This is a genomic window from Vibrio sp. T3Y01, from assembly GCF_013114525.1.
GTDB lineage: Bacteria > Pseudomonadota > Gammaproteobacteria > Enterobacterales > Vibrionaceae > Vibrio > Vibrio chagasii_B.
This window is the reverse complement of record NZ_VTXJ01000006.1, coordinates 57,672-173,014: the sequence shown is the minus strand read 5'-3', so window position 1 is coordinate 173,014 and position 115,343 is coordinate 57,672. Positions and strand designations below refer to the sequence as shown.

Annotated in this window: 81 protein-coding genes (2 of these 81 cut by a window edge); 45 read left to right on the top strand and 36 right to left on the bottom strand. The window is 43.9% G+C overall.

Annotated elements, in window-relative coordinates:
• A protein-coding gene (gene ggt / locus F0232_RS08715) for a gamma-glutamyltransferase (RefSeq protein WP_105058121.1) crosses the window boundary here: on the bottom strand, positions 1-1,155 show its 5' portion. The gene continues 576 nt to the left of window position 1, outside the view; 1,155 of the gene's 1,731 nt are visible here — the first part of the coding sequence; it begins with the start codon at positions 1,153-1,155; the stop codon falls past the left edge of the window.
• A gap of 622 nt (positions 1,156-1,777) precedes the next feature.
• Here ggt and F0232_RS08710 point away from each other — a divergent pair.
• The 3 genes from F0232_RS08710 (at position 1,778) to F0232_RS08700 (ending at position 4,923) form a co-directional block, all read left to right on the top strand.
• Positions 1,778-3,244: a methyl-accepting chemotaxis protein gene (locus F0232_RS08710; RefSeq protein WP_105058839.1), complete on the top strand. Its 1,467-nt coding sequence runs from the start codon at positions 1,778-1,780 to the stop codon at positions 3,242-3,244.
• A gap of 116 nt (positions 3,245-3,360) precedes the next feature.
• Complete coding sequence (locus tag F0232_RS08705; protein WP_105058122.1) at positions 3,361-4,503, top strand: hypothetical protein; 1,143 nt, start codon at positions 3,361-3,363, stop codon at positions 4,501-4,503.
• Between the two features lie 9 nt (positions 4,504-4,512).
• Positions 4,513-4,923, top strand: a complete 411-nt coding sequence (locus F0232_RS08700) for a phosphate ABC transporter substrate-binding protein (protein WP_105058123.1) — start codon at positions 4,513-4,515, stop codon at positions 4,921-4,923.
• A gap of 88 nt (positions 4,924-5,011) precedes the next feature.
• Here the strand turns inward: F0232_RS08700 and F0232_RS08695 are convergent, their stop codons facing one another.
• The 10 genes from F0232_RS08695 to F0232_RS08650 all read right to left on the bottom strand — a co-directional run bounded on the left by F0232_RS08695 (position 5,012) and on the right by F0232_RS08650 (position 19,555).
• Positions 5,012-6,079, bottom strand: coding sequence for a sulfate ABC transporter permease (locus F0232_RS08695; protein ID WP_105058124.1), 1,068 nt, complete (start codon positions 6,077-6,079; stop codon positions 5,012-5,014).
• 1 nt (position 6,080) lies between these two features.
• Entirely contained in the window at positions 6,081-6,557 is a 477-nt protein-coding gene (locus F0232_RS08690; protein ID WP_105058125.1) for a hypothetical protein, read from the bottom strand.
• Positions 6,558-6,566: 9 nt separating this feature from the next.
• Positions 6,567-9,797: a response regulator gene (locus tag F0232_RS08685; RefSeq protein ID WP_105058126.1), complete on the bottom strand. Its 3,231-nt coding sequence runs from the start codon at positions 9,795-9,797 to the stop codon at positions 6,567-6,569.
• A 214-nt stretch (positions 9,798-10,011) separates the two neighbouring features.
• The gene (locus F0232_RS08680; RefSeq protein WP_105058127.1) at positions 10,012-10,386 is read right to left on the bottom strand and encodes a hypothetical protein; all 375 of its coding nucleotides are present in this window, start codon (positions 10,384-10,386) and stop codon (positions 10,012-10,014) included.
• A gap of 108 nt (positions 10,387-10,494) precedes the next feature.
• Positions 10,495-12,633: an ATP-binding cassette domain-containing protein gene (locus F0232_RS08675; protein WP_105058128.1), complete on the bottom strand. Its 2,139-nt coding sequence runs from the start codon at positions 12,631-12,633 to the stop codon at positions 10,495-10,497.
• Positions 12,630-14,216, bottom strand: coding sequence for an ABC transporter transmembrane domain-containing protein (locus tag F0232_RS08670; RefSeq protein WP_105058129.1), 1,587 nt, complete (start codon positions 14,214-14,216; stop codon positions 12,630-12,632). Before F0232_RS08670 ends, F0232_RS08675 begins: the two co-directional genes overlap by 4 nt.
• Complete coding sequence (locus F0232_RS08665; RefSeq protein WP_105058130.1) at positions 14,206-15,630, bottom strand: TolC family protein; 1,425 nt, start codon at positions 15,628-15,630, stop codon at positions 14,206-14,208. The genes F0232_RS08670 and F0232_RS08665 overlap by 11 nt, the downstream gene beginning before the upstream one ends.
• Positions 15,605-17,836: a response regulator gene (locus F0232_RS08660; protein WP_061031026.1), complete on the bottom strand. Its 2,232-nt coding sequence runs from the start codon at positions 17,834-17,836 to the stop codon at positions 15,605-15,607. Before F0232_RS08660 ends, F0232_RS08665 begins: the two co-directional genes overlap by 26 nt.
• Positions 17,837-17,839: 3 nt before the next feature.
• Complete coding sequence (locus F0232_RS08655; RefSeq protein WP_061031025.1) at positions 17,840-19,189, bottom strand: HlyD family type I secretion periplasmic adaptor subunit; 1,350 nt, start codon at positions 19,187-19,189, stop codon at positions 17,840-17,842.
• 3 nt (positions 19,190-19,192) lie between these two features.
• Positions 19,193-19,555 carry a hypothetical protein gene (locus tag F0232_RS08650; protein ID WP_061031024.1) on the bottom strand — a complete coding sequence of 121 codons (363 nt, stop codon included), beginning with the start codon at positions 19,553-19,555 and terminating at the stop codon, positions 19,193-19,195.
• Between the two features lie 184 nt (positions 19,556-19,739).
• Between F0232_RS08650 and F0232_RS08645 the strand changes: the two genes are divergently transcribed.
• Together F0232_RS08645 and F0232_RS08640 are read left to right on the top strand one after the other, a co-directional pair.
• On the top strand, positions 19,740-39,833 hold the full coding sequence (locus F0232_RS08645) for a tandem-95 repeat protein (protein WP_105058131.1): 20,094 nt from the start codon (positions 19,740-19,742) through the stop codon (positions 39,831-39,833).
• Positions 39,834-40,028: 195 nt separating this feature from the next.
• On the top strand, positions 40,029-40,382 hold the full coding sequence (locus tag F0232_RS08640; RefSeq protein ID WP_105058132.1) for a hypothetical protein: 354 nt from the start codon (positions 40,029-40,031) through the stop codon (positions 40,380-40,382).
• A 100-nt stretch (positions 40,383-40,482) separates the two neighbouring features.
• On the opposite strand, the gene F0232_RS08635 is transcribed toward F0232_RS08640, so the two are convergent.
• The 5 genes from F0232_RS08635 to F0232_RS08615 form a co-directional block, all read right to left on the bottom strand.
• Entirely contained in the window at positions 40,483-41,379 is an 897-nt protein-coding gene (locus F0232_RS08635; protein ID WP_105058133.1) for an RNA polymerase sigma factor RpoD/SigA, read from the bottom strand.
• Positions 41,380-41,802: 423 nt separating this feature from the next.
• Positions 41,803-42,135, bottom strand: a complete 333-nt coding sequence (locus F0232_RS08630; RefSeq protein ID WP_171750741.1) for an Hpt domain-containing protein — start codon at positions 42,133-42,135, stop codon at positions 41,803-41,805.
• Positions 42,129-43,718 (bottom strand): response regulator, encoded by a 1,590-nt coding sequence (locus F0232_RS08625; RefSeq protein ID WP_105058135.1) that lies wholly within the window; start codon positions 43,716-43,718, stop codon positions 42,129-42,131. The genes F0232_RS08630 and F0232_RS08625 overlap by 7 nt, the downstream gene beginning before the upstream one ends.
• Positions 43,719-43,988: 270 nt before the next feature.
• Positions 43,989-45,539, bottom strand: coding sequence for a DHA2 family efflux MFS transporter permease subunit (locus F0232_RS08620; protein ID WP_061031019.1), 1,551 nt, complete (start codon positions 45,537-45,539; stop codon positions 43,989-43,991).
• 3 nt (positions 45,540-45,542) lie between these two features.
• Positions 45,543-46,607, bottom strand: a complete 1,065-nt coding sequence (locus tag F0232_RS08615; RefSeq protein ID WP_061031018.1) for an HlyD family secretion protein — start codon at positions 46,605-46,607, stop codon at positions 45,543-45,545.
• 127 nt (positions 46,608-46,734) lie between these two features.
• Here F0232_RS08615 and F0232_RS08610 point away from each other — a divergent pair, with 127 nt between their 5' ends.
• Complete coding sequence (locus tag F0232_RS08610) at positions 46,735-47,637, top strand: LysR family transcriptional regulator (protein WP_105058136.1); 903 nt, start codon at positions 46,735-46,737, stop codon at positions 47,635-47,637.
• An 84-nt stretch (positions 47,638-47,721) separates the two neighbouring features.
• Here the strand turns inward: F0232_RS08610 and F0232_RS08605 are convergent, their stop codons facing one another.
• From F0232_RS08605 to F0232_RS08590, 4 genes are all read right to left on the bottom strand, one after another.
• Positions 47,722-50,034 carry a glycoside hydrolase gene (locus tag F0232_RS08605; RefSeq protein WP_105058137.1) on the bottom strand — a complete coding sequence of 771 codons (2,313 nt, stop codon included), beginning with the start codon at positions 50,032-50,034 and terminating at the stop codon, positions 47,722-47,724.
• A 118-nt stretch (positions 50,035-50,152) separates the two neighbouring features.
• On the bottom strand, positions 50,153-50,971 hold the full coding sequence (locus tag F0232_RS08600) for a DUF2861 family protein (RefSeq protein WP_105058138.1): 819 nt from the start codon (positions 50,969-50,971) through the stop codon (positions 50,153-50,155).
• On the bottom strand, positions 50,968-51,618 hold the full coding sequence (locus F0232_RS08595; protein WP_105058139.1) for a response regulator transcription factor: 651 nt from the start codon (positions 51,616-51,618) through the stop codon (positions 50,968-50,970). The genes F0232_RS08600 and F0232_RS08595 overlap by 4 nt, the downstream gene beginning before the upstream one ends.
• Positions 51,596-53,005 carry a DUF3404 domain-containing protein gene (locus F0232_RS08590; protein WP_105058140.1) on the bottom strand — a complete coding sequence of 470 codons (1,410 nt, stop codon included), beginning with the start codon at positions 53,003-53,005 and terminating at the stop codon, positions 51,596-51,598. The genes F0232_RS08595 and F0232_RS08590 overlap by 23 nt, the downstream gene beginning before the upstream one ends.
• A gap of 275 nt (positions 53,006-53,280) precedes the next feature.
• Here F0232_RS08590 and F0232_RS08585 point away from each other — a divergent pair, with 275 nt between their 5' ends.
• From F0232_RS08585 to F0232_RS08530, 12 genes are all read left to right on the top strand, one after another.
• Entirely contained in the window at positions 53,281-53,814 is a 534-nt protein-coding gene (locus tag F0232_RS08585; RefSeq protein WP_105058141.1) for a YbhB/YbcL family Raf kinase inhibitor-like protein, read from the top strand.
• A gap of 35 nt (positions 53,815-53,849) precedes the next feature.
• On the top strand, positions 53,850-54,635 hold the full coding sequence (locus F0232_RS08580; protein ID WP_105058142.1) for a helix-turn-helix transcriptional regulator: 786 nt from the start codon (positions 53,850-53,852) through the stop codon (positions 54,633-54,635).
• 130 nt (positions 54,636-54,765) lie between these two features.
• Positions 54,766-56,097 carry a D-serine ammonia-lyase gene (locus F0232_RS08575; protein ID WP_105058143.1) on the top strand — a complete coding sequence of 444 codons (1,332 nt, stop codon included), beginning with the start codon at positions 54,766-54,768 and terminating at the stop codon, positions 56,095-56,097.
• 159 nt (positions 56,098-56,256) lie between these two features.
• Positions 56,257-57,057 carry a hypothetical protein gene (locus F0232_RS08570; RefSeq protein ID WP_105058144.1) on the top strand — a complete coding sequence of 267 codons (801 nt, stop codon included), beginning with the start codon at positions 56,257-56,259 and terminating at the stop codon, positions 57,055-57,057.
• Positions 57,058-57,287: 230 nt separating this feature from the next.
• Positions 57,288-58,310 (top strand): tryptophan--tRNA ligase, encoded by a 1,023-nt coding sequence (gene trpS / locus F0232_RS08565; RefSeq protein WP_061031008.1) that lies wholly within the window; start codon positions 57,288-57,290, stop codon positions 58,308-58,310.
• Positions 58,311-58,523: 213 nt separating this feature from the next.
• Positions 58,524-58,880 (top strand): hypothetical protein, encoded by a 357-nt coding sequence (locus tag F0232_RS08560; RefSeq protein ID WP_061031007.1) that lies wholly within the window; start codon positions 58,524-58,526, stop codon positions 58,878-58,880.
• A gap of 408 nt (positions 58,881-59,288) precedes the next feature.
• Entirely contained in the window at positions 59,289-61,331 is a 2,043-nt protein-coding gene (locus tag F0232_RS08555; RefSeq protein WP_105058145.1) for a M4 family metallopeptidase, read from the top strand.
• 186 nt (positions 61,332-61,517) lie between these two features.
• Positions 61,518-61,895, top strand: a complete 378-nt coding sequence (locus F0232_RS08550) for a VOC family protein (protein WP_105058146.1) — start codon at positions 61,518-61,520, stop codon at positions 61,893-61,895.
• Positions 61,896-62,038: 143 nt separating this feature from the next.
• On the top strand, positions 62,039-62,566 hold the full coding sequence (locus F0232_RS08545) for a hypothetical protein (RefSeq protein WP_105058147.1): 528 nt from the start codon (positions 62,039-62,041) through the stop codon (positions 62,564-62,566).
• Between the two features lie 360 nt (positions 62,567-62,926).
• On the top strand, positions 62,927-63,787 hold the full coding sequence (locus F0232_RS08540) for a delta-class carbonic anhydrase (RefSeq protein WP_105058148.1): 861 nt from the start codon (positions 62,927-62,929) through the stop codon (positions 63,785-63,787).
• A 253-nt stretch (positions 63,788-64,040) separates the two neighbouring features.
• Positions 64,041-64,667, top strand: a complete 627-nt coding sequence (locus F0232_RS08535; RefSeq protein WP_105058149.1) for a LysE family translocator — start codon at positions 64,041-64,043, stop codon at positions 64,665-64,667.
• A gap of 407 nt (positions 64,668-65,074) precedes the next feature.
• Positions 65,075-65,617, top strand: a complete 543-nt coding sequence (locus tag F0232_RS08530) for a hypothetical protein (RefSeq protein WP_061031336.1) — start codon at positions 65,075-65,077, stop codon at positions 65,615-65,617.
• Positions 65,618-65,712: 95 nt separating this feature from the next.
• On the opposite strand, the gene F0232_RS08525 is transcribed toward F0232_RS08530, so the two are convergent.
• Positions 65,713-67,095: an MATE family efflux transporter gene (locus F0232_RS08525; protein WP_105058150.1), complete on the bottom strand. Its 1,383-nt coding sequence runs from the start codon at positions 67,093-67,095 to the stop codon at positions 65,713-65,715.
• 403 nt (positions 67,096-67,498) lie between these two features.
• On the opposite strand from F0232_RS08525, the gene F0232_RS08520 reads away from it, so the two are divergent.
• The 8 genes from F0232_RS08520 (at position 67,499) to drt2 (ending at position 75,080) form a co-directional block, all read left to right on the top strand.
• Positions 67,499-68,476: a hypothetical protein gene (locus F0232_RS08520; RefSeq protein WP_105058151.1), complete on the top strand. Its 978-nt coding sequence runs from the start codon at positions 67,499-67,501 to the stop codon at positions 68,474-68,476.
• 147 nt (positions 68,477-68,623) lie between these two features.
• Positions 68,624-69,469: a PIN domain-containing protein gene (locus F0232_RS08515; RefSeq protein WP_105058152.1), complete on the top strand. Its 846-nt coding sequence runs from the start codon at positions 68,624-68,626 to the stop codon at positions 69,467-69,469.
• A gap of 151 nt (positions 69,470-69,620) precedes the next feature.
• Positions 69,621-70,157, top strand: coding sequence for a nucleotidyltransferase family protein (locus tag F0232_RS08505; protein WP_105058154.1), 537 nt, complete (start codon positions 69,621-69,623; stop codon positions 70,155-70,157).
• Positions 70,158-70,228: 71 nt separating this feature from the next.
• Positions 70,229-71,409 (top strand): IS3-like element ISVisp1 family transposase gene (locus F0232_RS08500; RefSeq protein ID WP_105058155.1). Its coding sequence is split into 2 segments (ribosomal slippage): positions 70,229-70,514 and positions 70,514-71,409, totalling 1,182 coding nucleotides; the frame shifts between segments, so codons are not numbered across the junction.
• Between the two features lie 231 nt (positions 71,410-71,640).
• On the top strand, positions 71,641-71,889 hold the full coding sequence (locus F0232_RS08495) for a hypothetical protein (RefSeq protein ID WP_105058156.1): 249 nt from the start codon (positions 71,641-71,643) through the stop codon (positions 71,887-71,889).
• A gap of 154 nt (positions 71,890-72,043) precedes the next feature.
• Positions 72,044-72,454 carry a hypothetical protein gene (locus F0232_RS08490; RefSeq protein ID WP_019820679.1) on the top strand — a complete coding sequence of 137 codons (411 nt, stop codon included), beginning with the start codon at positions 72,044-72,046 and terminating at the stop codon, positions 72,452-72,454.
• Positions 72,455-72,622: 168 nt separating this feature from the next.
• Positions 72,623-73,336, top strand: coding sequence for a hypothetical protein (locus F0232_RS08485; RefSeq protein ID WP_105058157.1), 714 nt, complete (start codon positions 72,623-72,625; stop codon positions 73,334-73,336).
• 460 nt (positions 73,337-73,796) lie between these two features.
• Entirely contained in the window at positions 73,797-75,080 is a 1,284-nt protein-coding gene (gene drt2, locus F0232_RS08480; protein WP_105058158.1) for an antiviral reverse transcriptase Drt2, read from the top strand.
• Between the two features lie 334 nt (positions 75,081-75,414).
• Here the strand turns inward: drt2 and gcvP are convergent, their stop codons facing one another.
• The 3 genes from gcvP to F0232_RS08465 all read right to left on the bottom strand — a co-directional run bounded on the left by gcvP (position 75,415) and on the right by F0232_RS08465 (position 80,109).
• The gene (gene gcvP / locus F0232_RS08475; RefSeq protein WP_105058159.1) at positions 75,415-78,294 is read right to left on the bottom strand and encodes an aminomethyl-transferring glycine dehydrogenase; all 2,880 of its coding nucleotides are present in this window, start codon (positions 78,292-78,294) and stop codon (positions 75,415-75,417) included.
• Between the two features lie 90 nt (positions 78,295-78,384).
• Positions 78,385-78,765 carry a glycine cleavage system protein GcvH gene (gene gcvH / locus F0232_RS08470; RefSeq protein WP_008216962.1) on the bottom strand — a complete coding sequence of 127 codons (381 nt, stop codon included), beginning with the start codon at positions 78,763-78,765 and terminating at the stop codon, positions 78,385-78,387.
• Between the two features lie 51 nt (positions 78,766-78,816).
• Positions 78,817-80,109, bottom strand: a complete 1,293-nt coding sequence (locus F0232_RS08465; protein ID WP_008216961.1) for a serine hydroxymethyltransferase — start codon at positions 80,107-80,109, stop codon at positions 78,817-78,819.
• 440 nt (positions 80,110-80,549) lie between these two features.
• Between F0232_RS08465 and F0232_RS08460 the strand changes: the two genes are divergently transcribed.
• The 3 genes from F0232_RS08460 (at position 80,550) to F0232_RS08450 (ending at position 84,079) form a co-directional block, all read left to right on the top strand.
• The gene (locus F0232_RS08460) at positions 80,550-81,173 is read left to right on the top strand and encodes a helix-turn-helix domain-containing protein (RefSeq protein ID WP_017059847.1); all 624 of its coding nucleotides are present in this window, start codon (positions 80,550-80,552) and stop codon (positions 81,171-81,173) included.
• A 447-nt stretch (positions 81,174-81,620) separates the two neighbouring features.
• Entirely contained in the window at positions 81,621-82,754 is a 1,134-nt protein-coding gene (gene gcvT / locus F0232_RS08455) for a glycine cleavage system aminomethyltransferase GcvT (protein ID WP_105058160.1), read from the top strand.
• Between the two features lie 263 nt (positions 82,755-83,017).
• The gene (locus tag F0232_RS08450) at positions 83,018-84,079 is read left to right on the top strand and encodes a trypsin-like serine protease (protein WP_105058161.1); all 1,062 of its coding nucleotides are present in this window, start codon (positions 83,018-83,020) and stop codon (positions 84,077-84,079) included.
• Positions 84,080-84,191: 112 nt separating this feature from the next.
• Here the strand turns inward: F0232_RS08450 and F0232_RS08445 are convergent, their stop codons facing one another.
• Positions 84,192-84,515 (bottom strand): hypothetical protein, encoded by a 324-nt coding sequence (locus tag F0232_RS08445; RefSeq protein ID WP_061030994.1) that lies wholly within the window; start codon positions 84,513-84,515, stop codon positions 84,192-84,194.
• 201 nt (positions 84,516-84,716) lie between these two features.
• Here F0232_RS08445 and F0232_RS08440 point away from each other — a divergent pair, with 201 nt between their 5' ends.
• Positions 84,717-85,034 (top strand): helix-turn-helix transcriptional regulator, encoded by a 318-nt coding sequence (locus F0232_RS08440; RefSeq protein ID WP_008216956.1) that lies wholly within the window; start codon positions 84,717-84,719, stop codon positions 85,032-85,034.
• 76 nt (positions 85,035-85,110) lie between these two features.
• On the opposite strand, the gene arfB is transcribed toward F0232_RS08440, so the two are convergent.
• Positions 85,111-85,521: an alternative ribosome rescue aminoacyl-tRNA hydrolase ArfB gene (gene arfB / locus F0232_RS08435; protein WP_105058162.1), complete on the bottom strand. Its 411-nt coding sequence runs from the start codon at positions 85,519-85,521 to the stop codon at positions 85,111-85,113.
• A gap of 87 nt (positions 85,522-85,608) precedes the next feature.
• Between arfB and F0232_RS08430 the strand changes: the two genes are divergently transcribed.
• Positions 85,609-86,214: a beta-phosphoglucomutase family hydrolase gene (locus F0232_RS08430; protein WP_105058163.1), complete on the top strand. Its 606-nt coding sequence runs from the start codon at positions 85,609-85,611 to the stop codon at positions 86,212-86,214.
• 42 nt (positions 86,215-86,256) lie between these two features.
• Here the strand turns inward: F0232_RS08430 and F0232_RS08425 are convergent, their stop codons facing one another.
• From F0232_RS08425 to F0232_RS08410, 4 genes are all read right to left on the bottom strand, one after another.
• On the bottom strand, positions 86,257-88,161 hold the full coding sequence (locus F0232_RS08425; protein ID WP_105058164.1) for a diguanylate cyclase: 1,905 nt from the start codon (positions 88,159-88,161) through the stop codon (positions 86,257-86,259).
• Positions 88,162-88,398: 237 nt separating this feature from the next.
• The gene (locus F0232_RS08420) at positions 88,399-90,147 is read right to left on the bottom strand and encodes a formate--tetrahydrofolate ligase (RefSeq protein WP_105058165.1); all 1,749 of its coding nucleotides are present in this window, start codon (positions 90,145-90,147) and stop codon (positions 88,399-88,401) included.
• A gap of 271 nt (positions 90,148-90,418) precedes the next feature.
• On the bottom strand, positions 90,419-91,723 hold the full coding sequence (locus F0232_RS08415) for an inosine/guanosine kinase (RefSeq protein ID WP_105058166.1): 1,305 nt from the start codon (positions 91,721-91,723) through the stop codon (positions 90,419-90,421).
• Positions 91,724-91,839: 116 nt separating this feature from the next.
• Positions 91,840-92,316, bottom strand: coding sequence for a CreA family protein (locus F0232_RS08410; RefSeq protein ID WP_061030989.1), 477 nt, complete (start codon positions 92,314-92,316; stop codon positions 91,840-91,842).
• A 249-nt stretch (positions 92,317-92,565) separates the two neighbouring features.
• Here F0232_RS08410 and F0232_RS08405 point away from each other — a divergent pair, with 249 nt between their 5' ends.
• The 3 genes from F0232_RS08405 to F0232_RS08395 all read left to right on the top strand — a co-directional run bounded on the left by F0232_RS08405 (position 92,566) and on the right by F0232_RS08395 (position 95,919).
• Positions 92,566-93,060 carry a hypothetical protein gene (locus F0232_RS08405; protein ID WP_105058167.1) on the top strand — a complete coding sequence of 165 codons (495 nt, stop codon included), beginning with the start codon at positions 92,566-92,568 and terminating at the stop codon, positions 93,058-93,060.
• 60 nt (positions 93,061-93,120) lie between these two features.
• On the top strand, positions 93,121-94,929 hold the full coding sequence (locus F0232_RS08400) for an HD domain-containing phosphohydrolase (protein WP_105058168.1): 1,809 nt from the start codon (positions 93,121-93,123) through the stop codon (positions 94,927-94,929).
• A gap of 261 nt (positions 94,930-95,190) precedes the next feature.
• Positions 95,191-95,919, top strand: a complete 729-nt coding sequence (locus F0232_RS08395; protein WP_105058169.1) for an HAD-IA family hydrolase — start codon at positions 95,191-95,193, stop codon at positions 95,917-95,919.
• 442 nt (positions 95,920-96,361) lie between these two features.
• Here F0232_RS08395 and F0232_RS08390 read toward each other — a convergent pair whose 3' ends face one another.
• Together F0232_RS08390 and F0232_RS08385 are read right to left on the bottom strand one after the other, a co-directional pair.
• Positions 96,362-97,786: a methyl-accepting chemotaxis protein gene (locus F0232_RS08390; RefSeq protein WP_008216941.1), complete on the bottom strand. Its 1,425-nt coding sequence runs from the start codon at positions 97,784-97,786 to the stop codon at positions 96,362-96,364.
• 148 nt (positions 97,787-97,934) lie between these two features.
• Entirely contained in the window at positions 97,935-99,158 is a 1,224-nt protein-coding gene (locus F0232_RS08385; RefSeq protein ID WP_061030984.1) for an aromatic amino acid transport family protein, read from the bottom strand.
• A gap of 447 nt (positions 99,159-99,605) precedes the next feature.
• Between F0232_RS08385 and F0232_RS25175 the strand changes: the two genes are divergently transcribed.
• The 3 genes from F0232_RS25175 to F0232_RS08375 all read left to right on the top strand — a co-directional run bounded on the left by F0232_RS25175 (position 99,606) and on the right by F0232_RS08375 (position 101,812).
• A complete protein-coding gene (locus F0232_RS25175; protein ID WP_008216938.1) occupies positions 99,606-99,734 on the top strand; it encodes a hypothetical protein in 129 nt (42 codons plus the stop codon).
• A 137-nt stretch (positions 99,735-99,871) separates the two neighbouring features.
• Positions 99,872-100,483, top strand: coding sequence for an ACP phosphodiesterase (locus tag F0232_RS08380; RefSeq protein WP_105058171.1), 612 nt, complete (start codon positions 99,872-99,874; stop codon positions 100,481-100,483).
• Between the two features lie 57 nt (positions 100,484-100,540).
• Positions 100,541-101,812, top strand: coding sequence for a DEAD/DEAH box helicase (locus F0232_RS08375; RefSeq protein WP_061030982.1), 1,272 nt, complete (start codon positions 100,541-100,543; stop codon positions 101,810-101,812).
• A gap of 99 nt (positions 101,813-101,911) precedes the next feature.
• On the opposite strand, the gene F0232_RS08370 is transcribed toward F0232_RS08375, so the two are convergent.
• A complete protein-coding gene (locus F0232_RS08370; protein ID WP_171750740.1) occupies positions 101,912-102,658 on the bottom strand; it encodes a TetR/AcrR family transcriptional regulator in 747 nt (248 codons plus the stop codon).
• A gap of 150 nt (positions 102,659-102,808) precedes the next feature.
• Between F0232_RS08370 and F0232_RS08365 the strand changes: the two genes are divergently transcribed.
• From F0232_RS08365 to F0232_RS08355, 3 genes are read left to right on the top strand one after another with little or no spacing between them, the layout of a single operon-like run.
• Complete coding sequence (locus F0232_RS08365; RefSeq protein WP_105058173.1) at positions 102,809-103,897, top strand: efflux RND transporter periplasmic adaptor subunit; 1,089 nt, start codon at positions 102,809-102,811, stop codon at positions 103,895-103,897.
• Positions 103,897-104,952 carry an efflux RND transporter periplasmic adaptor subunit gene (locus F0232_RS08360; protein WP_105058174.1) on the top strand — a complete coding sequence of 352 codons (1,056 nt, stop codon included), beginning with the start codon at positions 103,897-103,899 and terminating at the stop codon, positions 104,950-104,952. The genes F0232_RS08365 and F0232_RS08360 overlap by 1 nt, the downstream gene beginning before the upstream one ends.
• Positions 104,949-108,008 (top strand): efflux RND transporter permease subunit, encoded by a 3,060-nt coding sequence (locus tag F0232_RS08355; RefSeq protein WP_105058175.1) that lies wholly within the window; start codon positions 104,949-104,951, stop codon positions 108,006-108,008. Before F0232_RS08360 ends, F0232_RS08355 begins: the two co-directional genes overlap by 4 nt.
• Positions 108,009-108,183: 175 nt before the next feature.
• On the opposite strand, the gene F0232_RS08350 is transcribed toward F0232_RS08355, so the two are convergent.
• Positions 108,184-108,921, bottom strand: coding sequence for an EAL domain-containing protein (locus F0232_RS08350; RefSeq protein ID WP_105058840.1), 738 nt, complete (start codon positions 108,919-108,921; stop codon positions 108,184-108,186).
• 573 nt (positions 108,922-109,494) lie between these two features.
• Positions 109,495-110,130, bottom strand: coding sequence for a hypothetical protein (locus F0232_RS08345; protein ID WP_008216929.1), 636 nt, complete (start codon positions 110,128-110,130; stop codon positions 109,495-109,497).
• A gap of 285 nt (positions 110,131-110,415) precedes the next feature.
• Between F0232_RS08345 and F0232_RS08340 the strand changes: the two genes are divergently transcribed.
• The 3 genes from F0232_RS08340 (at position 110,416) to F0232_RS08330 (ending at position 111,920) form a co-directional block, all read left to right on the top strand.
• On the top strand, positions 110,416-110,661 hold the full coding sequence (locus tag F0232_RS08340; protein ID WP_105058176.1) for a DUF2164 domain-containing protein: 246 nt from the start codon (positions 110,416-110,418) through the stop codon (positions 110,659-110,661).
• A gap of 153 nt (positions 110,662-110,814) precedes the next feature.
• A complete protein-coding gene (locus tag F0232_RS08335; RefSeq protein WP_105058177.1) occupies positions 110,815-111,354 on the top strand; it encodes a cytochrome b in 540 nt (179 codons plus the stop codon).
• On the top strand, positions 111,351-111,920 hold the full coding sequence (locus F0232_RS08330; protein WP_105058178.1) for a YceI family protein: 570 nt from the start codon (positions 111,351-111,353) through the stop codon (positions 111,918-111,920). The genes F0232_RS08335 and F0232_RS08330 overlap by 4 nt, the downstream gene beginning before the upstream one ends.
• Before the next feature lie 350 nt (positions 111,921-112,270).
• On the opposite strand, the gene focA is transcribed toward F0232_RS08330, so the two are convergent.
• Complete coding sequence (gene focA, locus F0232_RS08325; RefSeq protein ID WP_105058179.1) at positions 112,271-113,722, bottom strand: formate transporter FocA; 1,452 nt, start codon at positions 113,720-113,722, stop codon at positions 112,271-112,273.
• 259 nt (positions 113,723-113,981) lie between these two features.
• On the opposite strand from focA, the gene F0232_RS08320 reads away from it, so the two are divergent.
• On the top strand, positions 113,982-114,887 hold the full coding sequence (locus F0232_RS08320) for a LysR substrate-binding domain-containing protein (protein WP_017631156.1): 906 nt from the start codon (positions 113,982-113,984) through the stop codon (positions 114,885-114,887).
• A 205-nt stretch (positions 114,888-115,092) separates the two neighbouring features.
• Positions 115,093-115,343, top strand: the 5' portion of a protein-coding gene (locus F0232_RS08315; RefSeq protein ID WP_004738068.1) for a DUF1097 domain-containing protein. Its footprint extends 244 nt past the window's final position; 251 of the gene's 495 nt are visible here — the first part of the coding sequence; its start codon is at positions 115,093-115,095; its stop codon lies off the right edge, out of view.

Sequence of the window (115,343 nt, the reverse complement as noted above, 5' to 3'; positions counted from 1 at the left end):
ATCCTTACTCTCAAAGCCTTGATGTTGTGCGTAGTCGGTATCTGAAACCTCCCCAGCTTTTGGATTTGATTGAGCGATGCCATTTTCTGGGATCAGTTGGCGTCGCTTATCAATATAAGATTTATCAAGCAGGGCTCTTACGGGCGTTTCCACATAATCAGGGTCGCCGGCGTAAGCAATACGATCGGCTTTAGCGATTCTCATTGCCTCTGTCATCAAGCGCCATGGTTCTGCGTCGGTTTTGGACATGTCTGCCAAATCATACGCTTCTAGCATTTCTAGGCTTTGCGCTACCATCACGCCACCAGAGGCAGGGTAGCCAAAGGATACGATCTTGTTACCACGATAGTCGCTCTCAATGACGTCACGCTTTTTGATTTGGTACTGCTCAAAGTCTCCAATGGATAATTTTGCGTGGCCTGAATCGATGCGACTGTTGACCGTTTCTACAATGTTCTTACCAAACTCTCCACCATAAAGGTATTTGTCACCTTGTTGAGCAATATTGGTCAACGTGTCGGCAAGCTTTGGGTTGGTCATCAAGGTGCCCGTCGGTTTGATTTCGTCGTTATCCCAATAGAGCGCTTTGATTTCTGGATCTTCAATTAAACGGGTTTGCTCACGGACCACAATGTCGTACGTGTAGCTGTTCATCGCATAACCTTTGCTCGCCAGGTCGATGGCCGGTTGAACTAACTCAGACCAAGGTAGTTTCCCGTATTCTTGATGTGCGCTATAGAGCAAGCTAAGCGTGCCCGGTACTGCGACCGAACGTGGGCCCAAAATCTCATTTCGACTCAGTGGCTTGCCGTTTTCCATGAACATGTCGGGTGTCGCGCTTGCAGGAGCCTCATCTCGTCCATCAAGAGCGAGAAACTGCTCTTTATCATGCTGATAAAACAAAGCAAACGTTCCGCCGCCGATCCCGGTCATGTCGGGCTCGACCACCGACATGGTCATTTGCATTGCCACCATGGCATCGATGGCATTACCACCTTGTTTCAGTATCGAATAGCCAGTGCTGCTGACATAGGGGTTTGTCGCACTAACCATGAATTTGTCACCTTCAGCATCAGGCACTACTGGAAAAGGGCTGGGCTCAGCAGCAAAACCCACCGCTGAAACCAAGCTTAAAGATAAAGTTGCTATACGCATGCGCTCTCCAATTAGAGGTTTAATTTAGTCGCTCTAAGGTTGACTGAATTAAAAAGAGTAAGTTCGTGAGCCTGTCGCCTTCTTACACAAACCTGACGATGTTGACACAGTTATTAAAGTGTAGGGCATGTAGGAAATTTAATTATTGGTAACGCGTTTGAATCATCGTGTTTTTATATATTTCAACTCGACATTAAGCCTATGGAATACGTGCGTTTAAATATGCTGGTTGAGTATGAAGTCGAATAAACATTAAGTTTTAAACAGGATGACGAGCTTGGAATTAAGCTGTATTTGATGAAGTTAAAAATTAAAACTTATGATTTATATGGTAATTTTTTAGATGATACATTTTATAAACAATATTTACATATTTATCACTATTTTTGTATTGACCGATTGAATAACTGGTCAGATCTGTTATTGTGCCAAAAAATACTAGTGCGGTTTGTCATACTGTTTAGCAAGGAAGCTTATGTTTACACTATCGATTAAGAATCGAATTTTGGCGTTATGTTTGGTTTCGTTAGTAGGGTTTATTAGTATTCTATTTGTCGGTGGGAATACACTCACTAGCAATACCAAGCAGGTTAATCGAATTGACCAAGTTACTTATCCCGTGATGAACGCGGCGTCGTTAAACAGTGTGCTGATCTCCCAATTGGCGGAGCGCTTTAACTTAGCTGTAACGCTCGGTGATGAAGAGATTTTGGAGATGAACAAGCAAACTCTTGCTGCGATTCAAAGTAACTTCAATATTCAAATCGCATTGGATCCTTCTCTGCAGAGTGAATCGACACTTCTGCAAAATAAAACCAATCAATATTTTGAACTTGCCTACCAAATTGCCCAAGGAATGATCGATGAGGAGATCAGTCTCAGCGAGGCCGGTCGTTTGGCAAAAGAAAGTACCGCGATTTTGGATGCCTTAACCCTCGGCATACGTGAGTTCAGTGCAGACCGACAAACTGAGTTCGAGAATGCCGTTGAAAAATTAGAAGCCAATAATAAACAGGCTAATCAAATCATGAGTGTTTCTGGTGCTGTGGCAATGCTTGCTATGTGTATCTTCGGGTGGTTAGTCGTAAGAGGAATTCGAGCGGATCTGGCAAACATTAGCGATAAGATGCACGATATTGCTGAGGGAGACGGAGACCTAACAGTACGCCTTCAACACGAGAAAAATGATGAACTTAAACCATTAGTAGAGTCATTTAATAGCTTCGTGTCTCATCTGCAGCAGAACGTAACCCATACCATAGACAACGTGACTCAACTGGATTCGATCTCTGGCTCTCTTGTTAAGTCGAGCCAAGTTACAAACGAGCTTTCTACTAAGCAACACCTTTCAATTGAAGAAGTTTCTAGCTCATTAAATCAGCTATTTCTTGCTGCTCGAGACATTGCAACCAATGCAAATGATGCGTCATCTTCAGCTTCTAGTGCTAGCGAACAAGCAAGCTTAGGGGAGCAGCAAGTTGAGAGCACAATCGTAGCGGTAAAAGAGCTAACGAACGATGTCAGCAATGCATCGCACGTTGTCAAACAGTTGAACGACAACACACAGAGTGCAGGTTCAATTTTAGAGTCGATCAGTGCGATTGCAGAACAAACCAACCTGTTAGCGCTTAACGCGGCCATTGAAGCGGCCCGTGCTGGAGAACAAGGTCGAGGTTTTGCTGTTGTTGCTGATGAGGTTCGAACGTTAGCGTCACGGACACAAACTTCAACCCAAGAAATTCAGTCGGTACTTTTACAACTTCAAGAACAAGCACAAACCGCTTCGACCATTATCTCTGAAAGCGTTATTAAAGCAGAAGACTGTGTAGAGAAGTTCTTAGTGGCTGAAGGTTCACTACAAAGAATTACATCAGATGTCACCGAAATCAGCCAACGAAACGAAAGTATTGCCGCTGCGACGGAGCAGCAAGAACAGACCTCAACCCGAATAGAAACCTTTGTAGAAGAAATTCGCAAAATGGCAGAAGGCACTAGCAACAGTGTAAAACAAGTTGATGCTGTCGCCCATGATATTCAAGAGGTCACTCGAAACATATCAACATTAACTGGCCACTTTAAAGTGAGTTAAAAGCCCCTAATTGTCCTCTCTATCCTTGTTCGTGAAACATAAAGGAGGGAGGTCTACACCCGAAATTCGGGTGATTCATATAAAAACAAGAAAATAACATAACAATGGAGTTAGTTATGAGAAAGACAGTGGTTGCTGCACTCGTAGGCATGGCGTTTGGCGCTAATGCTACAAGTATGGACAATATTCGTATTAGCGGATTCGGTTCTGTAGGTATTGGTAAGTCAGATAACGCCATAGGTTATGCGGGTTACACTGACGAAAAACTTGACTGGGAACAAGAGACGCTAGCGGGGGTGCAGTTTGACTTTCAAGTCAACGAGCGTGCTAAATTCGTAACACAGGTGGTTGCTAATAGCCGCTATGACTATGATCCAAAATTTGAGATGGCTTACGCGTCTTATGATTTCGATTCGTTTACTGCTCGTGCAGGTAAGCTTCGTCTTCCTCTATTCTTCTATTCAGACTATACCGATTTAGGCTATGCGTACCCAATGATCAGGCCGTCTCAAGAGCTTTATGAAAACATTGTTTTGAAAGGTTATACCGGCGCAGATTTGCTGATTCCGATAGAGCTTGAAGATTCAAGCCTGTTGCTGCAGCCACTGGTTGGTATTGGTACTATCGATGAGGAAGATTCAATCGTAGGTGAGGTTAAGTTAGATCAATTGTATGGTTTGAGCGCGAACTGGAACGTTGATGATTTTACTTTCCGTGGTTCTTACTTGGTTGCTGAAACAAACCCATCTTGTGATTTCAATACATCAACGGACCCGTACTGCCGCCATTTAGCTCCTTTACTTGATAGCCAAGATGGTCAGTTTATCTCTTTGGGGGCGCAATATGATAATGGCGACCTACTGGTTAACGTAGAAGCCGCTGACGTTCAAATTGAAGGTCAATTCTACGACTATCAATCCGTTTCAGGCTTGGTCGGTTATCGAATCAATGAGTTTACACCTTACCTTTCAGTTAGCTGGGTTGAAACCACGGATAACGATGAACGTGAAAACATGACGATTACGGCAGTTAAAGAGTCGATGAATTACGAGCGTATCTCTTACTCTATCGGTAACCGCTGGGACTTTGCTAAGAATATGTCGTTAAAGGCTGACGTGACTTACGTGGATTACCGCGATACAAGCGGTGGCTTCCAAACCAATGTTGAGACGTCTGCAGCCAACCCATTTATGGCGACAGGGAATTACCTTGAAGATAGCTCAATTGTCTATTCAGCTCGTCTAGATTTCGTATTTTAAGGAGGCAACATGAAAACTTTATTATCAGCGATAACATTAGCCATCCTTTCATTTAATGTATCGGCAGGCATGGTTGTTATTGGTAACAATGCAGGTGTGGAGTCATTGTCGAAGTCGGATGTCAAAAAGCTCTTTATGGGTAAAAAGAGCAAGCTGGCTAACGGAACTAAGGCGCAAATTATAGAGTTAGTTGATGGTTCAGAGGGGCGACTTGCCTTCCATGAGGTCGCAACGGGGCGCAGTGAATCTCAGCTACAATCTGCTTGGTCAAGGCTAGTGTTTACAGGTAAAGCTGAAGCGCCTATTCAAGTTGCAGACTATAGCGAGGCCATCACAACGGTAGCGTCAAAAACTAACGCCATTGGTTACGTTGATGAATCGGCAGTAACGGGTGATGTGAAAGTGCTGTTTAAGTACTAATACAGTTTTAAATGATGGTAAAAAGCCCAAGATAAAGGTGTTGTCTTGGGCTTTTCGTTTTACTGGTTACGTGTTTTCTCGGTAGAGGTTAGAACACGAAACTCAGCATAATGGTATAGAGCACTGCATCTTTATCATCAAAAGTACCCAGCGGGTAGAAGTCTTCAACAAAGGCGCCGTTTGTCTTACGAGCTTCAAAGTATTGCACCTCACCATTGATAGAGACGTTAGGTAACACGTCGTAATCAACACCAATTAAATAGCTGTTGCCTGTTAGATGTTCATTAGAGTCGAACTCAGCTCCGTAAACCACGTACGGCGTGAATGAATTAAGTCGGTAACCTAAACTTGCGTACATCGAGGAGGAGAAGTCACTGATTTGACCTTCACTGGCCAGTATGGCTTGACCAAATTCGTACTCAGCACCCAAAGACCAAAGTTGAATGTGTTGGTTGTCTTGTTTTGGAAGAGAACCAACGTTTTTAATCTTAACCGTCTGATCAAAGTTTGAATCGAGGAAGGATAAGTTCCAACGATAGTTCTCACCACTAAGCTGAAGGTTGGCACCGAACATTCGATTGGTTTCAAATTCCAGTTCTGTACTCGAATTGAAGTCGACTTCATTGTTGTCTTTGATACCTAAGAATGGAGTAAGAAATAGCGTCGCTTCATCGCTTACATCATGGGTCCAACTCACTTTGATACCGTTGAAAGCGGTAATACCCAGTACGGCGTTATACACCTCTGTAGGCGGCCTTGCTGTCATGTAGGCTTGACCGACATAGTAGTACTCAGAGGCAAGAAACAGCGGAAGTCTTAATCGACCAACGCTGACATCGAAGTCATTAAACTCATAGCCGAGATAAGCCCATTCTAATTGTGGGTCGCTCCAATCAAACTGAGGTGCTTTAACAACTTGTACCGACGCTTTAAATGAGTTGTAGAAATAGTCGAGTTGTACACCGAAAGTGGTATCGCAGTCGTAACAACTTTCATCGGTAAATCCGCGATTAATAATCAATGGGTTATCGTTGTCAGATGTTGCCCAAGAGGTCGAGCCAAAGCCACTCAAGGATAAGTTATCGGTGAGTTCGATAATGGCGAAAGCCGGAGAAGCAATTGAAGCACATAGTACTGACGTAATTATTCTTTTCATGTTATTTCTCCGAACTTATAACGTAGAGAACGTTGGCATTTTGAGGTACCGAAGAGAGTGGGGAGTAACCAATACGGTTTGGTTTGTCATCAAGCCAGTCCACTAAGCTGTCTGTTGACGCCGTTTTGATTTCTCTTGGATAACGAGCTTTTCCTGAAAAAGATAAACCGGCCCAATGAGCATTCATTTGAGCGGCGTTCTTTCCAAGTAATAGCTGATAAAATTCCTCTCTTTCAGCACTGTTTTCAGGCCAGTCCGATAGTTCTACACGTTTGCCGTTAAGACGTTTGGTTTTACCTCGATATAACTTTCTTGCTTTGTTAATTGATATCTCTTCAAACCCTGAATCTAAAGAGAATATGGCGTAATCTTCCGCTGCATGAGCTGGGCTAGTAAGAAGCACACTTCCTAACAGTCCTATTACTGCGGTTAGCACAGCTCTGCATTGGAGTGTTTTTATTGTTTTCATCCAATCCATTGGTATCTCCTAACAAGTCGCACTTTCAATTTGATGGAATAGCTTTTCTTTTCTCACGGGCTTCGCAACGTAACCATCCATTCCGGAATCAAAGCACTTTTGAATATCATCATCGATAACACTGGCAGTTAACGCGATGATTGGAGTTTTTGTTAAGCCTAAGTTCTTCTCGTGTTCTCTAATCTCCTTGGTTGCGGTGAAGCCATCCATCACAGGCATCATGCAGTCCATCAAAATGACGTCGAAACTGCTGTCGCTCTGGTACATATCAACGGCAATCTGTCCGTTGTCCGCGATTTCAAAGGCATAACCTGCTTTTTTAAGCATAACCGAGGCTACTTTCTGGTTTACGCGGTTGTCTTCTACCAAGAGGATCTTTTCAGACTTACTTGGTATCAATTCTTCCTTTGGTTCTTCAGGCAATATGGTTTGGGTTGCGCTGGCGAATTTAGGTGCCTGCGTCACTGATGCGGCACTGTGGATAGGGGGGACTGTCGAATTGAACTTTGGCAGTGTATCGTGTGTTGCCGGCAGTGGCATTGCTTCTACTGCCGTTAGCACTTTCTCTTTTAACATCTCGAATTTGAACGGCTTGGGCACGTAATCGTCCATACCCACATCGAAACACTTTTGAATGTCGTCATCGATGACACTGGCAGTCAACGCAATGATAGGAATGCGGCGGGTCGATTTTGTCTCTTTCTCAATACGACGAATGTGACCCGTTGCCTCAAAGCCATCCATTACGGGCATCATACAGTCCATGAGAATGGCGGCGTAATGAGGGTTGGCAGTAAACATATCCACGGCTTCTTGCCCGTTATTGGCGAATTCAAATTCAAAGCCGCTTTTGCCGACGTGCAGCCCTGCGATTTTCTGATTAATCCTGTTATCTTCGACTATCAAAATCTTTTGCTGAACCTGAAGTTCCGATTGTTTCGAATTGGACAGTTCAGCCAAACCCTGCGTATCACACAGCTCGACCGCTTTGATTAGTCGCAGACCCAGTAGGGGTTGTGATACTTGAGCCGTGATACATTGACCGATATCCGCAGGGTCGCTGAGAAAGGATCGAATCAAACAAATGGTAGCGCCATTTTTATGAAGTGTGTCTAAGCTATCAGCGTAGTCACTGGCTTGGAGCGTATCGTCTTCGGCAAAGATGACGGTAATCGGTTTTGTGTGTGCCTGGTTAGCTATGCGGTCAATAATCACGCTCGTACTATCGGTGGTTTGTGCGACATCAAGTCCATACAGTTTGAGTTCATTATCGATACGCTCTGAAAGCAAGTTGGCATGCCCAAGAATATAGATGTCGGAAGAAGCCGTGCTTGGTTTCGGCAATGCTGAATCAACGGGCAACTCAAGATCGAAATAGAAACAACTGCCTTCTCCTTTAACCGAATCCAGTTGAATTTGTCCGCCCATAAGCTCTACAAGTTGGGTACTGATAGCAAGACCTAAACCGGTGCCACCAAATTGTCTGGTCGTTGAATCATCTTCTTGTGCAAAGGGTTCGAATATCTGTTTTTGCTGTTGCTTATCGATACCAATCCCCGTATCTCGCACTGCAAAGCGAACCGTAACCTTGTCATCGGCTTGTTGGAGCGTGTTGATTGAGAGGGTAACGCCACCTTCAGCTGTGAACTTGACAGCATTCGACATGAAGTTCATCAGGACTTGTCTTAGACGGTGATCATCGATCATCACTCGAGCTGGAGTATCCGGGCTGATATCAACGTTGACTGATATTTTTTGTTCTTTGGCTTTTGGCGCAACAATCGACGCAATATCATAAATTGATTCGCGTATAGACGCAGAATGTGGGCTGATAAGTAACATACCCGATTCGATTTTCGAGAAGTCTAAAATGTCATTGATTAAGCTGAGCAAGAGTTGTGAAGAGGTTTCTATGGTATCGACATAATCACGTTGAGTTGGTGTGAGCGGTGTATCTGCGAGGATTTCTGAAATCCCAATAACGCCGTTCAACGGGGTACGGATCTCGTGTGACATGTTGGCCAAGAAGCTGCTTTTTGCCTTACTCGCTTGTATTGCGTGATCTTTGGCTTCTTCCGCGTCCTCTTTCGCTCGCTCTGCGTCTTCTTTTGCTTGCGTGAGTTTTTCTTTGGCGTGTTCTCTTTCGATAGTTAAACGTTCGACTTGTTGAGCGAATAAACTAAGTTCATCTTTACCTTGAATGAGCTTTTCCAATGAAGGGCGAGTCTCATCATTTTCACTCTTTAAGAACTTGAGAACCAAACCAAGATTATTGGTTACCTGTCTTGCCAAACTCAAGGTTGACCCCATAACAATCGTTGCGAGTAGGGCGACTAAAGAGATGAATAGTGTTCTTTGTACTTGAGCCGCTGAGATTGCTTGCTCAACTTCAACTTGGAACTCCTGCTTGATGACGTTCCCTAAGTTTTGTAACAGGTTCAGTCGGGCGTTCATAGCTTCTAATCCGACAGATATCTCTTGAGGTGTAAGCTGACTGATGGCGTTTAGATCAAGCAGTGCGTTACGGATCTCTTGGCTTTGAGCAAACACATCATTTCTAAATACTTCAACCATCAGTGACACTTGATGTTCGTTGGCATTCAATGACACAAAGCGCTCCAAGAACAGTTGCTGCCTTTCACTTAAGGTCTTTATCTGTTCTGCTAGCTCTGGATCGTACTCTTGGCTGCTTTGGAATATTTCAATCAGTGAGGTACCTAATTTGAACTCTTCGTTCGACCAAAACATTAACCACTCTAGTTGTTGTAGCGCTGTGAGATGTTGTTGGATTTCACGCTTGGTGTTTTCAAATGGGACTTTCTCGATTTCAAGTAACAACTGTTTGTATAAATCGCTCTGCCATTCAAGGCCATCCAATTTATCGTAAGTGTCCGTTGCTTCCATAGTCGATAAGGTCGCTTCGCTAAAATCCGCGACTAACTGATTCATGTCATCAGAAGCCCCGAGGAAGATAATAGGAGATAAGGTTTTGAGTTCTGACTTAACTTGTTCACTTTGAGCGGTAAACTCTTCAGGACTCGACGCTAAGGTGCTTCTGTATAAGACAGAAATATCTTGAAGGTAGACAGATAACTGATTGGTGCGCTCAAAATCAGTTAACTGTGTCGTCAAGATATAGGCTTGTCTGCCAGCGAGGAAGAGCAAAAGTGAAATGGGAAGTAGAACTAAGCCAAAGAGTTTATGTTTGACTGAAAGGTTATTCCAGACCGTAATCGCCATATAAGGATCCATCCAACTGTTTTTATATAAAAACAGTAGAATAAAATTAGCGATATGGAAACTTTGAGTCGGTTAATTTTTTGGAACTGTGGGAGGAGTATAAGTTCTTATGATTCCGAAACTTATTTTGATTAAACCAATAATTGGCGGCAATTTATTGATGTTAGTTCTATTGCTCTCCTTGTGCTTGCTGATGAATGTGTCAAAAGCAAGATTAGTGAGTACGAGTTTTACTCTGATTTGCTGCGGATAGAAGTTGTTCTAGTATCTCTTTTGTAGAGTGTTCTAACTTCCAAACACCTAAGATGCGCTTGAGTGCAGCACGATAGACTCTGTTTTTGAGAAGGAAAGCTAAGGTCTGAGTATCGTTATTCAATACATGGGCTTGTATAATAGTAAGCTCCGCCTTGTGGGCAATATCGACCTTTTGAAGATTAAAAGCGGGCAGGAAAGAACATTCATACCATATCTCAATGATTTCGCGGAGTTCTAGCTCTTCTTCAGGGACATCGCATTCCTGAAGTTGATGGTTTTCAGGAATTGCGGATAAGTAAGTGACATCAAGCTTGTCAGCAACGAATGTGTACATCTGGTTCCTTGTTATTTGTGCTTTTTGAGCGAATCATCCCTCTCGATCACCCGCGTGTCAATGTTATCCATTTATCTGACGAATGAATTGTGAATGTACGTTGTAGTTTTAGCTTAAGCTATTTAAGTATTTGTCTGTTAAGCCAAAATATTTAAGGTTCCCGTCAGGTTCTAACACTAGACTCATGTTCGATGTCGCGATTAATCCCGGGTCATTGGTTGAGAAAATTACGCTCTTATTCAAAAGTTTATCAGTAAATAATCGGTTAAAATATTGGGCGTTTTCTTGCTCAGCGCCGTTGAATGGCTCATCGATGATTATCAGAGATTGTTCACAGTTGCCTAGGCCAAGGGCGAGGCGAAGCTTTTGCTGAATTCCATTAGGTAGGCTTTTGCATTTGTCTACACTGAGCTGTGTTGCTAACCCTTCTGGTAACCATTCATCTAGCTCGAAGAAGCTGACCATCTCTTTCATCTTTTCAGTCGGAATTAACCCATTGTGTAGAATGAAGTTGGTCTCTAAAGAGCCTTCAAAAATATGTAGGTTAAAAGGGATGTAGTTAATTGAGGTACGGTAGCGATAGCTGTTGAATTGTTTAATGTTGTAACCATCGACAGAGACAGCACCTTGATAACGGTCTTCTAAGCCAGCAATGATAGAAATCAACGTCGTTTTTCCACATCCGGTAGGGCCACAAACCACCACTTTTGCTGCTGGTGGGATTTTGAAGCCAAGGTTGGTTAGCCCTGTTGCCGCGCCGGCATAACGGTGACTCACGCCACTGCCTACAATACTGCCTTGGAACAGGCGAATCGGTGGGCTTTTTTCAAGTGTTAGCTTGTCGTCATTCATCGACATCAAATTGTTAATCTGTGCCGATGAAGCCTTAATTGACTGAAACTTGGAGATCGAATTGTAGATACCCATGATTGGGCCTAAGGCTTTCCATACCAGAATCACGGTTGCGAGCATGGCTCCGGCATCTGAGGTACCTTCCATTACGCCAATAACGGCAGTCACGATACTTGCAGTACCAATCACCTGAATCAAACTACCGCCAGCGGCCTGAATTTTACTATTCGTCACCGCAACATTTTCGGCATCATTGGTACTTTGGAAGTGAGAAGCACTAAAACGAGATTGCACCACGCGCAGGAGCGGCAACCCTTGAATGGTTTTGATGCCACGAAGTATCTCATTCCATTGGTAGGAAACCATGGCGTTAGCCCGAGAGCTTTTGGACGTCGCTTGAGAATAGATATAACGCGAGTATACACAGAACACCAACATCAAGATCAATCCGCCCATTACCACGAGTGCCGCGGTACCGGACATCAGAGCAATGGCTATGATAAACACAATCACAAACGGCATATCAAAGTAGCTAAGTGTCGATTCTGCGGTAACCAAGCGTCTAAACGTATCGATGTCTTTTAAGCGGGCAAGTTGAGATGACACACCGGCGGTTGAGGTCATCGCGTAGGGCAACCATAGCAGCTTCGATATCACGGCTTGCGATATATGAACCGCGAGATCTTTACCGGAAGTGGCAATGATATTGACCCGCATCTTCTTAAAGAAGTATTCAGAGAATCCAACAATCACCGCAAATAGGGTCAACCAATAGAGGGTGGCTTCAGAGCTGGACGTCAATGCGAAGTTATACACACTCATGATGAAGAAGGGTTGGAGTGCACCTAATATACTGATCACGAAGCTTAAGATGATTAAACTTTTGAGTTCATTGTTGTAACGATAGAACGCGTATTTGATCCAGTTACTTCGGTCTTGTGACTCTGGTGGTGGTTCGCGGAACAAGCGTGAATACTCGCTGATTGCAATCAACAAGCAAGGTTTTTTACACATTGGATATTCGATGGTGTTGTTGTTGGTGTAATCAAACAGCATCAACTTGCCATCTTTGGTGCCAAGAAAGATAGCACTGAGGTTTTCTATCTCAATAAAGCATGGGTGAGGGTGCTTATCGATGTTTTCGAGTGTTTTTAATTTGGTGACATCACAGCGGTAACCAAGGCGTTCGATAGTCGCAGTAAAACTGTCGCTGTCTTTTGGCTTTGGAATGAATGCATCGCTGAGTATCGCTGGTGTGCCTTCCCACTCGAGGGCAATTAAGGTGTAGGCCAAGCCGCGAATCAGTGGTGATTGGCTATAACGTTCGTCATACCCGCTGGCTTCAAAGTCGAGCACTCGCTGCGGTACATTATTGAAATCAACTAAGATACTCATTGGTCACCTCCCGTAAGTTTGACGCGTTTGAGGCGGTGATTCAGTTTGTCCATTTTGTTACTGGCAATAATGAGGATCTTATCGTTGGCTCGGTAAGCGGTACTGGTGAGCACCAAGCGGGCGAACTCATCGTCGTAGACACAATCAATGTCATCAAATATTAAGATACGCTTGCTAGCCAGTAACGCACGAACCAACAACAGGGCGTATCCCACTTGGCGTGAGAAAGGGTTCCTCATATGGCCCTTGAGTTCGGTATAAAAACCGGCAGGCAGCCCGTCGATTTGTGCCTTGATATTCATGGTCTCGCACAAGGCAAAGGCGGTGTTATTCAAGCTTGGGCGAAAACAGGTCAGGTTATCAATAATGGTGCCTTCTACGAAGGAGCTGGTCTTATCAACCATCAATACGCTGTTGCGCCAAACGTTGTAGTTCAGCTCATCTAACGGAGTGTCGTTGATCATTATCTCTAATTTGCTGTCACTGTTTTGTCGAGTGATACAATTAGCCAAATGGGTTTTACCCGAGCCACTTTTCCCTGTCAGCAAATACGCTTGGCCGCGCTCAAATTCGATACGCTGTTTGTCTGAATATTTAACCGATATCCGCTCAACTTCTGTCGTCTCATGCTGCTGTTCAACAGAGGCTGCGAGTTCAAGCAGTTCTGCGATACGTTGAATATGGAGTTTATTAAGCTCCCAACGGCTCGCAGTACGCATCACCTGTTGGTAAGGGGCGAAGTAACGGTTGGTTAGCATAATAATTGCAGCCATGATGCCTTGGCTTGATTCCATGTTGATTACCGCTGTAGCCAAAACAACTACCACACAAGCGATAGAGAGTTGTTGAATGAGCGCTAATATCAAACTGAAGTTAGATTCAATCTGTTCGTATTTGATGTTCTCGACTTCACGTTCCTCTACCATTTGTGTCATCAAGCTTTCTACGCGGTACTCCATATTTCGCGCTTTGATATCCAGTGGGCTTGATATGATCTCAATGATTTTAGATGTGGTTAAGCCCTCGATGTCTGACTTGTTTTGCAAGCTGCCAATCTTCTGTTTAGAAAGGATCCAAGCGAATATAGCCAAGATCAGTGACGCAATGAGAAGGGTGATACCTGCCCATATGTTGATTAATCCGATGATAAGTATGGTCAGTACACTGACTGCGAGGTTGATAAGCGCTCTAACCGACTCCCCGCCAAAGAAGGTTTTTAGTTCGGGGATGGTGGCGATGCGTTCTAGATATTCCCCCGGTTCTAGGCGGCGGAATTTAGATATCTCTGCCAAACAGATAGATTGGAATACCTTGTTGGTTAGGTTTGTCTCAAACTGCCTCATGATCACGGAGGAGATTTTCTCCTCCTGATTTTTTAGGTGGTAGTCGAGGAATATCGAAATCAAAATGATCGCGAACAGCAAGAAAAGGGTGTCTTGTGCCTGGTTCGGCAATACTCGGTCAAAAATGATCAGAATCGAGAAGGGCAGTACCAAACCAAATAGTGTTGAGATAATGGTAGAGAAAGTGAGATAGCACTTATCAGCCATATTGATTTTCTGAGAAAACTGCTCAGTTTGCATTGCGACCTCCTTTCTTTAGCGACTCGGTTGAGAGAAGGTGTTTCGGCACTAAATCTTGGTTATCACGTCCTTCGATGTCGCTCATTAATTGCATAATGCTCTCAATAGACTGAATCGACAGTACGCCTTTAATTTGTTCAAGCTTGATCGTCTCAATGATGTAGTCGTAACGTGCACTTTCGTAGTCTCGCAACGCACTAAACAGTTTGCTTTCTGCGGCGAGTAAATCGGTGATAGTACGCGTGCCTAGTTGATATGCGCGTTGAATCCCTTTGTAAGAGGCATAGTTGGCACGAATGATGTTTTCATAACTGCTGATCGACTGAGAAAAGTCGTTAATGTTAAGAACTGATGTGTTCACGCTATTACGAGTGGTGTAGAGCGAGTCTTGATAAAGCAACTCTGTGCGCTCGATGGCCGTCGATGATTTTTGATAACCATAGTAGTCCGAGCCACCCGATAGGATAGGTACGGCTAGATTCAGTCCAACACTGGTTGAGTTACTTTCACCAGTGGCAGTGATGTCTGTTTTGTCGTAGTTATTGGCATCGTCATGGCGGTAACTGGCTGAAAGAGAAACGGTTGGTAAAAAGTTGGACCCACTCTCTTTTAAGCTACGACGGCTTCGTTCGACGTTTTTCTTAGCGACCAGTAGATCGTTATTGAGTTTTAGCGCTTGGTCCATAATTGAGCGTTGCTCTGTCTCACTTATCTCTTTTAGTGGAACACTTTCGTAGATGTCTTGTGACGGAGTAATAGGGTACTGAATCTGAATCGATAACCCGTTAAGAATGACGCGTCGGTCTTTTTGGAGCGTTCTTAATCGGTTAGCGACTCCTTCTTTTTGCGCAATAACCTCATATAGCTCACTGGCCGCGGTGTTGCCTAGCTCTACGTTACGTCGCATTTGATGCTCTCGCGTCTCAGATGATTTAAGTTCAACTAGGGTCGCTTTGATTTGCGCATTGTTTTTTAGGTATTCAAAATACTGAGATCCGATTTCTGAAATGGTGCTTTGAATTTTGTTTGCGTGCTTAATTTCTTCGATATTGAAATCGAGCTTTGCGGTGCCGTATTTGAAAATGTCACCAAGGTTAAATATCGATTGAGAAAGGGAAAGGCTATAGCTGTTAGAGTTATAGCTAGAGGTTTCATCAGGAACTCCCGATAACAAGGTCTCGTTTTCATTCCATGTGGTATCGGCGGCACCGTTTAACGAAGGGAGAAACTTAGAACGACTAATACCAATATTGTATTCGTTCTCTTCTACGCCTTTGTCACTGGCTCTTAGGGATAGACTGTTTTGCAGGCCGAGCTCTACCGTCTCAAGCAGGGTAGTTGCCATTGCCGAAGGAGTCGTGCTGATTGCAAGTGCAGCGATAATGCTGCTAGTTAAGCTTTTGTACCGCCACATACTTGTTGATCACCTTGATGATTTCATCGCTCTTGTAAGGTTTGCTGATCACGTAATCCATCCCTGCTTCTATACACGCTTGATGTTCATTACTGCTGGTCAATGCGGTTGCACCAATGATGGTACAAGGGTTTTTCTCGTTTTCTTGTTCAAATTGACGAATGCGTTTGGTTGCTTCAATGCCACCCATGCCTGGCATAATGCAGTCCATGAAGATGATGTCAGAACGCTTATTCATGAAGTGCTTAACCGCATCGGCACCATCGCCAACCGTATCCGGTTCGTATTCTTGTTTTGTTAGAATTCGTTTGAGAAGAATTTGCTGAACTCGATCATCTTCCACGATTAGGAATGAGCTGTTTTCCATCTGTTCTTCCGAGGCTTCTGCTTCCATGATGGCAAGTAGGTTCGGAATGAATTCATACGGAATAGCAGGAGAGTTGATGATCTTGTCGACAAAACTGTGACACTCTTGCGCATGTTGAGTATTCGTGACAGACAGTAGTAGCTTGGTGTTCGGGTGGTTCTTGAGTTGAGATTTCACCGTTTTGCTCAATGACGGTAGCTTGTTAGGTTCAAAGGTGTCAGTCAACATAATTGCGTCATAGTCACCAAAGGTTTTAGCTGCTGAGAACAGTTCGTTTGCAGTACGAACTTCGGTGATATCTAGTCCTAAATTTACGAGCATCTTTTTCATCACATCAATACGAACTTGAGTGTTAGCACATAGCAGTAAACGCTTGCCATCGAAGCGAGTTTTCTCGGTATGGAAGTTTTTCGCCTTGAGGTCTAGCTCAATCTGAAAGCGCTCTTGGGCTCCTGATTGGAACCAATGGCTTTCGTAATAGCCATAATCTTTTAGCACGCTCTTAGCCAAGTCATCGGTGTTGGTCGTGTGGTCTTTATGAGCACTCCAATGGAGCTTGTTTAACTTTGCCACCGACACATCTAGGGTTGAGAGAAAGTTGAGGTTAATCGTGACTCGCGTGTTTTCCATATCGGACGCTGCGCCTGATTCAATGGTCACAAATAACTTCTTGTTTGATTTAAGTTGAATTGCGTTTGAAAGCTGTAGAAACAGAATCCAGAACAAGCTGGTGGATTGACCTTCAACGCGATTGGGTAAGTTGTCGGAAATGAAGCAGTCGAGTTCGCCTTCATTTCGTTGAACTTTAGCACTGATATGAATCATCAATTCTGATAAGACGCTGAGCAGCGAGAACTCTTTCGATTTGCTTTCCGTTCCTTGAGATATCAGACGGTTGTAGTTTTCAGCTAGCTCAGAAAGGGTATTGGAAGCGGAGGTAATGTCCTTCGCCATTAATACGCCACTTTCATCGGTCTCTTGAACTAGGTACTGAACACCACCGTTGATGGTGTTGGTAATACCGCGAATTTCATAGCCAATGAGCGCATACAGTTGTTTATAAAGGTCGTTATTGCGCTTTTGATCTTCTAATTTGCTGAAGATCAACTTGAGGTGAGAGTATATTTGTCGCTGTTTGGGGTTGATGCTCACTTCGTTGAGAAGCTCTTCAAGTCTTTGCAAATCCAGTTGTTTAAGCTCTTGGTATAGCGCATCAAATTCATAGTCGATGACTCGTTCATTTGAGCTGGACTTCTTAAGCTTAAATATCGCGACTAAATTGGACAATACGCTAATCACAGCCAACACTGCCACCACCATAAATAGCCATACGAAAAACTCATTTTTCTCAGCCATTAGGTCACTTGCATGGTTGTTAAACATGGTGCGATAGTTATCGTCCATCTGTAGGTAGTTGTTGGTGAGCGAAAGATATAAATCGAGTACGTCATTACGGGTTTTTGAGCTATCTGAAAAACGATTAATCGCCAATTCAAGTTGTGTGTATTCGGTTGCGCCAACCAAGCTGAACTCGGTTTTGTTTAAGGAGGCTAATGAACGAAACTCGTCAATCTCGCCCTTTAATGTAGTTAGATCTAAGTCATTAGCGCTGCAGTTATTGGCTTTTATACAGCGCTGTAAGGTTTGAATGTCTGACTCTATGGTTTGATTCAGCTCTTGGGCTTTGATAAGAAGTGGGGCATTTTGCACTTGTGATACCGAGTCAACCTTTGACCAAGAGAAATACAAATAAAAGGCAAGCGCAGCTAATACCACACTAAAGAGTATGCTTAGACGTAGCGCAGGTACCGAAATATTGTATGAAGGCTTTCCGCTCATTCATTACCTCTCATCGAAAGCATCTTCGATGGCGGACATCACAGGCTTGGCTGCGTATTCGATGACTCGGCGTGAGCCCGTTTTGACATCGGCAGTAAATTCCATATAAGGGGATAGTTTGTATTGTGTGCCTCCTCGCTCAAGAAAATTTTGGCTTATCTCAATCTCTGCCAAATAGAACTCAGCGTCTTCTTCTTCGTAAGATGAGCGACTGATAGAGGCTATAGTTCCCTCTACAAAACCATACTTGGCAAAGTTATACGTATCCATTTTCACTTTTACTGCTTGGCCGATCTCCACAAACCCCATGTCTTTACGAGGGATTTTTGCTTCGCCGTGAAGAGAGTTATTGATCGGTGCGATATCAGCGATACTCTCGCCTGGAGGAATAACCGCCGACCGGAAGTTAAAGTGCAATTTGTCGACCACACCATCAACCGGTGAATAAACGACTAGGCGGTCAACCTTGTCTGAGTGCTGAGGTTGTAGGATTCGTTTCAGTTTGAGATCTTTGTTCGCTTGAATGATTTGTGCCTGATACTCTGAATTTCGATTCTCAACTAAATCACGATGTTGCTTTTCTAGTTTGTCGAGTTGGAATCGCTCGTTCATTACCGACTCATCCAGATTCTCTATTTCACGCACCATATTGGACTCTTGGACCTGCATATTGAGAACATCTACGTAAGAAGCCATCTCTTCTTTATAGAGAGTATTTTTGATATTGAGCTGTTTACGAATCAAAGAAAGCTGGTTCTCTGAACTTTTGCGGCGCTTTAGCATTGAGCTAATAAGGGAGTTTTTGTGCTTTATATCATGAGTGATGAGCTCTTCATTTGAGCGGTTTTTTGAGTACTCTTGTCGCCAGGTGTTCATGTTGGTTTGCACTTGTTCAGGGTACTGCTCAATGAATGTGGTGAAGTCGGGCTCCACCATATCGCGCAAGCTTTCATAACGAATCTTGTCTAGTTCAAGTTGGATGATCTCTGTATTTACTGTATCCAGCTGAGTATTGCGGTCGAGTGAGCGTATTCTCGCGATGGGTTGCCCTTCATAAACGACTTCACCTTTTCTTACGAGCAACTCTTCTAGAATCCCACCTTCTAGGTGTTGAACTTTTTCCACGTCAGATTCCAAAAGCAGTTCACCACGAACAGAAACAACAATGTCTATACGTGCTTGTGACGCCACGGCAACCGCAACCAGTGCCAGCATAAATATAATAAGCAGCGTTTTGTGAACACTACTCATTGCACTTGCTAGTACTATGGTATCGTCTGCTGTGACCTTAGTGGCTTCTGTATTAGAAACAAGGGCTTTTCTAAGGTGATGCTCAATTTGATTATTGCTCATGACCTACCTCGATACCTTGTTATCTGAAACGATTTCTAGTTCTAATAAATGATTTATTTGTCGATTAACGTTTAGCAATTCAGCTTTTACATCCTCTAAAAGTTCTTCCGGAGCAGGGAACTCGTGTTTACTTAAATGCTCCAGTTTCGCCATCTTAGGCGGCAAATCCTGGTCGCACAGTAGGGTTAAGATTGTCTTCAACTTTCTTGCGTAATGGTTAAGCTCATGGAAACGATGACCTTTATGAAGCTGTTCGATATTTGATGCTGCGTCAGAAAAATCCTTGTAAAAATCTCCCAATAGCAATTGCAGCCCTTTGTGGTTGTTGTCGATTGAACGCAACAAATTTGTCATGTCTATCATAATTCCACTGCCTTAATTGCTTTAATGACAATAACTAAGGATCTTTAAAGGAGAATTTCAAATTTTTTTTGCATCTTTATTTGTAAAAAGAAAATTATGAAAAATGTTGTATAAAAATTTGGTTTTCCGAAATGGTGTCCTTTAATGCCTGTAAACGATCAGTTAGCTAGTAGCAACGGAGGCTGTAATGGCAGGCGAAAATAACCAAAATAACCAAAATAACCAAAACGAAGATCTCAATGATGCTGTCGAACAAACGGACACGAATGATGCTGGTACTCCCTCTCAGCAGCAGAACCAACAGAATCAACAGAATACGATCGCGTCAACAATAGCGACTGGTGCTGAAAACACGGATGCAGCTGACGAAGTTAACCAAGCTCTAGCAGATAACCCAAGTGGCGCTGGTAACGAAGAAGAGGCTTCAGCTTCCGGTGGTGCTGTTCAAGAAGAAACGCCTGAAGGTGGCAGCGATTCTGATGATGCACAGTCGAATGTGGTTGGCGGCGCAGCTTCTGATGCGGGGACTGGAGAAGCGGCGGGTAGTGGTGGCGGTTCTGGTGCTGGAGCTCAAGCTGTAGGTGGTGAAAGCAATGAAGCTTCAGATGGCGGTGCAACTGCTGAAGGTAATGAAGAGCAGGGGCAGGCAGCGAGAACATCAGCATCGCCAAGTGCAGAATCTTCCGAAGCACCTGAACAACCGGTTGATGATGGCCTTGATTCACAGACAGTCGAAGAAACGTTTGCTGTTGATGTTCAAGCTTCAGATGAAGAGACCATTAGTGAAGTTGAAGACGACTTTGATTCAGAAACGGTAAGCGAAACCTTCAAAATCAAAGTAGAAGGTGAGAATGACGCACCAGAAGTAGAGCAAGATCTTGCTTACATCATGGATGAAGATGGCTCCATAACGTTCACTCAAGAACAACTACTCGAATACGCAAGTGATGTCGATGGAGATGACCTAGTCGCATCAAACGTTCAAGTTGGTGCTGATGCTACCGTTCAGGATAATGGTGATGGTACTTTTACCGTTGTTCCTTCCGCAGATTTCAACGGTGAGCTTGACCTAACATTTGATATCAGTGATGGCCAAGAAACCATTAGCAGCGCAATTGATCTAACGGTTCGCCCAATAAATGATGCGCCAGTTCCCGAAGATAAAACGTTCGAGATCGAAGAAGATGGCACACTTATCTTCACTGATGCAGACCTACTAGCAGGTGCGACGGATATTGAAGGCGACAACCTTACTGTTGAAGGTGTGACCTACGATGGCGGCGACGGTATCCTTACTGATAACGGTAACGGTACTTACACCTTCGCACCAAATGAGAACTTCAATGGCGACGTAAACTTCAGCTTCGATGTGTCGGATGGCACAGACACAGTGTCTGCCAACATCGATGTCAGCGTAACAGCTGTCGATGATTCGCCTGTATCAGGCGACCTAGCATACTCAGTGGACGAAGATGGCTCTATCCGTTTGAGCCAAGAGCAGCTTCTATCTCAAGCTTCTGACGTAGAGGGCGATGACCTAACAGCCAGCGGCCTAACGGTTGACGGTGATGCAACCGTCACTCAGAACGAAGATGGCAGCTTCACGATTACGCCAGATGAGAACTTTAACGGAGACATCGACATCAGCTTCGATATCTCTGATGGTACCAATACCGTTCAAGCGTCTGCTGACTTAACAGTTAACCCAGTTAACGATCTGCCAGTGCCTCAAGACCAACAATTCTCTGTTGAAGAAGACGGTACGTTAATCTTCACCGATGCTGACCTTCTAACAGGTGCAACGGACATTGAGGGTGATAACCTATCGGTTGAAGGGGTAACTTATGATGGCGGTGACGGCATTCTCACCGATAATGGCAATGGTACATACACCTTTGCACCAAATGAAAACTTCAACGGTGACGTAAACTTCAGCTTCGATGTGTCTGATGGCACTGATACTGTTTCTGCAAACATTGATGTAAGTGTTACTGCGGTTGATGATGCTCCTGTGTCTGGCGACCTAGCATACTCAATTGATGAAGACGGTTCGATTCGTTTAAGCCAAGAACAGCTGCTATCCCAAGCTTCTGACGTAGAGGGGGATGATCTAACTGCTAGCAGCCTAACGGTTGATGGGGATGCAACAGTTGTTCAGAATGATGACGGCAGCTTCACCATCACACCGGATGAGAACTTTAACGGTGACATCGACATCAGCTTTGATATATCTGATGGCACCAATACCGTTCAAGCGTCTGCCGACCTAACAGTTAACCCAGTTAACGATCTGCCAGTGCCTCAAGACCAACAATTCAGCGTAGAAGAAGACGGTACACTTGTCTTTACCGATGCAGACCTACTAAACGGTGCAACTGATGTTGAGGGAGATAACTTAACTGTTGAAGGGATCTCTTATGAAGGCACTGATGGCGTACTGACCGATAATGGTGATGGCTCTTATAGCTTTGCGCCAAATGAGAACTTCAATGGCGATGTGAGCTTCAGCTTCGATGTGTCTGATGGTACTGGCACAGTGTCGGCAAACATTGATGTTAGCGTGACTCCGGAAAATGATCCTCCAGTTGCGGGCTCTACGTCTTACACCGTAAATGAAGATAACTCGATTACTATTTCTGATGCACAACTGTTGGCAACTTCTTCAGATATTGAAGGCGATGTTTCTATCGACAGTGTGACGTATTCAGGCAGTGACGGTGTATTGGAAATCAATGGTGATGGTACATACACATTCTCACCAAATGAAAACTATAGCGGTGAGATATCACTTGATGTTGTGGTTGCCGATGAAGACGGCGCAACCGATGCAACAACGGCTGGGATCACCGTTCTAGAAGTAAATGATCCACCTGTAGCTGGTCCAACGTCGTACACGATTGATGAAGATTCAGTTCTAACATTCAGTGAATCACAAGTACTACTGAACGCTTCGGATGTGGAAGGCGATGTCGAGCTTGTTGGCATTAGCTACGACGGCCCAGATGGTATCTTCTCTGTAAATGGCGACGGCACTTGCAGCTTTGCACCAAATGAGAACTTCAATGGTCAAGTTCAACTTGATGTCACTATACGAGATGAAGACGGTGCAGAAGTCGAAACCGTTATTAATGTAGACGTATTGCCAATTAATGATGCTCCGGTGTCAGGTGATTTGGCATATAACGTAAACGAAGATGGCTCAATCACCTTGAGTCAGGAACAATTACTGTCTCAAGCATCTGACGTAGATGGCGATGACCTAACGGCGAGTGACCTAACGGTTGATGGTAACGCAACGGTAACGGCCAATGATGATGGCAGCTTCACAATTGTTCCTGACGCGAACTTTAACGGTGACATTGATATCCAATTCAATATCACTGATGGCACAGATACGGTTCAAGCCACTGCTGAGCTAACGGTTAACCCAGTTAACGACTTGCCAGTACCTCAAGATCAACAATTCACTATTGAAGAAGACGGTACGCTGCAATTCACTGACGCTGACCTGCTTACGGGTGCCACCGATATCGATGGCGATGACCCCACAGTAGAAGGCATCAGCTACACAGGTGGTGATGGCGTACTGACCGACCACGGTGATGGTACTTATACCTTTGCGCCAAATGAAAACTTCAATGGCGATGTGAACTTCAGTTTCGATGTGTCTGATGGCACAGAAACCGTTAGCGCTAACATTGATGTGAGTGTGACTCCTGAGAACGATCCGCCAGTTGCGGGTTCAACCTCATACATGGTCAATGAAGACAATGCCATCACAATTTCTGATGAACAGTTGCTAGCTAACTCTTCGGATATTGAAGGTGCGGTGTCGGTTGATACTGTGACTTACAGTGGCACTGATGGTGTGTTCCAAGATAACGGCGATGGCAGCTATACCTTCCTTCCTAACGAAAACTTCAGCGGTGATATTAGCCTTGATGTGATTGTTGCAGATGAAGAGGGTGCAATTGATGAAACCACAGCAGGTATTACCGTTCTTGAAGTGAACGACCCACCAGTTGCGGGTCCAACGTCATACACGATTGACGAAGATTCTGTTCTGACGTTCAGTGAATCTCAGATTCTTGTGAATGCTTCGGATATCGAAGGCGATGTAGAACTTGTTGGCATTAACTACGATGGCTCTGACGGTATCTTCACTGTAAATGGTGATGGTACATGCAGCTTTGCACCCAACGAAAACTTCAATGGTCAGGTTCAACTGGGTGTGACCATTCAAGATGAAGATGGCGCAACGGTTGAAACACACATTAACGTTGATGTATTGCCAATCAATGATGCGCCAGTATCGGGTGATTTGGCTTACACCATCAATGAAGATAGCTCCATCACGCTAAGCCAAGAACAATTGCTTGCAAGAGCCGATGATATTGATAGCGACAACTTAGAAGCTATCAACCTATCTACTGATGAAAATGCGACCATCCAACACAATGATGATGGTAGCTACACCATTACGCCTAACGCCGACTACAACGGTGACCTAGACCTGAACTTCGATATCATCGATAACGATGGTGGTTCAGTTCAAGTTGGCCTAGACATTACCGTGAATCCGGTTAATGACTTGCCACAAGCGCAAGATCAACAGTTCACGATTGAAGAAGACGGTACGTTACTCTTCACCGATGCTGACCTGCTTGCAGGTGCGTCGGATATTGATGGTGATGAACTGTCGATTGAAAACGTGCTCTACACAGGTGCAGATGGTGTTCTTAGCGATAATGGCGACGGCACATATAGCTTTGCTCCAAACGAGAACTTCAATGGTGATGTTCAATTCTCATTCGATGTCTCTGACGGTACTGATTCAACATCAGCTGTTATTGATGTCAGCGTAACGCCTGAGAATGATCCACCGGTAGCGGGCTCGACATCTTACACAGTCCAAGAAGATGGGCAAATCACGATCAGTGATGAGCAACTATTGGCAAACTCTTCCGATGTAGAAGGCGATGTTTCACTGTCTGGAGTATCGTACTCCGGTGATGACGGCTCATTTGTTGATAATGGCAATGGTACTTACACCTTTACGCCAAATGAAAACTTCGATGGTGATATTTCACTAGACGTTGTTGTCGTTGACGAAGACGGTGCAACCGCAACCACAACTGCTGGCATCGATGTTATTGCTGTGAATGATGGACCTGAAACTTCGGGCATTCAGGCTGAAGTCGATGAAGATAATTCAATCACCATTACTCAAGAGCAGTTACTCGCTAATGCGACCGATGTTGAAGGTGATGAGTTAACGGCATCTAACCTACAAACCAACGATCCAGATGCGACAATTGTTACTAATGACGATGGTTCATTCACTATTACGCACACAGAAAACTTCAATGGCGAGTTGGATTTCACATACAGCATCAGTGATGGTGAGAATGAAGTTCTGACGACACTCGACTTGACGGTTAACCCTGTCAACGATGCGCCAGAAGCGGGCGATGAAATCTTCATCCAAGCGCAAGAAGACCAAACAGTTGGTGTGACACTTCGTGAAGAACCAGCACTACGTTTAGACCAAGCGCCAGAAAACGGCATCATTGAAGCAAATGTGAATGACGAATGGGTGGTACTGGAAGTAGGACAAGAAGTTCCTGCAGATACCGAAGTGCGCTTTGTTCCAAGTGAAGATGCTCTTGCTGAAGGTACACACACCACACAAATCGGTACGTTTGACGATAACGCGAGTGTGGATGATTGGGGTACAGAAGTTGACCCTTATACGCGTGAGTTCTCAGATGGTGACTTAACGGTAACTGTTCAAAGTAACGATGACCCTCTTGGTGCCTGGAATGGCAACACCCACATTGGTCATGGTATCGGTGATACTGACCGCCAAGGCTTAAGTGGTGATGAGAAACTGACGGTTTCAGTTGAAGGTCAAGACATCAATGAAATCAGTTTCCACCTAGATGGTTTGGGTGGCTGGTTCATGGAAGAGTCTCGTCACTTTACAGAAGTAGAAATCAAAGCGTTCAATGAGGATGGCGACCTAATTGACTCGATGACTTACCACAAAGAAGACCGTGGTACTTTCGAGACAGATTACACGCTAACGGTTGATCAACCAGTGTCCTACTTTGAGCTTGGTACCGTGCAAGGTAATGGTACTTACGTCGTTCAAAACATGACAGTGTCACAAACTTGTCATGATGAAGCGGTGTTTACATCGATTGGTGTAGATGGCTCAGAGATTACTGAAACGGTTGAGTTGAATATCCATGCGGGTGACAACGAAATTGAGTTAACGGCTGATCTTCCGAATATTACTGTCGATACCGATGGTTCGGCCCAGTTTGCTTCGGTTGTAATTACCGAAGAGCAACTACTGGCGCAAGCATCTGATATTGATGGCGACGACCTTGATATTGAAAATCTAGAGCTAGTGGGTGAAAACTCAGAGCATGCAACACTCACCGATAATGGTGATGGAACTTGGACGGTAACACCGGATGAAAACTTCCATGGTGAAATCGAACTTGGTTACCAAGTTACCGATGGTGAGCTAACAGACAGCAACATCATTAATATCAACTTCGAATCGGTGAATGATGCGCCAATCGTTTCTGGCCCGATTGTTCTATCGACAGACGAAGATGAAGGTATCACGTTCAGTGCAGATGACTTGCTAGCGAACACCACAGATGTGGAAGGCGATACGCTGTCTATTTCTGACATCACTTACGGTGGTGATAACGGTGACTTAGTCGACAACGGCGATGGTACGTTTACCTTCATGCCGAATGAAAACTTCAATGGTGAAATCGACATCGACTACAAGGTGTTTGATGGAACTGATGAAGTTGCAACGCATCTAGACCTAACGGTTGTACCAGTCAATGATGTGCCGGTTCCGGGTGAACCATTGCACACCCAAATGCTTGAAAACGGCTCCATGATCATCGAAGCGAAAGACCTATTGTCTGGTGCTACCGATGTTGATGGCGACATTCTTCATGTCGAAAACCTATTACTTGCAGACCAAACGCAAGGTACGTTAACGGATAACGGTGATAATACCTTTACCTTCGAACCTGCAGAAGACTTCTACGGTGAAGTGAATCTGACTTTCGATATCAGTGATGGCCAAGCAAGCGCACCAAGTACAGCAAGAGTTGACGTTGAAATTGTCAATGAAGGCCCAGAGGTTAGTGGTCCTATTGAAGCCGCTGTTGATGAAGACGGTTCAATCACTATCACTCAAGAGGATCTGTTAGCGAATGCAACCGATGTCGATGGCGATAACCTTGAAGCAGTTAACTTTGCGACCAACGATCCAAATGCGGTTGTTGTAGAAAACCCAGACGGTAGCTTCACTATTACACCAAGTGCAGATTTCTTTGGTGAGATTGAGTTTACTTATGATGTCACTGACGCGATCGAAACTGTTGCGGCTGACCTCAACCTAACCGTAAACCCTATCAACGATGCACCAGATGTACCGGACATGTCTTTCACTACGGAAGACGGTCAAGCGATTACTATTACTGAAGCTGAGTTACTGGCACAAGCGACAGACGTTGAAGGCGATGAGCTGTCAGTTGTGAATGTAACGAGTGCAAGCGACACGGTAGAAGTCACAGACAATGGCGATGGAACATACACATTGACCCCAGAGCAGGGCTTCTTCGGTAACGTTGACTTAGCGTTTGATGTGAGCGACGGCACTGATGTGGTTGCTGCAAACATCGACCTAAAAGTTGAGTTCGTCAACGATGCGCCAGAAGCGACGCCAATGGTGGCAGATGTCGACGAAGATGGTTCAATCCTCGTTACACAAGAAATGTTGTTGGAGAACGCGAGCGACCAAGATGGCGACGATCTGTTTGCAAGTTCATTGGAAACTAACGATCCAAATGCAAGTATCGTAGACAATGGCGATGGTACGTACACGGTGACGCCGTCACAAAACTTCAATGGTGATATAGAGTTCACTTATGAGGTCAGCGATGGTGAACTAAGTACGTCGAATGAGATGACATTGACCGTGAACCCGGTGAATGACATTCCAATTGTTGCTCCAGGCATGTACCACATCGAAGAAGATGGCAGCATCCTGTTCACTCAAGAGGATCTGTTGAGTGGTGCGATTGATATTGATGGCGATGACCTCAGTGTTACTAGCATCAATTACTCTGGCGATGAAGGTACAGTCACCGATAACGGCGATGGCACGTTCAGCTTCGTTCCTGAAGAGCACTTCAGTGGTGACCTGCAGTTCAGCTTTACGGTGACAGATGGCACGGATGAAGTTGAACAAGACATCAATGTTCACATTGAAGCCGTAGCTGATGCACCTGACCTAGTGATCACGGATGGCGATGGTGTCAACGTTGATGATGAAGCAATTCTGGTTGAGCCAGGCGGCATTGTTGAGCTTAATATTGCGGCTGCGCTAGTAGACCAAGATCTATCAGAAACACTGACGGTAACGGTTGATGGTGTGCCTGAAGGCTCAGTGATTACCTACGATAACGAAGGGGTAATCAATAACCAAGACAACGGTATCACCAGTTACAACGATACTGAAATCACAGTCACATTTGAGGGTGAGACGGCTGGTTACGAAAACACAGCGGGTTACTACAAAGTTGACGAAGACGGCAACATCACGGGCGTTGAAATCGTCTACGAGAACGCCTCACAAGTCGATGGTGGTGGTGACCTTGTTCCTGGGCAAGAACAGTTCAGCTTCCAAGTGGCGGAAGGCGAAAGCTTTAACCTGTTCTTAATTCCAAACGGACATCAGCACAACGACTTTGATGCGATGCAAGACGGTCAGTACGAGTTCCGTGCTGAGGATGGTTCACCTGCGAACATGGATACGGTTGATCCTCAACTTGTCTTTGTTGCGGCAGATGGAACCGAGACCGTGATTCAAGGCCAGAATGGTGACGCGATCTTCCATGGTGGTTCAAGCTCTCAGCTAAACCAAGATGGTATCGAACATACTCGCACGACGGTTAATGAAGACGGCGAGCTGGTTTACGGCTTTGAAGATTTGTATGGCGGCGGTGATGCTGACTACACAGATTTCAACTTCACAATCGATGTAGGTGAGGTGAACAGCCAAATCTACAGCGGTGAAGTGACGGTTGGCCCTGATGGTACGGTGAACTTACCAACAACGGCTATCGAAAATGCACTACAAATCCAGCTACCTGAAGACTTCAACGAACAGCTTGAAGTTCATGTAACCGCAACCGCAACAGAGTTATCGAATGATGATTCTGAAACGGTCTCTCAAACCATCTACATTAACGCGACAGGCGCGCACATTGAGCACGCACCTGAAGCACTTCCGGTTTCTGCAACGGTTGAAGAAGATGGTTCAATCATCATTACGCAAGAAGACCTATTGGCTAATGCGCGTGATTTAGATGGCGATCAGTTGACGGCTCTGAATTTAGCAACCGATGATGAGAGCGTTACGATTACCGATAACGGTGATGGTACGTACACATTAACGCCAGATGCTGATTTCAATGGTGATGTCAGCTTTACGTTTGATGTGTCTGATGGTGATGATGTTGTCTCTACCAATCTAGAGCTAACAGTTTCACCAGTGAACGACGGTCCAGAAGCACAAGACCAGGCATTCACAGTCGGCGAAGATGGCGTGTTAACTTTCAATGACCAAGACTTGTTAACAGGTGCAACGGACATTGAAGGGGACGAACTAAGTGTTGAAGGTGTGACTTACACTGGCGCAGATGGTGTCCTAACCGATAATGGCGATGGCACATACAGTTTCGCGCCAAACGAAAACTTCAATGGCGATGTGAACTTCTCGTTCAATGTATCAGATGGTACCGATACGGTAACCGCTAACATTGATGTGAACGTGACGCCAGAGAATGATCCACCAGTTGCGGGTAGCACGTCTTACACGGTTCATGAAGACAACTCTATTACGATCAGTAACGAACAACTGCTAGCGAACTCTTCGGATATCGAAGGCGAAGTCGCAATTGATAACGTGACTTACAGTGGTAGCGACGGTGTTCTGGAAATCAACGGTGACGGCACATATACCTTTTCTCCAAACGAGAACTTCAATGGCGAAGTTAGCCTAGATGTTGTCGTGACGGATGAAGATGGCGCGACTCAAGCAACAACGGCGGGTATAACTGTCCTTGAGGTGAACGATCCGCCAGTTGCTGGCCCAACGTCATACACCATTGATGAAGATTCAGTACTGACTTTCAATGAGTCTCAAGTTCTGCTGAACGCCTCTGATATTGAAGGTGACGTACAACTTGTTGAGATCAACTACGACGGTCCAGACGGAATCTTCTCAATCAATGGTGACGGCACATGTAGCTTTGCACCGAATGAAAACTTCAACGGTCAAGTCCAGTTGGATGTGACCATTCAAGATGAAGACGGCGCTCAAGTTGATACTCATATTACGGTTGATGTCTTACCAATCAATGATGTTCCAGTATCAGGAGACTTGGCATACAGCGTAGAGGAAGACGGTTCTATTACCTTGAGCCAAGAGCAACTTCTTTCTCAAGCTAGCGATGTAGACGGAGACGACCTTACTGCTTCTAACTTGATTGTTGATGGGGACGCGACGGTTGTTGCTAATGATGACGGTAGCTTTACCATTACGCCGGATGCGAACTTCAATGGTGACATTGACCTAACGTTCGACATTAGCGATGGTACAGATACACTGGTTGCGACGGCTGACCTAACCGTTAATCCAGTTAATGACCTTCCACAACCACAAGATCAAACGTTCAGCATTGGCGAAGACGGCATCTTGAACTTCACTGATGAAGACTTGCTAACAGGTGCGACTGACATTGATGGGGATGACCTATCGGTTGAAGGCGTTACTTACACAGGTGCCGACGGCGTTCTTACTGATAATGGCGACGGAAGCTACAGCTTTGCGCCAAACGAAAACTTCAATGGTGATGTGAACTTCAGTTTCGATGTGTCAGATGGCACGGATACGGTTCAAGCCAACATTGATGTCAGCGTGACACCAGAGAACGATCCACCGGTTGCAGGTAGCACGTCTTACACCGTTCATGAAGACAACTCAATTACCATCAGTGACGAACAGTTGCTTGCTAACTCTTCAGACATTGAAGGTGATGTGGCTGTCGATAGTGTGACTTACACTGGCGCTGACGGTGTCTTTGAAGACAACGGTGACGGTACTTACACCTTCTCACCAAACGAAAACTTCAACGGCGAAGTTAGCCTTGATGTTGTCGTAACTGATGAAGAGGGTGCAACTGAAGCGACCACCGCGGGTATTACTGTACTTGAGGTGAACGATCCACCAATCGCAGGCTCAACGAGCTACTCAGTCAACGAGGACGAAGTTATCACCATCAGTTCAGAGCAACTGTTGGCGAACGCTTCTGATATCGAAGGTGAAGTGGCGATTGATAGCGTTAACTACACAGGCTCAGACGGTATCTTTACCGACAATGGTGACGGAACATTCAGCTTCGCACCTAACGCGAACTTCGATGGCGATGTAAGCCTTGATGTTGTCGTTACTGATGAAGAAGGCGCAACCGTAGCGACCAACGCAAGCATAGATGTTCTGCCTGTTAACGATGCTCCGGTATCGGGCGACTTGGCGTACAGCGTGGACGAAGATGGCTCAATTACCTTGAGCCAAGAGCAATTACTTGCTCAAGCGAGTGATGTTGACGGCGATGACTTAACAGCGGCTAACCTAACCGTTGGTGGTGACGCGACAGTTACAGCCAACGATGATGGTAGTTTCACTATCACGCCAGATGCTAACTTCAATGGCGACATTGATTTGAACTTCGACATTACCGATGGTGATGCGACGCTTCAAGCAACGGCTGACCTAACGGTTAACCCAGTTAATGACTTGCCAACAGTCGGTGAGCCACAATTTGTGACTCAAGAAGACACCAGCTTTACCTTCACTGAAGAGCAACTACTGCAAAATGCAGGCGACATTGATGGCGATAACTTATCGGTTGAAAATGTGGCTTCAGATAGCGGTACTCTGGTCGATAACGGCGACGGTACTTACACATTCGCACCGAATGAAAACTTCGACGGCAATGTAAATGTGACGTTCGACGTGAATGACGGTACAGCGACAGTACCAGCAGAAGCGACAATTGATGTTCAATCTGTGGTTGATATGCCAGAGCTGTCGATTGCGTCTGACCTAGTGATTGCGTCAGACAACTTCGAGTCTGGCTCAAACGGCTGGAATACCGGTACTGAAAGCTCACAAGGCTTCGAATCAGGTGACATGCTAGGTCGTATTGGTGGCACTGGTGGCGAGGAATCGGTTAGCAAAACTTACGACATTCCAAGTGATGTGAGCGAAGTTAATATCTCGTTCAGCTTCTACGAAATCGACTCTTGGGATGGTGAGTCGTTCCAAATCTTTGTTGGTGGCGAAGAGCTTACCTCGTTAGATAACTCTGCGTTCCGTACCGAAGATGGCACAACAACGCTTTACGATTCAGAAGGAAATGAAGTCGGCGAAGTGGTTCATGGTGTGTCGCAAGGTGAGGGCTTCAGTGGATGGAATGACCAAGCACACCAAATCAACCTAACGGTGCCGGTTGAAGACGGCCAACTTGAACTTGGCTTTGGTTCAACCTTGAATCAAAGCGTCAATGACGAGTCGTTTGGTATCGACAACATCGAAATATCAGTGTCTGACGCCGATTACCAAATCATTGGTACCGAAGACACACCAGTTCCACTGGATATTGATGCTGCATTAACGGATACCGATGGTTCAGAAAATCTCGCTATCTTGATTGAAGATGTACCAGAGGGAAGTTCACTTTCTGCAGGTACTGACAACGGTGATGGCACATGGTCTCTACAGCCAGAAGAGCTTGCAGGACTAGAGTTTATCCCTTCAGATGATTTCAATGGCGATGTAGTACTGACAGTCAATGCGACATCAACGGATGTTGATACTGGTACAACCGCAACGGCAACACAAGATGTGACGATTCACATCTCGCCAGCAAACGATGCGCCAGAGGTAGAAGGTGATATCAGTGCAGTCACTGCCGAAGACAACAGCATCACATTAACGCAAGAGCAGTTGTTAGAACACGCTGTCGATATTGATGGTGATGATCTATCTGCAATCAACCTAACCACCAATGATGAAAATGCGACCGTTGAAATGAACGACGATGGCAGTTTCACCATTACACCAAGTGAAAACTTCAACGGTAATATCGAATTTAGTTACGATGTCACCGATGGAGAGGACATGGTCGCTGCTGGCCTAGACTTGACGGTAACACCTGTCAATGATGCGCCAGAGTTGCAAGACCAAGCATTTACTATTGGTGAAGATGGGGTTCTTAACTTCTCTGACACTGACCTGTTAACGGGTGCAACGGATGTTGAAGGTGATGACCTAACAGTCGAAGGTGTGACATACACTGGTGCTGATGGTGTGCTTACCGACAATGGTGACGGGAACTACAGCTTTGCGCCAAACGAGAACTTCAATGGTGATGTGAACTTCAGCTTTGATGTGTCAGATGGCACGGATACGGTTCAAGCCAACATTGATGTGAGCGTGACTCCTGAGAACGATCCACCTGTAGCGGGTAGCACGTCTTACACTGTGCATGAAGACAACTCAATCACGATCAGTAACGAACAGCTATTAGCCAACTCTTCAGATGTTGAAGGTGAGGTTGCGATTGATAGTGTGACTTACACTGGCAGTGACGGTGTGTTCGAAGACAACGGTGACGGCACTTACACCTTCTCTCCAAACGAGAACTTCAATGGTGATGTGAGTTTAGCGGTTGTTGTTACCGATGAAGAAGGAGCAACAGAAGCGACCACCGCGGGAATCACCGTACTAGAGGTGAACGATCCGCCAATCGCAGGCTCAACCAGTTACTCAGTCAACGAAGATGAAGTTATCACCATCAGTGCAGAGCAACTGTTGGCGAACGCTTCTGATATTGAAGGTGAAGTGGCGATTGATAGCGTGAACTACACAGGCGCTGACGGTATCTTTACTGACAACGGTAACGGCACATTCAGCTTTGCACCGAACGCAAACTTCGATGGCGATGTTAGCCTCGATGTCGTGGTGACTGATGAAGACGGTGCGACAGTAGCCACCAGCGCAAGTATTGATGTTCTTCCAATTAATGATCCACCAGTATCGGGTGACTTGGCATACAGCATTGATGAAGATGGTTCCATTACTCTGACTCAAGAGCAGTTACTGTCTCAAGCATCTGATGTGGATGGCGATGATCTGACCGCAAGCAACTTAAGCGCAGGCGATAATGCAACCGTTGTTGATAATGGCGATGGCACCTTTACGGTAACGCCAGATGCGAACTTCAATGGCGATATCGACCTGAGCTTTGATGTTTCGGACGGTACTGAGTCGATTGTGGCGAACGCCGATCTGACGGTTAACCCAGTCAATGACTTGCCAACGACATCTGATGTTTACGCGAACGTTGATGAAGATAATGTCATCACTATCACGCAGGAGCAGCTACTTGCGAATGCCGCTGATATTGAGGGCGATGACCTTGTCGCTTCCGACTTAACCTTAGTGGGTGACGATGCAACGATTGTCGACAATGGCGATGGCACGTTCTCAATCACTCCAAGCGAAAACTTCAATGGCTACATCGATGTTGCCTACAGCATCAGCGATGGCGACACTCCAATTGCCGCTAACTTAGGCTTAACCGTTGACCCAGTGAACGACGCACCGATTGTTTCTGCTGATGTGGCGATAACCATTGAAGAAGATGGTTCATACACCATTACTCAAGAAGAGCTCCTACAATTCGCGACTGACATCGAAGACGATGACATGACCGCAATTATTGGACAACAGGGCGATGAAACAACCGTAACCGGTACAGTGTTGGACGCTGAAACCAGTAATCCAGTGTCTGGTGCAGAAGTCACCCTGACCGACAGCGCTGGCAATAGCTACACCACAGTAACGGATGATTCAGGTAATTACTCTGTTACAGGTTCAGTCGTTGACCAAGGCACGGTAACCATTGAACAAGAAGGTTCAATTACCAGTAGCTTCCTTGTCCCTGCGGGCGAAGATGTGAATGGTGGCGTAACTGCAATATCTGAAGTACTTGAAGAAACAGATATGCGTATCGTGGTGACTTGGGGTGAAAGTCCTCGAGATATGGATAACCACTTATGGCTATATGATACAGAGAATGGCAATGAGCTAGACCATATCTACTACCGCGACATGAGCCATGATCTTGGTGAAGGTAACGTTGTTCAACAAGATGTTGATGACACAAATGGTGGCGGCCCTGAAACCATCACCATTCCAAACTACCAAGATGCGGACATGCACTATTCAGTACACAACTACACCAACAGAAGTTGGGATGTAGATGGTGTTGAAGATGTACAAGTTCAGGTGTTTGTAGGTGATACATTGGTTGAAACCTTCAGCCCGGATTTATCTGATAACCCATCAGGTGACCACTGGCATGTATTCGATATCGTGAATGGCATCATTGTTCCAAGCCAAGATGTCGGCACTCAAAATGCGTTCGACTTGCCAACCGCAGAAGAAGCGCTTGCGAATGAAAACGGCATTGATATCTCTGAATTGCTAACCGGCGATGAAGGTGATGACTCTGGTGATACGGGCGGAAACGAACCAAGTGTTGGAGATGTTTCAATTGAGAACGCGCTTATCACTGACAATGGTGACGGTACTTACACCATTACACCGGAAGAGAACTTCAACGGTGAATTCTCCATTAGCTACAACGTGGATGATGGTAACGGTGGGGTGACGCCTGCTGAGCTAGATGTGACCGTAACAGCAGTCAATGATCTTTCTGTGATTTACGATCATGACTACACCATTAATGAAGATGGCTCACTAACCTTCACTGATGAACAGTTACTGGCTGGTGCAACGGATATCGACGGCGACGACCTTTCTGTTGAATCTGTTAACTACGAAGGCACCGACGGTGTGTTCACGGATAACGGCGATGGCACTTATACCTTCGCTCCAAACGAGAACTTCAATGGCAGCGTCGACCTTACTTACGATGTCAGCGATGGCACCGATGTGGTATCGGCAAACATTGATGTTCAAGTTGTTCCAATCAATGACGTACCGGCAGCGGGTTCTACAACTTACAGCGTTGAAGAAGATGGCAGTATCACCCTAAGCGATGCACAACTTCTGGCGAACAGCTCAGACGTTGAAGGGGATGTCTTTGTTAGCGATGTTAGCTACAGCGGCACAGATGGTGTGTTCACGGATAATGGTGATGGCACTTACACCTTCTCGCCGAACGAAAACTTTAACGGCGACATCAGCCTTGATGTGTCTGTTATGGATGAGGATGGCGCAACGGCTGAAACAACGGCAGGCATCGACGTTATTGCTGTCAACGACCTACCAGTTGCAGGTTCAACGACCTACAGCGTTGATGAAGATAATGTGATTATTATCTCTGATGCGCAGCTTCTTGCGAACAGCTCAGACATTGAAGGTGATGTATCCGTTAGTGACGTTTCTTACTCGGGTGCAGACGGTATCTTTACTGATAACGGTGATGGTACTTACAGCTTCGCACCAAATGAAAACTTCAACGGTAATGTCAGCCTAGATGTCACCGTGGCTGATGAAGATGGTGCTACTGTTCAAACGACGGCGGGCATTGATGTTATCGCAGTTAACGATGCACCAGTTTCAGGTGACTTGGCGTACTCAGTTGATGAAGACGGCTCAATCACCCTAAGCCAAGAGCAGCTGCTTGCTCAAGCATCTGATGTTGATGGCGATACTCTAACCGCATCTAACCTAACAGCAGGTGACAACGCGATAGTAACGGCGAACGATGATGGTTCATTTACGATTACACCGGATGCGGACTTCAATGGCGACATTGACCTAAGCTTCGATGTATCGGATGGCCTTGAAACCGTTCAAGCAGGCGTTGAGCTAACGGTTAATCCTGTTAACGACCTACCGACTGCTGATGATGTAAGTTACACCATTGAAGAAGACGGCTCGCTAACCTTCACGGATGCAGATCTACTTGCTGGCGCTGCGGACATTGATGGTGATGACCTATCTATCGCTGATGTGTCTTACACAGGTGCAGAGGGTGTGTTCACCGATAACGGCGACGGCACTTATAGCTTTGCTCCGAATGAGAACTTCAATGGCGATGTAAACCTTGGTTTCACAGTGTCTGACGGTACTGATACGGTTGACGCCAACATCGATGTGACAGTCACGGATGTGAATGATGTACCAGTGGCGGGCGCAACGTCTTACCAAATGAACGAAGATGGCACGATAACCATTAGCCCAGAGCAATTGATTGCGAACAGCTCAGACGTTGATGGCGAAGTGTCGCTAGAGAGTGTGACTTACTCGGGCTCTGATGGCACCTTAGTTCAAAACGATAATGGCTCAGTGACATTCACACCAAGTGAGAACTTTAACGGTGATATTAGCTTAGATGTTGTTGTAACCGACGATGACGGTGCGACAGCAACAACAACGGCAGGTATCGAAGTTCTGGCTGTGAACGATGGACCTGAATCAGAGGATGTGAATCTAACCACAGCCGAAGACAGCACCATTCTTATCACACAAGACATGTTGTTAGCTCAAGCTACAGATATCGATAACACTGTTGACGAGCTGTCTGCTTCAGGTCTACAGATTGACCCTAGTTTGGGTGAGTTGCTAGATAACGAAGATGGTACTTGGTCATTCACGCCAAACGAAAACTTCAATGGCGATGTGCCAATGACGTTTAACGTTAGCGATGGCCAAGAGACAATATCAGTCGACGGCAACATCGATGTCACGCCAGTGAATGATGCACCTGATGCACCAACCATTCAGATGCAAGGCGAAGAAGATGTGGTCATGGTGATTGACCCGGCTTACATCGCGGATCAAGTGACGGATCTTGATGGTGACGAGATCAGCATCGAAAGCATTACGGTTCGTGCTCCAGCCAATGCGACCTTAAGTCAGCAGCCAGATGGCATGTATCACTTAGTGACTACTCAAGACTTCAATGGCTTGGTAGAGCTAGGTTATCAAGCAACAGATGGCGAAGAAGTGGTTGATGGTTCGCTGAATGTGGATGTGATTCCAGTTAACGACGCTCCATTCAATGTCGGTAACGCCATGATGACCACAGACGAAGATGGCGCGTTCACCTTCGACGCTGGCGACTTGATGAACTTGTTCGGTGACATTGATACCGCTGACCTTGTAGTTTCACGCATTATCACCGCAGACGGTGAAGATGGCGGAGAAGTAACAGACAACGGCGATGGTACTTGGACCTTCACACCAACAGGCGACTTTGCAGGTGTATCTGACTTACAAGTTGTCGTAAGTGACGGTGAGTTTGAAACGGTGCTCGATGTTCCTGTGTATGTTCGTCCTGTTGCGGATGGCGCGGTGATTACAACCGACCATGATGGTCCACTTGTCTTCGGTGAAGATGAAACGGGTCACCTAGGGTTGAACGTTGGCTTAGTCGATGATTCAGAAACATTAAGTAATCTAGTGATGACTGGTTTCCCTGTTGGCTTCGAAGTGACTGATGGTGTGAACACCGTAATGATCACTGAACCGGGTCAATACATTGACTTGTTCGAGTGGGATATCTCAAACATTCAAATGACGCCTCCTGAAGATTTCCACGGTGAGTTCTTCGTAACCGTAAGTGCAACAACGGTTGACTACGGCGATGAACCAGAAGCGTTTGAAGATGGTATTGATTCAGGTGATTTTGAAACTGTTGCGGGTGACTCGATTATCCTAACAGCAGATGACCTAATTGGACTTGCTGAAAACGTAAACGCAGATGGTGATGATGAAGTGAAACTGGTTCACCTAGCAGACCGTAGCCAAGGTGAGATTGTCGATAATGGCGATGGCACGTGGACGTTTACACCAGCTCCTGGCTTTACTGGTGAAGCAGACATTGCGTACGTTATTGACAAGGATGGTGTACTTCATGATGAGCAAACTGGCGTAGTCGTTAAAGAGGGCGACTCACAAGAGAATGCGGCACCAGAAGTAAACAGCATCACAACCACTGAAATAGCGGCAGATGCTACCTTGACGTTCACTGATCAAGACATGTTAGCGAACCTGAGCGATGCAGCGGGCGATAGCTTGAGCATTGAGTCAGTGAGCTTGATGGAAGGTCAGGGCGTAATAGAGAGCGATAACCAAGGTAACTTCCAATTCACACCAGCCGAAGATTACACCGGCGATGTTCAAGTTGGATTTATTGCTACCGATGGTGAAAACCGCATCGAAAGCTTCTTCAATGTGGATATCCAAGGTGGCGATGAAGCGACTGCGAGTGACGGTTATGCATTAGCCGACGATGGTTCATTAACTATCACAGAATCGCAGTTGGTGGATGAACTTGGCGTGAGCGAAACGGCAGAAGTTGTCGATGTTGCAGACGCGAACGATGCAGGTTTCTTCGCTGAATCTGGTGAAGGAGAATGGACATACTGGCCAAACGAAGACTTCGACGGCAACTTAGCGATGAATGTCGACGTTAGCGATGGTGGTGAAGTATCGAGCCATAGCTTGAACATTCAAGTAGCCGATGATTCAGCACAGAGCGATGAACCACAAGTACAAGCCGCTCAAGCAACAGAAGAGCAGCAAGTGGAAGTCGCACAACAAGCTGATGACCAAGCTCAAGATGCTGAAGCAGAAGACAGCGTTGCTGACGTAACAGCCGCACCGGGCGATACTATCTCTATCTCGATCCCTGATGAGGTCAGTGGTAACGAATCGGTGGATTACGCAGAAATGTCTGGTTTACCTGAAGGTTCTAGCGTGAGTAATGCGTTGGATAACGGTGATGGTAGCTTCACTATCAGTGGTAACCTTGAGCAACCGGTATCGGTTGAGCTTCCTGAAGGTTACGAAGGCACTAGCGAGATCCAATTCCAAGGTTACGACGAATTGGGTAGCTCAATAGACGGTGCGAGCGGCTCGGTTGAAGTTGAGGTCGATGATCAATACACCATGCAAGGTTCTACTCAAGAGCAGCAAACAGACATGGCCGGTATGGAATCAGGTGGCAGTGACTGGACTAGTGCGGGTGGTCAAGACCAAGGTGTTGATTTCACAGACGACTCTGGAAGCTTCGACTCAGATTCGCAGTCTGGAAACGATCAAGGCAACGACTTCGACCAAAGCTCGATATAATCGAGAGGGCTTAGTTTTAGTCTAAACCGACAAGTAGATAGGGCAGCGTAAAGTTGCCCTGAGCAAAGCCATGTAGAGTGACCTTTGCATGGCTTTCTTATTTGTCGCTGAGATTCATTCTTCGGCTTCAATAAACTTGAGAATCCACAAGAATGTTCTTAGTTACTATAGAGAGAGTCAAAAAGGAGTGAGGGCATGTATCGTTATGTCAGTTCACCGCAAGCATCTAAATACATCGTGCCACCCCCACAACATCGAGAGCTATCAAATGTGGACGTGCCTGAGTGTGAATTAGAAATGCGTGAAATTCTAAATAACTGGTTTGCAGACGGATTGGCTCCAATTATTGAAAACGACCAGAGCTGCATATCCGAGAGTGAACAAGCCAGATTTGAGAAATTAAGTAACACGGTTGGCATGTTATTGAGAAATAAAGATTACTATTTTGCGGCGAAGCGAATTCTATCGTTGTGGGAGCAGAACCGCTTTGAGACCACTTATGTCAACTATCTGATCCTACGTAGTGAACGTACTACGCTTTATAGGTGACGTAGTATTGGTAACGCTATTGAGTTTTTTAGAAGGCAGCCACAAATAAGGGCAAGCTTCTAAGCTCACCCTCCCAAAATCCAACTATATAGGCTTTGATTTATACCCATCCATCAAATTGCAGCCGCTTTTGAACCCTTTCAACCGCTTCTTTTTGCATCTGTCTTACTCGTTCATTGGAAACACTCACATCTAACATGCCTGCCACTTCAGAAAGTGTCTTAACGTTATTATCAAACAGTCCAAAACGGTGTATTAAGACTTTCTGTAATTTAGACGGCAAAGTACCGATAATTTGCTCCAAAGCTTGTGTGAACGATTGCGCTTCTAAATCTTGTTGGGGATCGGGGATATCAAAACTTTCAAATTGATCCAAAACTAATGGTGCATGGTGGATCTCTACCGTGGTGGTTACATCGATAAAACCGCTCAGTGCGACAAGTTGATCTACGCGTTCAGGTTTAATTCCGGAATTGTCAGATAACTCTGTTATGGAAACCGATTTGCGCATTTTTTTGCTTACATCGAGCTTCTTAGACGCAAGGCTATTAATCTCTTTACAGACATGAGCTGGCAAACGAACCGTACGCCCTTTGTTCATTAAAGCAGCGTCAATGTTTTCACGAATCCACCACACGGCATAGGTAGAAAAACGATAGCCAGGTTCTGGATCGTATTTATCAATGGCCTTAATGAGACCGATATTGCCTTCTTCGATAAGGTCTAGCAGCGTGAAGTTGTTGCCTTTACGCTTGAGATAACTCTTTGCGATCTTAACAACAAGACGTAAATTGGACTCGATCATCACATCACGAGCATTTTTGTCACCCTGACGATTTAAACGTGCGTAGTAAAGTTCATCTTCACGAGATAGCAGGTCAATACCTACAATGTCCTTCAAGTATTGAGCATAAGGTTCTGCGTTGGCAGAAAATGATTCGTTAATGGGGGTGTCATCCGTGAGCCCCTGAAACGCAGCAATGTTCTCGTTGTTCATTTCCTTGTCCTTATCTAGCCGACTGAACGTTTTTTTATTTATTATTATGCCACCAAGTGATTAACGCTTGGTTTCATTAGAGTGTAGATAAGAGTTCTATCTTTACCAATAAATAAAATGCAAATTGGTATGTGAATGTCACAAATAACTCAACAAATAATTAACTAGGTTACATTCTACTGAGAGGTGGAATTTCAGAATAAAAACAAAAAGATAAGCCTTTTATAAAGGGGGGTTATGTGTATGGATTCTAGATAGGTTACGTGAATTTATAGTCGGTGAGAAGGGCATAAATTATTCACGAAAATGACAAGTGTAGAGGTTCTGTGATTCTACAAAACCTCAACACTGATCGTTATTTGGTGGTGGGACAAAATGGAGTCAGCGGGACGACTTCCTTGTTTAATATGGACGACATCCAGATTAATAGGTGCTGAGCAATTCATCGATTTGTTGATTAATAATTTTCATCTCACTGTAGATGAGTAAAAGGTCATCAGCTTCAGGAGCAACTTTGTTAAACGTGTTTTGTTCAACTCTTTCGAGGGCAACTGTTGCTGTCTCTTCCCCGAAGCTGGCTAAAATGCCTTTTAAGGTATGCACCGTGAAATGAAGCTTGCCCCAATCTTGCTGTTGCACCAGTTCTTCGATCTCTTGTAATGAATTACCATGGTCTTCTTGGTAGGTTGATAACACGGCAAAAATGACATCTCTGTCATTGTCGAGGTAGGCATTTAAAGCATCAAAATCTAGCATATAGACTCCTGTCGGCTGCATGTTGAAAATGGGCTGGGCGGCTTAGTGGAATAACCATATTTTGATGAGTCACTAATCCATTGATTCCATCTAGGAGGAAGGTCTAACTGAATAAGATCTTCCACGTATTCGTCGCTAAGGTTTGTTTCAACGCATGCGTTATTGACAGCGTAAAGATAGTCTAGCTTAGCGGCGACTGAGTAGGGGTAATTGGTAATAAAGTCGCGTAGCTCTTGGAGCGAACCTGAGTCTTCGATGTTGATACAGTTCGAAGGATCGTCTTTGCGAGATTCCAGTTTATCGTTTATTGTCTCACCGCGTGATTTCAAACACTCCTCAACGATGTGATACAAAGAGTATTCACCAAAGTGGCAGAGCAAAGGCAGAAGTTGCGATAGCAGTGAAGTCGGTTGATTGTAAAACTGATTAGCTAACAATGTAGTTGCTCGTATCACTTTTTTGTGTGCAACGAACGGGCTGCCTTCAATCAACAATATATTGCTATGAAACAGGGCGAGGCTTGCTAACACTTGTTGTTGAAGCGTGGCGGGAAGCTTCAAATTGACCAGCTCGGTAAATTGGTTGGCATGCTCAAGCAAAAGACGCTTATTCTGTACTTGAGTTTCTCTTTGGTACGTCGCTTTAAGAGAATCGAAGTGAGTTCTAATAGAATGTATTACGTCGATATCGGCGGGTGAAATATGACTTGCGTACATCTCACCAAGCTTAATAAGCATGTGTGTATTGTCAGCGTTCTCAGCCAAATCGATCGCTCTGATTGCGCGATGGCTAATACTTGGCGTCATCTCAAATGCGCGAATAGCCAACTTTAACGCGGGCAGTAGCATGTTGTGTTTTTCATAAATGCAGCTGAGGCAATCAATCACGTTTAACGATAGTGGTTGCACGATAAGGTAGTTGTGCAGTTTCTCTATTGCCAAGTTCGGCTTTCCCAAGCTGTCTAGAATTAAGGCTTCTGCGACCAATTTGGTTGGGTGCATGTTAGTTTTAGAGTGAGTGATGAGACTAGAGAGCAGTTGCCACTTCTTCCCAGCGATTAAGTGCTCAATCAGTGTTGCCTCGAATTGAACGTTGGATTTCTCGCTGGTTATTTCTAATGCCTGTTTGAGTAATTCCGGTGTGGTAATGGGATATAGGTGATTGAGTTGGTCTATTTGTCTTGACTCGAATACGGCACTTTTGATCTTTTTACCTAATGCCTGAGTGTTAATTGGCTTAGAGATAAAATGGTGAGCCTCCCCTGATAGGGCGGTAAGCACTGTTTCTTGACGCATATCTCCAGAGAGTAAAATCGTAGCAACCGTGTGGTCGATAAGTCGATTACGATACAGAATACCTAGTAGCTCAAAGCCGGTAAAAGATTGCTCTAAGTGGTAATCAATGAGAAGTACATGAAACGCATGCGTTTCGACAGCCTTAATGGCTTGTCGATAATCCGTCGCAATGAAAATACACTCGTGCGCAATACCTAAACTAGCTAGCTGTTGTTTGATCAGAATCGTCGCGCTTTTAGAGTCGTCGACAATTAAAACCCTTAGGTCTCCTGGTAAGGTCAAATCCATTTTCCTTTATACCAAATGATATTTTTAATTTAGGTGTCAGGTTGCACATTGTCAAGATGCTCAGCTCACATCTATATGGTCAATAAGCTATTGGTAATTAAAGAGTATTCACAAACAATCGAGAGTGTTGCTCCTCGGCTACTGTTTTTCCCTTGGTTTTGTGAGGTTAACACTTGTTTGAGCAAAAGAGGCAAGCGGTTAGGCTTGCCTCTTTGTTTAATTGGAACTGTATTTATCTAGGATTCAAACGGCATTTGTAAGCCTTAAAACTTAATCACGCATACTAAGAATTAACACTGCAGCTAATGCCAAGAATGCGGTCATCATGAGAAACACATCATTGTAGGCCATGATAGCGGCGTCACGTTGCATGGTTCCTAACAGGCTTGCCTGTGCTTGTTGCATCGCTGTCGCGGCATCACTGCCAGATTGGATAAAGAATGCTTGTTGATCTTTGAGTGTTTGCCAACCTAACTGACTTACTGAAGGTAGTGACTCTTTAATATGTGCTAGATGCTCACGTGTCTTGTTGTCCAAAAGGGTAGCGATGATCGCAATACTGAACGCCCCGCCTAGGTTACGCATAACGTTAGTTAGTGTAGAGGCGTCAGGCGTATCCATTTTGCTGATGTTCTTCATCGCCACTAAAGAGAGCGGAACCATGATGAACGGGCTACCAATCGCACGCAATACCATAGATAAGATCAACTGTTGCCCACCAAAATCAATGGTCATGTGGGTATTTACGTAACAACTGAAACCAAACATCGCGAAGCCAAAGGTCACTAAGTATTTCGGCTTAATGATTTGAGTCAGCTTAGGTACGATTGGAAATATCAACAGTTGAGGAAAACCCATCCACATGAGTACTTCGCCGATTTCCATCGCGTTGTATTGCTGAATCTGTGTCAGATACATTGGCAACACGTAGATAGACCCAAGCAACGCCATCCCTAGAATGAGGTAAGCGATACAAGACATCGCAAACTGCCCATTTCGTAATAGCCGTAAGTTGACCAATGGTTTTTTGTGTTGAAGCTCATTTATGACGAAGTAGACTAAGCTCACTGCAGAGATGATGCTCAACGTAATGATAAAGCTTGAACTGAACCACTCTTCACGGTTGCCTTCTTCTAGCACCACTTCTAAACAACCAAGTCCAAGTGCCATGGTAGCGATACCGAACCAATCGGCTTTCTTCAGCGTACCCAGGTCGAGCTTTTCATCATCCAAGCCGTATCGGATCATGGTGATCACGAGCAGGGCTGGTGGGATGTTGATGTAGAAAATGTAATGCCACGAGAAGTTCTCGGTTAACCAGCCACCAAACGTTGGGCCAATAGATGGAGCAAACGTCGCAGTAACACCAAACAGAGCCATGCCAACAGCACGCTTGTTAATGGGCAGTAGTTGAATGACCAGTGAGAAGGCGAGTGGTATTAAAGCACCACCACTAAAACCTTGCATTGCACGGAACACGATCATCGAGGTCATGTTCCACGAGAACGAACACAGCAACGATGAAATAGTGAAGATAGCCGTGGTCCATGTTAGGTAACGACGTTTACCTAATGCTTTTGAAAGCCAACCACTGAGAGGAATAGCGATCATTTCTGCGACTAGATAAGAGGTCGAGATCCATGAACTTTCATCCAGGGTAGCAGATAGCGCACCTTGAATATCTTTAAGAGACGAGTTGGTGATCTGGATATCCAAGATCGCCATAAACGCACCGATTAAGCCGCCAAATAGGGCGATCCAATGGCGAGTTGATACTTTGTCCTCATCATGAGTTGAGTTGATAACACCAGCGCTGCTCATGGTCTAGCCTCGTTTATCGATGGTCGCAACCACAGACAAACCAGGAAGCAATCGACCTTTTAACCCTTGCTGGTCTGGAATCGTAATTTTTACGGGTACACGTTGAACGATCTTCGTGAAGTTACCCGTTGCGTTCTCTGGTGGAAGTAGTGCGAACTTAGCACCAGTTGCAGGTGAGAAGCTATCGACAACACCTTCAAGCGGTTGTCCTGGGAAAGCGTCGAGTTCGACTTCAACCGTTTGGCCTTTGTGAATGCCACTAAGTTGCGTCTCTTTGAAGTTCGCCTCAATCCACACTTGGTTGTTTGGCACTAAGCTCATAAGTGGAGCACCAGCTTGAATCAACAAGCCTTCACGTACGCTTCGTTTACCAATTACACCGTCTGTTGGTGCATAAACTTTAGTGTAATCAAGGTTTAGCTGTGCCTGTTCTTGTTGTGCTTGGGCTTCAGTGACCGAAGCTTTGGCTTGTTCTATCTCGCTGGCAATTACGGTTAATTGATCATTGCTAGCCACAAGGTTTGCTTTTGCTTCTTCTAAGTCAGCAAGAGTCACTTTTTGTTGAGCGACCATGCTATCGACTTCATCTTGAGAAGCATAATTACGTTTTAACAGGCTACGCGAGCGCTGCACTTGTTGAATCGCACGTTCGTATTCTGCTTCTGCTGAATCGACGCCACTTTCTGCTTGACTAATTTTGCTACGTTGTAACGTTTGTTGGGCGATAAGGTTCTTTACGTCAGACTGAACGACGGCTAGGTGAGCATTAGCCTGAGCAAGCGTTGCTTGGTAGTCACGATCATCGATTTGAACCAATAGATCGCCTTCCTTAACAGATTGGTTGTCCGTTACATAGGACTTAACGATATAGCCAGATACCTTAGGGCTGATATTGGTAATGTCGCCTTGTAGGTAGGCATTATCGGTCGACTCAAAGTACTGACCGTAACCGTACCAATATCCAGCGCCAGCTAAACCCAATGACAGCATGATCGCAGTGGCAATAAGCGGGGCTTTTTTACGTTTTTTTGTGCTTACTGGTTGCGAAGCGGTGTTGTTCTCTGCCATTTCTCTTTTCTCATTTTGTTTTTATTTGGATGTAACGAATTGTAAATGAATCTGATTGATTGATAAGATAGGAAAAAAGGGAAACACTGTTGCAAAAATCTTACTAATTATAGTTTTCGGAGGTCTTATGGACTTAAATGCTGTGACTGTTTTCACACAAGTGGTTGATTGTGGGAGTTTTACGCATGCTGCTGAAGTGTTGAATATGACGAAATCAACAGTGAGTCGAAAATTAGCAGAGCTAGAACAGCATTTAGGTGTGAGACTGATCACTCGTTCGACTCGCAGTTTGATACTCACGCCTGAAGGAGAGCGCTTCTATCAGTCGAGCCTTCAAATGCAAGAGATCATGAATCAAGCGGAGTTAGAAGTCTCTGCAAACCAAGACCTGATTCGTGGTCCATTGAATGTAGTACTACCGGTAGAGTTGGGTCATCAAGTGCTTGCTAAATACATCCATAGCTTTCTGCTTGAATACCCGAATGTGACGATGAACTTGGAGTTAACCAACCGAGAAGTTGACATCATCGGCGAAGGAATTGACCTGTACGCGCAGATTGGTGAGCTGGTAGATTCAAGTTTAGTTTCTCGATACCTAACAACCTCTAAACGTGTGTTAGTGGCGAGCCCTAAATATCTAGAACAAGTTGGCCCAATAAACACGCCAAAGGACCTTAAGATTCCGTTTCGCATGATAGAGGTGGTAAACAAAGCCGCACGTTTACCTAAGTGGGAATTGCAATTAGGTGATGGGGAGTCTGAATTGATTCAGCTACCAAGCCAACTCAGGGTAAACACGATTACCGCGTGTTTAACGGCCTGTGTCGATGGCCTAGGGTTAGCAGTGTTACCTGAGTTCATTTGTCGTGAGCATTTCAAGACGGGTCGACTGGTGAATCTGCTGCCGGAATACGACATGCCACAAGTTTCGGTAAGCTTGGTGTATGCCGACAGACAATTAATGCCGAAACGCAAGAAGGTGTTTATCGATTATCTACTCACAGCGTTTCAGAGTGAGAAGCGCAAGTAGCTTGGTTAGCTTAACCTTAGCTTTATTGAGGTAAGCTAACCCCCTTGGTTTTCTGCTAACCGCTAAGGGACTAAATTAATCACTTTAGTTAAGTTCGGCTTTCCACTTTATGACTTCTCCATTGCTTAATATCGCATTGATGGAAGCCGCAGCCACATCGATGTCGCCTTTATTAAACACTTGGTCTGAGAAGTTGGCGATGATCTTACTGCCATCACTGAACGTGGTTTGTTGGACGGTACCGTGGTTATTTAACCATGAGAAATCAATCAACGCTTTATCCCACAACTGTTCGTGTATCGGCTCAAACCCATCTTGGTAGTGTTTTAAGGCTTTGAGCCTCGGGCTTGTACTTTTGAGAGCTTCGTCTCTGGTTAAGTGAACCATTGCGGGCGTGTTATATAGCATGGCTGTTAAGTCACGGTTGGCCTTCACATTGGTAAATTTGAGACTGTCTGAGTGCCAATGGTGCGTATTAATTACTTCATCATGGAATACAGTTTGGTATAACGGTACACGATATTGCGGCGAAAACAGTAGCGACTTATAGGGCTCTTTAACCTTTGCTGGTTTGAAGAAAAAGTCCGGCTTATGATCTGGGTACCAACGACCTAGGAAGTAGGGAGACTGGCGGTTTTCTTTCATATCTTTATCTGTCCAACCAAACCCTACCGTTTCCAAGCCGTGTGCAAACGCAATGCCCTTGGTGGTCAAGCTGTTGCCGTCTTCAGAGCCCAACGCCAGAGACGGTTGTTCGCTCAGCCCCTGCATTCGGTTATTAAAGGAAGAAAGCATCTCCGACTCACTGGTATTGTCACTGTAGTCCTCACGCGCCATTGCCGTTGCATCGACATCTAAGAACAAACTATTGAAGTGACCAAAGTTCATGATGTCTTGGGCGCGCTGTTTTACGTAGTCCAAATGGCAATTGGGATTTAAGTAGAAGCCGTTACCACGAAATCCTTTTTTTAAACTTCCATCGGCTAGCTCAATCGCGCATGTTTTTCTTATTGGATCTGGCAGCTGAGCGGTTAACCAGCTGTCATTTAACTGAGCCGGTATTGCAGTGTTATAGGAGTCGTAAGTCCCCACCAGATAACCAGATTGCTTTGCTAACTCGACTGCGTTTGGTTGATAAAAAGCAGGCATCCAGTTATCAAAGCCCAACCAAAGCTTGTTTAATCCGGCGTTGTTTAGATTATCGATCATGCCGGATGATAAGGCTTGCCCCCAAGTATCTGGTGAGTTAAGAAATGACGACGCGTGTTCAGACAACCAGTTTTTTCGATTTTGCGCCGCGATGTATTGCGCCTCAATCGTGTTATCAGCGAGTGTCGGGGATGCGACGGGGTATAAGCTTTGTAGAGATTGGCTAATAGAATCCAACAGCAACTGTTTATGATATCGGCTCAACCAGTCCTTACCTTTAGACAAAGTGGATAGCTCACGCTTAGCTTCATCGGATATGTTGAGCTTAGAGCGTTCAAAGTACCACTCTTTTAGTCCCCACCAGTCTTTCACATCTTGGATACTCAAAGGATCTTTACCAAACAGGTAGACATGACTTGCACCAACCAGCTTGCTAATATCTGGATTACGCGCTTGCTTTGAGGCTAGTGATTCTGACAACCCATTGGCGATGCGCCAGTCGCGGTATTGCTTGGCACCATCGAGCATTGAATCGCCAAGCGTGATACGTACAGCAAAAGGTTGTGACTGATTTAGCGCGGTGAACTGATGCGATGCGCTCATATCGATAAGGGACTTGTTTTTAGAGTCCGATTCAGACGTTACATCATTAAAAAACAGTTGGTTATTGGTTGGGTTGATCAACTGGTAGCTGATGAATTGATCGCTCTGTTGTGTGGTCCAAAACGGCATCTTTAGGTCTTGAGTGGTGTTACTTCCAGAGTGGTTATTGGCGAGATAATTCGCCCATCGCTTATTGTTGGTAGGCACGCGCATACCTTCACTAAAGGGCAGCAGCAGTGTTTGTGTTTCTTGTTCCGCAAGGTTGAACCACGCTAGTTCTATTGGTTGATTGCGCTTTACCTTGATATCGGATGGTAGCGTGAATTGGAGGTCAAGTTCACCTTGATTTAACTCTGCGGTTACTGCGATACGGCTTGGCATTAACGTCCAAGCGGCACTGGTTGAATCCTTGGTTATCTCGGCCACTGTTTGAGGGATACGGTTAACGGTTAGCGAAGCACTGTTAATGCTTAGGTCATTCCAATCTATCGTGAGCGTTTCTGGTGATATCGAAACGATGTCGTTGGCGGTGTGGTCGGCAAGTATTAACTCGTTCGCTTGAGCATGTGTTGAAAAAGCACAAGCGGCGAATACGGCCAAAATGGCACAAGATGTAGCATTAAATTTGTGGTGGATACTAAGCATATCGATATTCCGTAAAGAGTAAGTACGGTTATTACATCTGAGATGCGTTAGTGTTTTGTCACCTATATGTCTCTATTTTTACACCGAACAACTATCAGTATCTTGTTGTGGTAGGCCTTCAGAAGGGCACCGCAACACGCTGAACATATTGGATTTCAATCGCGCCTTGGTATTCATACTTTTCTACAGAGGCACTCAAGTGGCTAGCTTTACCTACTGATGGGCTTTCTGGAGGAACAGCGACTTGTTTTGCTTTGATCGGCACTTTGAAACCTAACATGTTGTAGTTTTCATCAAACCATTGCCAACTTACATTGGTGCTAGGGCAGTTATCGATTACCTCTGGCGGCGTGACCACAACGTGTGCATTCTCAAGCTTATTCTCCAGTGCTAACCAGCGATTGCTGTCATCTAAAGCGACTACAAGTGGGTAGTTGTTCGTCCCAACGGTTAATTGATAGACACCAGATTCAGGCTTAATGAACATCTCATTGGTTTCGATTTCTTGATAGTCGACGCCCGAGTTGAACTGTCCTTCAATCATCGTAAGACCATCAGGAGCGATGAGTGTGACTGGCTGTGCTTTTTTATTTAGATCACTGCTGCGTGGCTCGGCTGAGATTTTAATCTGATAGCCTTGTGACGAAAGACCGTAACGTTTAATAAAACTCACTTGGATGTGGTGGGTGGGTACATCGCTTTGTTTAAGTGTTCTTCCACATTGAGTTCTAGTGAGTATTTCTTGTTTTACGGGCAGCCAAAGGTGACTATCAAGCGATTCTTGATTGAGTGCGATTTGTAACTCTTGCCATGCAAGCTGCGGTTGCTCATTAAGTAGCGATTGATAAGATCGTTGTAAAGGTGTCTCTGTAAACCAAGTCGCATGACTCGCAAACGGTAACACACACAGCAAAGCGGTTAACGATGTTACTTTCATTTCGAATCCCCAACTAAACGATAACCAACACCGCGGTGAGTTTCTAAGTGGAGTGTCGGCAATTTCTGACGCAAGCGGAGTATGTGATTGTCCACGGTTCGGGTGCTTGGAAAGGCTTGATAGCCCCAAATTTTGTTGAGCAGTTCGTCTCGATGAAACACCCGCCCTTGGTTTTGAATAAACAGGACCAATAGCTGAAACTCTTTCGGTTTAAGCGCTACTGGGGCTTGATCGAGATAGGCGGTTCTTTCCGATAAGTTGATTTGGATATTGGCGTAATTTAGATGACTGACACCCAGTGGACGCAACTGAGTGATGACCCGCGCCAGTAATTCTTCATTTGAAAAAGGCTTGGTCACATAATCTTTGGCGCCAGCCATTAAGCCTTCTACACGCTGTTGAACTTCTACTTTCGCGGTTAATACGATCACGGGTAGTGCTTTAAGAAGTAACCAGTTTGGCAGGTGTTGTAAGCTGTCACCGTCCTCAAGTTGCCTATCAAGCACCACGAGGTCGGCTCGTAACCAAAGCTTATTGGCATGCGCAGCTTCTTGTGCCCAAAGGCATTGATAACCATTGGACTCAAAGAAGTTGACGAGGCCTTGTCCAAGTAGTGGATCATCTTCAATCAGCAGTAGGGTGTTCATAAGCTATTTCCAAAATACATCGTGTTGGATTACGGAGAATAATGAGGCGTCCATTCGCCTGTTTCATCAAGTGTTCAACAATGGTGAGTCCAATACCCATGTTATCGTGTCTATGCGCATCATTTGGAGTGACTCGGGACAAGGCTCGTTCTAAGAATGAAGGGAAATGTCCTTGATCTTGGACCTCAATTCTTAACTTGTCAGCAAGGGTAACGGTCACAAACACATTACCTTTGCCGTGTTGCTTAGCGTTCTTGATCAAGTTATCTAAGCAAATGGTCAGCCAGTAATAGGGCAGGTTAAGCTCTACTTCGCCGGAATCACATTGATAGCCGATGTTGTGCTTTTCGCATACATGTTCAAGCCACTCTTCGAGAGAAGCGTTTTGTTTCAATAAAGGTTCAGCGTTTTCTGTGCTCAAGTAAACCTTACTGTTTTCAGTAAGTTGCGATAGCCTCTGGTAGTCAGATATCAAACGCCAAACTGCATCTTGAGTGGCATCAGGGAACTCGTCGTAACGATTTCTGAACATTTCGACGGTTAACCCAAGGCTGGTAATTGGTGTGCGAAGTTCATGAGTCAGGAGCTGCAACACAAACTGTCTCTCTTTACGCTGTTTTGTTCTTAGAAATAGCGATCTTGCTAGTATTGAAAATAGAACAATCAGTAAAGAGAAGATCATCACTTTCATGAAAAGAGTGTCGTTGTTCGTTTCACTCATGCAGAGATTACTGTATCGAAACGAACAGCTTTCTCCAGATAAGGTCATGCCTTGTTGGTTCGCAATTGGCTTCCAAACATCATGCGGGACTACTTTCCAACCTTGCTCACCACTTAACCAAAGTACACCACCTTGTTGCCAGGCTCGGTATCCATCAAGCAGTGCTTCCCTTCCTTCTGCTGTTAAGGGTTGTAGTTTGGTGTACAGCGGGTGCAGTGGGTTGGTAATCGTTAAAAACGGGTGAATCTGTTCGCTTGTCTCTGGGTAATGCGCCACATAACGGTCCGCGAAACTTCCACCAGCAGGGTGTTTTTTAGAATGGGCGGCAAACCAGATTGAATCTAAGGTTTGTTGCTGACATAAAGCAAGCTCGAACTCGATGGCATCGTTTAACGCAGAATTAGAAGGTTCAATCGCTTGGCATGTTTGCTGAATCTCAGCCAATAAAGCAATATCTTGCCATGTGAATTTTTTGAAATTTGGGTAACGGCTGTTGTCTTGAAGCAGAGCCTTTGGGTAATGAGATAACTCTTGCTGAGAAACAAAGATCGGAGACGCCTGCCAACTCAATTGGTACAGGGACTGCCATTTATCTTGCAAGCTTTGGGCGTTGGCTAGCGTAGGGAGCCAAAAGATCAAACAAAGGGCTAATGTCAGCCTGCGCATCCAGTTATTCTCATTAAAAGTCATTAGCGCGAGTCTAAAGAATTTTGCTCGAGATTTGTAACCTGAATGTCAACAAGTGTCCCCACTTTATCAATTTGTGACCGCGAGTCGCGAAATTAGCGATACATCATCAATCGATGATTTCTTAAAATAATGGTTCTAAAGTGCAGAAAGTATCATTTATTTGAATTTGATTAGATAATTATGTACTTACTGTTACTTATTAAAGGGTGGAACTGATTATACTGGATTTAAACCTAACAAGAGGAATCATCATGAGAACAATGATCAGATCAGTATTGGCAGCGAGCATCTTGGCTGCAAGCTCAGTTCACGCATTTGAATTAACCAGTAACGATATTCAAGAAGGTCACCCAATGGCCAAGACGTTTGAATACTCTAGTTGGGGTTGTGATGGTGAGAACTTATCACCTCAACTAATGTGGAAAGACGCACCGGCAGGCACCAAAAGTTTTGCAATCACGGCTTATGACCCAGACGCACCAACCGAAAGTGGTTTTTGGCATTGGGTTGCATTTGATATTCCAGCAACCGTGAATGAATTACCTCGCGCAGCGGACATTACGAAGTTGGGTGGTAAGGAAGGGCGCATCGATTACGGAACGGTCGGTTTTGGTGGCGCTTGCCCTCCTGAGAAAGACGGCATGCATCGTTATCAATTTACGGTTTGGGCGCTACCAACTGATAAGTTAAACCTCGATGAGAATACACCATCAGCTGTCGTGGGCTTTACACTGAATAGCATGGCGCTAGACAAAGCAAGGTTAACCGCAACTTACACCCGTTAATTTGCTATAGACAAAAAACAAAATAAGGGGATGAGATGAATCATCAATATCAAGTGACAGTGTTTCGAGCTGAGCAGTTACAAAAGCTGCGTAATGTGAGGATTCTATCCCCTAGTATTATTCAGATCATCACAGGCAGTAAGCGTTTGTTTTGGAAAGACTCGGCAGCAGAGCTTACTCATTCTGAGTTGTTGCTGTGTGAAGCCTCGGCATCACTGAGTTTTGAGAACATGCCACATAAAGGGCGATTTCTGTCCCGCGTGTTTAGTTTTCATTTTCAACCCACTCAAGCGATGCTCGAACTGAGTGAACAATGTGCTGCCGAATTCGAATCCCCCACTTTAGAAGCAGACCGCAGTTTACAAGATACTTTAAATGCCTTGTTTACGTTTGATCGTCAAAGTATGAGTGAAACCACACAGCAATTTTGGTTGCAAGGTTTGTATCAACAGCTTGCAGAGAAGGGGGTGTTACATCGGTTGTTTACTCGTTCAAACGTCTCTCTCAGCCAAAAACTCAGTCATTACTTATCTCATTCACCAGACGAGAAACACTCTTTAGAAGACGTTGCAGAGCGTTTTGCAATGAGTCGTGCGACGTTAATCCGTAAGCTCAAACTCGAAGGAATGCAATATCGTGAGGTATTAGCAGAAGTGCGTTTGAGCCATGCTTTGTATCTTATGCAAAATGGCCAACACAATGTCACGATGCTCGCTCAATCTTGTGGTTACCAATCTGAAGGACGTTTTAGTCAGCGCTTTAAGGGTAAGTTTGGTCTGTCGCCAAGTGAATACATCAAGACGGTTGCCTCAAGGGCATAGTAAGGGAAATAGCATCACTGACGGTAGGCACAAGTGTCGGTTATTGAATCATTTCTCGATTACGGCTCTAATAGGGTGTACACCAAGTGATTGAAATCGCCCAGAATGCTCAATACCAGAGAAGGTAGCCATGAACGAACTGAATCTAAATAACCTCACCAACGACTTTCCATTACTAAATAAGCTTATGGCGCTCGAAGAGGTGGTTTGGTTTAACCCAAATGTCACAACACTAGACCAAGGGTTACCTTATGTCGGCTTGGATGAGAAAGACATTCATGATGCGAGTTTACGCTTACAACGATTCGCCCCTTACCTTGCAAAAGCATTTCCTGAAACTCAATTATCCAATGGCATCATTGAATCGGATCTTGTTGATATTCCAACGATGAAAACAGCATTGGAGGCGTATTATCAATTGCCGATAAAAGGGCGGTTGATGATGAAGAAAGACAGTCACTTGCCTATCTCTGGGTCTATCAAAGCCCGTGGCGGCATATATGAGGTACTGACTCACGCTGAGAAACTCGCGTTTGAAGCTGGGTTACTAAGTGAAAGCGATGATTACAGCAAATTGCTAGACCCCGAGTTTCGTGAGTTCTTTAAGCAATACAGTATTGCGGTAGGTTCAACAGGGAACCTAGGCATGTCAATTGGCATCATGAGCGCGAAATTAGGCTTTACCGTATCCGTTCATATGTCTGCCGATGCGAGAGCGTGGAAGAAGAACAAACTGCGTGAGCACGGCGTAAATGTGGTTGAGTATGAGCAAGATTACGGCGTTGCGGTTGAACAAGGACGAAAAGAAGCTGAATTGGATCCTCGTTGTTTCTTCATTGACGATGAAAACTCGAAGACACTGTTCCTTGGATATTCTGTGGCCGGAGAAAGGCTAAAGCAGCAATTTGCTCAGCAACAGATTGTCGTCGACGAAGCGCATCCGTTGTTTGTCTACCTACCATGTGGTGTAGGCGGCGGCCCTGGTGGTGTGGCATTTGGTTTGAAGATGGCATTTGGCGACCATGTTCATTGTCTGTTCGCCGAGCCTACGCATTCACCTTGTATGTTGTTAGGCGTTCACACCGGTTTGCATGACGAGATTGCAGTACAAGATCTTGGTATTGATAACCTTACTGCAGCTGATGGGTTAGCCGTGGGCCGCGCGTCAGGCTTTGTTGGCAGAGCAATGGAGCGCTTATTGGATGGTTACTACACATTAACGGATGAACGCATGTATCAATTGTTAGGTCAATTGAATCAAGCAGAAGCCATCAAACTAGAGCCCTCTGCATTAGCAGGCATGCCAGGGCCTATCCATGTAGAACACAACACCGAATATATGACGAGATTAGGTATCGATGATTCGACGTTATCCAACAGCACGCATCTTGTTTGGGCGACGGGTGGAGGCATGGTACCTGAACAAGAAATGGCGATGTATCTTGCCAAGTCATCTATTTAATGGGTAGAGATACAAATGCGGGTCGTAGTTGAAAGCTCCTAAATCAATCCATTTATTGCACAAATCGTTATCCAAAACACAGATTTTATAAATTGTGTTTAGTCGTTGCTATTACTCTCAGTTAGGTTAAATGGCATTCAATTTGACAGGGATAGCACGATGCAAACCGATAACACCATTCGACAGCCAATCACATCACAAGAACTTACCCCAACAATGCTGCTACAACGCTTGGATTCTATTGGGCAGTGTTTAAGAGCTTCAAATAAGGCGCTTGCCTTGTTGGGGCTTGGTTCTGTTGGTATCGAAACGGAAAGACTGGACCAATACTCAGATGTCGATTTCTTTGCGATCGTACAGACAGGACAAAAGCAGCAATTCTTAAACAATTTAAATTGGTTATCTGATATTCATCCAATCGACTATTCCGTGCGAAACACGGTCGATGGCTATAAAGTTCTGTATGCAGATGGAGTCTTTTGCGAATTTGCAGTCTTCGAGCCCCATGAATTAGCGCATATTCCATTTGCTGAAGGTCGTATTGTTTGGCAGGAAGAGGCGTTCGATGCTAGGTGCTGTGTACCACCGGAAAAAAGTGCTCCACAAGCTAATGCCCAAGAGTGGTTAATCGGGGAAGCCCTGACCAATCTTTATGTGGGTATGTCCCGCTATAACCGTGGAGAAAAGCTTTCTGGGAGTCGATTTGTTCAGTCTTATGCATTGGATCGTTTGATTGATCTTGTCGAACAAACAGAAAATCCACAACCTGGCTATGTCGATGAGTTTATGTCTGATAGAAGGTTAGAAGCGCGGTTTCCTAAGTTTGCTCAACTGCTTCCAAGCTTCAATCAAGGCTACGAACACACCGCAGAGTCGGCTTTATCGCAGCTCAATTTCTTGAACACTTACTTTGAGATTAACCAAGCCATGCGTTCTAGAATTATAAATTTATGCAATTAATACAGCGAGTTAAATTGAATCAATAAAATGTGTTGTCGTTAGCCAATAATATTGATACGTTTTAAGAATGAAATTTAATCCCGCTTCAACTTCAGTTTTCTTCTGGTGGTGCTCTATCTAGAGCAGCACGGAATACTCACATTCTTACGCTGCTGGAAGGTAGCTAAGAATGTCATCAAGATTGTCGTCTCTTTATATCTCCAGTAGCCTTTTTAACTTGGAGATACTCAATGAAAACAAATCAAAACGATAACAAATCAGAAATTATTCTTACTGGCGACCGCGCGACAGGTCCTTTGCATTTAGGGCATTACGTGGGCTCTCTCAAACAACGTGTATCCTTACAACATGAGCACGACCAAACGATATTGGTTGCCGACATGCAGGGCTTGACTGATAACGCGCATAATCCTGCAAAGGTCTCTTCAAACATCCTCAATGTGGTCGCCGACTATCTGGCTGTTGGCATCGACCCAACTAAAACCACAATTTGCCTTCAATCTCAGCTTCCCGCATTGGCTGAGCTGACCATGTTTTACAGCAACCTTGTATCCATCGTACGTTTGGAACGTAATCCTACCGTCAAAAGTGAAATTCAAAACAAGGCGTTTGGTCGCTCTATTCCTGCTGGTTTTCTCACTTACCCTATATCTCAAGCGGCTGATATTACGGCGTTCAATGCAACGTTAGTCCCTGTGGGCGATGACCAACTGCCAATGCTAGAGCAGACAAACGAGATTGTTCGAAAGCTAAACTCGCTCGCTGGTAAATCTATTTTGAACGAATGTAAGCCGCTTCTGAGTAACGCATCACGACTTCCAAGTACGGATGGGAAAAACAAGATGTCCAAGTCGATGGGAAACGCCATTAACCTGGGAGCGACTGAGAAAGAGATTCGAACGGCAGTAAAGTCCATGTATACCGATCCAAACCATTTAAAAATTGAAGATCCGGGTCAAGTGGAAGGGAATATTGTGTTTACATACCTTGATGCGTTTCATGGTGATGCACAATATGTCAGTGAGTTAAAGAATCATTACCGCAGAGGCGGGTTAGGGGATGGACAAACAAAGAAGGTGTTGGAGGAGTGCTTGCAGGAGATGTTAAGGCCGATAAGGTCCCGTAGAGCAGAACTGCTAGATGACAAAGCGCAGCTGATTGATATTTTACGCAAAGGTACGCAAGTATCGAGAGAAAAAACGGAAGCTGTTTTGTTCGACGTAAAGGGCGTGTTTGGTCTTAATATACTCTGATCGATAGGTCGCTTTATAGGTAAATCCTTCCGTTAAGGTACTGATTAAAATGATTTTCATGTGGGCTGCATGTAAATAAAGTCAATTCAATTGAATGGGAATAATAATTAATTTATAAAATTGTTTTTGTATTGTACTTGTTCCTCGCTTGTTGTTTTTATTCGAATACAACTCAGAGGCTGACAAGCCCTTGCTTTCAAATGATGGAAATAAATGAAAACGAAACTATTACTCCCAATTTTACTTTTACTATCAGGCTGTTCTGACGTGGTCAGTGTTCAGTACGCCACTTACGAGCAGGCTCAGCAAGATCGTTTGTTTGATAGAGGTTGGTTGCCCGACATATTGCCAAGCTCAACGTCGCAGATTGAAGTCAATAACGATTTAGACATCAACACTTCTGAGGGGAGTTTTGTTATCAACGAGCCTCAGCTGTCTGCGTTCATCGCTAATCTGACGCCAACTTCGTCCAAGGTTGAATATCATTTTACCGAAGGCGATAACACTTGGGCATTTAAGGTAGGGGACGATAGCATAATTACTTATACGTTCAATAAAGCCAAAGACTAAGTCTCAACCTCAGCTAATACACATCGCCAACACACCCTCATCATTATTTGCTCGTTACCTTGTTTGGTGAATGTTGGAGTTTAATTTTGTGATGGTGAGTTGGCGCCGTTATTTGAAAATTGATATCAAACCTTAATCTCGTAACCATTCGAAGCATGAAATTTCCGGATATTATCGGAAATTAGATACCCCTCCAAACTTTGCGTTTATTTATTGAGTTGTTCGTAAGTGACGGAAAGTATTGGTTTTTTTGACTCCCCACCTCACTTTTTATTTCGTGAGAAGTTATGTTCTGAATCGATATCACATATAAAACTAAGTGCACTTAGCTATGCGTGAAATCTATCGTTAATATGCGCGCTCATCCATCGGGTGAATTTATAAAAAACATAATTATAAAGGTGATGTATGCGTGGTGCACATTTACTAATGCTATTTCCAATAGCGTTTACTTCTCAAGCTGCCAATGTACTCGACTACTCTGAAGTCGATTTGTCAACAATTCTTAATCAAACTAGCCAAGGCTTTAGTGCTGCAAATCAATCACTTGCTTATCATGAAGCAAGTCGAGTTGAGACCGGTACAACGACACTCCTTCGTAAACAACAGCTTCACTATGGCGTTCCGGTTTATGGCCAGTCGGTAGTCGTTGATCTTTCCCAGCAAGGTATTGCTCAAGCCGTCGACGGACAAGTATTGACGGGCATTGAAACTGATATCGGGTCAACCTTGCCAATGATCAACGCTCAACAAGCGATTGCCATTGCCAAGTCACAACATAAGGGTGTAGCAGCTGCAACCATTCGTAATCCAAATGCTGATCTTTTTATTTGGTTAGATGAACAGCAACAAGCACACCTCATCTATAAGGTTGATTTCCTACAAACAAAAGGCATGGGACCTTCACGACCAATTACGCTTGTAGACGCTAAATCTGGCGAGCTACTTGACCAGTGGGAAGGTATTGCGTTCATCGATGCTGAAGGCCCAGGTGGGAACCAGAAGAGTGGTCGCTACTACTTCGGCCCGAACACTCAGTATGGTGGATTCCAAGTTAACTCATATTGCCAGATGGACAGCCAAAACGTCGTCACAATGAACATGAATAATCGCCAAGATTACGGTCAGGTTCACCAGTTTGCTTGTAATGGTAGTTACGGTAGAAACGTCAATGACTATCGCGCGATCAACGGCGCGTATGCACCAATGAACGATGCACATTACTTCGGCCAGCGTGTTTTTGACATGTACAAAGAATGGTTGAACACTCGTCCTATCCAGCAAAAACTAACGATGCGTGTGCACTACGGATCGAACTACGGTAACGCGTTCTGGGATGGTCAACAGATGACGTTTGGTGATGGCAACCAATCAATGTACCCATTAGCAACGTGGGATGTGATCGCGCACGAGGTAAGCCACGGTTTTACTGAGCAAAATTCAAACCTTGAGTACCGTGGTCAGTCAGGTGGTATGAATGAGTCATTCTCTGATGTGGCAGCTGCGGCTTTAAGTGAATATGTGCATGGCAGCTTTAACTGGAAGATGGGTGAGCACGTCATGAAGTATAGCCCAGCAATGCGCTACTTCATTCAACCTAGCGAAGATGGTATGTCTATCGACCATGTTAACCAGTACTACAATGGCATTGATGTCCACCACAGCTCGGGCATTTTTAACAAAGCGTTCTACCACCTAGCAACTAGCAACGGTTGGGACATTAAAAAGGCGTTCATGGCTTACGCTACGGCCAATCAACTTTACTGGACATCAAGATCGAACTTCCAATCAGGAGCTGAAGGAGTTTGTAAGGCGGCACAACACCTAGGTTATGAATCATCTGCTGTACGCTCTGCCTTTAGTCAGGTTGGGGTTAACGTACAATACTGTGGTTCTGGTCAGCCGAATCCAAACCCTAATCCACCAACACCAACACCAACTCCGGGCATCAACAATTTAGAATTGAACGTTCCTGCACCAGTGTTGAGTAGCGGCAACGATCAGCAGCAGTTCGTTTTGAAGAACAGCTCTGAAGGTGATGTGTGGATCCAAACTTACAATGGTTACGGTAACGTCGATCTGTATGTTGCTATCGGTCGCCCTGCATCTTTGAATGACTACGATTGCTCGTCTACCAACTTGGATAACAACGAGTACTGTGGCTTTGGCGGTATACAAGGAGATGACATCTACGTAATGGTATCTGGTGCGCAAGGGTCAACAGACGCTTATGTAGCGGTCAGCACTGTACTAGAACTGCCAAACCCTAGTCCTCAACCTGATCCTCAGGACATGTGTGTGGATGTGCCAGAGTGGAGCCCGAATACTTTCTACCCAGCTGGGGCGTCGGTTCAATACTGGGGCAACCGTTTTACGTCTACAACAGATAACTGGGGTGCTGATCCGTTTGAAAACTATTGGTACTGGACACACGAAGGTTTGTGTATGTAACTTGGTTAGAGTTTAGCTAAGACAAATAGACAAAGGGAGCACTCAGACGTGCTCCCTTTATTCGTCAACAATGGGATCTATCTACGTATAATTTACTTGTGTCACTCTTCTAAGCGCTGGATTATATCTGCGCTCATGGCGAATGGTTAAATCCGGGAGCCTGTCATTTTTGGAGAGTTTACTTTTATGGAAATAAGTCATCTAGATCACCTTGTATTAACCGTTAGAGATATTGAGACAACAGTAGATTTCTATCAGAGCGTGTTAGGGATGAAACCTATTCAATTTGGTGAGGGGCGTTGGGCATTGTCGTTTGGTCATCAAAAGATAAATCTCCATCAGCAAGGGAAAGAGTTCGAGCCTAAGGCTAAGCATGTTCAAACCGGGAGTGCGGACTTATGTTTCATTACCAACACACCTATTGATGAGGTATTCGATCATATCACGGGACAAGGTGTGATCATCGAAGAAGGGCCTGTCGAGCGAACGGGTGCAGTGGACAAGATCACCTCAATTTATCTACGAGATCCTGATGGTAACCTAATCGAAGTCTCGAATTATTAGAGGTCGATATCGGTGGATTGTGCTATCCATAAATCAGTTACTCTATTAAAGCTAGAAGCAAGACTCTGCAAAGCCAAGAATCTCTAAGCAGTACGTAATTATGTACACATCTCGTTACCACAAAATAAGTGTGTAGCTGGAACATGTGGCTTAAGTTAATTACAATCGAACAATGTTTTATTAATCCAGTTCCAATCGTCATGGTCAGAAAATTAATCATAATAACTATTAGCCTGTTGCTTTTATCCGCTTGTGCAACAACCAGTGAAAATCAAACCGACGAAAATATCTCAAGCAATGAAAAAGTGATTAATAACAGTGTCGAAGAGGCTGTGGTCAAGGAGACGGCAAGCGAAGCGGTCAGTGAGCCTGCCTCAAATAATGTTAATGAGAGTTCCGTTATTACCTCAGAAGACAGTGATATCAATAGTGATGACGGCTCGGCTTCTCATGAGCTGAGTGAATCATCTGATGCTAATAAAAAGACCCAAGTGACAGATAAACAACCTCCTGAGGAGCATGCTAAGGCTCACAGCGAAAAAGGCTTGGGCAACCATATATTCAATAATGGGCCTACGAAGCAGGTCATAAAATCTTTGGAGGGTGTGACAGATGCTTTGAATGTCATGACTTTCGGAATATTTGCTTCAGGAGCGCGACCAGCACAATAGCTCGATTTTAAAAATTACGACTAAACAAAAAAGGCGACCCAATTGGTTCGCCTTTTTTGATCCTGAATTTGGAATTCGTCAGGATTACGTAACGTCTTGTTTCTGCTTACTAACACAATAAGAGTGGGATTTGAGTAAGGGGCAGGTTAGCGCAGCTCGGTATTTACTTGTTATGGAAGGGAGTCGCCGTATTTAACCTATTGATCTTGTTATATGCACTAAGGGTTTGAATACTCTCCCAAAGTAAGCATTGAAATCTAATCTTACAAAGACAATGTCTTATATTCACTCGTGAGCATAGTAATATGCTGTTGTGACACAGTCAGTTAGGTTTAGTAAATAAGAGTCTAGGGAAGAGATATGAAAAACAAAAGTGTGTTTTTAAGCGTCGCCATGGTTATGTTATCCACGCAAGCAAGTGCGTCAGATGCCAGTCATGAAGCGGTTTCAGACAGTGTGATAGCAGAGCAAAGAGCGCAACTGTCGGAAAATACGCAAGGTAAAGGCTTTGGTCCACAAGCGCCGCGTGACTTGGGTTCATCTGAAGGTACTAACGAGCGCTTGTTCTCAAATGCACCAGACTCAACCGCGATGAACTTATGTAATATTCACTTTCATAAAAATGCAGAGCACAAAGGTGGTGAGTTTACCCAGTATGCGGGTAGTGGTGACGGCAAAGGTTTCCAAAGTGGATTCAAATACACGGGTAAGCTAAGTGAGGCAGAACTGAAGCCATTCGGTCAGGATATTTGCCCGAGTGACCATGGTTCACTTCATTCTGGTGATACTATCGAAGTGCATTATGTGTACTCAACGGCACAAGTGGAGCCGGGTGAAACATTAGGGGCGTGTTTCAATGATGCAATTACTAACCCTCAGCTACGTGTAGAAACCCAAGTCTACGTCTTAGTGAATGATAACAAAGCGCTCGACTTTGAAGAGCTAGCTAAGCACTCTAAAGTGAATGGTTTGCACCAAGCCACGAACATTCCACAAAATACAGGTTCTGCCATTCAATATGCAGGCTCGACTACGGGCCCAGGTTACAACGAACAAGGTTCACCGTTCCAAGTAACATGGAGCGTGAGACCACAAGTGGCGAAAGTGAACATCGCAACGGTTGGTAGCTGGTGTGAGGGGAACGACTTTAATGAAGACCACGCACACGGTGTGAGAAACTTAGTCGTAAACCCTAAGTTACTGTCGCCAATCGCGAACTAGATAAGTTTCTTTTCAACTGAAGCTGAAGTATAAAGAGCGAGCCATACGGTTCGCTTTTTTAGTATTAAAGGTTTTGAACGTTTTTAATTAGCGAGCGACTGTCATTAGGTGAATATTCTAAGCGAGTAATAAAAGCAGATTTAAACGCCTTGATACCGCAAGTAAAGGATCGGTGAATAGTTTCTTTACTCCCTTTAAGGACGCATGTTACGTTCAGCAAATATCATGTTGAGCTATGAATAAGGACAAGCCAATGTCGTTTGAAGGTGCGGTTACATTCTTTATTGCCATGTTTATATTTGGCATTACTCCAGGGCCCGGTGTGTTTGCGATTTTGGCTCGTGGAATGGTCGATGGATGGCGAAAGTGCATTTCCCTTTCTTTAGGCATGATATGCAGTGATCTTATTTATCTAGCGCTTGCTTGTTTTGGTTTAGCAACCATTGCGGAGAACTGGTCATTTGCTTTTGAGGTCATTCGTTATGTCGGCGCAGCTTACCTTATTTACCTCGGGTACAAAATGTTTAAGGCCTTACCTGAAGTGCAAGGTTCGGCAGAGCATGCAGCCCAAAAAAGTCAGAAATCAGAACTTGCTAGCTTCGCGCAAGGTTTTCTGATCTCAGCGTCAAACCCTAAAGTGATTCTGTTTTATATTTCGTTTTTACCAACGTTCGTTGATCTAACGGTTTTGCGTTCACAAGACATCGTCTTAGTTTCTGTATTAGCTTCTATTGCACTAATGGCTGGCTTGATGCTGATTGCGATGGGAGCGGGGCGCATGGTGACTTTGCTTAAAACCCCGCGCGCGCATAAACGGTTAAACCAAAGTGCTGGTGGCATCATGATTGCTGCAGGCTCATATCTGGCGATCAATCGATAGATATGGCTTGTTGAGCTCGATTTTCTAAGTACGACTCTTGAAACATGAAGGCGGACCAATTGGTTCGCCTTGGCGTTATCTGTATACATTCTCTATTTAGTCTTTCATGCGCTAGCTCAAATATTTGGACTAAAATCGATCCTTGTTTAGCCTCAGCTAACTCAACAGAACTACATGTAGAAAACTCGATTTAACCCTTGTGTGATAACGCTTCAAAGAATTATATCAACTTAATGTATATAAAATGATTTGAGGTTGACTGTGTTATCACGCTCTAAGTTGAGTTTTAAGTGTGTTATTCAGGATGTATAGTTAATGATAATTCATTAAGTTATCTAATGATTGAGCTATCTAATTTTAAGTTGTCGCATGATGTGGGTGTTATGAAGAAAAACGGCTTTACGTTAATGGAATTAATCGTTGTGATCGTGATAATCGGTATTATTGCTGTAACAGCAGCGCCGAGGTTTCTTAATATCCAAGAGTCGGCGAGAGAAGCGGTACTTGAGGGTGTTGCGGGTGCAATGGAAGGAGTAATCACACAGGTAACGTCTAAAGCTATTATCGCTGGGCTTAACCCTGATGCATCAAACCCAGGAGATCAGAGCAACTATGTGATCGATTTTGGTATCGGCAGTGTTGAGGTTGACTGGGGCACACTTTGTCCGGAAAGCCGAGGGGAGTCGGGCGACAAATTGACGATGATCGATTTTATGACCTTATCAGATGATGACAGCTTAACTTCTGATTTTGGTAATCGACACACTGTGATCGGGTATGAATACGACTTTACCCAAGCTGAATTAGATAGCACGAACATAACGGATGCGGATCTAGAGACGCGCCAAGGTTGCTTTGTTCTTTATGACTCTTTTGGCCGAACAAATGGCAGCCAATGTCCTGATGAAGGATGTGAGTGTACAGTTCGTATTGTGAACAACAATTGTTAAACCGAATCCTGTAACTGATTTTTAGACTTCGAATAAAAAGCGCGTTATCGCCAATGGCAATAACGCGCTTTTTTGTATCAGTTTATTGGTTTCTCTTAATTTGCCGTTACCGCATCTGCTGGTGGCAAGTCACGCTTCTTAATCACGTAACGTAAGCGAAGTAGCATGAGAGCTGCTGACACACTTAAGCCCGTTAGAATACCAATCCAAAAGCCTTCTTCACCCATTGCAGGAACAATGTGATCTGTTAAGCCCAACACCATACCCAGTGGTAACGCTAAGCCCCAGTATGAAGCGATAGCTAAGATCATCGGGATCTTGGTATCTTTATAGCCACGCAGAGCACCATTTGCAGAGGTTTGCAGAGCATCACTGAATTGGTACATAGCGGTAAAGGTCAATAACACTGCCGCTGTTGCACTGATTACTGGGTCAGTGGTGTAAAGCCTAATGATTAATTCAGGGAACAGTAGGAACATCGCTACCGAAAGCAATGAGATTAATGCTGCCACCAAAATACCGACTTTACTGCGCTCAATCGCGCCAAGCTCATCTTTTTCACCCAAAGCGTGTCCAACACGAATCGTAATGCCAAACGAGATACTCATCGGGATCACATAAGTTAGGCTCGATATATTGAGAGCGATTTGCGCCGCTGCCACATTCTCGGCACCAATACGGCCGATCATCAATGCGATAACCGCAAAGATGCTGCCACATACCGCGATGTTCATTCCGATAGGCAAACCTAACCTTAGAAGGTGAAGCATCTCTTTTGCTTTTGGCTTAGCGTCTGTAAAACTAATAATCGTCTTGTAGTGGTGATGACCTTTAATGTAGGAATACAGCATGCCCGACATTAGCCAATACACCAAGCTCGTCGCCCAGCCACAACCCACAGCGCCCATTTCAGGGAAGCCAAACTTACCGTAGATAAGCACGTAGTTGACTGGAATGTTAATCAGCAAACCAATTACCGAAATGATCATCGGCACTTTGGTGTTGTTCATACCTTCACAGAAGCCGTTCAAGGTGTAGAACAGGGCAATACCCGGTACACCAAAGGCTAGGGCAAACGCATAATCGCTACCAATAGGGATGATCTCAGCGGCAACCCCAATCCATTCTAAGATCGGTTTAGCACTTACGAGGTAAGCGATGAGCAGCACGCTCGCAATTAATGCAAGCCATACCATTTGGAAAAACTCGACAGAGATACTTTGGAAGTCGCGAGCACCACGGTGGTAAGCAACGACTGGCGTTAACGCCATAATCACGCCACGCAGTAGCAGCAACACAGGAATCCAAAGGCTGGTGCCAAGTGCAATAGCGGCGAGATCGGCAGGACTTACCTGGCCAGCCATTGTCGTATCGACAAATCCCATCGCTTGGGTAGCTATTTGAGTCAAAATGATTGGAATCGAAAGATGCATAAGCGCACCCGATTCACGAGTAAAAGGACGAAATTTCGTTAGCATGGAAGTTCACAACACCAATATAAATACACGAATGATGGCAGGATGGCCGGTGTGCATTTTAGGATGTGCCCCGTTGGGCGGGCGACAATATAAACACCTTACCGTATAGGGTCAAGCATTGGATTTACAGGGGCTAATTTGCTCTGGAAGAACGCCAGATTTGCATGGTGTTAGATACTGTTTCTATGTACATAACCTGATGATTTTAATGTGAATCATACTAGATAGAAAGTTTCTATATTTGCTTGTTGAATTTCCATGCGCACATCATAAGTCACTGTTATGGAAGAACTAAATTTAGTACAATTGATGGCATAAGAAACTAGATAGAAAAATTCTATATTTAAATGCAGAATTTTTCTGTCTAAGAACTGTTAGTTTTCACTATGATTCGGAGGTCAAGTTGAAAGCATATTTAGATCACAACATCTTAGACTTGATGACTAAGGGAGATCCTCATAATGTCAAAGAATTGCTTTCTGAGCATCGTATTACTCCAGTGTTTTCTTATGAGTCATTAAACGAGATATACAAGTCTAAAGGTTACGAAGATTCATTTCTTGCTGTACTAAGTGATATTGGCGCCAAGTATCTAGTACCAGTAACCAAAGATAATCGTGTTACAGGAGAAGCAGAACTTCAGCAAGTTGATGTCTTTAAACTTTATGAGCATTACTTACTTAACCGCGAAGACAAGCCAGAATATGGGTATGGCTTAACAGCCATGCTCCAAAAATTCTATGGTGGGAGAAAAGATGAGTCTTACAATCATATTTTTGAAAAAGGAACCGATGAGTTAGCAGGATTACTTCAATCATCGTTGGAAGAGTTCAAGCAAAACCCATTAATAACAACCGAGCAACTGCAGCTAATCGAGAGCTTGCCTGAGATCCTCAAAGCACAATACTCGACAATTAGTGAACAAATGGACAATACTGGTGTTGCGGCAGTGAGAGACTTTGAAAGTCATTTTGGTGTAGGTCCCAAAACGCTAAACAACATTAAAGGTCCGAACGTAATAAACCAAATCTGGCAGTTGCTGCAAAGCGAATTTGAAAAACATGGCCTCGAATCGGAGTCCTTGGAGGATTTCTTTGGTATTAATTTTCGAAAATATGAGGCTAATTTTGGTAACGAAAAATCAACAGTAGAAAAAGTAAATGCCATATATCACCAATTGAATTTCCTTGGGTTTCATCGAGATTCTAAGATGCAAAAAACTCCCAGGTTTAATGCTTCATTTAGTGACATGACCCATGCTGGGTTAGCTTCTTTTTGCGAGCTATTCTTTTGTCGGGATAATGGTCTAGTTCATAAAGCGTCGGCTGCTTATGAGTTTTTAGGAATAAATACAAAAATCGTCCATTTCACTGAAAACTAACAAACAATTTAATAGTGATTCAGCACGCTTGGCATTTTTGGTTTGGTTTGGTTTGGTTTGGTTTGAGTTTTGTGTTTACGGTGGTCAAATCGAGTGCAGTGGTCGCGTGCTTCACACCTTAATTGGGCGTTAGGCATCAGGAGTATTATGTCAACAAAATTCATTATTGATACAAATGTATTGATTCAAAACCCAGAAGTTTTATCTAGGGGATCTAAGCATAACCTAATAATCCCTAGAGCTGTTTTTGATGAACTTAGTCTCGCAGGGAAAGGGAGTCGATGGCGTGACATTACTACCTTGCTGTTGTTATCTGCTGATAGAGGTAGAGTTGCCATTGAAAGTGCATCTTCAGACTATGAATTTAGGTTTAACCCATCAGATAGAAATGCTCAACGTCTGAATGGAACAGACTTTGAGACTGTTAGGCTAGCACTTGAATATGCAGAAAAAAATACGGCTAATTCACCTTGCGTAGTTACAAATGATAGAGCGTTAGCTTTCTTCTTAAGTGATTTTAAGGTTGACGTTATTTCTGGTGAAGCGTTTCTGGAGCAAAGTAAATATGAGTCAATAAATGAGGATATAAAAGATAAGGCTGCGAAGGTTGTTTCCTCTCAGAAACGCTACTTAACCATCAGCTTTACATTAGGTATTGTTACTTCAATTCTAGCGAGTTTACTCTACTCCAATATAAACCAAATAGTTGAAACAATATCAGTTTGGGGAACGTTAATAGGTTTGCCCGTATTGGGTGTTATGCTTTTTTGGTACCGTGAAAATTATCGGCTATCGTACGGAACGTTTGAGTTTTGTGTTGGGGTATTAATGTCATACTACGTTTTTATCCCCAATTTTGACTATGAAATCTTAGGTGTTACAGAAGGAATTCAAATTCTAGGTGGTCTGTACGTTATGGTACGTGGCTTAGATAACATTGCGAAGGCTATTGTTGGGACTAGGTTGGAAAGCTTGTGGAAAAAAATATTCTGATGGCGAGAAAAGATGCCTAACAATCTGTTTAAGAGTGATTCGCAACGCGTGGCATTTTTACTATGCGTTGCGTTTAGTGTTTAAGGTGGTTTGCGGGAACTTCGCTATTGCGTTGCTCACACTTTAACAGGGCGTTAGGGCACAGGACGAAATGGACAGAATCGTAGAATTAATCAAACAAGATCCAGTTAGAGTTAACGCTTTGAAGTGTGTATCTCAATTGGGTTTACCTCAATGCTATATTGCAGCAGGTTTCGTCCGAAATCTTGTGTGGGATGCATTACATGGTTTTCAGGTGGCGACACCATTGAATGATGCGGATGTTATCTATTTCGCACCTGACGAGCGAGATCATAATGCATATTTATACTATGAAGCTCAGCTTAAGCAGCTAATGCCGGAAATTAACTGGCAAGTTCGAAATCAGGCAATAATGCACACTCGCAATGGTGACTTACCTTATACAAGTTCACTAGACGCTATGAGCTACTGGCCAGAGAAAGAAACGGCAATTGGTATCCGACAAGTTGTTCCTGAAAAGTACGAATGCATATCAGCTTTTGGGTATGAATCATTATTTGGTTACTGTGTCACACATAACCCGAAAAGGTCACAAGAAACGTTTAAAAGTCGTGTAAATTCAAAAGGGTGGCTAGTAAAGTGGTCATCTTTGAGAGTAGTGCCCTAACAAACAATTTAAGAGTGACTCTGTAGTTGACCCGATCTAGTGGACACCTTCAATAGTAATTGGAGGTGTTTATGCCAGCTTATAAATCAGGTAAAAAAACTCAACAATATCTTACGGAATTTAAGGTAACTGCTGTCCGACTTTCGCTTCGAGAAGGAGCTACAGTTAAAAGCGTGGCGCTATCATTAGATATCCACCCTTATATGCTTTCTAAATGGCGAAAGGACTATAGAGAAGGGGTTATTATGGAAGATAAACGTAAGAAAAGGACTCAGATCCCGAACCAGAAAACTGAGTCTAGTCGGATTGCAGAGCTCGAACGTCAGAATGAACAACTTAAGCTCGAGAATGACTTGCTAAAAAAGTGGCAACGATTCGTTGCCCAAGAAAATCGACAAAATTCCGATTCATAGCCCATTACAAAACGCGTTATTCCATTGTATTGATGTGCCGTTTTCTATCTGTTTCTAAGTCGGGTTACTACGCATGGCTTGATAGAGAACCAAGCCGCTACGATCAAGAAGAGCAGGCTTTGAAGAAGCGTATAATTAAAGTGTTTACCCAGAGTCGAGAGACTTACGGCAGCCCACGAGTTCATGCAGAACTGAGGCGCCAAGGCGTTTTGGTTAGCCGCAAGCGTGTGGCTCGGATCATGAGAGAGCAAGGGCTAAGAGCACGAAGTTATCGCATTTACATGAAAATGGCCAAGCTACATCGGTTCTATCAATCAATTAAGAATATTAAAAAAGACACACCAAAACCAACGGCAGTTAATCAACAATGGTCTGGAGATCTAACGTATATAAAGCAAGGTAAACGTTGGATGTATCTAGCCGTCGTTATCGACCTTTACTCACGTAAAATCGTCGGTTGGTCGCTTGGTAGTAAGAAGAGTACACAGCTAACGATGAGTTCGTTGAGAATGGCCATTAGAAATCGAAAGCCACAAGAGCGCTTATTGTTTCATACCGACAGAGGCTCTGAATATCGAGCCCATGAAGTTCAAGCTTTATTATCAAAAAATGGAATTGTCCCAAGTATGAATCGTCCAGGTCATTGCACCGATAATGCGGAGGTGGAGTCATTCTTCCATACGCTCAAAGGCGACATAATTAGGAAAAATAGTTTTAAAAGTGAGAAGCAGCTTAGAGATAAACTTGCCGGTTATATCCAGCATTTTTATAACCGTTGTAGACTGCACTCAAGTCTCGGATATCGAACCCCACATGAGTATGAAATCGTGACGGGTTAAAGAGAATAGGGTGTCCATTTTATCGGGTGAAGATCATTTCCAACGCTTGGCATTTTCGGTTTGATTCAACTTTAGTGTTTACGGCACAATGGTTTAGGTAAGGTGGTAGCGTTGCTCACCACTTAACGCGGCGTTATATGCTCTAGGCTTTCAAACCCTTAATCTCGCTCACAGATATATTTCAAAGGTAACGTATTCTAGTTGATTCATATAGTCGGTGAGAGGTCTAGTATGCGAAAACTAAAAATCGATACCTATTCTTGTGATTCAGGTGAGTTGCAAGACAGCTTGTCTATTCCCCTTGGTTTGGCCAAAGTCGTAGCGAATATCATACCTCAGAACATATCATCTAAATTCGACGAAAATGGTGAGCAACTAGAAGCCTTAGTAAATGCGTTAAAGGATGCTAAGACGGAAGGAACTTTACTGGAAGTGGAAGATACAGCGGACAACGAGCGCGTTGTAATTTCAGTGGTCTAAATGAGTACGCATATAACAAGCAATTCAAGCTGATTGGCAACGCTCGGCACTTTCGGTTTCAGTTAGTTTAGTGATTAAGGTGAAGTGTTCGGGTAAGGTGACAGCGTTGCTCACAACTTAATTGGGCGTTATACATTATGGAGATTTTTGATTCGTGGAAACCTTTGGTAGTACATATGCGAAAGCAGTAGATGACTTATCTACGAAGATTTTTATACCTGCCATTATTTGCTCGTTAATTGCAGAATTTGGAGAATATTTCGTCCAAAATCTAGGGTTGGTTTGGGGCTACATAGCAGCATTTTTTCTAGGTATTATCATAGGTGTTGTGGTTGTATTTTTTATTGTTATTGCGGAGCGATTGTTGGGCTATAATGCTCAAATAAAGCCATATTTAGGTACTTTTCTTATGCCTTTAGGGTTAATAGGTCTATTTCCAGCTTACTTCTCTGGGATAACTCCTCCATATACGCAAGTCACCGCAGTTGCTCTTTTAGCTTGGTCATTTGTACTGATAAAACCACTAGACTTCTTTAGATACCATTTAGATATGCGGTCGAAATAATGTATAACAAAGCGTTTAAGACAGATTCGCAACGCTCGGCATTTTTAGTTTGAATCAAGTATAGTGTTTACGGTGGCATGGTTAGGTTTCGTGGTTGTGTTGCTCACTACTTAACGCGGCGTTAAGCATTACAAGCAACTATGTCTAAATAACTGAAAGTGAGAAGTAATGAAAGCTGGAGATATATTAGCAACTCAATCTAGTGGATTCGTAAGTAAGGTTATTAGGTTGGGGACTGGTGGCGAATGGAGCCATGTCGCTATTGCTACCAGTAACAATAAAATTCTTGAAGCGGTAAAAAGTGACAACAATGAAGAGTCTCATGATGTAAGAGAAATCACCTTAAACGACTTTCTGAAAGACAAATCCAAAGTTATTCTTCTTAATCGACCAAATAAGTTGACAGGAAATGAGCATGCTAAGTTAATGAGGTTTTCGACGGAAATAAAAATCAAAGATTATACTTGGATGCATGCCCTAGCTACTACAACCTTGCCACTATACAAAATTGTATTAATGATCGTTTTCATTTCCTCAATATTTACGATTTCTACGGGAAATCTTTCCGTTTATTTTGGAGTTCTTGGGGTGGTTTCAGCATTTCTCTTCGGGGTATATCAATTAATGGCACTTGCTACTAGAAGTTCATTTGGGGTGGAAACAACAGAGAAAATTTATAGTAAGTGCAGTTTTGGGCGATACCTCGTCAGGAAAAGATACGATATGTTTTGCTCTAAACTTGTACTCCTAGCAGATCGAGAAATAGATGGGCAGCTCTCGAAAGCCCTGCAATATGAAGATGAGGTTCAACCAACTCAAATTGTCGAGTCATGTAAAAGTTTAGGCTGGGAAGTTCAATACATAACTACCCCAAGTAAGTAATGCCTAACAAAAAATTTAAGAGTGATTCAGTACGCTTGGCACTTGGGTTTGAGTTAGTTTCAGTAATTACGGTGGTCAAAGTGAGTATCGTGGTAGCGTGCTTCACACCTTAATTGGGCGTTATGTTTCCATTGGCTGTATTGCATTCTGTTTCCTATAGGCGTAATATGAACTTGCTTTTGATAGGGGCAAATAAGTCGTTGATCAAAAGGAGCTTAACAGGCTGTCAAGTCCAATCGGTATGCCCACAAGGCAAGCTGAGCAGATAGACAGCAGGAACTGGAATAGGGTCTTCATAGATACCTCCACGGTTATAGTTACAGTATAATCCATTTCTAACATGACGCGGCTAGAGCCTACGGGCTCGTGGATGGTTGTTTTAACAACTTGGTTAAGCCGAGGTAAGGCGTAAGGAATTGCCGCAGTTCTAAGTCTGCCTCGGTTTTGCTAGAGAATCTAAATGTCATCAAATATACCTCTTTGGTATCGAAGTCGTGGTTATCTACATTTCGATTTACCAATCAGCTTAAAAAAAGCTCGTAACCTTGTAACGAATCCTGACCTTGTGTCAAAACACGCGTTCTTTCCTTTAATCAACTATGCTGTTGAATCAAAAAAAATAAGTAAAGACAAAAAAACGCGGAAAATTGATATTGCAGTTAAAGAGCGTCCAATTGCTTACTCAGCACATGTGGATAGCCACATCTATGCTTACTATGCCAATCTATTAAGTAGAAAGTACGAATCTAGATTAAAAAGCGCAGGGTTATCAGATTGCATCCTTGCTTTTCGTGGTTTAGGAAAAAGTAATATTGATTTTGCTTTCGAGGCATTCGAGCAAATTAAAAAAATGGGTGAATGTAGCGCAGTAGCGTTAGACTTTTCTAAATTTTTTGACACTCTAGATCATTCTCTTTTGAAACAAAGTTGGGCTAATTTACTCGGTGAAGAAAAACTACCACCAGATCACTTTAATGTATTCAAATCAATCACTAAGTTCTCACAAGTAAATAAAGTTGATCTATATAAGGAATTTGGTATTTCACCAAACAACCCTAAAAATGGACGAACTCGGGTTTGTACAGCTCAGGAGTTTCGAGATGTTGTTAGGAAAAAGAAACTTATAAAACCAAATAAAAACTCGTTCGGTGTCCCTCAGGGCTCACCAATTAGTGCTTTGCTATCAAATATATACATGTTTGAATTTGATGCTGAAATGAAAAAGTACATGGATATACATGGTGGTAAATATTATCGTTACTGCGATGATATGCTATTTATTGTTCCAGCACCGCTCAGAGATAAAGTAGCTGGTTTTGCTCAAGAGCGCGTCAAAAGTTTAGAAGTAACTATTAACACAAAGAAAACAGAATTAAGAACATTCAAATATCAAAATGACGTTTTAGTAGCAGACCAAATGCTTCAATACCTAGGTTTTATGTTTGATGGTGAAAATGCTTATATTCGCTCTTCGTCGTTGGCTAGATACTCAGAAAAAATGAAATGTGGAATTCGTTTAGCTAAAAGAACAATGGACAAATATAACGCTGTTCGTTTGACTAAAGGCTTACCTGAGAAAGATTTATATAAACGTAAATTATACAGTCGTTATACCCACCTAGGTGGTCGAAATTTTGTTACATATGGTTTAAGGGCTGCAAAAACGATGCAGAGTAAAACTATTAAGCGGCAACTCAAACCCCTATGGCGCAGATTTCATGAAGAACTCGAACGAGAAACATAACAAACGACTATGGCGCCAAAATCAACTTGGCGCTTTCTATTTCGTCCATACAATCACTTCTTTGTTTTGAACTTACTGCCACAAAGCCGGCAGAAACACCAAAAGCCCAATCCCAAGCGTGACTTTTAGAAGCAAGCCAAGAGGAGCACCACCTTTTGGCGCTTTGTTACAACATCCCATAATTGATTCCTAATTTGTCGTGAATGTCATATCACCTTAAACCTTTCCCTTACGTTAAGGTCAATGCATTTGTTGGACTCAAATTTCAGACAACAAAAAGGCGAACCGTTTGGTTCGCCTTTTGTTACGTTTTGCTGCTAAGCGCCGCTACGAATTAGTCTTCGTAGTTGTCGATGCTTGGGCAAGAACAGATTAGGTTACGGTCGCCGTATACGTTGTCTACACGGTTAACTGTAGGCCAGTACTTCGAGTTCTTCGTTGCTTTCGATGGGAAACAACCAAGTTCACGAGAGTAAGGGCGATCCCATTCTGCGCCAGCTAGGTCAACTTGTGTGTGTGGTGCGTTCACTAGAGGGTTGTTGTCTAGTGGCCATTCACCGTTTTTCACTGCTGCCATTTCGTGGCGGATTGCGATCATCGCTTCACAGAAACGGTCTAGCTCTTCTAAATCTTCTGATTCAGTTGGCTCTACCATGAGTGTGCCAGCTACTGGGAAAGACATCGTAGGCGCGTGGAAACCGAAGTCCATTAGACGCTTAGCAATATCTTCTTCGCTGATGCCTGTATCTTCTTTAAGTGGACGAATATCGATAATACATTCGTGCGCTACGCGGCCGTTAGTACCACGGTAAAGAACAGGGTAGTGAGGACGTAGTTTTTCCATCACGTAGTTCGCGTTCAGAATCGCTACTTTCGTTGCGTCTGTTAGGCCAGGTTCGCCCATCATTGCGATGTAAGCCCAAGAGATAGGTAGAATTGAAGCACTACCTAGATCTGCAGCTGATACCGCGTAGTCAGAACCTTGTACACCGTTTTCGATGTGACCTGGTAGGAAAGGTGCTAGGTGCGATTTAACGCCGATAGGACCCATACCCGGACCACCACCACCGTGTGGGATACAGAATGTTTTGTGTAGGTTCAAGTGAGATACGTCTGAACCGATGAAGCCAGGCGAAGTTAGGCCTACTTGAGCGTTCATGTTCGCGCCGTCTAGGTAAACCTGACCGCCCGCTGCGTGTACTTGTTCACACACTTCTTTCACTTGCTCTTCGTATACGCCGTGCGTAGAAGGGTAAGTGATCATGATGCTTGATAGGTTTTCTTTGTGCTTCTCGATTTTCGCAGCTAAGTCTGTCATGTCGATGTTGCCATCTTCATCACACTTAACAACTACTACCTTCATTGAAACCATTGATGCTGTTGCAGGGTTAGTACCGTGCGCAGAGCTTGGGATCAGACAAACGTTACGGTGAGCTTCACCGCGGCTTGCATGGTAACGTTGAATCGCGATTAGACCTGCGTATTCGCCAGATGCACCAGAGTTAGGCTGTAGTGAGAAATCGTCGTAACCGGTGATTTCGCATAGCTTCTCTTTAAGATCTTTCGCTAGTGCAGTGTAACCAGCCGCTTGCTCTAGAGGTGCGAATGGGTGAATTGAACCAAACTCAGGCCATGTTACTGGGATCATCTCAGCGGCAGCGTTCAGCTTCATCGTACAGCTGCCCAGTGGGATCATGCCGTGCGTTAGTGAGAAGTCTTTGTTCTCAAGCTGTTTTAGGTAACGCATCATTTGCGTTTCGCTGTGGTGCGTGTTGAATACTGGGTGAGTTAGGAACTCAGATTCACGACGGCAGTTTTCTGGAATTGCTGCAAACTCGTTTGATGCAATGTCAGAAGAAAGTGCTTGAACGTCCTCTTTCACGTCGAAGATAGCGAACAATGCGTTCACGTCGTCGATCGTTGTTGTTTCATCTAAGCTAATACCGATCTTACCTTTAAGAAGGCGAAGGTTGATGTCTGCTGCTTGCGCTTTCGCGTACAGTGCATCTGTCTTATCTTCTGAATTGATTGTGATGGTATCGAAGAAGCTGTTATTCGTTAGCTCGTAACCTGCTTTAGTCAGGCCAGCTGCTAGGATAGCTGTCATGTGGTGTGTACGACGAGCGATAGTACGTAGGCCTTCTGCACCGTGGTAAACCGCGTAGAAAGACGCCATGTTTGCTAGAAGTGCTTGAGCTGTACAGATGTTCGATGTCGCTTTTTCGCGGCGGATGTGTTGCTCACGAGTTTGCATCGCCATACGTAGCGCTTGGTTACCGTGAGTATCGATAGAAACACCGATTACACGACCTGGCATTGTACGCTTATGCTTTTCACGAGTCCCCATGAATGCAGCGTGTGGACCGCCGTAACCCATAGGAACACCGAAACGTTGTGCGCTGCCGATAACTACGTCTGCGCCCATTTCGCCCGCAGGCTTAAGTAGAGCAGAAGCAAGTAGGTCAGTAGCCACTGTAACTAGTGTTTTGTTAGCTTGAGCTTTCGCAATGATGTCTGTTAGATCACGAACTTCGCCTGTTGTGCCAGGGTATTGAACTAAAGCACCAAATACGTCTTGCTCTGGAAGTGTTTCAAGAGCGCCAACCATTACTTCAAAACCGATGTACTCAGCACGAGTTTTAACAACTTCTAGTGTTTGAGGGTGAACATCGTCAGCAACGAAGAATACTTTGCTCTTGCTTTTACCAGCACGCTTACACAGTGTCATTGCTTCGCCAGCCGCTGTCGCTTCGTCAAGAAGAGACGCGTTCGCGATTTCCATACCTGTAAGGTCCATTACCATTTGTTGGTAGTTAAGCAGAGACTCAAGTCGACCTTGAGAAATCTCTGGTTGGTATGGTGTGTAAGCTGTGTACCAGCCTGGGTTCTCTAAAACGTTACGTAGAATAACGTTTGGAGTGAATGTGTTGTAGTAGCCTTGGCCAATGAAAGTACGTTTCACTTGGTTTAGGTTAGCGATCTCTTTAAGAGAGGTCAGCATGTCCATTTCGCTCAGTGGCGCAGCAAGTGTCATTGGTTTTTCAAGACGGATTTGTGCAGGAACCGTTTCGTCGATCAGTGCGTCTAGGCTAGTCGCGTTGATCGCTTCAAGCATTTTTTGCTGGTCTGCTTTATTTGGGCCGTTATGACGAGCAACAAACTCGTTTTGTGTACCCAAGTCTTTCAGTAATTGGCTTTGAAGTAATTCAGTCATGATATCGTTCTACTTTCTCTCTGGAGCCGTGAGCTAGCCCCTAAAATTAAGCTGCTCACAAGAGCAGCTTTATCGTAATGAGGTTACCTATTAGTCTTCTTCGATAGAGCTTAGGTATTCTTCCGCATCTTTAAGGTTGTCTAGTTCAGACGCATCAGACATCTTCACTTTAACAATCCAACCACCTTCATAAGGTTCTTCGTTGATTAGCTCTGGGCTATCTTCTAGTTCTTCGTTGATTTCTACGATTTCACCAGAGATTGGCGCGTAGATATCAGAAGCAGCTTTAACTGACTCAACTAGAGAGAAGCTTTCGCCAGCTTCAATTTCGTCTTCAGTTTCAGGCAGGTCAACAAACACAACGTCACCTAGCATCTCTTGAGCGTGCTCAGAAATACCGATAGTTACAGTACCGTCACCGTTGTCTTTTACCCACTCGTGGCTGTCTGCAAACTTAAGTGTATTGTCCATTGCTTATTCTCCAAAAATTTATGAGGTTTTAATTTAAATCTTAAAAACGGATTAACGGTAAAGAGGGAAGCGTTTGCAAAGCTCTTTAACTTGCTTGCGAACACGTTGCTCAACTTCAGCGTTGCCTTCAGGGCTTTCAACTAAGCCATCAAGAACATCACCGATCCATTCACCGATAAGTTTGAATTCTTCAGTGCCAAAACCACGACTGGTTCCAGCTGGCGTACCTAAACGAATACCCGAAGTAATCATAGGCTTCTCTGAGTCGAATGGTATGCCATTTTTGTTACATGTGATCCCAGCACGCTCTAATGCTTCTTCAGTTACGTTACCTTTCAAGCCCTTAGGACGAAGGTCAACCAGCATTAGGTGCGTGTCCGTTCCGCCAGTCACAATGTCACAACCGCGAGTTTGCAACACTTCAGCAAGAACTTTTGCGTTATCGATCACTGAATTAATATAAGTATTAAATTCTGGGCCAAGTGCTTCGCCAAATGCGACAGCTTTAGCCGCAATTACGTGCATTAGTGGGCCGCCTTGTAGGCCTGGGAATACTGCAGAGTTGATCTTTTTATTGATGTCTTCGTGGTTGGTCAGAATCATACCGCCGCGTGGGCCACGAAGTGTTTTGTGTGTCGTTGTCGTTACAACGTGTGCGTGTGGCAGTGGGCTAGGGTGTGCACCTGTCGCGATAAGACCCGCGATGTGTGCCATATCTACCATTAGGATAGCGCCAACTTCGTCAGCGATTTCGCGGAATTTAGCGAAATCGATAACGCGTGGGATAGCACTACCACCTGCAATAATCATTTTAGGTTGGCATTCGATAGCAAGAGCGCGTACCGCTTCGTAATCGATTTCAAGAGTGTCGCGGTCTACGCCGTATTGAACTGCGTTGAACCATTTGCCTGAAAGCGCAGGGCGTGCACCGTGCGTAAGGTGACCACCAGCGTCAAGAGACATACCTAGGATAGTGTCGCCAGGTTGAAGTAGGGCAAGTTTAACTGCGCCGTTCGCTTGAGCACCTGAGTGAGGTTGTACGTTCGCGTATTCACACTTGAATAGCTGTTTAGCACGTTCAATCGCAATAGCTTCTACTGTATCTACGTGCTCACAACCACCGTAGTAACGACGACCTGGGTAGCCTTCTGCGTATTTGTTGGTAAGGCAAGTGCCTTGAGCTTGCATTACTGCTTTAGAAACGATGTTCTCAGAAGCAATAAGTTCGATTTGTTCGTTTTGACGAGTGTTCTCTGCTTGGATTCCAGCAAATACTGCGTCGTCAGTCGCAGATAGGTTCGTAGAGAAAAAACTGTCTAAGCTATGGTTTTGATAAGCGTTCATTGTCGAGACCTTTCATTAAGCTAATGGTGATTGTTTTTATAGTCCATTAGGTCTTACGTTGATTTCTGCATCGGTATCGTTTGCGTTATATAGGTGTATAAATAGTGCGTTGCTTCTTATTTATACGACCATAGCGTCAAAGCGATCGTTGTAGGGTCAATGCAGCACGAATTGGTTCCCAAAAATTTCGGGTAAAAAACAGCTCTTACAAATGTTAAATCTATCACTTGCTGCAAGCTGAAGTAGCATCTCTTCATCTAACAAGTCGATAACATAGCTCCGATAAAATCAATTTTCAACAAAAATTTCCAATAGGAAACAGTTTTTCTCGTTTTGCTACAGGGAGCACGCTTTATTTCCCTGTGTGCTCTTTAATCAACAAAGCGCTTCATGCAACAATGAAATCAATAGACAGGAAGTAAGAAATAAATGAGGGACCTATGTCAGAAGACATTTATGATGAGTACCCATCTTTAACGTTGGCGAAAGAGACGTTAGATCAGAATATCGAACCACTTAGGCTCGGCCAGCGTATTAAAGATATCCGCAGCAAGCTGGGCATTACGTTAGAAGAGGCGAGCCAACGCACTGGTTTGGCGCGCTCTACGCTGAGTAAAATCGAGAACGAACAAATCTCACCGACGTTCCAAGCGATGCAGAAATTGGCTATGGGTTTGCAAATCGATATGCCGCAACTCTTTGAGCCGCCAAGAAAAAAAGTTGCCACAGGACGTCGTGACTTAACTAAAGCAGGCCAGGGCAAACCTCACCCAACTCCGACTTACGAGCATGAACTGCTGGCGACAGAACTTTCGAATAAGAAGATGATGCCGTTCAAGAGCCGAGTGAGAGCACGCACCTTTGAAGAGTATAACGATTGGGTTCGCCACGATGGTGAAGAGTTCTTGATGGTGATCTCTGGTGATGTGATGTTCTACTCAGAATTCTATGAGCCGGTACCCATGAGCGAAGGTGACAGCATGTATTACGACGCCAACATGGGGCATATGTTGATTTCTACTAGTACAGAAGATGCACTGATTTTGTGGGTGACTGCAAAATAAGTTAACAAAGTTAGAATTTCTTATAGTGAATGCAAACGTTTGCTTTTGTTTCTAACGTTTGCCAAAAGACGCGATATTGGTGTGAAAAGCACCAATATCGCGTTTTTGTATGCGATTGAAAATTGTTTTTAAATTGTTAAATGTCACATTTTGAGCTGTTTTAATCTTGTTAAGGGTGTAAAACTGACTCAGGCTTGTTTACTATAGTGAACACGGTTTACTCATGTTGATTGAAGTTTACTGAAGTGAATTCTTAGAAAGTGAGTCGTATAGCTTTTATACAGAAGCCTCTTTTTATATCGCTAGTAATAAAAGCCCATATAGAAGACATCACTTTTTACTATCTACTGTTTCTAACGTTAACCCATATCGTTAGAGGCGACTCTAAATAGAGATATAAGCGGCAGATTCGATTTGGAAAGCCTGCAACGCTTCATGGAGAATAAAATGACTCAAGAACACGCTAATCAAGACCTACTACAAACGCCTCTGCATGCGCTTCACGTTGAAGTCGGTGCAAAAATGGTTCCTTTTGCTGGCTACGACATGCCAGTTCAGTATCCACTAGGTGTAAAGAAAGAGCACTTACACACTCGTGACGCTGCTGGTCTTTTTGATGTTTCTCACATGGGGCAACTGCGTCTACACGGTGAAAATGCAGCCGCTGTTTTAGAATCTCTGGTTCCAGTAGATATTATCGACCTGCCTTCTGGTAAGCAGCGCTACGCGTTCTTTACTAATGAACAGGGCGGCATCATGGATGATCTTATGGTTGCTAACCTTGGCGATCACCTATTTGTTGTTGTGAACGCGGCGTGTAAAACACAAGATATCGACCACCTAACGGCTCACCTTCCTGCAGATGTAGAAATGGAAGTGATTGATGACCGCGCTCTATTAGCACTTCAAGGCCCGAAAGCGTCTGAAGTTCTTGCTCGTTTCCAACCAAGCGTTGCAGACATGTTGTTCATGGATGTTCAAAAAGTCGATATCGACGGCGTAGAGTGCATCGTGAGCCGCAGTGGTTACACAGGTGAAGATGGCTATGAAATCTCAGTACCGAACGATTACGCTGAAGCACTAGCGCGTAAACTAACGGCAGAAGCTGAAGTAGAGTGGATTGGCCTTGGCGCACGTGATTCACTTCGTCTTGAGTGTGGCCTATGCCTATACGGTCATGACTTAGACACAACAACGACTCCAGTAGAAGCTAGCCTTCTATGGGGCATTCAAAAAGTGCGTCGTACTGACGGTGAGCGTGCTGGCGGTTTCCCAGGTGCTGATATCATCCTTGAACAAATCGCAACTAAAGACGTTCAACGCAAGCGTGTTGGTCTAGTGGGTCAAACTAAAGCGCCTGTACGTGAAGGTGCTGAACTGTTCGATGCGGAAGGAAACAAAGTAGGTGTGGTAACGAGTGGCACTGCCGGTCCTAACGCGGGTAAACCTGTTTCAATGGCATACGTGCGTACTGATCTAGCGGCTATCGGTACAGAAGTATTTGCTGAAGTTCGTGGTAAGAAGCTACCAATGACAGTAGAAAAAATGCCATTCGTACCTCAACGTTACTACCGTGGCTAATCTCTTTTAAGAGAAAACACAAAGTATAACGAAAGCCTATTGTTAGCTTCTCTTTTTAGGGATGTTTAACGGTAGGCTTTTTTGTTTTTTGAAACGTATACAAGGCAGAATAGAACAATTGAAATCAGGTTGTTAAATTCGTCTATAAATTGAGAGATGTGGCAATATCGTTACAAATACTTACTATAATGATGGTCAGTAAGTGTTATGGTGTCTAATCACCAATTTTGTAAATAAGTAGTAGGGGTTACAAGGAGTTATCTATGAATGTGAATCATACAATGAGTCCAGTTCGTAAAGCCGTTTTAGGGCTTTTAGCACCATTGATTTACACATCAAGTGTTATGGCGACAGAAAACTCGGTCGAAGTTTCTCCTGACGCGACTGTGACACCTTATATTGTTAATGGCAGCGATGCATCAGTTAGCGATTTCCCTTCAATGGCCAGCTTGTTCATCGATCGTATTGATTACGATGGTGTGTACTCGACAGGTGCTTATTGTGGCGCAACCATTTTAAATCCGACTCATATTCTGACTGCTGCGCACTGTATTTATGGAAATGAAGAAGGGCAGTTATTTACTACGGTTGTTCCTCAGCTTGAAGATACGTCTCAATTCCCGAATGGTAATATTCAAAAAGCACGTGTAACCGAAGTTTACTATCGCAGCGATTATTCAAATGCGTTGAGTGATTTATTGCGTAACGATGTTGCCGTTCTAAAGCTAGAAAGTGCACTTAATATCGATTCAGTTAATGACGTGGTTAAGCGACCGTCAAATGACTCTTACCGTAGTGTGGCTAATGACTTCGTCGCAGTAGGGCATGGTGATACTCGTTCTGGTTTTGATGCTACGACGATTTTACAAAGAGCACCGCTTAACTATGTAGATAATACCACATGCGCGTCGGCTTTTTCCGATGGCTCTGCTTTAACGGATAATCAGATTTGTTTTAGAGGGGATTACAGCGTGTTCACTGGTTTATACGGTGGTACGTGCCAAGGTGATTCTGGCGGCCCAGTTTACTGGTTAGATGGTTCGGACTACAGACAAGTCGGTATTACCAGCTTTGGCCCTGAAACTTGTGGTGGTAGTTCTACCGTCACATCGGTATTCACAGAAATCTATGACTACAAAGATTGGATTGATAGTGTCGTAGCCGGTAATGAAACACCTAAGTTTGTCTCTACCGATGCTAAGCGCACTGCTTATGTGAACGCGCGTACTCCATCGAGCTCTGGCAGTAGCGGCGGTAGTGTTTCATTTGGTTTGCTAGGTATGCTGATTTTGATCGCTGGTGTTAGAAAAGCAGTTAAACGCTAGAAGCTGATTACTTTGAATAAGTCGACGTTTCATCGAATGATGATGTCGACTTTTTTGATTCTGTATTATTGAGTTTTTGATAGTGTTTATATAGCTATGTTGACGTCCGTGGTTACGTGAACACTACATTGGTCTTCCTACTGTACCTTTCGATTATTTCATCCATTTCTTTAATCGCTTTATTGATACTGAGAATACCGCCTTTCGCCACGCTTTTCTCATTAAGGTTTAACGCAGAAAAGGCCAGTTTGAGCTCTTTATCATCAAGCATCTCTGCGTGTAACAACACTTCTTTGTAGGTCAGAAGCCTGTGCTGAACTGCAATAATATCAGCACGGGTAGTGTTTGAATTCAAAGTCTGCTTAATGCAAGGAAACGCTAATTTGTAATAATTCGCAATTTCCAACTCGACGTCTTTCTTGTTCGCAATTTGCAATTTCTAATATTTCCCATCCTTGGTTAAACCAAGTTTATTCGCCTAAATACATATCACTGACCTTTGCGTTGAGGTTTATGAAACGTAAGGTTTTTTAAGGCTCGAATAATATGCCTTTGATGGCTTATGTAAACATGGGCAAGTCAATATGGTCTGCTTCTTGCTGAAATTAGGTCATAACTGTCTAGTGGAGAGAGCCCTATGTCACAAGAGCCGATAATCATGGCACTGATTGAGCGCAGGAAGCGAGCGAATTTATCACAAGAAAAGCTCGCAGCTAGTGCAGGTATGAGTTTGAAAACGTATCAGCGAATCGAACGCGGTGAAGCAGATATTAAGATGTCTCAATATCGTTCAATAACCAGAACGCTAAAAGTGACAGATTTGGATGTTGTTCTGGATATAGTAGGCGCTTCTCATGCGACGGCTGAAGATGTCGCCGCGGTCAGTCGTTTACTCACTAGTGAAGAGCGGCTGCTGTTAATTAAGCTGATTTTATCGATCAAAAAACCGAAATAGAGAGGGGACAGTGGGCGTAAACCGAGTAGAGCAGTTGTTTCATTGGTGATGGGTGCACCAAGGGGAAATGAAGCAGCTAGCTCACTCTTCCTCTAAGTTGTTTGGTATTGCTTCTTTGTTTTTTGTTCTCTAGACGTTTTCTTTGCGAGCTACGTGTAGGCTTAGTGGCTCTTCTTACTTTCTGAACTTTTGTCGCTTCTAAAATCAGTTCTTTCAGGCGTATTAACGCGTCCTCTCGGTTTTGTTCCTGCGTTCTATATTGTTGAGCTTTAATTATGATCACACCGTCTTTAGTAATTCGGCTATCTTTGAAGGCTAACAACTTTTCTTTGTAGAAATCGGGTAGAGTGGAGTGGTTGATATCGAAGCGAAGGTGTATTGCACTCGATACTTTATTGACGTTTTGGCCTCCAGCACCTTGAGCTCTGATCGCAGTTAACTGGATCTCCCAGTCTTGAATGGATACAGAGTTAGATATTTGTAACATAAACTTCCATTTTGAACGGTAATATAGCGTCATGATACTGAATATTGGTTATGGTATCAGTAACTTTCTTAAAGAGTGGTAGCAGCAATGAAAATAGATTTAACGGCATATGAGGGATTAATCTTTGATATGGACGGTACGTTGATCGACACAATGCCAGCGCATGTACAGGCATGGCAGCAGACAGCTGATGAGTTCGGCTTTCATTTTGAAGCATCTTGGTTGCATAGTTTGGGCGGTATGCCGAGCTACAAAATAGCAGGTGAAGTAAACAGTAAATACGGTTTGTCTCTCGATCCCCAGGCAGTGTCAACGTTCAAAATGGCTTCATTTGCGGCAATTGAAGAAAAGGGAGATGTTATCCCATGTACGCACTCTTTGTTGCTTGAACACCTAGGTAGCAAAAAGATTGCAGTTGGTACTGGAAGCCAGCGCAAGAGTGCGGAGCAGCTTCTAGAAAAGACGAACATTCTTAGCAAGCTCGATATTCTTGTTACCGCTACAGACGTCAAAAATCATAAGCCGAACCCTGATACGTTTTTGGATGCTTGCTTTGGTATGGGATTAGAACCAAAGCAATGTGTGGTATTTGAAGATACGGACCTTGGTAAACAAGCTGCTCACGCTGCTCAGATGGATTGCATTCTCGTGGTTGAAGGAAATAAGTTAGAGTTTCACCCTGCGCCAAACTGATAGCTATTGAACCAAGAAGGTTGCCTAGCTGACGCTTTGGAGCTAGGCGATTTCACTCATCTCTGTGTCTAAGAACAAACATACGCTATCACGGCCCGCGGCTTTCGCTTCATATAGCGCCAAGTCGGCACATTTATAGTTGAGAGCCGGATCGCTCGTTAGGTTGGTGATACCGGCACTGACGGTAACAATACTGTCTAGCTCAAGGCTAACCGCAATTCGCAGTCTATTAAGTACGTAGTCAGCTTCTTTTGTTGTGGTGTGAGGCAGAATAACCCCAAACTCTTCACCGCCAATACGCGCAACGAAGTCAGTTTCACGACACTCACGTTGCAATACTTGAGCAACGGTCTGAATCACTCGATCGCCATAGTCATGACCAAATCTATCGTTGATTCGTTTGAAGTGGTCGATATCCAAAATCGCTAAGCAAGAGTGCTCGCGGGTAGGGTAACGATTAATACGAGAACATTCGTCACGCAGCTCAAGATCAAACTTACGTCGATTCCAGCATCCCGCTAAGGCATCTTTTTCACTCAAGTTTCTAAGTTTGTTCTCAAGCTCTTTGTGTTTGCTGATATCAACAAACGATGCGACATAAAACTGAATCACACCTTTAGCGTCTTTGATGGTTTGGATGCGAAGTATTTCGGTGATTAACGACCCGTCTTTACGGCGGTTGACCACTTCACCTTCCCACATTCCTTTCTCTTTGATTACGCCCCACATTTTAATGTAGAACTCTTCATTGTATCGACCGGACGCAAACATCGATGGTTGACGACCTTTAACATCCTCTAAGTCATAGCCGCTTACGCGTGTAAATTCTTGGTTTACCTTGATAATGCGGTTATTACGGTCGGTGATTACTAAGGCAGACATACCGTTCATCGCGGCTTTTGCTAACTGGCTTTCAATACTGTTTTTCTTGTGGTTTCTGTTCCAGAGCACAAACCCTGCCGAGATCATTGAGATTAAAATCGTTAAGGTAACGATCTGTACAACGATGGCGTGGTTTTCGCGTTGATATTGGCTATTAAACTGTTGATTTTCGACGTGAAGAACCATGTAGATAGGGCCTTCAAACTGTTTGATCTTCGGGCTGATATTGGCGTGAAAATACCAGTTTTTACCATCAAAATAGCTAGAAGAGGTGTTGTCTTGTATCGCTGCCCAAAGTTTTGGGTACTGTTTGGCGTAGGTTTGTTCTGAACGCGCTTCAATTACATGGCCGAACGACTCAGAAGGGTCTGGACCCATAATGATGTGACCCGTCTTGTTAAGGATGATTGGAACGGCAGAAGAATCACCAATCTGATAATGAAGGCGCTTATAAATCTCAAGCATATTTAGATTAGCAATGAAGTAACCAATGATGTGGTTGTTATCAGCTACTGGTGACATGATGCGAAGCGCCGGTACTAAAGGTCGAACAATTTCGCCATTTTCAACCTCTAGATCAATCCCTTTACTACTGACATCGCCAACCTTTAATTGTTTGAGCACCTCAAAATAGTTACGGGACGATTTGTCTTGAAGTTCGTTCGTGGGTACGACCTTGGCTTGACCATTTTTGTAATTAACTCTGAAGACTTCATTCCCGTCTAAATCAAGATAGCGTAATTGAGAATAGTACTTCTGACCGCGAGCCAACATAACCCAAAGATCTTGCAGTGCTTCAGTATGAACGGTCGATGGTTCGTTGATTGCACGCAGAAGTGTTTTTGATTCAGCTATAGAAGGGACTGAATCGGAGATCTGCTCAACGATGACCGCTAGCTCATGAAAGCTGTATTCGATTTGGTTTTGGCTAGATTGCTTAATGTTTAACGAGTGCTGGGCTTCTACTCTGTCTAATTCAGAGTTGATATAGAGGGCAGGGACTAATCCTAGGGCAAATACGGTGCACAGAAATTGGCCGACTAGTTTTTTTATACTTGTATTCATCACTGTCCTCAAAGAATCAGCGCAATACTATATATTTTATAGGGTTTTTAATGTGATCTTGACCCAGAACTTAAGACAAGTTTTGCATATTATTGTGGTTTTACTGCAACTTTGTGCAATTGAGCTTGATTATCGAGCAACCCATCAACAACAAAACGGTTGCTCGATATAGACTTTCGTTCCGAAAAAAGAAGCGTTTAAATCTCGATTTTTCGATATTTATCTGGATAAAGGTGTCTAACTAAGGCCAACAATATTTCCATTGCTATCAATGTCTAACGACATGAATGCTGGTTTATCTGGTAATCCAGGCATCGTCATTACATTGCCACATAGAGCGTAAATAAATCCGGCACCCGCACACAGTTTTAGCTCCCTGACAGGAACGTCAAATTGGCTTGGTGCACCTTTGACTTGTGCTTCTGTTGAAATAGAAAGTGGTGTTTTTGCTAAGCATACAGATAACTCGTTAAAGCCGTGCTGTTTAAACTCCGCTAGTTGCTGTTTCGCTTGAGGGGATAGGGTAATGCTCGCCGCACCATAACCGATTTCCGCAACCGCCATAAGTTTCTCTTCTAAGCTTTGCTCTGCTCGATACAGTGGTTTAAATTCACTGTCACTCTGGCATGCTTTGACTACGGCATGAGCGAGTTGAGTGACACCGTCACCGCCTTTGCCAAACGCTTCACTGACTTCTACTGTTACCTTGCTATCAAATTCTGTGATCATCTGTTTCAACGTAGCGAGTTCTTGCTCTGAATCCTGTGGGAATCGGTTAATGGCAACAACAGTAGGCACGCCATATTGCTTAACGTTGTTGATGTGCCATTTTAGGTTTTCGAAACCAGCAATTAGCGCATCTTGGTCATCACTGAAGATTGAATCTGGTAGTGGATTACCAGGTCTCAAGTCATATAAGCCTGAGTTAGCCTTTAACCCACGCAATGTCGCAACAACTACCGCACAGTCGGGCTTCTTATTGGAAGCTTTCGCTTTGATATTACATGCTTTTTCGAAGCCCATATCAGAACCAAAACCGCCTTCAGTCACCACAAAGTCACTCAGTTTTAGCGCAATCTTATCGGCAATAATTGATGAGTTGCCATGGGCGATGTTTGCGAATGGACCGGCGTGGATTAGGGTTGGAACGCCTTCAAGCGTTTGCATCAATGTCGGCTCAATGGAGTCTTTCATCGTCACTGTCATTGCACCAGCGACACCAAAGTCTTCTGCGGTTAAAGGTTGACCTTGATTATTGTAGGCAAGAACAACCCGACCAATACGTTGACGTAAGTCTTGAAGGTCATCGGCCAGTGCTAAAATAGCCATAAGTTCTGAGGCCGCTGAGATATCAAATCCGTCTTCGCGTTCATAACCGTTGATCGTTTTATCAGATTCGTTTTTACCCACAGTGATCATACGTAATGCGCGGTCATTATGATCGAGTACACGTCTCCAAACAATTCTGCTGGAATCGATATCCAAGGCTTTCAAGCCAGAGCGCGCCTCAAAAGCTTCTAAGCCTTCACGTTGTTCGTGATAGAAACGTGCATCGATCGCTGCAGAGGCAAGGTTATGAGCGGCCGTTACGGCATGAATGTCGCCAGTCAGGTGAAGGTTTAATTCGTCCATAGGCGCAACTTGAGAGTAACCACCGCCAGCAGCACCACCTTTAACACCGAATACTGGGCCCATTGAAGGCTGGCGAATACACGCCATTGCTGATTGGTTAATCTTGGCAAGCCCTTGCGCTAACCCGATGGTCGTTACCGTCTTACCTTCACCGAGTGGCGTGGGCGTAATCGCAGTCACAACAACCAGTTTTCCGTCAGGTTTCTCTGATAAGCGTTCAAGTGATTTGAGAGACACCTTCGATTTATATTGCCCTAATGGCTGGTGTTCATTGTTTTGTAGGCCAGCGTGCTTGGCAACCTCACTGATGTTTTTAAGGGAAGTAGAGCGACAAATATCGATATCAGACTGCATATTTGATCCTTATATCAGAACCGAAAGGTGGTACGTAAACGTTTGCGTGGCGATGGTACTGTATAAATTTGCTAAGTAAAGGCAAACCACAGGAATTATGTGCTGGAAGATAACAGATTTGAAGAGTCATTGCGCGAGATCAAATCTTCAATGAGCAAAATATTCGATTTGATTTTGCATTAAGTGCACACATTTACGTTTAATACAAAAAGGGCTGCATATCGCAGCCCTTTAAGATAGGAAAGGTAACTCAGGTAATAAGTAACGTGGATTAACGATCCCAGTATGTTTCTTCTAAGCTATCTTCGCGTTCTGGTAATGCGCGAGAAAGGCGAGGAGAGTGCTGTGTTAATACTTCGTAACTTACACGGTTTGCGTACTTACAAATTTGAGACAGTGAAGAGTACGTTAGACACGCGTGCTCGTGTTTCTCTGAGTTTGGTACGTTAACGAAGTGGTAGCTGTTTGCTGCCATGTCGTGTAACAGAGCTGAAAGTGCGCCATCACCAGCACCGTTAGTGTTCTTAATCTCTAATGGGCCACCAAGGTATGGGCCAATGTGAGAGTACACTTTTACTGGGTTTTCACAGTCTTGCTTACGCATTGCACGGCTGAATTCGTACTTGTTGAACTCAGGGATATTACCTGGCAATAGTGGAAGCGTAGTTTCGCGTTTGGCTAGCTCGTCTGTGTAACCTGCCATGTAAAGGCCGATTGGACCAGCAGTACACAGTACTAGGTCAACCCACTCTAGAGCTTTGTTCGCTGCAAGAAGTGGATCTTTTTCGCCTGTTAACGCTTCACCTTCGTCTTCATTCATCGCAACGATAGTCACGTTCTCTTTCAGGTATTCTTGCCACCATTCAGCATTACCTTCGATCACGTACTTTGTACCAAGCGTAAGAACAACTGGCACGTTATGCGCTTTTGCATACTCAATCGCTTTTTGTACCGCTTTTGGCATTGGATCTTCAGGATTACCACGCATTAGGTATGAAGACACGACAAGCGCTGATGCTTTCTCGAAGACTTTCTCAGGAATGCTTTCAGGAAGAAGCTGGTTCATGTGTCCTTCGTTGATAGCAAACGTACGCTCGCCATCTTCGGTGATTAGCGTGTAACAACGACCAATTGGACCATCAACAGTTTGTAGGTGGTTTAGGTTCATACGAGAAGAAGTACGGCATAGGTAACGGTAACCAAATGAGCCAACTTCAATTTTCTTAGACATTACGCCAAGCAGCACAGATTTGCTGTCTGCAAGTACGGAATAGTTGTGCAGTGTGTTGCCGATAGTATCGCCTGGGTATTGATGCGTGATCAAACCGCGCTCTACAAGCTCTTCATACAGCGCATCGGCTTTACTTTCTTCCAATACAAGTGAGTGACCTTTACTCAGCTCATATTTATCTAGGAACACGCTGTCAACACGGGCTTCGATATCAACAATCGTTTGACCGACACCAACGATCGTTGCGCGGTGCAGTTTAGGTGTTTGTTGAATTTGGTTGACCAACGGATCACGTGCGTGAGTTGGAAAGTAATGCTTAGATTTACGCTGTCCAGGAAACTTCATATGAAAAATACAGTGAAAAAATTTTGCCGCATGATATCACATTTTGTTTCTGTTTCTTTCATTTTTATTACATTTTGAATCACCTGCACAATGTCTGTACAGGTGATTCGTATTGATTATTCTGTTGGTACTAGTGTCGCAGGATCAACATAAGCCTCTGTGCCCCATAGAGGAACGGTAGACAAGCTATGTTTGAAGCTGCCTTCAGTCTCTTTCGTTGTGTAAGACAAGTAGAGTAGAGATTGATTCTCAGCGTCGTAGATACGGCGAACTTTCATGGTCTTGAAGAAGATACTTTTCGACTGTTTGAACACCACTTCACCTGATTTACTCTTATCAATCTTCGCTATCATTTCAGGCGTGATTTCACCCGTTTGGCGGCAAGAAATAGAGCTGTCACTTGGATCAGAAAGGCTGAGGTTTGCCTCGATGGAAGCGATGTGACAAGTCACTCCTGGAATTTTGTCATCGTCTAATGATGACATCTTAATGTCCTTCATTGTGAAGAAACCTAAAGATACGTCGCCAACCTCGTTGTCCGAACAGCCTGCTAACATTGTCATGATACCGGCTGCTATTAAGGCTTTTTTCATAAGAAGTCCTTTTTATTTGTATAGTTCTGTTTACTATAAGGAAAATTGAAAGCTTGAATACGAGTGTAGAGCTTTTCGCTAAGTTCTTAAAGGATGTTGTTACATAATGAAAAATATGAAGCATTTAAAGTACTTGTTGGCCTTGGTGATGCTCTGTATGCTCTCTGCATGTAGCTCGGCGCCTCAGCCGACCGTATGTCTTCCAAATAACTGCGATATTTGGGGATACTAACTGTAGGTACTAAAAGAATGAATAACGAAATACCTGAAATAGCATTAAAGAAAAATCAATGGTTATTTAGCCAACTCGACATTGCATACCCCGCAAAAGAGAGCCTTCTAGGTTTAGATATCTATAGAAAACAACTTTCCCAAAAAACTTACCAACTCCTTCCGCAAGCTCAAACTCCCTCACACATCGATGAATTGCACAAAGTGGATTATCACAAACTCACGGTACTTTTCTCGCTCAACCAAGCTAGTGCGTATCAAGATGAAGCCGAAAGGGCCAATATCTTGGAGTTCCTGAGCCAAATCATGTTGTCAGATGAGCATGACTTATATGTCGGCACTAAAAACGGTGACGTAGTGGCGAGTGCGATTGTGACCGTCAGTGAAGATGAAGTGTTAATATCGGATATTGTTAACCAAGACGATCAAAATATTGTCGGGTTTGCTAAACAGTTACATGATTTTTGGGCACAAGATCAAGGTTCTTTCGATAAAGTGTGGTTCGAGAACTAAAGATCCTTTGAGAAAGCGTTAATCTGAGTACAATACACCGTCTTTTAAAAAGGGTTCGGTATGTACAAGCTATTGATCTCAATCGCTGTATTGTGTGTTAGCGCTTTTTCTCCTGTGATTTATGCTAATGACTGGGATGTTAAACAAATCCTAGTTCTTCACTCCTACGAACCTTCCTACCAATGGACCGCGGATTTCCAAAAGGGCATCGATAGTGCGTTTAAGCAATCTCAAAGCGAAGTTAAGCTCTCTATTGAGCACCTAGATACCAAGCGTATCCACAGCCAACAATACTATGACTCTCTAGTCGAATACTTCGAAGCCAAATATTCAGATTATGAATTTGAGGGGGTTATTGTGACAGATGATAACGCTGCCAACTCCCTTGAATCATTGAGTTCTATTATTGACCGTTCGACGCCAGTAGTGGCAGTCGGTATCAATGATCTCAGCACCGACATGTATGCGGTGAGTGATAAAGCGACCGTGCTTTATGAGAATGATCATATTGATATTAATATCGAGCTTATCTCTCAACTACGCCCTAATATCAAGAACTTATACTTTGTAAATGATTACAGTGTCACGTCTCAGCTGATCCGTAAAGAAGTTCATAAAGTCATGGCGGGCTTCCCACAAATCAATTTAGTTGAAATCAATAATCAAACACTGGAGCAGGCCAGCCAATACCTGAAAAACATTTCTCCTGACGATGCAGTGCTAATCAGCCACTACAATACAGAGCTAACCCAAGGTGTTTACCACTCTTATACGGAAATTGCTGAGAAGCTATCTAAGGCGAGTGCAGCGCCCGTATTCGCTCTTTGGCAGTTTTATATTTTAGGGGACGTTCTAGGTGGCTATGTGAACCACTCACAAAGCATGGGGGAACAGGCTGTCGATGCTCTCGACAAATATGTACCACTGGGTTTTAAAAGCTCTTTGGTACCAGGTGATAACGTACGTTTCGTTTTCAACTACGACGCGATTCGGAAATACGGTTTAAGCGAAAGCGCGTTGCCTAAAGAGTCCGTGATTATCAACGAGCCTTCCTCTTTTCTGCGTAAGAACTTTCAACTGCTTCTGGGTTTGACCATGGTTATTGCGGGTCTTAGTTTGATTGTCGTGATGCAATTCATCACTTTACGCCAAAAGAAAGAGCTAGCGAAAAAGAACAAGCGCATTCTGTCCCTGCAAAAGCAAACTTTGAATGTCCAAAAAGAGATGATTCATGTACTAGGTGAGGCCATTGAGACACGTTCAGGCGAGACAGGCAATCATGTTAAACGCGTGGCTAAGTTGTCAGCATTGTTAGCCAAGCACAGCGGTTTGAGTCACCGCGAAGTCGAGATGATAGAGATCATCAGCCCAATGCACGATGTCGGTAAGATCTCGGTTCCAGAGTCTATTCTCGACAAACCGGGTAAGCTAACCGAGCAAGAGTGGGAGGTAATGAAGCTTCACACCACAGCGGGTTACAATTTGTTGAAGAGCGGTTCAGGTGATATTACTAACCTAGCGGCGATTATTGCCAATGAACACCATGAACGTTGGGACGGCGCCGGTTATCCAAATGGTAAGTCGGGTGAAGAAATCCACTTGTTTGCTCGTATTACTGCGGTCGCGGATGTATTTGATGCATTGCTGAGCGCTCGTTGTTACAAAGAGCCATGGTCTTTAGATATGGTTGTAGACTTATTTGAGCGAGAATGCGGCTATCAGTTTGATCCTAACCTGACTCAGTTACTTCTGAAGCATTTACCAGAGTTTGTCGCGATACGAGATGCCTATCCTGACACCGCAGCTTTTGAATATACCTTCAAGATAGAGGATAAATCCAAAGTCGAAGCAGAGTCGCCAGTCAGTTAATACTTCGTACAACGATTTTTGTATTCTAAGATTTATATTTTCTCCTATTAACTTCAGTTTTTTGTAAAGCTTTTAGGCATTGATACTGTGAGCCTGGTGATAATTTGATGATAACTGTTGCTTATGGCGACTCAGAAGGTGATCTGCTGCATATTTTGCGAAGAGAAATAAGCATGCATCCGTAAACTGTTACCTCAGTCATCCCTCACTTTGAAAGAACCCTATAGGATAAAACTTGGATTGAATCTGAGTGAGAGAACTATGCGGTTAGAACAGACTAAATGTGTGATATTTGATTGCGATGGCACGCTTATCGACAGTGAAAAGCTGTGCTGCCAAGCCTTAGTCAATGTCTTCAGCGAATTTGGGGCCAACTTAAACCTCAACGACTGCTACGCTCACTTTCAAGGCGGGAAGCTAGCAGATATTTTAATGGACACGCAGGCTCGTCTTGGTCTATCCATCTCTATTGATACACTCGAACCTTTATATCGCACTGAATTAGAAGCCTTGTTCCAACGTCACTTGAAGCCGATGGATGGTGCTATCGAACTGATTGAATTCCTCAAACATCAAGACATCGAATTTTGTATTGCTTCTAATGCGCCGAAATCTAGAGTTGAATCTTCTCTCGCAATGACAGGTATGCTTGATGACTTTAAAGGGAAAGTGTTTTCGGCGTTTGATGCAAACAGCTGGAAACCAGAGCCAGACTTAATCATGTATACCGCAATGAATATGGGTTTTTTACCTAATGAGTGTATTTATGTTGACGATACCTTGAAAGGTATTGAAGCAGGTGTAAGAGCGGGTATTCAGTCGTTCAGATTAAGACCGAATGTAGATGAGACATTAAGTGATGACCCAAAAGCCGACACAGCAGAGCTGGCGGCTCAGGATATCTATAGTTTGGAAGAAATTTCCGTTTGGATTAATGGCAAGCACTGCTCAAGTGGTGATAAACCGAGCTCTGCAGCTTTCGTGGGTTAGCGCCCAATTGAAGGCTGAGTACTTTACTAAATTGTTTTGTGTGAAATCCGCAGGATGCGCAAGTAAACTTCTCTCCACTTTCCGAGAGTAGATATTCGTCATGTTGGCATAAAGGGCATGTCACGTCTTCGGTGTTTGGTGCTTCTGTTTTATTCATTATGTGTCACCTGCAGCAAGAGGGTAAGCGAAAAAAGACCCGTATAGCTAGATTACTCCTAAGCTCGTTTATTAGACAGTTTTGCTCCCTTATATTCTCTCCTTTGCGACTTGCTTCATGGTAATGATAATCTCATCGTTAGTACCCATGGTAAATGTAATGACATTGGCGGATTTTATTAAAAAAGGACTCATAGCGAGTCCTTTTTAGTTTGCTTTCAATTTTTTCTAGTTCAGAAGCTGGCGATTATTATTTTCCAGCGCCATGACGCTCATCTTCGTTAGGTTAAGTGCGATATCTCGCTAAAGTCTGAGATAGGGTAATCGATGCGTCCGTTAGCTTTGATACACCGTTCGATGAGTTTTGAGCGACTTCTTTTATTACATCGGATTGACTGCGAATGTCATTGAGCTCTGCGGCGATGGTATTCGCTACGTTACTTTGCTCATCAGCAGATGTGGCGATTTGAATACTCATGTCCATTAGCGCTTGTGCGGAATCAGCAATTGAGTTTACGTCGTCACCGATGTTTGAAATCAGCTGGCTACTGGTCTGCGCTTGATCGACGGTTTGCTCGGTAATCTTTGCAATGTTTTGGCTTTCTTGTTGCAAACGCTCAATCATAGCTTGGATCTCTACCGTTGCGGATTGAGTTCGGCTAGCCAGCGTTCGTACTTCATCAGCAACCACCGCGAAACCACGTCCTTGTTCGCCCGCACGAGCTGCTTCAATGGCCGCGTTCAATGCGAGTAGGTTTGTTTGCTCTGAGATAGCATTGATTGTGGTTATCACTTCGTTTATTTGACTGGTGTTCACATTCAAGCTGGTCACAGAAGAAGAGGTTTGCTCGATCAAAGAAGACAGGGTAGTTATTTCTGAAATTGCTTGTTGTACCTTCGCGTGGCTGTCGTTAATTTGTTGTGCGTCTTGCTCCGTCTGCTCGGTCGAACGTGCTGAAATGTTAGATACTTCGTTTGCAGAAGCTGTCATTTGGTCCATTGCTGTTGCAACAGAGTCTAGCGAAGCGTTTTGACTCATAATTTGTGTCTCACTGCGCTTCATCTCAGTTTCAAAAGAAGAAGAGGTTTCGCTAAGCGTTGCGGCGCTTTGGTTAACGTTGTTTACCAGTTCGGTCAGAGTATCCATTGATCGGTCAAGTGCGCAGCCAATCGTTCCAAACTCATCACGTCCTGGGTGGAAGCCGAGTCGAGAGGTTAAATCGCCATCTCCAATCTTTTGAGTTGTTGTATAAAGTACCCAAAGTGCGCCTCCTAAGAAAGTGGCAACCCAGTAGCAGAAAAGACCGAAAGGGACACACCATAAAAAGCTGAGTAATAAAGTGTACAGTGCTTGCTGTTTTTGGTCTTGAGTATCGTAATTAGGAAGGGTCAGTGAATAGTATTTACCGTCGGTACCGATTGCCGTTGCCGTAACAACGCCTTTATCTGAAATCGTTGTAGCGTGAGGGTTTGATTGTTGGGTCACGCCACTTACGCTAGTTGGGATATCTGAGGCTGATAAAATGCCTTGTAATTGGTATTCGGCTTGTTGTTTTGCACTAGTGTCAATTTGCTCCATTTTATTGACATAGTTGAGGCCAGATAAGCTTGCTACTGCAGCGAAAAAGATTAAGAAAATAACCCAAAACTTATCGTTGATAGACATTTTGATAAACAGCTTGTCTATCGTTCGAAATTGTACTTCTTTCATAAAAACTCCACGGTAAATCCTTTACCGTGGACTCTAAATAACCGACCTCAATAAAAATGTGATGTAAGCCGAGTAATTGTGAAAACTAATGATATGGATATGTCATTAATGAGATCTCGATCAATTATATCATTCGCGTAACCCGTTATTAGCCCAGTGAAGGTAATAACCCTACTGATATAAGGATTTGAATCGCAATAATAAATACACCAATACTCCCTGCTAAAAACAACGCCTTGCTTCCACCTAGCACTTGGTAGGCTGCAGCGGTGTCTTGAGTGTTGATCGTGAAATCTGTGTAACGTACTTTATAGACCATCACGGTAGGCAACAGAATCGCTAGCACTGAGAGTGCAATTGCTGCATAGCCTAACGCCATGATAAAGCCTTGCGGGTAGAACAGTGCAAAGCCAAGTGGAGGCAAGAAAGTGATAATCGCAGTCTTAACACGTTTTGCACTACCTAGCTTATTGCTTAATGAGTCGCCCATAAATTCAAATAGACCCAAGCTCACACCGATAAATGAAGTGAGAAGAGCGAGGTCGGCAAATACGCCTACGATGACGCTAAGGTTTGATTGGTGCACCGTTTGCGACAACGAAACCAATAGGGCACCTAGACTAGTGTCAGAAAGTAATTGTTCTTGGCTTACAACGCCTAAAGTAACGCCTTGCCAGAAAATGTAGATAACTAAAGGCAAAGCAGAGCCGATGATCATTACTTTACGTAGCGAGCGTACATCGCCATCTAGGTATCTTACGATAGAAGGGATACTGCCGTGGAAGCCGAAAGACGTGAACACGACAGGAATAGCTGCAACGATCAGGCCTTGCTGTAAAGGCATGCTCAATAGGTATTGAGAAGTGATGTTTGGTGCTAGGAAGCTAAGTACCAGAACCATAGCGATCAGTTTCAAACCAAATAAAACGCGGTTTACTTTATCAACACTGTGTGTGCCAATGGTTACAACGCCCGCTACTAGCAGTGTGAAGAGTAAAGTCGTGACTTGACCGTTCAGTTCAATACCCGCTATATCTGAAATACGCTGATTAAACTGTGCACCACCGCCCGCGATGTAAGCTGCGCATAGAGCATAAAACAGGAACATAACCGCGAAGCTCGCAATCCATTTCCCCTTAGTACCTAAAATCGTGTGAGCCAGTGTGTGTAGGGTCGCGTCGGACTCCACGAATTGGTGAAGCTCAACCATTAATAATGCTGTAAACGCCATTAATGCCCACAAACCAAGCATCAAGAAAAGTGAAGTTGAAAAGCCAATGCCTGCAGAAGCAAGAGGAAGAGCGAGCATGCCAGCACCAATCGTTGTGCCTGCAATGATCAAAGTACTACCGAAAACCTTTGATTTATTCATTGTATATAATTCTTTACGTTGGAGTGTGTTTTCATTGTAATTCTTCTAGCTTAAGCGCATAAACCCAAAGAATATCTCGATTTTGAAGTATTCTGATTGAGTTTAATTCCAAATGCAACATCTAATGTAATCAAAAATATCCACTGTAAATTTATGTTTACATTAATTTTGGGTCTAGGCACTTAAAAGGGTGAAGCAAACGTTTGACCATGATCTGCTTCAAAATTTATAGAGTAATTTGTTGTACTTGGTGTAAGCTGGCAGTAGATATGTAGTTCGCGTATACCCCTTTAGCGTAGATAAGCGCTGATGATCGCGAGTAGCTTCAAGCTATAAATATGGAATGGGTAGAGTAGAGTGCGTTCATCAAAGTGACATAATATAAGTCCAAGATGGTGCACTAGTTAATTGGACAACACGTCCACACCAAGGAATAGAGGGGGCACAATGAGTGACCAATCTTATAATGACGAAAGTCTTGAGCTGTTAGATGCTATGGAAATTGGCATTGATTTATCTGACTACGAACAGACAGTTAAACAGTTAGCAGAAGAGCTTTTTACATCTTCTAACTAACGTTTCATTTCAATTCTTATACTGAGCAAATCTGATTCGCTCACTCGTCATACCAAAAGCTATCCTCATTAAAGTTCGCGAAGATAAACAAGTACGTTTACCATGTTACTTAGTTCTCGACACTTTAATGAGGTTCAATGAACTTTCTCGCACACCTTCATATCGCCAAACACTGTAAGAGCAACCTAGCAGGAAACTTGTTAGGTGACTTCGTTAAAGGCGACCCAAATAAATATTATTCAGACTCACTTTCTGATGGCATTCGACTTCATCGCTTTGTAGACAGTTATACAGATAGGCACGAGGTTTCTCGTTCTGCTAAATCACTCTTTTCAAATCAAACGAAACGCTTTGCGCCTATTGCACTCGATGTATTCTGGGACCACTGCTTAGCTAATCATTGGGCTCAGTTCTCGACACAATCACTTGACCATTTTTGCTCCGACAGCCATCAGCAGATCTTTGAAAACCAAGAGCCACATTGGCCTGAGCACTTCATTACTGTTCACCAAAAAATGGCTGAGCAGAGGTGGTTAGAGAGCTATCAAGAGATGTCATCCATAGAAATGGTGTTACAACGAATGGCGTTGAGAAGGCCAAAGCTCGGTCTGCTTAAAGCGTGCTATGCTGACTTAGAAATTCACTATGATACGTTGCAGTGTCACTTTAATGAGCTTTATCCCATGGTTTTGAAGGAAGCAAACGAGTTTAATGCACTCCAATTACAGAAAAATCAAAAGGAAAGGTAAACAGCGTAATGCAGGTTTGCTACAATCCGCGCCTATTTAATCTTTGAGCATCATACTATGTCTGAATCTACGAAATCTTTTAACCAACTAGGATTGTCTGAGCATCTACTTGCTACGCTATCAGAGCTTAATTTTACGGCTCCAACCAGTGTTCAAGAACAAGCGATTCCTTTGGTATTAGAGGGCAAAGATGTGCTGGCTGGTGCTCAAACGGGTACGGGTAAAACAGCGGCTTTTGGCTTGCCAATTATTCAAAGATTACTCGCAACCAAAGATAACGTTATTCCAAACCCTAAGTTAGTTCGTGCTCTGGTTTTAGTGCCAACGCGTGAGCTTGCACAACAGGTGTTTGATAACGTAACTAGCTACGCAAAGGGCACAGACCTCAAAGTGGTAGTGGCTTATGGTGGAGTGAGCATGAAGGTCCAAACCGATAACCTACGTGCAGGTGCCGATATCTTAGTTGCGACTCCGGGTCGTTTAATAGACCACATGTTCACTAAGAACATCATGTTGAGCCAAACAGAAGTATTGGTATTAGATGAAGCTGACCGCATGCTAGACATGGGTTTCATGCCAGATATCAAACGTATTCTTTCGCGTATGAATGAAGTGCGACAAACTCTGTTTTTCTCGGCAACGTTCGACAACAAAATCAAAGCCATTGCGCACCGCATGATGCAGTCACCAAGTGAAATTCAAGTGACACCAACCAATAGCACTGCTGAGACGGTTAAACAGATGGTTTACCCAGTCGATAAGAAGCGCAAAAGCGAATTACTAGCGTACTTAATTGGTTCAAATAACTGGCAACAGGTATTGGTGTTTACTAAGACGAAGCAGGGCACAGATGCTTTGGTTAAAGAGCTCAAATTGGATGGCATTAAAGCGGCATCAATCAATGGTGATAAAAGCCAAGGTGCTCGCCAAAAAGCCCTCGACGATTTTAAATCAGGTAAAGTAAGAGCACTTATCGCAACCGATGTTGCTGCCCGTGGCATCGATATTCAGCAGCTTGAACAAGTGGTGAACTACGATATGCCTTACAAAGCGGAAGACTATGTGCACCGTATTGGTCGTACAGGCCGCGCGGGGAATAGTGGCCTTGCAATTTCTCTTATGAGCCACGATGAAGCGTACTTGCTGGGCGCAATTGAGCGACTACTCGATACACGTCTACCTCAAGAGTGGCTAAAGGGCTTTGAACCTAGCCCCGAGCAAGATGTGTCACCTGAGCGAGGTGGTCGTAGTAAAAGCCGTTCAGCAGAAAAGCGTAAAATGAAAGCAAAGCTCAAGATTCACCAAAATCGTGGTAAGGCTCGCCGATAACCGGGCTTTCTGAACCTTTCCAATAAAAACGCGCCGTTACATGAATGATGTAACGGCGCGTTTTTGTATCGTTCAAATTATTATTGCCTGGAATTGATGTCAGTGGTGGTTGTGTTCTGGGTTACATTTCCACTCGCACGGCACTTCATAAATTAATTCTTCTAGAGTGCTAGGGTTAAGTACCCATTCTTCTTCAATAGCAAATTGATTAACCATTTGTTTATTGAACATCTGCCAGTGTTTCATTAGCGCTTCTTCAGCCGTTGCCTCCATATCACCTTCGTTCCAGGTACTTTCCATGAAGGGAGTTAGGCAAACTGCGCCGTTCGCGAACATAATCATTTGCCATTTAATTTCATAAATATTGACGGCTTTTTCCGGATTCGCTTTGTTGTATTGGTCTGCAAGCATGTTTATCTCATACTCAAGATCGCCCACATTATCGATAAAGTAGTCAACGAGGTTGTCTTCTTGACGTACAGAATCTGAGAGAAGCTGCATTGGTCTTCGAGAATGGATCATGTTAGTAAACAGACGCATGGCAAACAAATAGATCGAAATATTCGGTGCAACACCTTTTGGCAATTCCTGCATGATTTTACTGATGTAAGATTGAAAATACACATGTAAACAATCACTTATTGCGTGCCATATCTTTTCTTTACTACCGAAATGGTGGCGAATGAGGCTATGAGATACACCAGCTTTTTCGCTGATATTACGCAACGAAACACGTTCGTAACCAGAGTCACAGAACATCTCTGCAGCCACAGTCATTATTTGAAATCGAGTTTCTTCAGCGTCTTTTGCGCTTCTTCTACCTTGCTTCTTTTCAGTCATCTTCATTTCACACATTTATCCGATTACGACATTCTACACTGTTTTTACTGAAATAAAAAATACTGCACAAGTGGAAAGTAAAGCTTGTGAATCTGCAGTTTTTCAATATACTGCACACCTGTGTAGTAAATCATAATAATTAAATGGAGACGCAACATGCAATCCAAGGTGTCTATTCTCGCCAAAACAAGTAAGCAGGTAGGTGCAGTGATCGCCGCGCTGTTACTCGCAGGCTCTCTGGCCGGATGTAACAAGGTTCAGTCAGAAGAAAATGTACAGGTTATTAAGCCCGTAAAGTTATTTGAGATCCCCCAACAGACGGATGTTGATCTTGATAGCTTTATCGCAAAGGTCGACGCGACAGATCGTGCTGCGTTGTCATTCCAAGTGGGTGGCGATATCGAAGTTTTCGATGTTCGTATGGGACAAGAAGTTAAGAAAGGCCAAGTTTTAGCCGTGTTAGATGCAACGGATTACCGAATTGCGGTTGATGCTGCACAAGCGAAATTTGACCTTGCGAACAGTCAATACAAGCAGGCTTCGGAGTTGTACTCGAAAAAGCTTGTGAGTACCGATTATTACGACCAAGCGCTTAACACTTTTACTGCCGCTGAAGTTGAGTTGGACCAAGCAAAAACAAACCTTGGCTACACGACATTAGTTGCTCCTTTCGATGGCGTGGTATCGATGGTATTTGGTAAGCAATATCAGCTAATTGCGGAGAAACAGCCAGTTCTAAACATTTTGAACAACGGCGAAATGGATGTGACGTTCTCTATTCCAGTTTCAAAACTCGAAGACCGTTCGATTCAAGATCTAACAAGCTCAAACATGTGGGTTGTGATGGATAGCCACCGCGGCATTCGTATCCCAACTCGCTTTAAAGAGATATCAACTCAGCCCGACGAAGATACCAACAGCTACCAAGCGGTTGTGTCCATCGAAAAGCCTCAAGATATAAACCTGCTTTCAGGAATGACAGCGCAAGTGGAAGTACAGAAAAACCGATCGGACTACGGTATCGGTATTGTTGATTCAGCTTGGTTGAGCAAAGACACGGACCATGGTGAGTTGTGGCGCTACAACCCAGATTCGCAATTGATTTCTAAGGTACAAGTCACTCTGAATAAACAAGGTAATGTGATTGATGGTCTGTCTTCGGGCGACTTAATCGTAGAAGCAGGTGTCGATGTTTTATCTGAAGGACAACAAGTAAAAGCATGGCTACGTGAGGGTGGTATTTAATGAACCTTTCTAAATTATCAGTGGTTGTTGCATCAGCGTTGTTACTTCAGGCCTGTAATAATGAAATCCAACATCGCGAACAGCCGCCTTTGTTGGTGTCAACTTTTGAAGTCGGCGCACCATTGACCGATCAGTATAGAAGCTTTAACGGTCAGGTTATGCCTGCAGAACTCACACCATTGTCATTTAAGCTGGCTGGTGAAATTCAACAAGTAACCGTAGAGGCGGGGGACGCAGTAGAAAAAGGGCAGCTGCTCGCAACGTTAGATAATGCTACTTACGTTCAAGACCTTATTGACGCAAAGTCCCAGTTCGAGCTAGCCAGTAAACAACTCGCACGTGGTACTGAGATGTTTGGCAGCAAAATGTTGTCGCAATCTGAACACGATCAATTGACGGCTAATTACAAGCTTGCGTCGGCAAATTTAGCAGCAGCGGAGCGTAAGCTCAGTTACACCAAATTGCTCGCACCATTTTCAGGTACGGTTTCCACGGTAGACAAGGAACGCTTTGAAAACGCGACTCCAGGAGAAACGCTACTTAGCTTGTATCAGAACGATAAAGTTTACGTGCGTATTCAAGTATCGGATTCGATCTTAGCATCGATTAGCCCAGACATGCGTTCCAGCAGCTACCGTCCACAAGCAACCTTCGGTGGACACTCTGGCCAATACCCTCTGACTTACCTAGAACACACAAGCGAACTGCACCCGCAATCTCGCACTTATGAGTTTTGGATGCAGATGCAACAACCTGAAAATGAAATTCTGCCGGGTACGAGCGTGACCGTGAATGTCGATATGGCAAAGGCTGGCTTGAGCGATGTTCAGGGCTACCAATTACCTATGACGACGCTAGAAGCGGGCTCCGAAGCGAATCAATTTTACGTTTGGAAAATGGAAGACGGCCAAGCGTTCAAGAGCGAAGTTGAAGTCGAAAAGGTTAGCGGCCACGGCGCACTCATTGCTCATGGTATCGAACAAGGTGACGTACTCGTAAATTCAAATCTAAGAAAACTCCGTGACGGAATCAAATTGTCAGGAAAAGCAGAATGAACATCGCAGAATATTCAATAAAGAACAAAGTAATTAGCTGGCTGTTTCTAGTCATTTTAGCCATTGGCGGTGTCACTTCTTTTGGTAATCTATCCCGTTTAGAAGACCCAGCTTTTACCATTAAAGATGCCATGATTATTTCAACTTACCCTGGCGCTACGTCAATGGAAGTTGAAGAGGAACTGACGTATCCACTTGAGAAAGAGATACGACAGTTGCCTTATATCGATAAGATCACATCGACCTCATCGAATGGTATGTCTCAAATTATGGTCAGCATGAAGATGGACTACGGTCCCGACGAGCTGCCCCAGATCTGGGATGAAATGCGCCGAAAGATAAACGATCTACAGCCAACTCTGCCAAGTGGTGTTAATTCCGTTCAGATCATCGATGATTTTGGTGACGTATTCGGTGTGATGATCATGCTGACCGGTGATGGCTATGACTACGTTGAGCTAAAACAGTACGCCGATTACCTAACGCGTGAAATCGAACTGGTCGACGGTGTCGGTAAAGTAAGTATTGCCGGTGACCAACAAGAACAACTGTTTGTCGAGATGTCACTGGAACGTTTAGCCGCATTGAACCTAGATATGTCGACGGTTACGTCACTGTTAGCACAACAAAACAGTGTGGTATCTGCAGGTGAGGTGATGCTGAATGGTCAAAGTCTAACAATCAAGCCAAACGGCACATTGAGCACGGTTGAAGAGCTAGAAAACCTGATCATTCATGGTCGCGATACAGGTAATCTGATTCGATTGAAAGACGTTGCCGAAGTGACTCGCGGTATTCAAGAAAAACCAGGCAATGTATTAACGTATAACGGTAAGCCTGCAATTAATTTAGGTATAGCGTTTTCTTCAGGCGTAAACGTGGTTGAGATTGGTAAAGCACTCGATGCTGAACTTGATCGCCTAGAAAGTATTAAACCAGCGGGTGTAGAACTGAACTATTTCTACAACCAAGCGCAAGAAGTCGATAAATCAGTGGCTGACTTCTTAATCAGCCTAGTTGAAGCGGTAGCGATCGTTATCATTGTACTGTTGTTTGCGATGGGATTACGCAGTGGTTTGATCATCGGTTTAGTTCTTCTGTTGACGGTATTCGGTACTTTCATCTTGATGGACTACAACAACGTGGAATTGCACCGTATCTCACTGGGTGCACTGATAATCGCGTTGGGTATGCTGGTGGACAATGCGATTGTCGTCGTTGAAGGTATTCTGGTTGGCTTGAAGAAAGGTAAGACTAAACTTCAAGCAGCGAAAGACATCGTGACACAAACACAATGGCCATTATTGGGCGCGACCATTATCGCTATTACAGCCTTCGCACCGATTGGTTTGTCGAAAGACGCGACAGGCGAGTTCATGGGCTCACTGTTTTGGGTGTTGTGTTTCTCATTATTCTTAAGTTGGGTTACGGCACTCACGTTGACTCCGTTCCTTGCAGAAATGATGCTGAAAGAAGAAGACAAGGTCGATGAGAACGAAGATCCATACAAAGGTATTCTGTTTGTTGTATTCGGCGCGTCTCTGAAATTCGCACTGCGCTTCCGATGGTTAACCGTGGTGAGCATGGTTGCTCTGCTGGCTGCATCAATTGTTGGTTTCGGTATGGTGAAGCAACAGTTCTTCCCACCATCAAACACGCCAATGTTTTACGTCGACATGTGGATGCCAGAAGGTACCGATGTTCGTGAAACCATCAAGCAGACTGAAAAAGTGGAAAGTTACATTCGTCAACAAGACGACGTGGAGTTTGTAACGACAACGGTTGGGCAGGGCATGCAACGTTTCGCTCTGACATACCAACCAGAAAAGAGCTACGAAGCGTACGCCCAGTTGCAAGTAAGAACCACTGACCGTGACACCATGTTTAAAGTTCTAGAAGGACTAGACAAAGACTTGGCCAATAGATTTGAACAACCGACGTTCCAATTTAAACTGATTGAGTTTGGTCCATCACCAGCATCTAAAATCGAAGCGCGTATAAGCGGCGCTGATCCACAAACACTTCGTAATATCGCGGTACAAGTGGAAGACATCTTGTTAGCTGACCCTGGTTCTCGAAACGTTCGTCACGATTGGCGTGAACGCACTAAAGAGCTGGTACCGCTGTTCAACGAATCTAAGGCTCGTCGCCTAGGCATTTCAAAAACTGATGTGTCCGAGACGTTACAGATGGCGTTTGGTGGTTACAACATCGGCCTACTGCGTGATGGTACGCATATGTTACCTATCGTGGCACGTTTACCGGAAGAAGAGCGTTTTGATTTCGAATCGCTAAACAATGTGAAGATTTGGAGCCCGTCGCTACAAACCTATATTCCAGTTGAACAAGTAATTGATGGTGTAGAGCTTCAATGGTCTGAACCACTGATTCAGCGTCGTGATAGAAAACGTACGCTAACGGTATTGGCTGACCATGATGTACTGGGTGATGAAACACCAGCAAGTTTGTTTGCTCGTGTGAAACCAAAGGTTGAAGCATTAGATTTGCCAGAAGGCTACAGCATAAGCTGGGGCGGTGAGTATGAAAGCTCTAAAGATGCACAAGAGTCTCTGTTTGGTTCACTGCCAATGGGCTACTTGTTGATGTTTATCATCACTATGCTTCTGTTCAATTCGGTACGTAAGCCGCTTGTGATTTGGTTTACGGTTCCACTGTCTATCATTGGCGTTTCAATTGGTCTGTTAGGTACTAATATGCCATTTAGTTTCACGGCGTTCTTAGGCTTACTTAGCTTAAGCGGCATGATTCTGAAGAACGGTATCGTACTGCTTGACCAGATCAACAGTGAACTTGCGACAGGTAAAGATCCTTACTTAGCGGTTGTAGATAGTGCGATCAGTCGTGTACGACCGGTGTCTATGGCAGCACTAACGACTATCTTGGGTATGATTCCCTTGGTATTCGATGCATTTTTCGGCTCGATGGCGATTACCATCATGGCAGGCTTAGGCTTTGCTACAGTACTAACGCTAATAGTAGTACCTGTGATGTTCGCTATCTTATATAGAATCAAACCGTCCACTGCGGGTTATTAGGGATTGATATAAAACAGATTCTTTTAAGCCAGCCCAGTCATTGTTGACTGGGCTTTTTTGTATCTAATTGCTTTGTGAACATGCTCAAGCCAGATCAAACCTGAGTCAAAGACGAGCATGAAGTCGTAATGGGGTTCAATCAGTATTGAGTAGAGCGAAAAAAGGAAGAGGGGAATTACATTGCAAGTTGTAAGTCGAGTTCAATCGGTTGTGGCATCGCTAAATGGTAGCCCTGGAACATATCGAATCCTAACGCCTGCATACGTTCTAGCTGCTGTTGAGTTTCAATACCTTCAATCACCGTTTTCGCGTCGATCGACTCAGCTAGAGAGATAGCAAGTTCCATATCGGAGGTATCGCCATCCTCAAACTTAAGCATGACAGAGCGGTCGACTTTAATTATATGGGGAGCAATGTGCAAAACGCGGTTTTCTGTTGATGCCTGAGTGCCAAAGTCATCGACAGCGATTTGGAAGCCGTTGTCTGCAAGAGAAGTGGCCGCCACTTTGAGCTTTTCTTCACTATCGACACTAAGTTCAACGAGTTCCATGACGATTTGGTCACAGGACAGGTTTAACTCGTGGAGTCTTTTAGCCAATAAGCTCTCGCTTACTTTTTCTGCGGCAAAGAGTTCGCCTACATTTGGCAGAACATTCAAAAAGAGTTGAAGGTGACGGACAGTAGATTGAGCAAAGTTACGTATATGAATTGCGCGACTCAACCTTTCAACGTTTATTTTATCCGCATTAGAGGTTTCGTCTGAATGAAAGAAGTGATCCGGGCGAACACTTTCGCCATTACTATTAGAGATTCGCACCAAAGCCTCTACACCTATCTGACACATAGAACGGTCAAATATAGGTTGATAGACGCTTCTTAGAGTGAGGTCTTGATATTTAGCAATAAACTGCATATCGGCATCTACTGATATACAGCTAATAAATTCACTTCTGTCTGATAAAATCATATTCGCTAGTAAGGGGTAATTCATTGACGGACATAAAAGTCACGGCTGTCACAATATTGACAGGTGTAAGTAAATTGTCAATTAATAAAAACTTATTTGTCGGATCAATGTATAAATAAATATAATTAACGAAAAATCAGCATGATAATTGATATTAGTCATTAAAGTTACTTATCATTAATTACAATTAATAGTTTTTATGAATTAATGAGCTGAGTAACATTGTCCATATCACGATGCACCAATTTAAGGCAATACGGGCTATACACAAGAGAAAAGTAGGGTTAAAGGACTAGATTATGGGTGAATGTCAAAGTTGTAAAATCGAACAGCTTTGATCTTTGCATAGAAATGCAATCTACTTCTCAAAATACATTCAAAACACCAAGTCGTTATTATTTAACCTAAGTTAGCTTTTGGGTAAATAATGAGCGCATGAAAAATAGATTTTTGTAAAATATTGGGATGAAGATCTAGGATTCGGTATTTAATATCAAGTACAAAAGCTGAGCGATATTCTTATTGCCATTGAAGTACAGCGTAAAGTTGTAGGTATTTGCGAACCAATTGCTGGTTACCTGAACGTTTTAAAGGGTGGCCAAATTTAATAAAACACGGACTGATCTTAAAGTTACTATTCAAATCGGCAGCAAATTGAGAGTCACTCTCTCTAAGTGTAATACCTTGTTGGCTGTACTCGTTTATCTCGTCGGGCAATTCGCCCATCCACCAGTGCAATAACTCTCCGCTGTTCTTACTTCGGCTTATCCAATGGTCAGAGACGATAATCAGAAGATCATTGGGTTGAATCGCAAACCCGTACTCTTGCTGCCAGTTGTGGATATCTATCATCAATTTTTTACGGCAAGTCTTTCCCGCGCTGACCATATGATGGCTGATCACCCAAACGGTCCCAATCTCCGACGAGATTCGAAAGTGTCGAGGGGTATCTCCGGAAGAAAGCATTTCTAAAGGGCTAATGTTACTTGCGTGATTAAAGCTTACGAAGGTGTGCTCCATACGTCGAGCAAATGCTTTGCCGATGTGATGCTCACTGATCCCTTGGTTATGCACTGTAGGGTAGTGGTGTTCACATAGTTTTAGGCAGTCATCTTGAAATTGATTAACGCTTTTAATCACTAGATCTAATAACAATGAAGTCCCTTATACATAGTTACTATCTTATTGATGGGCAATAGTACGGTAATTGATGTGTCATTACCTATTAGCAAAGTGCGAGTTCTTGATCCCCATATCAAAATTAGCGATTACCAGGCGATTTCATGGATAGCACTGGCACTTCCAGGGTCTGTATTCTAAATTATGAGGAATTCTAATCAGTTAGAAGGATTATGGTTGGTTAACAAAGTTATCGCCAGTTAACTTAATCTTAGTCAGTTAATCACAATTGTTCTAGCTACACTTTATTTGGACATCGTCATGACCATTCAATTAGATTCAAAACAGAAGTCGGAACTTACTCAAACGCTTCAACAGTACCTCCAAGATGAGCTCGATGTGGAGCTTGGTCAGTTCGACACTGAGTTTCTGGTCGACTTCATCAGTAAAAAGTTTGGTGCCGTTTACTACAACAAGGGGATAGAAGACGCTCAAAAGGTGATGGAACGTAAGATGTTAGACATTTCTGATGAGCTTTACGAGATTGAGCAAATCGTTGAAATTTAATATTAAGCCTAAACTTGTTCAAAAATTTTGAATAACTCGTTTAATTTGAAATGATGTTACCAATGTAAAGCTTGGTAAATACTATGTTACACAAACTGAGTGTAGGGTACGCTTTGCAAAACTACACCAATCGTTAACATTCGGAATAGATGTATGGACAACAACGTTAGAAATTACAACCCTTTAGCAAGAGCGATGCATTGGATTTCAGCGCTAACAATTTTTGGTTTATTTGGTGTTGGCCTATGGATGGTTGACCTCTCATATTACAGCGAGTGGTACAAAACTGCACCAGACTATCATCGTTCGGTAGGCATTCTTTTGGCCGCTGTAACTGTAGTTCGCTTGGTTTGGAAGTTAGTTACCGCGTCACCGAACGTGGAGGGTAAAGCCTATGAAGTTGTAGCTGCAAAAATTGCGCACGGCTTCATGTACGTTAACTTAGCGGTTTTATTTATTTCAGGTTATTTGATTTCTACATCAGATGGCCGTGGGATCGACGTTTTCAATTGGTTCACTGTTCCTAGTATGGGTGAACTTTTTGCAAACCAATCTGATCTTGCAGGAACGGTTCACTACTATGCTGCCTGGGTACTGATCATAATGGCATCAGTGCACGCCTTAGCAGCGATAAAACACCACGTTATCGACAAAGACGATACGCTACGAAAAATGATAGGAGCTTCAAAATGAAAAAGTCAATTATCGCTACAGGATTAGCATTCGCTATGGCAATGCCTTTCGCTGCTAACGCTGCTGATTACGTGATTGATACAAAAGGTGCGCACGCCTCTGTAAACTTTAAAGTTAGCCACCTGGGTTACAGCTTTATCCAAGGTCGTTTTAACACATTTTCTGGTGACTTCTCGTATGACGCAAACAACGTTGAAGCATCAAAAGTAAACGTGATCGTTGATACAACGAGCCTTGACTCTAACCACGCTGAGCGTGATAAGCACATTCGTAGCTCTGATTTCATTGATGCTGGTAAGTTCTCTGACGCGACATTTAACAGTACCAAAGTGGTCGATAAAGGTGACGGCAAACTTGAAGTAATGGGCGACCTTAAACTTCACGGTGTAACTAAGCCTATCGTTATCGAAGCTGAGTTCATTGGTGCTGGTCAAGACCCGTGGGGTGGTGAGCGTGCTGGTTTCGTTGGTACAACACGTCTAGAACTTGCTGATTTCAACATTCCAGTAATGGGCGCTTCAAGCTACGTAGACATGGATCTACACGTTGAAGGTGTCAAAAAGTAATCAAGTGATTACTGGTCGCTTGTAGGTATCGTCTTTTAATTAATATCAAATTCACTAGATACCTAAACACGACAGTTAGAAATAGAGAAAGGCGCAAAGTATTCACTTTGCGCCTTTTTATTATGGTAAATGGTAACGCGGTTAGATCTGTTTTGTGTCAAACCTTTAGTCGCGCTTTAAGCCACCATTTACTTTTAGCCAGTCAACGTTGCCATGACTGATTTTCGAGGAGAACAACTAATCCCTAATTGCTTCCCTTGTTCTAGTTAGCTAGTAAAACAGTCGTTAGCTATACGCTTCCTAGTTAAACCGTTGCATGTTAAACCACAGTGGGTTAACCCGTTAGCCAGTTAAGCAGTTTCTAGTTCCGCTTTTGGAACCACGTTTAGGCGGTCACCGTAGATTGGGCGAAGTGCTAGCATCACCTCAGTTCTAGTAAGAACACCTACCATCACACCGTTTTCCAACACTGGAAGCATATGTGGTTGGCTTACTTTCATCGCTTTCGCACGCTCTTCTAAAGAAAGTGAAGTCAGGCGAGTTGCGAAGCCCATGCTAGTAGTCGGATACAGTTGCTCTTTGTCAATACATAGGAACTCAGCCACATCAACTAGCTTGTCGCTTGCATCGATTGCCACAACGTCGCGGCTCATTAGGTCTACGACTTTCTGGCCTTTAGTTGGGATGTAATCTTGGCACCAAAGGTCAACCATTACGTCATGAACAGAGAAGATACCAACCAGACGACCTTCAACATCGCAAACAGGAGCGCTAACAAGTTGAGCATCTAATAGTGAATCAATTGCCACTGATGTAGGCATTTCTACGCTTAGTGTAATTGGTTGAGTGTTCATGATTTGCTTGATAGTCGTTGCTGTGTTCATAGTAATTTCCTTAACTGACGTAATTTCTGTTGTTTGTGTAATTGCAGTAATTTTTGCTGCTTTAAGTTGTGGGCGACGGTAGATGCTCCAATTGGCTAAGCCGACCAATACCGAACCACCTACAATGTTGCCGATTGTTACAGGCACCAAGTTTGCGGTGACAAATTTCATGATGTTTAGGTCTGCGTACTGGGCTGGTGTTGCGCCAATTTGCATCCAAAAGCTTTCTGGTGCGAATGTTTGAATCGTGATGCCTAGGGGAACCATGAACATATTCGCCACGCAGTGTTCAAAGCCTGAACTAACGAACATCGCTACAGGTAATACGGTCATCATCGCTTTGGTCATGGCATTAGCAGAGCTGAACGTTAACCAAATGGCTAAACACACCAATAAGTTACAAAGCACACCCAAAGCAAAAGCTTGAACAGGGCTGTGGTGTAGCTTGTGTTGAGCAATATTCAGAGCATTTAAACCCCATTGCCCACCATCCAATTGATACAAGCCAGCTGCGCTTACTAGAGCCAAAAGGAACATGGCACCGATAAAGTTACCGACATAGACCTTGCCCCAAATAGACAGCATCTTAGTGAAGGTAATCTGCTTGTTAGCCCATGAGATGCTTGATAACACTGAGCTGGTAAACAGCTCGCCACCGCAAATCACAATCAGGATTAAACCCATACTGAATGCAAGACCGCCGGCTAAGCGACTCAATCCCCATCCAGCATCAGCGCTGCCCGTGGTTACCGTGATGTAGAATAAAAAAGCAAGCCCGATGAATGCGCCAGCCATGATCGCTAAACTTAAAGTCATGCTGCTGGTTTTATTTGCTTTGCTTAATGCAAACTTTTCTGCTTCCGCCATCATTTCTGTTGGTGAGAACAGCTGATGGTTTTCAGAAGTGCTGGTTGCCATATCCCCCCCTTGAACAATCCGTCATGTGTAATTCCTAGTGTTAATGACTTGGTTAATCAGTAATGTTTTGCAGGGCTCGTTGCGTCCTGCCATTCCAGATTAGGGGGTTGGTCGATAGAGGTAAAATTGATAATTTTTAAAAACCACATCAAATTTATTGATATAGCTTGGGTTACGCGTAAAATGAAATTGATTGCTCATCGGCTTAACAAAAACAGAGCAATAGGACACAAATAATTAAAAGCATTAAGGATGAATTTTGCGTTATTCATTAAAGCAACTCGCGGTATTTGATGCAGTGGCAGATTCCGGGAGCGTTAGTATTGCAGCAGACAAGTTGGCGTTGACTCAATCTGCGACAAGTATGTCTCTAGCACAGTTGGAAAAAATGCTTGGTAGGCCTTTGTTTGAAAGGCAGGGCAAGCAAATGGCCCTTACTCATTGGGGCATGTGGCTAAGGCCCAAAGCGAAGCGTTTACTGCAAGACGCGCAGCAAATCGAAATGGGTTTTTACGAACAGCATTTATTGAGCGGAGAGCTCAAATTAGGTGCGAGCCAAACCCCCGCAGAGCACTTGGTACCAGACCTCATCAGTATTATTGATAATGACTTTCCAGAGATGCGAATCTCGCTCGGTGTACAAAGTACCGATGCCGTTATCGATGGCGTATTAGATTACAAATATGACTTGGGTGTTATCGAAGGACGTTGTGACGACAGTCGAGTACATCAAGAAGTGTGGTGTACGGACCATTTAACCGTGGTTGCATCCGCTCATCACCCGTTTGCGAAGCGTGAAAGAGTGAGTTTGGCGCAACTAGAGCAAGCGAAGTGGGTATTACGCGAACACGGTTCGGGTACTCGCAAAGTTTTTGATAGCTCTATTCATCATTTAATTGGTGATCTTGATGTTTGGCGAGAGTATGAACACGTTCCTGTTTTAAGAAGTTTGGTAGCAAACGGCCCATATTTAACGTGTTTACCTTATCTAGACGTCGAGCAGTTTGTTGAATCAGGTCAGCTCGTTACCCTGAATGTTCCAGAGCTTGAGATGGAACGTACGCTTTCATTCATTTGGCGTGCCGATATGGCAGAAAACCCACTTGCTGAATGTATCAAGCGTGAAGGCAAGCGCATGATGAAAGGCAAACCGTCCGTTCTTTAGTGGATATTCAACATCAGCGCTAATAACCAAATATGTTGAATAAGCGATTTCGGTCTCTATCTAGTGATAAATGCACATTCGCGTACATTATTAATGTGATCATGATCGGCTAAAAGAAGACGTTCTTACCATAGTATGCTTACTTGATTTTAAGTGAGGCTAAATCCGGTTACGTTCAATTACGTAATTAGGCTTTAGAAATAGTATGAGTACATTAGTCGCGATTTCATTAACAACAGGTATTTTGTCAGGTCTTTGGGGATGGATAGCTATCTCTTTCGGCTTATTGTCATGGGCAGGTTTCTTAGGTTGCACCAGTTACTTTGCTTCGCCAACAGGCGGTGTAAAAGGATTGGCAGGTAGCTTACTGACCAACATGACAGGCGTATTCTGGGCAATGGTGATTATCGAAAGCTCAACCTTCGCAGGGTTAGAGATTTTAGGCTATGTGATTAC

What these genes read in the sequence shown, in the direction of transcription:
- F0232_RS08710 (WP_105058839.1), top strand. Translation starts at nt 1,778, where the DNA reads ATGAACGCGGCGTCGTTAAACAGTGTGCTGATCTCCCAATTGGCGGAG.
- F0232_RS08705 (WP_105058122.1), top strand. Translation starts at nt 3,361, where the DNA reads ATGAGAAAGACAGTGGTTGCTGCACTCGTAGGCATGGCGTTTGGCGCT.
- F0232_RS08700 (WP_105058123.1), top strand. Translation starts at nt 4,513, where the DNA reads ATGAAAACTTTATTATCAGCGATAACATTAGCCATCCTTTCATTTAAT.
- F0232_RS08695 (WP_105058124.1), bottom strand. Translation starts at nt 6,079, where the DNA reads ATGAAAAGAATAATTACGTCAGTACTATGTGCTTCAATTGCTTCTCCG.
- F0232_RS08690 (WP_105058125.1), bottom strand. Translation starts at nt 6,557, where the DNA reads ATGGATTGGATGAAAACAATAAAAACACTCCAATGCAGAGCTGTGCTA.
- F0232_RS08685 (WP_105058126.1), bottom strand. Translation starts at nt 9,797, where the DNA reads ATGGCGATTACGGTCTGGAATAACCTTTCAGTCAAACATAAACTCTTT.
- F0232_RS08680 (WP_105058127.1), bottom strand. Translation starts at nt 10,386, where the DNA reads ATGTACACATTCGTTGCTGACAAGCTTGATGTCACTTACTTATCCGCA.
- F0232_RS08675 (WP_105058128.1), bottom strand. Translation starts at nt 12,633, where the DNA reads ATGAGTATCTTAGTTGATTTCAATAATGTACCGCAGCGAGTGCTCGAC.
- F0232_RS08670 (WP_105058129.1), bottom strand. Translation starts at nt 14,216, where the DNA reads ATGCAAACTGAGCAGTTTTCTCAGAAAATCAATATGGCTGATAAGTGC.
- F0232_RS08665 (WP_105058130.1), bottom strand. Translation starts at nt 15,630, where the DNA reads ATGTGGCGGTACAAAAGCTTAACTAGCAGCATTATCGCTGCACTTGCA.
- F0232_RS08660 (WP_061031026.1), bottom strand. Translation starts at nt 17,836, where the DNA reads ATGAGCGGAAAGCCTTCATACAATATTTCGGTACCTGCGCTACGTCTA.
- F0232_RS08655 (WP_061031025.1), bottom strand. Translation starts at nt 19,189, where the DNA reads ATGAGCAATAATCAAATTGAGCATCACCTTAGAAAAGCCCTTGTTTCT.
- F0232_RS08645 (WP_105058131.1), top strand. Translation starts at nt 19,740, where the DNA reads ATGGCAGGCGAAAATAACCAAAATAACCAAAATAACCAAAACGAAGAT.
- F0232_RS08640 (WP_105058132.1), top strand. Translation starts at nt 40,029, where the DNA reads ATGTATCGTTATGTCAGTTCACCGCAAGCATCTAAATACATCGTGCCA.
- F0232_RS08635 (WP_105058133.1), bottom strand. Translation starts at nt 41,379, where the DNA reads ATGAACAACGAGAACATTGCTGCGTTTCAGGGGCTCACGGATGACACC.
- F0232_RS08630 (WP_171750741.1), bottom strand. Translation starts at nt 42,135, where the DNA reads ATGCTAGATTTTGATGCTTTAAATGCCTACCTCGACAATGACAGAGAT.
- F0232_RS08625 (WP_105058135.1), bottom strand. Translation starts at nt 43,718, where the DNA reads ATGGATTTGACCTTACCAGGAGACCTAAGGGTTTTAATTGTCGACGAC.
- F0232_RS08620 (WP_061031019.1), bottom strand. Translation starts at nt 45,539, where the DNA reads ATGAGCAGCGCTGGTGTTATCAACTCAACTCATGATGAGGACAAAGTA.
- F0232_RS08615 (WP_061031018.1), bottom strand. Translation starts at nt 46,607, where the DNA reads ATGGCAGAGAACAACACCGCTTCGCAACCAGTAAGCACAAAAAAACGT.
- F0232_RS08610 (WP_105058136.1), top strand. Translation starts at nt 46,735, where the DNA reads ATGGACTTAAATGCTGTGACTGTTTTCACACAAGTGGTTGATTGTGGG.
- F0232_RS08605 (WP_105058137.1), bottom strand. Translation starts at nt 50,034, where the DNA reads ATGCTTAGTATCCACCACAAATTTAATGCTACATCTTGTGCCATTTTG.
- F0232_RS08600 (WP_105058138.1), bottom strand. Translation starts at nt 50,971, where the DNA reads ATGAAAGTAACATCGTTAACCGCTTTGCTGTGTGTGTTACCGTTTGCG.
- F0232_RS08595 (WP_105058139.1), bottom strand. Translation starts at nt 51,618, where the DNA reads ATGAACACCCTACTGCTGATTGAAGATGATCCACTACTTGGACAAGGC.
- F0232_RS08590 (WP_105058140.1), bottom strand. Translation starts at nt 53,005, where the DNA reads ATGCGCAGGCTGACATTAGCCCTTTGTTTGATCTTTTGGCTCCCTACG.
- F0232_RS08585 (WP_105058141.1), top strand. Translation starts at nt 53,281, where the DNA reads ATGAGAACAATGATCAGATCAGTATTGGCAGCGAGCATCTTGGCTGCA.
- F0232_RS08580 (WP_105058142.1), top strand. Translation starts at nt 53,850, where the DNA reads ATGAATCATCAATATCAAGTGACAGTGTTTCGAGCTGAGCAGTTACAA.
- F0232_RS08575 (WP_105058143.1), top strand. Translation starts at nt 54,766, where the DNA reads ATGAACGAACTGAATCTAAATAACCTCACCAACGACTTTCCATTACTA.
- F0232_RS08570 (WP_105058144.1), top strand. Translation starts at nt 56,257, where the DNA reads ATGCAAACCGATAACACCATTCGACAGCCAATCACATCACAAGAACTT.
- trpS (WP_061031008.1), top strand. Translation starts at nt 57,288, where the DNA reads ATGAAAACAAATCAAAACGATAACAAATCAGAAATTATTCTTACTGGC.
- F0232_RS08560 (WP_061031007.1), top strand. Translation starts at nt 58,524, where the DNA reads ATGAAAACGAAACTATTACTCCCAATTTTACTTTTACTATCAGGCTGT.
- F0232_RS08555 (WP_105058145.1), top strand. Translation starts at nt 59,289, where the DNA reads ATGCGTGGTGCACATTTACTAATGCTATTTCCAATAGCGTTTACTTCT.
- F0232_RS08550 (WP_105058146.1), top strand. Translation starts at nt 61,518, where the DNA reads ATGGAAATAAGTCATCTAGATCACCTTGTATTAACCGTTAGAGATATT.
- F0232_RS08545 (WP_105058147.1), top strand. Translation starts at nt 62,039, where the DNA reads ATGTGGCTTAAGTTAATTACAATCGAACAATGTTTTATTAATCCAGTT.
- F0232_RS08540 (WP_105058148.1), top strand. Translation starts at nt 62,927, where the DNA reads ATGAAAAACAAAAGTGTGTTTTTAAGCGTCGCCATGGTTATGTTATCC.
- F0232_RS08535 (WP_105058149.1), top strand. Translation starts at nt 64,041, where the DNA reads ATGTCGTTTGAAGGTGCGGTTACATTCTTTATTGCCATGTTTATATTT.
- F0232_RS08530 (WP_061031336.1), top strand. Translation starts at nt 65,075, where the DNA reads ATGGAATTAATCGTTGTGATCGTGATAATCGGTATTATTGCTGTAACA.
- F0232_RS08525 (WP_105058150.1), bottom strand. Translation starts at nt 67,095, where the DNA reads ATGCTAACGAAATTTCGTCCTTTTACTCGTGAATCGGGTGCGCTTATG.
- F0232_RS08515 (WP_105058152.1), top strand. Translation starts at nt 68,624, where the DNA reads ATGTCAACAAAATTCATTATTGATACAAATGTATTGATTCAAAACCCA.
- F0232_RS08505 (WP_105058154.1), top strand. Translation starts at nt 69,621, where the DNA reads ATGGACAGAATCGTAGAATTAATCAAACAAGATCCAGTTAGAGTTAAC.
- F0232_RS08495 (WP_105058156.1), top strand. Translation starts at nt 71,641, where the DNA reads ATGCGAAAACTAAAAATCGATACCTATTCTTGTGATTCAGGTGAGTTG.
- F0232_RS08485 (WP_105058157.1), top strand. Translation starts at nt 72,623, where the DNA reads ATGAAAGCTGGAGATATATTAGCAACTCAATCTAGTGGATTCGTAAGT.
- drt2 (WP_105058158.1), top strand. Translation starts at nt 73,797, where the DNA reads ATGTCATCAAATATACCTCTTTGGTATCGAAGTCGTGGTTATCTACAT.
- gcvP (WP_105058159.1), bottom strand. Translation starts at nt 78,294, where the DNA reads ATGACTGAATTACTTCAAAGCCAATTACTGAAAGACTTGGGTACACAA.
- gcvH (WP_008216962.1), bottom strand. Translation starts at nt 78,765, where the DNA reads ATGGACAATACACTTAAGTTTGCAGACAGCCACGAGTGGGTAAAAGAC.
- F0232_RS08465 (WP_008216961.1), bottom strand. Translation starts at nt 80,109, where the DNA reads ATGAACGCTTATCAAAACCATAGCTTAGACAGTTTTTTCTCTACGAAC.
- F0232_RS08460 (WP_017059847.1), top strand. Translation starts at nt 80,550, where the DNA reads ATGTCAGAAGACATTTATGATGAGTACCCATCTTTAACGTTGGCGAAA.
- gcvT (WP_105058160.1), top strand. Translation starts at nt 81,621, where the DNA reads ATGACTCAAGAACACGCTAATCAAGACCTACTACAAACGCCTCTGCAT.
- F0232_RS08450 (WP_105058161.1), top strand. Translation starts at nt 83,018, where the DNA reads ATGAATGTGAATCATACAATGAGTCCAGTTCGTAAAGCCGTTTTAGGG.
- F0232_RS08440 (WP_008216956.1), top strand. Translation starts at nt 84,717, where the DNA reads ATGTCACAAGAGCCGATAATCATGGCACTGATTGAGCGCAGGAAGCGA.
- arfB (WP_105058162.1), bottom strand. Translation starts at nt 85,521, where the DNA reads ATGTTACAAATATCTAACTCTGTATCCATTCAAGACTGGGAGATCCAG.
- F0232_RS08430 (WP_105058163.1), top strand. Translation starts at nt 85,609, where the DNA reads ATGAAAATAGATTTAACGGCATATGAGGGATTAATCTTTGATATGGAC.
- F0232_RS08425 (WP_105058164.1), bottom strand. Translation starts at nt 88,161, where the DNA reads ATGAATACAAGTATAAAAAAACTAGTCGGCCAATTTCTGTGCACCGTA.
- F0232_RS08420 (WP_105058165.1), bottom strand. Translation starts at nt 90,147, where the DNA reads ATGCAGTCTGATATCGATATTTGTCGCTCTACTTCCCTTAAAAACATC.
- F0232_RS08415 (WP_105058166.1), bottom strand. Translation starts at nt 91,723, where the DNA reads ATGAAGTTTCCTGGACAGCGTAAATCTAAGCATTACTTTCCAACTCAC.
- F0232_RS08410 (WP_061030989.1), bottom strand. Translation starts at nt 92,316, where the DNA reads ATGAAAAAAGCCTTAATAGCAGCCGGTATCATGACAATGTTAGCAGGC.
- F0232_RS08405 (WP_105058167.1), top strand. Translation starts at nt 92,566, where the DNA reads ATGAATAACGAAATACCTGAAATAGCATTAAAGAAAAATCAATGGTTA.
- F0232_RS08400 (WP_105058168.1), top strand. Translation starts at nt 93,121, where the DNA reads ATGTACAAGCTATTGATCTCAATCGCTGTATTGTGTGTTAGCGCTTTT.
- F0232_RS08395 (WP_105058169.1), top strand. Translation starts at nt 95,191, where the DNA reads ATGCGGTTAGAACAGACTAAATGTGTGATATTTGATTGCGATGGCACG.
- F0232_RS08390 (WP_008216941.1), bottom strand. Translation starts at nt 97,786, where the DNA reads ATGAAAGAAGTACAATTTCGAACGATAGACAAGCTGTTTATCAAAATG.
- F0232_RS08385 (WP_061030984.1), bottom strand. Translation starts at nt 99,158, where the DNA reads ATGAATAAATCAAAGGTTTTCGGTAGTACTTTGATCATTGCAGGCACA.
- F0232_RS25175 (WP_008216938.1), top strand. Translation starts at nt 99,606, where the DNA reads ATGAGTGACCAATCTTATAATGACGAAAGTCTTGAGCTGTTAGATGCT.
- F0232_RS08380 (WP_105058171.1), top strand. Translation starts at nt 99,872, where the DNA reads ATGAACTTTCTCGCACACCTTCATATCGCCAAACACTGTAAGAGCAAC.
- F0232_RS08375 (WP_061030982.1), top strand. Translation starts at nt 100,541, where the DNA reads ATGTCTGAATCTACGAAATCTTTTAACCAACTAGGATTGTCTGAGCAT.
- F0232_RS08370 (WP_171750740.1), bottom strand. Translation starts at nt 102,658, where the DNA reads ATGAAGATGACTGAAAAGAAGCAAGGTAGAAGAAGCGCAAAAGACGCT.
- F0232_RS08365 (WP_105058173.1), top strand. Translation starts at nt 102,809, where the DNA reads ATGCAATCCAAGGTGTCTATTCTCGCCAAAACAAGTAAGCAGGTAGGT.
- F0232_RS08360 (WP_105058174.1), top strand. Translation starts at nt 103,897, where the DNA reads ATGAACCTTTCTAAATTATCAGTGGTTGTTGCATCAGCGTTGTTACTT.
- F0232_RS08355 (WP_105058175.1), top strand. Translation starts at nt 104,949, where the DNA reads ATGAACATCGCAGAATATTCAATAAAGAACAAAGTAATTAGCTGGCTG.
- F0232_RS08350 (WP_105058840.1), bottom strand. Translation starts at nt 108,921, where the DNA reads ATGCAGTTTATTGCTAAATATCAAGACCTCACTCTAAGAAGCGTCTAT.
- F0232_RS08340 (WP_105058176.1), top strand. Translation starts at nt 110,416, where the DNA reads ATGACCATTCAATTAGATTCAAAACAGAAGTCGGAACTTACTCAAACG.
- F0232_RS08335 (WP_105058177.1), top strand. Translation starts at nt 110,815, where the DNA reads ATGGACAACAACGTTAGAAATTACAACCCTTTAGCAAGAGCGATGCAT.
- F0232_RS08330 (WP_105058178.1), top strand. Translation starts at nt 111,351, where the DNA reads ATGAAAAAGTCAATTATCGCTACAGGATTAGCATTCGCTATGGCAATG.
- focA (WP_105058179.1), bottom strand. Translation starts at nt 113,722, where the DNA reads ATGGCAACCAGCACTTCTGAAAACCATCAGCTGTTCTCACCAACAGAA.